The 115,343-nt window shown below is 71.0% G+C and carries 95 protein-coding genes, 3 tRNA genes, 1 other RNA gene and 1 pseudogene (2 of these 100 cut by a window edge); 68 read left to right on the top strand and 32 right to left on the bottom strand.

The genetic code is table 11. The annotated features are described in order from the left end of the window. The 3 genes from DEJ08_RS12585 to rplL form a co-directional block, all read left to right on the top strand. Positions 1-1,246, top strand: partial view of a sensor histidine kinase gene (locus tag DEJ08_RS12585; protein ID WP_111054353.1) — the 3' portion only. The gene continues 281 nt to the left of window position 1, outside the view; the window shows 1,246 of its 1,527 coding nt (coding positions 282-1,527); the start codon falls outside the window, past its left edge; it ends in the stop codon at positions 1,244-1,246. Between the two features lie 279 nt (positions 1,247-1,525). Next, complete coding sequence (rplJ, locus tag DEJ08_RS12580) at positions 1,526-2,041, top strand: 50S ribosomal protein L10 (RefSeq protein WP_017888663.1); 516 nt, start codon at positions 1,526-1,528, stop codon at positions 2,039-2,041. Positions 2,042-2,092: 51 nt separating this feature from the next. Beyond that, positions 2,093-2,476 carry a 50S ribosomal protein L7/L12 gene (gene rplL, locus DEJ08_RS12575; protein ID WP_027466380.1) on the top strand — a complete coding sequence of 128 codons (384 nt, stop codon included), beginning with the start codon at positions 2,093-2,095 and terminating at the stop codon, positions 2,474-2,476. A 163-nt stretch (positions 2,477-2,639) separates the two neighbouring features. Here rplL and DEJ08_RS12570 read toward each other — a convergent pair whose 3' ends face one another. Together DEJ08_RS12570 and DEJ08_RS12565 are read right to left on the bottom strand one after the other, a co-directional pair. Further along, complete coding sequence (locus tag DEJ08_RS12570) at positions 2,640-3,566, bottom strand: hypothetical protein (protein ID WP_111054352.1); 927 nt, start codon at positions 3,564-3,566, stop codon at positions 2,640-2,642. A 208-nt stretch (positions 3,567-3,774) separates the two neighbouring features. After that, positions 3,775-5,199 carry an amino acid permease gene (locus DEJ08_RS12565; RefSeq protein WP_111054425.1) on the bottom strand — a complete coding sequence of 475 codons (1,425 nt, stop codon included), beginning with the start codon at positions 5,197-5,199 and terminating at the stop codon, positions 3,775-3,777. 126 nt (positions 5,200-5,325) lie between these two features. On the opposite strand from DEJ08_RS12565, the gene DEJ08_RS12560 reads away from it, so the two are divergent. The 5 genes from DEJ08_RS12560 (at position 5,326) to DEJ08_RS12540 (ending at position 12,056) form a co-directional block, all read left to right on the top strand. Beyond that, a complete protein-coding gene (locus tag DEJ08_RS12560; RefSeq protein WP_111054426.1) occupies positions 5,326-7,200 on the top strand; it encodes an ABC transporter ATP-binding protein in 1,875 nt (624 codons plus the stop codon). A gap of 173 nt (positions 7,201-7,373) precedes the next feature. Further along, on the top strand, positions 7,374-8,738 hold the full coding sequence (locus tag DEJ08_RS12555) for a cystathionine beta-synthase (RefSeq protein ID WP_110863383.1): 1,365 nt from the start codon (positions 7,374-7,376) through the stop codon (positions 8,736-8,738). 13 nt (positions 8,739-8,751) lie between these two features. Further along, a complete protein-coding gene (locus DEJ08_RS12550) occupies positions 8,752-9,897 on the top strand; it encodes a cystathionine gamma-synthase (RefSeq protein WP_056070707.1) in 1,146 nt (381 codons plus the stop codon). Positions 9,898-10,009: 112 nt separating this feature from the next. Next, positions 10,010-11,452 (top strand): MFS transporter, encoded by a 1,443-nt coding sequence (locus DEJ08_RS12545; RefSeq protein WP_111054427.1) that lies wholly within the window; start codon positions 10,010-10,012, stop codon positions 11,450-11,452. A gap of 1 nt (position 11,453) precedes the next feature. After that, positions 11,454-12,056: a substrate-binding domain-containing protein gene (locus DEJ08_RS12540; protein WP_111054428.1), complete on the top strand. Its 603-nt coding sequence runs from the start codon at positions 11,454-11,456 to the stop codon at positions 12,054-12,056. A gap of 11 nt (positions 12,057-12,067) precedes the next feature. On the opposite strand, the gene DEJ08_RS12535 is transcribed toward DEJ08_RS12540, so the two are convergent. Then, a complete protein-coding gene (locus DEJ08_RS12535; RefSeq protein ID WP_146245693.1) occupies positions 12,068-12,649 on the bottom strand; it encodes a TetR/AcrR family transcriptional regulator in 582 nt (193 codons plus the stop codon). Between the two features lie 228 nt (positions 12,650-12,877). Here DEJ08_RS12535 and DEJ08_RS12530 point away from each other — a divergent pair, with 228 nt between their 5' ends. Both DEJ08_RS12530 and DEJ08_RS12525 read left to right on the top strand, forming a co-directional pair. Beyond that, positions 12,878-14,134: a multidrug effflux MFS transporter gene (locus DEJ08_RS12530; protein ID WP_111054430.1), complete on the top strand. Its 1,257-nt coding sequence runs from the start codon at positions 12,878-12,880 to the stop codon at positions 14,132-14,134. Between the two features lie 41 nt (positions 14,135-14,175). Next, a complete protein-coding gene (locus DEJ08_RS12525; protein ID WP_111054431.1) occupies positions 14,176-16,185 on the top strand; it encodes a helicase HerA-like domain-containing protein in 2,010 nt (669 codons plus the stop codon). A gap of 55 nt (positions 16,186-16,240) precedes the next feature. On the opposite strand, the gene DEJ08_RS12520 is transcribed toward DEJ08_RS12525, so the two are convergent. Together DEJ08_RS12520 and DEJ08_RS12515 are read right to left on the bottom strand one after the other, a co-directional pair. Then, positions 16,241-16,882 carry a YdbT family protein gene (locus DEJ08_RS12520; protein WP_111054432.1) on the bottom strand — a complete coding sequence of 214 codons (642 nt, stop codon included), beginning with the start codon at positions 16,880-16,882 and terminating at the stop codon, positions 16,241-16,243. 300 nt (positions 16,883-17,182) lie between these two features. Beyond that, a tRNA-Ser gene (locus DEJ08_RS12515) sits at positions 17,183-17,267 on the bottom strand. A 121-nt stretch (positions 17,268-17,388) separates the two neighbouring features. Here DEJ08_RS12515 and pta point away from each other — a divergent pair. Both pta and DEJ08_RS12505 read left to right on the top strand, forming a co-directional pair. Next, positions 17,389-19,497, top strand: coding sequence for a phosphate acetyltransferase (pta, locus tag DEJ08_RS12510; protein ID WP_071405020.1), 2,109 nt, complete (start codon positions 17,389-17,391; stop codon positions 19,495-19,497). Positions 19,498-19,546: 49 nt separating this feature from the next. After that, positions 19,547-20,743 (top strand): acetate/propionate family kinase, encoded by a 1,197-nt coding sequence (locus tag DEJ08_RS12505; protein ID WP_027466390.1) that lies wholly within the window; start codon positions 19,547-19,549, stop codon positions 20,741-20,743. A 532-nt stretch (positions 20,744-21,275) separates the two neighbouring features. Here the strand turns inward: DEJ08_RS12505 and DEJ08_RS12500 are convergent. After that, a complete protein-coding gene (locus DEJ08_RS12500) occupies positions 21,276-21,950 on the bottom strand; it encodes an SDR family oxidoreductase (protein WP_111054433.1) in 675 nt (224 codons plus the stop codon). Between the two features lie 37 nt (positions 21,951-21,987). On the opposite strand from DEJ08_RS12500, the gene ffs reads away from it, so the two are divergent. The 13 genes from ffs to DEJ08_RS12435 all read left to right on the top strand — a co-directional run bounded on the left by ffs (position 21,988) and on the right by DEJ08_RS12435 (position 43,967). Next, an RNA gene (gene ffs, locus DEJ08_RS12495) (signal recognition particle sRNA small type) lies at positions 21,988-22,084 on the top strand. Positions 22,085-22,317: 233 nt separating this feature from the next. Continuing rightward, complete coding sequence (locus DEJ08_RS12490; RefSeq protein ID WP_181438977.1) at positions 22,318-29,949, top strand: choice-of-anchor G family protein; 7,632 nt, start codon at positions 22,318-22,320, stop codon at positions 29,947-29,949. Positions 29,950-30,113: 164 nt separating this feature from the next. Then, the gene (locus DEJ08_RS12485) at positions 30,114-32,936 is read left to right on the top strand and encodes a DNA polymerase III subunit gamma and tau (protein ID WP_284180468.1); all 2,823 of its coding nucleotides are present in this window, start codon (positions 30,114-30,116) and stop codon (positions 32,934-32,936) included. After that, positions 32,936-33,535, top strand: a complete 600-nt coding sequence (gene recR / locus DEJ08_RS12480) for a recombination mediator RecR (protein ID WP_017888680.1) — start codon at positions 32,936-32,938, stop codon at positions 33,533-33,535. Before DEJ08_RS12485 ends, recR begins: the two co-directional genes overlap by 1 nt. 116 nt (positions 33,536-33,651) lie before the next feature. Beyond that, a complete protein-coding gene (locus DEJ08_RS12475) occupies positions 33,652-34,917 on the top strand; it encodes an aspartate kinase (RefSeq protein WP_111054434.1) in 1,266 nt (421 codons plus the stop codon). A 43-nt stretch (positions 34,918-34,960) separates the two neighbouring features. Further along, positions 34,961-36,013: an aspartate-semialdehyde dehydrogenase gene (locus DEJ08_RS12470; protein WP_111054435.1), complete on the top strand. Its 1,053-nt coding sequence runs from the start codon at positions 34,961-34,963 to the stop codon at positions 36,011-36,013. A 98-nt stretch (positions 36,014-36,111) separates the two neighbouring features. Beyond that, positions 36,112-37,599 carry a malate:quinone oxidoreductase gene (locus DEJ08_RS12465; RefSeq protein ID WP_111038071.1) on the top strand — a complete coding sequence of 496 codons (1,488 nt, stop codon included), beginning with the start codon at positions 36,112-36,114 and terminating at the stop codon, positions 37,597-37,599. A gap of 58 nt (positions 37,600-37,657) precedes the next feature. After that, positions 37,658-38,812, top strand: a complete 1,155-nt coding sequence (locus DEJ08_RS12460) for an Rv2578c family radical SAM protein (RefSeq protein WP_111054436.1) — start codon at positions 37,658-37,660, stop codon at positions 38,810-38,812. A 170-nt stretch (positions 38,813-38,982) separates the two neighbouring features. Continuing rightward, positions 38,983-40,203 carry a sensor histidine kinase gene (locus tag DEJ08_RS12455; RefSeq protein WP_181438978.1) on the top strand — a complete coding sequence of 407 codons (1,221 nt, stop codon included), beginning with the start codon at positions 38,983-38,985 and terminating at the stop codon, positions 40,201-40,203. Further along, entirely contained in the window at positions 40,200-41,480 is a 1,281-nt protein-coding gene (locus DEJ08_RS12450) for a hypothetical protein (protein WP_181438979.1), read from the top strand. Before DEJ08_RS12455 ends, DEJ08_RS12450 begins: the two co-directional genes overlap by 4 nt. Beyond that, positions 41,467-42,168 carry a response regulator transcription factor gene (locus DEJ08_RS12445; protein WP_035808846.1) on the top strand — a complete coding sequence of 234 codons (702 nt, stop codon included), beginning with the start codon at positions 41,467-41,469 and terminating at the stop codon, positions 42,166-42,168. Before DEJ08_RS12450 ends, DEJ08_RS12445 begins: the two co-directional genes overlap by 14 nt. Next, positions 42,168-42,794, top strand: a complete 627-nt coding sequence (locus DEJ08_RS12440; RefSeq protein ID WP_111054437.1) for a thymidine kinase — start codon at positions 42,168-42,170, stop codon at positions 42,792-42,794. Before DEJ08_RS12445 ends, DEJ08_RS12440 begins: the two co-directional genes overlap by 1 nt. A 129-nt stretch (positions 42,795-42,923) precedes the next feature. Beyond that, positions 42,924-43,967 carry an LLM class flavin-dependent oxidoreductase gene (locus DEJ08_RS12435; protein WP_111038067.1) on the top strand — a complete coding sequence of 348 codons (1,044 nt, stop codon included), beginning with the start codon at positions 42,924-42,926 and terminating at the stop codon, positions 43,965-43,967. A gap of 75 nt (positions 43,968-44,042) precedes the next feature. Here the strand turns inward: DEJ08_RS12435 and DEJ08_RS12430 are convergent, their stop codons facing one another. The 4 genes from DEJ08_RS12430 to DEJ08_RS12415 all read right to left on the bottom strand — a co-directional run bounded on the left by DEJ08_RS12430 (position 44,043) and on the right by DEJ08_RS12415 (position 50,109). Then, positions 44,043-44,660 carry a response regulator transcription factor gene (locus DEJ08_RS12430; RefSeq protein WP_111031965.1) on the bottom strand — a complete coding sequence of 206 codons (618 nt, stop codon included), beginning with the start codon at positions 44,658-44,660 and terminating at the stop codon, positions 44,043-44,045. Next, complete coding sequence (locus tag DEJ08_RS12425; RefSeq protein ID WP_111054438.1) at positions 44,657-45,691, bottom strand: sensor histidine kinase; 1,035 nt, start codon at positions 45,689-45,691, stop codon at positions 44,657-44,659. Before DEJ08_RS12425 ends, DEJ08_RS12430 begins: the two co-directional genes overlap by 4 nt. 156 nt (positions 45,692-45,847) lie before the next feature. Continuing rightward, positions 45,848-46,213, bottom strand: coding sequence for a hypothetical protein (locus DEJ08_RS12420; protein WP_146248480.1), 366 nt, complete (start codon positions 46,211-46,213; stop codon positions 45,848-45,850). A gap of 131 nt (positions 46,214-46,344) precedes the next feature. Continuing rightward, positions 46,345-50,109: an SGNH/GDSL hydrolase family protein gene (locus DEJ08_RS12415; protein ID WP_284180467.1), complete on the bottom strand. Its 3,765-nt coding sequence runs from the start codon at positions 50,107-50,109 to the stop codon at positions 46,345-46,347. A 618-nt stretch (positions 50,110-50,727) separates the two neighbouring features. Between DEJ08_RS12415 and DEJ08_RS12410 the strand changes: the two genes are divergently transcribed. Together DEJ08_RS12410 and DEJ08_RS12405 are read left to right on the top strand one after the other, a co-directional pair. After that, a complete protein-coding gene (locus tag DEJ08_RS12410) occupies positions 50,728-51,246 on the top strand; it encodes a hypothetical protein (protein ID WP_111054441.1) in 519 nt (172 codons plus the stop codon). Positions 51,247-51,424: 178 nt separating this feature from the next. Then, the gene (locus tag DEJ08_RS12405) at positions 51,425-51,874 is read left to right on the top strand and encodes a hypothetical protein (RefSeq protein WP_146248482.1); all 450 of its coding nucleotides are present in this window, start codon (positions 51,425-51,427) and stop codon (positions 51,872-51,874) included. A 280-nt stretch (positions 51,875-52,154) separates the two neighbouring features. On the opposite strand, the gene DEJ08_RS12400 is transcribed toward DEJ08_RS12405, so the two are convergent. The 3 genes from DEJ08_RS12400 to DEJ08_RS12390 form a co-directional block, all read right to left on the bottom strand. Next, positions 52,155-52,228 (bottom strand) — tRNA-Pro (locus tag DEJ08_RS12400). Between the two features lie 93 nt (positions 52,229-52,321). Further along, complete coding sequence (locus DEJ08_RS12395; protein WP_111054443.1) at positions 52,322-53,278, bottom strand: metallophosphoesterase; 957 nt, start codon at positions 53,276-53,278, stop codon at positions 52,322-52,324. Further along, positions 53,275-55,836 (bottom strand): transglycosylase domain-containing protein, encoded by a 2,562-nt coding sequence (locus DEJ08_RS12390; RefSeq protein WP_111054444.1) that lies wholly within the window; start codon positions 55,834-55,836, stop codon positions 53,275-53,277. The genes DEJ08_RS12395 and DEJ08_RS12390 overlap by 4 nt, the downstream gene beginning before the upstream one ends. 50 nt (positions 55,837-55,886) lie before the next feature. Between DEJ08_RS12390 and sp36 the strand changes: the two genes are divergently transcribed. Both sp36 and DEJ08_RS12380 read left to right on the top strand, forming a co-directional pair. Beyond that, positions 55,887-56,045, top strand: coding sequence for a Sp36 family protein (sp36, locus tag DEJ08_RS12385; protein WP_017888699.1), 159 nt, complete (start codon positions 55,887-55,889; stop codon positions 56,043-56,045). After that, on the top strand, positions 56,042-56,503 hold the full coding sequence (locus DEJ08_RS12380) for a RidA family protein (protein ID WP_071405006.1): 462 nt from the start codon (positions 56,042-56,044) through the stop codon (positions 56,501-56,503). Before sp36 ends, DEJ08_RS12380 begins: the two co-directional genes overlap by 4 nt. 79 nt (positions 56,504-56,582) lie before the next feature. Here DEJ08_RS12380 and acs read toward each other — a convergent pair whose 3' ends face one another. Next, positions 56,583-58,535: an acetate--CoA ligase gene (acs, locus tag DEJ08_RS12375; protein ID WP_111054445.1), complete on the bottom strand. Its 1,953-nt coding sequence runs from the start codon at positions 58,533-58,535 to the stop codon at positions 56,583-56,585. A gap of 764 nt (positions 58,536-59,299) precedes the next feature. Here acs and DEJ08_RS12370 point away from each other — a divergent pair. The 16 genes from DEJ08_RS12370 to DEJ08_RS12295 all read left to right on the top strand — a co-directional run bounded on the left by DEJ08_RS12370 (position 59,300) and on the right by DEJ08_RS12295 (position 73,955). Then, positions 59,300-60,229 carry a TadA family conjugal transfer-associated ATPase gene (locus DEJ08_RS12370; RefSeq protein ID WP_111031961.1) on the top strand — a complete coding sequence of 310 codons (930 nt, stop codon included), beginning with the start codon at positions 59,300-59,302 and terminating at the stop codon, positions 60,227-60,229. Continuing rightward, a complete protein-coding gene (locus tag DEJ08_RS12365) occupies positions 60,226-61,059 on the top strand; it encodes a type II secretion system F family protein (RefSeq protein ID WP_181438980.1) in 834 nt (277 codons plus the stop codon). The genes DEJ08_RS12370 and DEJ08_RS12365 overlap by 4 nt, the downstream gene beginning before the upstream one ends. Before the next feature lie 84 nt (positions 61,060-61,143). After that, the gene (locus DEJ08_RS12360; protein ID WP_084740880.1) at positions 61,144-61,386 is read left to right on the top strand and encodes a DUF4244 domain-containing protein; all 243 of its coding nucleotides are present in this window, start codon (positions 61,144-61,146) and stop codon (positions 61,384-61,386) included. Positions 61,387-61,396: 10 nt separating this feature from the next. Continuing rightward, positions 61,397-61,702 (top strand): TadE family type IV pilus minor pilin, encoded by a 306-nt coding sequence (locus DEJ08_RS12355; protein WP_181431568.1) that lies wholly within the window; start codon positions 61,397-61,399, stop codon positions 61,700-61,702. Between the two features lies 1 nt (position 61,703). Next, a complete protein-coding gene (locus DEJ08_RS12350) occupies positions 61,704-62,183 on the top strand; it encodes an Rv3654c family TadE-like protein (protein ID WP_111054447.1) in 480 nt (159 codons plus the stop codon). Beyond that, the gene (topA, locus tag DEJ08_RS12345; protein ID WP_111054448.1) at positions 62,159-64,984 is read left to right on the top strand and encodes a type I DNA topoisomerase; all 2,826 of its coding nucleotides are present in this window, start codon (positions 62,159-62,161) and stop codon (positions 64,982-64,984) included. The genes DEJ08_RS12350 and topA overlap by 25 nt, the downstream gene beginning before the upstream one ends. Beyond that, complete coding sequence (gene tmk, locus DEJ08_RS12340) at positions 64,981-65,616, top strand: dTMP kinase (protein ID WP_111054449.1); 636 nt, start codon at positions 64,981-64,983, stop codon at positions 65,614-65,616. Before topA ends, tmk begins: the two co-directional genes overlap by 4 nt. A 25-nt stretch (positions 65,617-65,641) precedes the next feature. After that, the gene (locus DEJ08_RS12335; RefSeq protein WP_071404998.1) at positions 65,642-66,784 is read left to right on the top strand and encodes a DNA polymerase III subunit delta'; all 1,143 of its coding nucleotides are present in this window, start codon (positions 65,642-65,644) and stop codon (positions 66,782-66,784) included. A gap of 24 nt (positions 66,785-66,808) precedes the next feature. Further along, positions 66,809-67,444 carry a TetR/AcrR family transcriptional regulator gene (locus DEJ08_RS12330; RefSeq protein WP_111038055.1) on the top strand — a complete coding sequence of 212 codons (636 nt, stop codon included), beginning with the start codon at positions 66,809-66,811 and terminating at the stop codon, positions 67,442-67,444. Positions 67,445-67,488: 44 nt separating this feature from the next. Further along, a tRNA-Thr gene (locus DEJ08_RS12325) sits at positions 67,489-67,561 on the top strand. Positions 67,562-67,742: 181 nt separating this feature from the next. Further along, complete coding sequence (locus DEJ08_RS12320) at positions 67,743-68,540, top strand: glycoside hydrolase family 16 protein (RefSeq protein ID WP_071404996.1); 798 nt, start codon at positions 67,743-67,745, stop codon at positions 68,538-68,540. Between the two features lie 189 nt (positions 68,541-68,729). Further along, on the top strand, positions 68,730-69,170 hold the full coding sequence (locus DEJ08_RS12315; RefSeq protein ID WP_051596899.1) for a BLUF domain-containing protein: 441 nt from the start codon (positions 68,730-68,732) through the stop codon (positions 69,168-69,170). A 52-nt stretch (positions 69,171-69,222) separates the two neighbouring features. Then, positions 69,223-70,218: a Gfo/Idh/MocA family protein gene (locus tag DEJ08_RS12310; RefSeq protein ID WP_111054450.1), complete on the top strand. Its 996-nt coding sequence runs from the start codon at positions 69,223-69,225 to the stop codon at positions 70,216-70,218. A 73-nt stretch (positions 70,219-70,291) separates the two neighbouring features. After that, a complete protein-coding gene (dacB, locus tag DEJ08_RS12305) occupies positions 70,292-71,803 on the top strand; it encodes a D-alanyl-D-alanine carboxypeptidase/D-alanyl-D-alanine endopeptidase (RefSeq protein WP_111054451.1) in 1,512 nt (503 codons plus the stop codon). 23 nt (positions 71,804-71,826) lie between these two features. Continuing rightward, positions 71,827-72,447 carry an isochorismatase family protein gene (locus tag DEJ08_RS12300; protein WP_071404992.1) on the top strand — a complete coding sequence of 207 codons (621 nt, stop codon included), beginning with the start codon at positions 71,827-71,829 and terminating at the stop codon, positions 72,445-72,447. Beyond that, positions 72,444-73,955, top strand: a complete 1,512-nt coding sequence (locus DEJ08_RS12295; RefSeq protein WP_502869415.1) for an NAD-dependent succinate-semialdehyde dehydrogenase — start codon at positions 72,444-72,446, stop codon at positions 73,953-73,955. The genes DEJ08_RS12300 and DEJ08_RS12295 overlap by 4 nt, the downstream gene beginning before the upstream one ends. A gap of 76 nt (positions 73,956-74,031) precedes the next feature. On the opposite strand, the gene DEJ08_RS12290 is transcribed toward DEJ08_RS12295, so the two are convergent. The 8 genes and pseudogenes from DEJ08_RS12290 to DEJ08_RS12255 form a co-directional block, all read right to left on the bottom strand. Continuing rightward, entirely contained in the window at positions 74,032-75,885 is a 1,854-nt protein-coding gene (locus tag DEJ08_RS12290) for an ABC transporter ATP-binding protein (RefSeq protein WP_111054452.1), read from the bottom strand. A gap of 7 nt (positions 75,886-75,892) precedes the next feature. Then, positions 75,893-76,108: a hypothetical protein gene (locus DEJ08_RS12285; RefSeq protein WP_027466417.1), complete on the bottom strand. Its 216-nt coding sequence runs from the start codon at positions 76,106-76,108 to the stop codon at positions 75,893-75,895. A 321-nt stretch (positions 76,109-76,429) separates the two neighbouring features. Further along, positions 76,430-77,809 (bottom strand): MFS transporter, encoded by a 1,380-nt coding sequence (locus DEJ08_RS12280; protein WP_111054453.1) that lies wholly within the window; start codon positions 77,807-77,809, stop codon positions 76,430-76,432. A 219-nt stretch (positions 77,810-78,028) separates the two neighbouring features. Beyond that, positions 78,029-78,658: pseudogene (gene ribA / locus DEJ08_RS12275) on the bottom strand (GTP cyclohydrolase II); the annotation flags it as partial. Between the two features lie 29 nt (positions 78,659-78,687). Next, the gene (ribD, locus tag DEJ08_RS12270) at positions 78,688-79,776 is read right to left on the bottom strand and encodes a bifunctional diaminohydroxyphosphoribosylaminopyrimidine deaminase/5-amino-6-(5-phosphoribosylamino)uracil reductase RibD (protein ID WP_258367053.1); all 1,089 of its coding nucleotides are present in this window, start codon (positions 79,774-79,776) and stop codon (positions 78,688-78,690) included. Between the two features lie 91 nt (positions 79,777-79,867). Further along, positions 79,868-80,422, bottom strand: coding sequence for a GNAT family N-acetyltransferase (locus DEJ08_RS12265; protein WP_181438981.1), 555 nt, complete (start codon positions 80,420-80,422; stop codon positions 79,868-79,870). Positions 80,423-80,424: 2 nt separating this feature from the next. Next, positions 80,425-81,435, bottom strand: a complete 1,011-nt coding sequence (trpS, locus tag DEJ08_RS12260) for a tryptophan--tRNA ligase (protein WP_111054455.1) — start codon at positions 81,433-81,435, stop codon at positions 80,425-80,427. A gap of 41 nt (positions 81,436-81,476) precedes the next feature. Beyond that, positions 81,477-82,319, bottom strand: a complete 843-nt coding sequence (locus tag DEJ08_RS12255) for an exodeoxyribonuclease III (RefSeq protein WP_071244335.1) — start codon at positions 82,317-82,319, stop codon at positions 81,477-81,479. A 52-nt stretch (positions 82,320-82,371) separates the two neighbouring features. Here DEJ08_RS12255 and DEJ08_RS12250 point away from each other — a divergent pair, with 52 nt between their 5' ends. Continuing rightward, a complete protein-coding gene (locus DEJ08_RS12250; RefSeq protein ID WP_111054456.1) occupies positions 82,372-82,704 on the top strand; it encodes a hypothetical protein in 333 nt (110 codons plus the stop codon). Positions 82,705-82,796: 92 nt separating this feature from the next. Here the strand turns inward: DEJ08_RS12250 and DEJ08_RS12245 are convergent, their stop codons facing one another. Next, a complete protein-coding gene (locus DEJ08_RS12245) occupies positions 82,797-83,069 on the bottom strand; it encodes an HPr family phosphocarrier protein (RefSeq protein WP_022905912.1) in 273 nt (90 codons plus the stop codon). Positions 83,070-83,138: 69 nt separating this feature from the next. Further along, positions 83,139-83,909 carry a DeoR/GlpR family DNA-binding transcription regulator gene (locus DEJ08_RS12240; RefSeq protein WP_027466423.1) on the bottom strand — a complete coding sequence of 257 codons (771 nt, stop codon included), beginning with the start codon at positions 83,907-83,909 and terminating at the stop codon, positions 83,139-83,141. A 251-nt stretch (positions 83,910-84,160) separates the two neighbouring features. Here DEJ08_RS12240 and ptsP point away from each other — a divergent pair, with 251 nt between their 5' ends. From ptsP to DEJ08_RS18915, 9 genes are all read left to right on the top strand, one after another. Further along, positions 84,161-85,819, top strand: a complete 1,659-nt coding sequence (ptsP, locus tag DEJ08_RS12235) for a phosphoenolpyruvate--protein phosphotransferase (RefSeq protein ID WP_111046832.1) — start codon at positions 84,161-84,163, stop codon at positions 85,817-85,819. 68 nt (positions 85,820-85,887) lie between these two features. Further along, complete coding sequence (locus DEJ08_RS12230; protein ID WP_111054457.1) at positions 85,888-87,444, top strand: PTS mannitol transporter subunit IIBC; 1,557 nt, start codon at positions 85,888-85,890, stop codon at positions 87,442-87,444. A gap of 88 nt (positions 87,445-87,532) precedes the next feature. After that, on the top strand, positions 87,533-87,970 hold the full coding sequence (locus tag DEJ08_RS12225; RefSeq protein ID WP_071244331.1) for a PTS mannitol transporter subunit IIA: 438 nt from the start codon (positions 87,533-87,535) through the stop codon (positions 87,968-87,970). Further along, positions 87,967-89,124: a mannitol-1-phosphate 5-dehydrogenase gene (locus DEJ08_RS12220; protein WP_111054458.1), complete on the top strand. Its 1,158-nt coding sequence runs from the start codon at positions 87,967-87,969 to the stop codon at positions 89,122-89,124. The genes DEJ08_RS12225 and DEJ08_RS12220 overlap by 4 nt, the downstream gene beginning before the upstream one ends. A gap of 113 nt (positions 89,125-89,237) precedes the next feature. Continuing rightward, positions 89,238-90,170, top strand: a complete 933-nt coding sequence (locus tag DEJ08_RS12215) for an NADP-dependent oxidoreductase (protein WP_111054459.1) — start codon at positions 89,238-89,240, stop codon at positions 90,168-90,170. 120 nt (positions 90,171-90,290) lie between these two features. After that, on the top strand, positions 90,291-90,827 hold the full coding sequence (locus tag DEJ08_RS12210; RefSeq protein WP_111046835.1) for a DUF805 domain-containing protein: 537 nt from the start codon (positions 90,291-90,293) through the stop codon (positions 90,825-90,827). An 82-nt stretch (positions 90,828-90,909) separates the two neighbouring features. Next, positions 90,910-91,494 (top strand): DUF805 domain-containing protein, encoded by a 585-nt coding sequence (locus DEJ08_RS12205; protein WP_111054460.1) that lies wholly within the window; start codon positions 90,910-90,912, stop codon positions 91,492-91,494. Further along, the gene (locus DEJ08_RS12200) at positions 91,491-92,015 is read left to right on the top strand and encodes a DUF805 domain-containing protein (RefSeq protein ID WP_111054461.1); all 525 of its coding nucleotides are present in this window, start codon (positions 91,491-91,493) and stop codon (positions 92,013-92,015) included. Before DEJ08_RS12205 ends, DEJ08_RS12200 begins: the two co-directional genes overlap by 4 nt. Next, a complete protein-coding gene (locus DEJ08_RS18915; RefSeq protein WP_349775351.1) occupies positions 92,012-92,785 on the top strand; it encodes a DUF805 domain-containing protein in 774 nt (257 codons plus the stop codon). The genes DEJ08_RS12200 and DEJ08_RS18915 overlap by 4 nt, the downstream gene beginning before the upstream one ends. Positions 92,786-92,852: 67 nt before the next feature. On the opposite strand, the gene DEJ08_RS12190 is transcribed toward DEJ08_RS18915, so the two are convergent. The 6 genes from DEJ08_RS12190 to DEJ08_RS12165 all read right to left on the bottom strand — a co-directional run bounded on the left by DEJ08_RS12190 (position 92,853) and on the right by DEJ08_RS12165 (position 98,385). Next, complete coding sequence (locus DEJ08_RS12190; RefSeq protein ID WP_111054462.1) at positions 92,853-93,494, bottom strand: TNT domain-containing protein; 642 nt, start codon at positions 93,492-93,494, stop codon at positions 92,853-92,855. A 51-nt stretch (positions 93,495-93,545) separates the two neighbouring features. After that, positions 93,546-94,319 carry a succinate dehydrogenase iron-sulfur subunit gene (locus tag DEJ08_RS12185; protein ID WP_017888736.1) on the bottom strand — a complete coding sequence of 258 codons (774 nt, stop codon included), beginning with the start codon at positions 94,317-94,319 and terminating at the stop codon, positions 93,546-93,548. Position 94,320: 1 nt separating this feature from the next. After that, entirely contained in the window at positions 94,321-96,114 is a 1,794-nt protein-coding gene (gene sdhA, locus DEJ08_RS12180; RefSeq protein ID WP_027466445.1) for a succinate dehydrogenase flavoprotein subunit, read from the bottom strand. A gap of 49 nt (positions 96,115-96,163) precedes the next feature. Next, positions 96,164-96,610: a succinate dehydrogenase, hydrophobic membrane anchor protein gene (sdhD, locus tag DEJ08_RS12175; RefSeq protein WP_071406401.1), complete on the bottom strand. Its 447-nt coding sequence runs from the start codon at positions 96,608-96,610 to the stop codon at positions 96,164-96,166. An 11-nt stretch (positions 96,611-96,621) separates the two neighbouring features. Then, positions 96,622-97,071, bottom strand: coding sequence for a succinate dehydrogenase, cytochrome b556 subunit (gene sdhC / locus DEJ08_RS12170; protein ID WP_017888739.1), 450 nt, complete (start codon positions 97,069-97,071; stop codon positions 96,622-96,624). A 78-nt stretch (positions 97,072-97,149) separates the two neighbouring features. Beyond that, complete coding sequence (locus tag DEJ08_RS12165; RefSeq protein WP_258367042.1) at positions 97,150-98,385, bottom strand: glycosyltransferase family 4 protein; 1,236 nt, start codon at positions 98,383-98,385, stop codon at positions 97,150-97,152. A gap of 154 nt (positions 98,386-98,539) precedes the next feature. On the opposite strand from DEJ08_RS12165, the gene DEJ08_RS12160 reads away from it, so the two are divergent. The 13 genes from DEJ08_RS12160 (at position 98,540) to DEJ08_RS12100 (ending at position 112,765) form a co-directional block, all read left to right on the top strand. After that, a complete protein-coding gene (locus DEJ08_RS12160) occupies positions 98,540-99,655 on the top strand; it encodes a mannose-1-phosphate guanylyltransferase (protein ID WP_027466449.1) in 1,116 nt (371 codons plus the stop codon). A 198-nt stretch (positions 99,656-99,853) separates the two neighbouring features. Next, positions 99,854-100,918 carry a BMP family lipoprotein gene (locus DEJ08_RS12155; RefSeq protein WP_027466452.1) on the top strand — a complete coding sequence of 355 codons (1,065 nt, stop codon included), beginning with the start codon at positions 99,854-99,856 and terminating at the stop codon, positions 100,916-100,918. Positions 100,919-101,059: 141 nt separating this feature from the next. Continuing rightward, entirely contained in the window at positions 101,060-102,580 is a 1,521-nt protein-coding gene (locus DEJ08_RS12150) for an ABC transporter ATP-binding protein (RefSeq protein ID WP_071406403.1), read from the top strand. A gap of 55 nt (positions 102,581-102,635) precedes the next feature. Further along, positions 102,636-104,003 carry an ABC transporter permease gene (locus DEJ08_RS12145; protein ID WP_181438982.1) on the top strand — a complete coding sequence of 456 codons (1,368 nt, stop codon included), beginning with the start codon at positions 102,636-102,638 and terminating at the stop codon, positions 104,001-104,003. After that, on the top strand, positions 104,000-105,292 hold the full coding sequence (locus DEJ08_RS12140; RefSeq protein ID WP_084741425.1) for an ABC transporter permease: 1,293 nt from the start codon (positions 104,000-104,002) through the stop codon (positions 105,290-105,292). The genes DEJ08_RS12145 and DEJ08_RS12140 overlap by 4 nt, the downstream gene beginning before the upstream one ends. Positions 105,293-105,311: 19 nt before the next feature. Continuing rightward, on the top strand, positions 105,312-105,794 hold the full coding sequence (locus DEJ08_RS12135; protein WP_071244268.1) for a cytidine deaminase: 483 nt from the start codon (positions 105,312-105,314) through the stop codon (positions 105,792-105,794). 5 nt (positions 105,795-105,799) lie between these two features. Next, entirely contained in the window at positions 105,800-107,098 is a 1,299-nt protein-coding gene (locus tag DEJ08_RS12130) for a thymidine phosphorylase (RefSeq protein ID WP_111054464.1), read from the top strand. 120 nt (positions 107,099-107,218) lie between these two features. Continuing rightward, entirely contained in the window at positions 107,219-108,331 is a 1,113-nt protein-coding gene (locus DEJ08_RS12125) for an adenosine deaminase (RefSeq protein ID WP_111022313.1), read from the top strand. 3 nt (positions 108,332-108,334) lie between these two features. Beyond that, positions 108,335-108,781 carry a PTS sugar transporter subunit IIA gene (locus DEJ08_RS12120; protein WP_111029446.1) on the top strand — a complete coding sequence of 149 codons (447 nt, stop codon included), beginning with the start codon at positions 108,335-108,337 and terminating at the stop codon, positions 108,779-108,781. Continuing rightward, complete coding sequence (locus DEJ08_RS12115) at positions 108,778-109,056, top strand: PTS sugar transporter subunit IIB (RefSeq protein WP_027466460.1); 279 nt, start codon at positions 108,778-108,780, stop codon at positions 109,054-109,056. Before DEJ08_RS12120 ends, DEJ08_RS12115 begins: the two co-directional genes overlap by 4 nt. Before the next feature lie 88 nt (positions 109,057-109,144). Beyond that, positions 109,145-109,987 (top strand): purine-nucleoside phosphorylase, encoded by an 843-nt coding sequence (locus DEJ08_RS12110; protein ID WP_111054465.1) that lies wholly within the window; start codon positions 109,145-109,147, stop codon positions 109,985-109,987. Beyond that, entirely contained in the window at positions 109,984-111,648 is a 1,665-nt protein-coding gene (locus tag DEJ08_RS12105; RefSeq protein ID WP_111054466.1) for a phospho-sugar mutase, read from the top strand. Before DEJ08_RS12110 ends, DEJ08_RS12105 begins: the two co-directional genes overlap by 4 nt. 178 nt (positions 111,649-111,826) lie before the next feature. Beyond that, positions 111,827-112,765 carry a hypothetical protein gene (locus DEJ08_RS12100; protein ID WP_111054467.1) on the top strand — a complete coding sequence of 313 codons (939 nt, stop codon included), beginning with the start codon at positions 111,827-111,829 and terminating at the stop codon, positions 112,763-112,765. A gap of 84 nt (positions 112,766-112,849) precedes the next feature. On the opposite strand, the gene DEJ08_RS12095 is transcribed toward DEJ08_RS12100, so the two are convergent. Both DEJ08_RS12095 and DEJ08_RS12090 read right to left on the bottom strand, forming a co-directional pair. Then, a complete protein-coding gene (locus DEJ08_RS12095) occupies positions 112,850-114,634 on the bottom strand; it encodes an acetyl/propionyl/methylcrotonyl-CoA carboxylase subunit alpha (RefSeq protein ID WP_071406410.1) in 1,785 nt (594 codons plus the stop codon). Positions 114,635-114,713: 79 nt separating this feature from the next. Beyond that, positions 114,714-115,343 carry the 3' portion of a Maf family protein gene (locus DEJ08_RS12090; RefSeq protein ID WP_111054468.1) on the bottom strand. It continues 165 nt past the right edge of the window, so only the last 630 of its 795 coding nucleotides appear in the window; its start codon lies beyond the right edge, outside the window; its stop codon occupies positions 114,714-114,716.

Below are 115,343 nucleotides of genomic sequence, written 5' to 3'. Positions count from 1 at the left end.
CGGCCGCCCGAGCGGGGTCCCGCAGACGAGCGCCGAGGCACTGGGGTCCGTCCGTGTGGACGCCGACCCGGAGACGATCGACCTCGGCTCTGACGTCGGGCGGTACCGCCTCGCCGCCGTCAACGTCGGCCCGGCCGTCCTGGTCGTGGGACTCCCGATGGCCCCCGTCTACGACAGCGTCTGGAAGCTCTTCGGGGTCGTCCTCTCCGTCGTGGCGACCGCACTGGTCGCCGGTTCGGTCGTCGCCGCGTTCGTGGTCCGACAGTCGCTCCGGCCGCTCGAGCGCGTCGCCGAGACCGCGTCCACCGTCGCGCGCATGCCGCTCGACCGCAGCGACGCCCTCGACGGTGTCCGCGTGCCCGACACCGACCCCCGCACCGAGGTCGGCCGGGTCGGCAGCGCGTTCAACCGCATGCTGGGGCACATCGGCAGTGCGATGCAGGCGCGGGAACGCTCGGAGCAGAAGGTGCGGCAGTTCGTCGCCGACGCCTCGCACGAGCTCCGGACCCCGCTCGCCTCGGTGCGCGGGTACGCCGAGCTCACCCGGCGCATGGGCGGCGACCTGCCGAAGGACGTCGTCTACGCGATGAGCCGGATCGAGTCCGAGTCCATCCGGATGACCTCGATGGTGGAGGACCTGCTGCTCCTCGCCCGGCTCGACGAAGGCCGCGAGATCCAGTTCGCCGAGGTCGACCTGACCGGACTGGTGCTCGACGCCGTGAACGACGCCCACGCCGCCTCGCCCGAACACCCCATCGAGGTCGACGTCCCGCCGGAGCCGGTCACCATCACGGGCGACGCCGCACGCCTGCACCAGGTCATCGTCAACCTCGTCACCAACGCCCGGACCCACACGCCCGAGGGCACCCGCATCACGGTGGGTCTCTCCCCGGTCGACGGCGGCGTGGACCTGACCGTGCGCGACACCGGTCAGGGGATCGACCCGGAGTTCCTGCCGAAGCTGTTCGAGCGCTTCGCCCGGGCGGACAGTTCGCGCTCCCGCACGGTCGGGTCGACCGGCCTGGGGCTCGCCATCGTGGACGCGGTCGTGCAGGCGCACGGCGGCCGGGTCGAGGTCACGAGCGAGCCGGGGGACACCGTGTTCACGGTGCACCTGCCCCGCGAGCCGGCTGCGGCTGCCACCGGGGCCGGGGCCGGGGCCGTGGCTGTCGCGTCGTCGTCGGCTGACCCTGCCGGGTCCGCGGACTGGTCGGCGACACCCGCTGCGGTGGACCGTACCCACTGACGGACGGGAGGCGCGGGGCGGGACCGCCCCGCGCCTCCCGACCGCTGTTTGGTCTCGTCCACGGCATCTGCTACTGTTCTCGAAGCCAAAGACCGCCGGATGTCGTGCTGCTCGCAACGTGTTTGTGAACATCGTGACCGAAGGTCCTCACTCGTGAGGCATCCCGCGCAGGTGTTCCGAACCACTCCCACCATCTGGTGAGAGCAGCTCCGAGCCTCTGCGCCGGAGCTTTTTTCGTTCGTGGACCTGGGGCTGCCGGCAAGACCCCCAAGGAGAACCATGGCGAACAAGGAAGCTGCGGTCGCCGAGCTCACGGAGTCCTTCCGTAGCTCGAACGCCGTTCTGCTCACCGAGTACCGCGGTCTCACGGTCGCGCAGCTCAAGGAGCTCCGCAACTCGATCCGTGAGCACGCCACGTACGCCGTGGTGAAGAACACGCTGACCAAGATCGCGGCGAACAACGCCGGCATCTCGTCGTTCGACGACGAGCTCGCCGGTCCGTCCGCTCTCGCCTTCGTCCACGGTGACACCGTCGCCGTCGCGAAGTCGCTGCGTGCATTCGCCAAGGCGAACCCCGAGCTCGTGGTGAAGGGCGGTTACTTCGACGGTAACCCGCTCACCGCGACCGAGGTGGACAAGCTCGCCGACCTCGAGTCCCGTGAAGTGCTGCTCGGCAAGCTCGCCGGCGCACTCAAGGCCTCGCTGTTCGGTGCTGCGTACCTGTTCCAGGCACCCCTCTCGCAGGCCGTCCGCACCGTGGACGCCCTTCGCGAGAAGCAGGAGTCCGCGGCCTGATCAGGCTCGCGTTCATCAACCACACGTACTAGCTAGTAGTAGGAGAAAATCATGGCGAAGCTTTCGCAGGACGAGCTCATCGAGGCCTTCAAGGAGCTCACGCTCATCGAGCTCTCGGACTTCGTGAAGAAGTTCGAAGAGGTCTTCGAGGTCACCGCGGCCGCCCCGGTCGCCGCTGCCGCCCCCGCCGGCGCAGCTGCTCCGGCCGAGGCCGCTGAGGAGAAGACCGAGTTCGACGTCATCCTCAAGTCCGCTGGTGACAAGAAGATCCAGGTCATCAAGGAGGTCCGTGGCCTGACGTCGCTCGGCCTCGGTGAGGCCAAGGCGCTCGTCGAGACCGCCGACGCCAAGATCCTCGAGGGTGCGAACAAGGAGACCGCCGACAAGGCGAAGGCGACCCTCGAGGCCGCTGGCGCCACGATCGAGCTCGCGTAGTCTCGACCGTTCCGGTCACGAAGGCCGCTGCCCCTCGGGGCGGCGGCCTTCGTCGTGTGCGGGGCGTTGCCTGGCGGCTTCGCGCGGCGACGTTTCGCGCTGACCGACACTTCACGCGCGCTCTGGTCCGTGAAGTGTCGGCCAGCGCGTGAGCTCGTACAGCTCAGATGAGGACGCCGTGCGAGCGGAAGAGCGCAACGAGGCGGTCGGGCTCGACGAGGTGCCACCAGGTCACGCGGATGACGGCCCTGACTGCGGGGAGCGCACGAAGCCGGTCCTCACGACGTTTTTCGGCCCAGAGGACGTCCGCGGGATCGCGCCCCTGCAGCATCGACGGGTCGACGTACTTCTGCCGGCCGTCGAACTCGACGACGACGCCGAGCGACGGGAACCAGAAGTCGACGCGGTCGACGGTGCCGTCGCGGTGACGGAACTCGACCTGCGGCTCGCACGACGGGAGCCCGACCTGCACGAACCGGATCGCAGCGAACGATTCGCCGACGGACTCGTGCCGCGCATCGAGCGCCGAGAGGACCGTCTCGGCGTGCACCGAGCCGCGTGCAGGACGGACGGGGACCACGCCGCGGAGGTCGTCCAGCGCGAGCACCCCCAGGCGGACGGCGGCATCGACGGCCACGGCGGCGACGTGGGGCAGCCCCGTCGTGATGAGCGCCGTCGCGGTGTCCAGGGGAGCCGTGACCGGTACGCCGTCGAACGCCGTGGCAGCCGTCCGCGGCGTCGGACCGCTCGGATGTCGGACGAGACCGGCTCGGTGCTGGATGACCGGGACAGCCGGGTCGACCACGTGGACCCGATCGGGTGCGTCCCCGACCAGTGGCCAGCCGTGGATCAGCGCGGCGGTGACGTGGGAGAACACCGAGCCACGACGCAGCCGTGGCGCGATCGCCCGTGCTCGGGCGAGGTGCTGGCCGACGGAGCTCAGCGCGTTCCACTCGTCGGTCGCGATGTACACGCCCGCGAGGAGGCGGACCAGCGACCCCGAGGTGTGCCGGCGTTGCAGGAGTCTCGCGTTGGTCGGGTCCTGTCCGGTGGCACGGAGCAGGTGCGGGCGGTGGGTGCTCTCGTTCATGCCGTGATGTTCGTCGTCGTCCGCAGCCGACGGTGTCGCGACGGGACATCTGTGGACGACGTGGTCTCGACGTGGCAGCTGTGGACGAGGAACCGCGTCGCGAGTTCACGCGCTCACCGACAGTTTGCGGGCGACGGCGCGCGTGAAGTGTCGGTGAGCGCGTGAGGTCGGCGCGGGCGGGCGGGCGGGGCGGTGCGGCGCGGGCGCGTCAGCGCAGGGTGCTGTGGCGGCGGCCGTAGGCCAGGTAGAGCAGGGCGCCGGCGACCATCCAGATGCCGAAGGCGATCCAGGTGGTGGTGCCGAGGAACACCGCGAGCAGCACGCAGCTCAGGGTGCCGAGGATCGGCACGACGGGGAACAGCGGCACCCGGTACGACCGCTCCAGGTCGGGCTGCGAGCGGCGGAGCACGATGACGGACACGTTCACCAGGGCGAAGGCGACGAGGGTGCCGATGCTCGTGGCGTCAGCGAGTTCCCCGAGGGGCACGAGCGCGGCGACGATGGTCACGGCGATCCCGATGATGAGCGTGTTCGCGATCGGGGTGCCGGTGCGTCGGGAGACCCGGCCGAAGACCTTCGGCACCAGACCGTCGCGGGACATCGTGAGCAGGATGCGGGTCTGGCCGTACAGGACGGTGAGCACGACGCTGGCGATGGCGACGACGGCGCCGATCGAGAACACGAGGGCGACGAGCGGCTGCCCCGTGACGTCGACGACGATGCGGACGAGCGACGCCTCGGAGGACGAGAACGCGGTCCACGAGCGGGCCCCGACGGCGGCGATCGCGACGAGGATGTACAGCGCGGTGATGAGCGCGATGGAGCCGATGATCGCCCGGGGCAGGTCGCGGCGGGGGTTCTTCGCCTCTTCACCCGCGGTCGAGGCGGCGTCGAAGCCGATGTACGAGAAGAAGAGCCGTGACGCGGCGGCGGTGACCCCGGCGGCGCCCATCGGGGCCAGCGGCTCGAAGTTCTGCGCCCGGAACGCCGTGAACGCCACGACGACGAAGAAGACCAGCAGGGCGATCTTCACGATCACCATGACGGTGTTCACCCAGGCGCTCTCGCGGGCACCGGGCAGCAGCACGGCGGTGGCGAGCAGGACCAGGACCGCCGCGGGCAGGTTGACCACGCCGCCGTCGACCGGGGGAGCGGCGAGTGCGGTGGGCAGGTGCAGTCCGAACACGCGGAGGGTCTCGTCGACGTACTCGCTGGCACCGACGGCGACCGCGGCCACCGAGACGGCGTACTCGAGCACGAGGCACCAGCCGCAGATCCAGGCGATGCCCTCGCCCATCGTGGCGTAGGTGTACGAGTAGCTGGACCCCGAGGTCGGGACGGCGCCCGCCATCTCGGCGTACGACAGCGCGGACAGCAGCGCGGCGATCCCCGCGACGACGAACGAGATCCAGACGGCGGGACCGGCGAGCGGGACCGCGGTGCCGAGGACGACCAGGATGCCGGTGCCGAGCGTGGCCCCGACGCTGATCATCGTCAGCTGCCAGACCCCGAGCGACCGACGGAGCGGTTCCCCGTTCACACCGCGGGAGGCTTCGGCCTGCAGCTGCTCGATCGGCTTGCGGCGGGCGAGCTGTGCCCCCAGGGACGTGGGACGTGACGGCGCGGACGACATGGGACCTCGGTGGTGCGGGGACGGGGACGGCACATGCTCGCACGCCCCCTGAACGGGGTCAAATACTGCGGGGCTGTGGACAGGGCGGTCGATGTCCCAGCGCGGGGCTACGGTGGCTCCATGAGCATGGGACACGGCGGGCGAGGCGGCGGTCCGCGCGGGGGTGGGCGCATCTCGAGCGGCGACTTCCGCGCGCAGAAGGCCGCCAACGCCGAGGCGCCGAGGATCCCGCACCTGGTCCGGCGCATCGCCGCACTGTTCGAGCCGCACCGTCGGGCGATCATGCTCACGGTCGTCCTCGTGCTGATCGGTGCGGCCATCTCGGTCGTGCCGCCACTGCTCACCCAGCAGGCGTTCGACCGTGGGTTGTTCCCGCCGTCGGGTCGCCCCGACGTCCCGGTGCTGGTCGAGCTCGTGTCCGCGATGGTCCTGCTCTGGATCGCGAGCGCCGGGGTCGGCGTCTGGCAGACGTACCTGACCGCGACGGTCGGCAACAAGGTCATGGGTGCGATGCGGATGCGCCTGTTCGCGCACCTGCAGCGGATGGAGCTCGCGTTCTTCACCCGCACCAAGACCGGCGTCATCCAGTCGCGCCTGCAGAACGACGTCGGTGGCGTGGCGAGCGTGCTGAACAACACGATCTCGTCGGTGCTCGGCAACACCGTGACCGTGATCGCCGCCGTGGTCGCGATGCTCCTGCTGAGCTGGCAGATGACGCTGGTCGCCGTGGTCCTGCTGCCGCTGCTCGTGATCGCGCAGCGCCGCGTCGGCCAGGTCCGCGCCCGCATCGCCGCGCAGACGCAGGAGTCGCTGTCCGACATGACGGCCATCACCCAAGAGGCGTTGAGCGTCTCGGGCATCCTGCTGGCGAAGAGCTTCAACCAGCAGGCCAGCGAGACCCGCCGCTACGGGGACGAGAACCGCAACCAGATCACCCTGCAGGTGCGCCAGCAGATGTCCGGGCAGTGGTTCTTCGCGATCGTGCAGATCTTCCTGTCGATCATCCCGGCGATCATCTACGTCGTCGCCGCGTACCTGATCATCGGCGACGTCCCGATCACGGCCGGCACGATCGTCGCGTTCACGACGGTGCAGTCCCGGCTGCTGTTCCCGACGGTCGGGCTGCTGCGCGTGGTCCTCGACCTGCAGACCTCCGGTGCGCTCTTCGCCCGCATCTTCGAGTACTTCGACCTCAAGCCGGCCATCACGGACTCGCCGACCGCCCGGCCCGTGGACGAGTCGAAGGTCGGCCACGTCGCCTTCGACGACGTCGTCTTCACCTACCCCGACGGCGAAGCCGACAAGCCGACCCTGCGCGGGGTGTCGTTCGAGCTCCGCCCCGGGCAGTTCGCGGCCTTCGTCGGCCCCTCCGGCGCGGGCAAGACGACGGTGTCCTACCTGGTGCCCCGGCTGTACGAGGCGACCGAGGGATCGGTGCGGTTCGCCGGGCAGGACGTCCGCGACCTGGTGCACGAGGACCTGATGCGGCACGTCGGCATCGTCAGCCAGGAGACGTACCTGTTCCACGCCACGATCGGCGAGAACCTGCGGTACGCCAAGCCGGACGCCACCGACGACGAGCTCGAGCGTGCGGCCCGTGCGGCGAACATCCACGACACGATCGCGTCGTTCCCGGACGGCTACGACACCGTCGTGGGGGAGCGCGGCTACCGCCTGTCCGGTGGCGAGAAGCAGCGCATCGCCATCGCGCGGGTCATGCTGAAGGACCCGCCGGTGCTCGTCCTCGACGAGGCCACCAGTGCACTCGACTCCATCTCGGAACACGTCGTGCAGACGGCGCTCGACACTGCGGCGGCCGGTCGGACCACCATCTCGATCGCGCACCGGTTGTCGACGATCCGCGACGCCGACGTCATCTTCGTCCTGGACCACGGGCAGATCGTCGAGCAGGGCACGCACGACGAACTCCTCGCCCTCGACGGCACGTACGCCCAGCTGCACCGGCAGCAGAACACGTCGGCGGACGTCGTCCGCCCCTGACGGTCGTGGTCGCGACCGGGCGCCGAACGGGAGGCCCGTGGCGGCGTCCGCACGGGCCTCCTGTCCGGCGCGCAGCGCGACCAGGGCACGTCGCCCGCCGCGGGATCCCCGTGCGTTGTCCGCGCACGACACATCCCAGCGGGACGCGGGGACCGCGTCCTAGACTCGACGCCGTGCGTTACGCGAACTCCGTCGTCGACCTCGTCGGCGACACCCCGCTCGTCAAGCTCAACCGGGTGACCGAGGGGGTGCGGGCGACCATCCTGGTGAAGGTCGAGTACCTGAACCCCGGTGGGTCGTCCAAGGACCGCATCGCCACCCGGATCATCGACGCGGCCGAGGCCTCCGGTGACCTGCGGCCCGGCGGCACCATCGTCGAACCGACCTCCGGCAACACCGGCGTCGGTCTGGCGCTGGTCGCACAGCAGCGCGGCTACCGGTGCGTCTTCGTGCTGCCCGACAAGGTCGGCGAGGACAAGCGCAACGTGCTGACGGCGTACGGCGCCGAGATCGTCGTGACCCCGACCGCGGTCGCGCCGGAGCACCCCGAGTCCTACTACTCGGTGTCGGACCGGCTCGTGCAGGAGATCCCCGGCGCCTACAAGCCGAACCAGTACGCGAACCCGAACGGTCCCCGCAGCCACTACGAGACCACCGGTCCGGAGATCTGGCGCGACACCGAGGGGCAGATCACCCACTTCGTCGCGGGCGTCGGCACCGGCGGCACGATCTCGGGCACCGGACGGTACCTGAAGGAGGCGTCCGACGGCGGCGTCCGCATCGTCGGGGCCGACCCCGAGGGCTCCGTGTACTCCGGCGGCACCGGTCGCCCGTACCTGGTCGAGGGCGTCGGCGAGGACTTCTGGCCGAGCGCGTACGACGCCGGCGTGCCGGACGAGATCATCGCGGTGTCGGACGCCGACTCCTTCGCGATGACCCGGCGCCTGGCGCGCGAAGAAGGACTGCTCGTCGGCGGATCGAGCGGCATGGCCGTCGTCGCGGCGCTCCGCGCGGCCCGTGACCTGACCGAGGACGACGTCGTCGTCGTGCTGCTGCCGGACGGCGGCCGCGGGTACCTCGGCAAGATCTTCAACGACCGGTGGATGCGCTCCTACGGCTTCGCCGAGACCGACGACGAGCGCACCGTCGGCTCGCTCATCGCCGGCAAGGACGGCCGCCTGCCCGACCTCGTGCACGCGCACCCGGCGGACACCGTGCGCGACGTCGTCGACATCATGACCAAGTACGGCGTCTCGCAGATGCCCGTGCTCAGCGCGGAGCCGCCCGTCGTCATCGGCGAGGTCGTCGGCGCCGTCGAGGAGAAGGCGCTGCTCGAGCAGGTCTTCACCGGCACCGCGAAGATGTCGGACGCGCTCACCGGCTTCGTCGGCGACCCGCTGCCGCTCATCGGGGTCGGCGAGTCGGTCTCCGCGGCGCGTCGTGCGCTCGAGTCGGCCGACGCGCTCCTCGTCGTCGCGGACGGCAAGCCCGTCACCGTGCTGACCCGGCACGACCTCCTCACCTACCTCTCCGAGTAAGGAACCACCGAGCATGACCGAGTTCAGCACCCGGGCCGTCCACGCCGGCCAGGAGCCCGACGAGACCACCGGCGCCGTCATCCCGCCGATCCACCTGACGTCGACGTACGTGCAGGACGGCGTCGGCGGCATGCGCAACGGCTACGAGTACTCGCGCGCCGGCAACCCGACGCGTGACTCGCTGCAGGTGCTCCTGGCCGACCTCGACGGCGGCGTCGCGGCGTCGTCGTTCGCGTCCGGGCTCGCCGCCGAGGACGCCCTGCTCCGTGCCGCGCTGGTCCCCGGTGGCCGCGTCGTGATGGGCAACGACGTGTACGGCGGCACCCACCGCCTGGTGAGCCGGCTGCACGTGCCGTGGGGCGTCGAGCTCGTCGTCGTCGACATGAGCGACCTCGACCAGGTCCGTGCAGCCCTGCAGGGCGCACCGGCCACCACCGTGCTGTGGGTCGAGACGCCGACGAACCCGCTCATGAAGATCGCCGACATCGCCGCGCTCGCGACCCTCGGGCACGAGTCGGGCGCACTGGTGGTCGTCGACAACACGTTCGCGTCGCCGTACCTGCAGCAGCCGCTGTCGCTCGGCGCCGACGTCGTCGTGTACTCGACCACGAAGTACCTCGGCGGACACTCCGACGTCGTCGGCGGAGCCGTCGTGCTGGCGGACGAGGAGCTCGCGGCGAAGGTGCAGTTCCTGCAGTTCGGCGCGGGTGCGATCTCGTCGCCGTTCGACGCCTACCTGACCACCCGCGGCATCAAGACGCTCGCGGTGCGCATGGAGCGGCACTCGCGGAACGCGCAGGCCGTCGCCGAGGCGCTCGTCGTCGCGCCCGGTGTCGAGCGCGTCTACTACCCGGGCCTGCCCGACCACCCGGGGCACGACGTCGCCGCACGCCAGATGCGCGGCTTCGGCGGGATGCTCTCGGTCGCGCTTTCCGGCGGCGCCGAGGCGGCGAAGCGGTTCGCGGAGTCGACGGAGCTGTTCGCCCTGGCCGAGTCGCTCGGAGGAGTGGAGTCGCTCATCGGGTACCCGAGCGAGATGACCCACGCGTCGGTGAAGGGCACCGAGCTGGCCGTGCCGGAGAACGTGGTCCGCCTGTCGGTGGGCATCGAGGACGCCGGCGACCTGGTGGCGGACCTGGAGCAGGCGCTGGCGCGCTGAAGCGGGCCCTGCTGCCGCGGGACTCGGGACTCGGGGCGCGGGACGGGGGTCGCGGGACGCGGGACGCGGGACGCGCCACCGTGTCGTCGGCGCCCGCCCCTACGATGATCGGGTGAGCACAACGGCGTCGCGGACCAGCCTGCTGAGCGGGCCGTACGCCCTCGCGACGATCGGCATGGTCGCGATCGTCGGCGTCGCGGCGTTCCAGAACCTGGCGATGACGACGATCATGCCGGTGATCAGCCGCGACCTCGACGGCGAGACCCTGTACGCGCTCGCCTTCGCCGCGCCACTCGCCGCCGGGGTGCCCGGCATGGTCCTCGCCGGCAACTGGGCCGACCGCGCGGGCGGACGGATCGTGGCCTGGGTGTCGGCGGTCTTCTTCGCCGTGGGGACCGCCGTGGTGATGCTCGCGCCGACCATGGAGGTGTTCCTGGCCGGGCGGCTCATCGAGGGGTTCGGCGCCGGGGCGATCGACGTGGTGCTGTACGTGCTCGTCGCCCGGATCTTCCCCGCCGAGCTGCACGGACCGGTGTTCGCCGGGTTCGCCGCAGCCTGGGTCGTCCCCGCGCTGATCGGTCCCGCGCTGGCCGGCATCGTCACCGACACCTGGAACTGGCACTGGGTCTTCGCCGGGGCCCTGGTGATCGCGCTGGCCGCGTTCGTCCTGCTCGTGCCGACCCTCGGCCGGTTGCACGCCCCGGCCGCGTCGCTCCGCCCGCCGTGGCAGCGGGTCCGGATCGGGTGGTCGGTCGCGGCGGCCGTGTCGATCCTGCTGCTCAACGTGGCGCCGGACCTGACCCCGTGGGGCATGGTCGCCGCGGTCGTCGTCGGGCTGGTGGGCACCTGGTTCGCCCTGCGACCGCTGCTGCCGACCGGCACGTTCCGGGCCGCGGCCGGGCTGCCGTCGGTCGTGCTGCTGCGCGGGCTCGTCGCCGCGTCGTTCTTCGGGAGCGAGGCGTACGTGCCGTTCCTGCTGCAGGCCGAACACGGGTTGTCGCCGTCGGCCGCCGGGCTCGCCCTGACGGTGGCGGCACTCAGCTGGGCCGCGTCGAGCTGGGCGCACGGCCGTCTGGGGGAGCGGCGGCTCACCGCCCGGCGCACCTTCGGGGTGGGCCTCACGCTGGTGCTCGTCAGCCTGGTGACCGCGCTCGCGGTCGCGACGTTCGACCTGTCGTGGTGGGTGCTGGTCGCCGGCTGGTTCGTCGGCGGTGCGGGCATGGGCGCGATCTACCCGCGCGCCTCGATGCTGACGCTGCGGTTCTCCGGCGAGGGCGACGACGGGTTCGCGAGCTCGGCCCTGACGATCGCCGATGCCGCGGGCAGCGTGATCGGCCTGGCGGTGACCGGCCTGCTCTTCACCGCGACCGGTGGCGCCGACGGGACGGTGTCGTTCCCCCTGGTGTTCGCGGCGATGATCGGGTTCGCCGCGCTGGCGATCGCGGCCGTCCGACGGCTCGGCCCCGTGCCTGCGCCGGTGACGACAGCCCCGGCAAGCCCGGGCGGAACAGTCCCGTCGCGGACTCCGTCGTCGCACGGCCCGGCCGCCGGGTAGCGTGGCAGACCGGACCGAAGAGGAGACCACCGTGCTGCGCATCGTCGCCGTGACCGTCGCCCTGGCGGCGGCCCTGACCCTGGCCGGGTGCCAGGGCACGACGTCGGCTGCCCCCACACCCGTGCAGAGCACCGACCTGACGAGCTCCGACGGCGGTTTCGACCAGCAGGCCGTGATCGGTGTCGTCCTGGTCCACGACGACGCGGCCCTCGCCGACCGGCTCCGCACCGACCTGACCGATGCCGGGTTCCGGCCGGACGTCCGGGTCGCTCCGGCATCGGGTGCAGCGGCGTCCCAGCGGACCGCGGTCGCCCAGCTCGTGCGGAAGGGGGCCAAGGCCCTGCTCGTGCACGCCGCCCGACCGTCCGCGCTGACCGGCGTGATCCAGACCGCCCACGACGCCGGGGTCGTCGTGGTGTCCCTTGGCGATCCACTGCCCGCGACCGGCACCGGCGGCGACGGGGTGTCCGCCGACTACCGTGTGCCGTCGGAGGGCGACGACGCCGACACCGCGGCGACGGCGGTCGACGTCGTGCAGTCCCTGCAGCGCGGCGAGAAGCCGGAGACCGACCCGACGGACGGCGAGACGACGGACGCCGAGTAGGAACGGTCCGCTCAGCTCCACCACGCCGGGAACGACAGCGTGATCGTCTCGACCAGCGCCTTCCGCGACCGGCGGGGCCCGGCGAGCCAGGCCTCGATCGCCCCGACGAAGCCCTGCGCCACGAACCCCGCGGCGACGTCGTCGAGCAGGTCGGGCCGGTGTGCGGGGTCGAGCTCGCGGATGTGCAGGGCGCTCGACACCGTGAAGTGCTCGACGAGCAGCCGGTGCAGCGAGGCGTCGTTCGGGTCCGGCAGCGCCTTGCCGTAGATGTCGCGGTGCGTCGTCACGTGCTCGACGACGGCGTTGATGCCGTGCCGGGTGATGGCCACGAGCTCATCGGCCCCGGCGCCCCGGTCGGCGGCGGCCCGGCGCTCGTCGGCGTCGTCCTGCCGGATGCGGTCGAGTTCCGGCGTCAGGACGTCGGCGAGCAGCGACCCGGGGGAGACGGCGTGCGAGTAGAACGTGGCCCGGTTGATGCCGGCGGCACGCGTGACGTCGGCGACGGTGATCTCCGAGACCGGTCGGTCCGCGGCGAGCCGCAGGATCGCCTCGCGCAGCGCTGCAGTGGTGTGCAGGATCCGGGCATCCACCATGACGCCCACCCCCTTCTGATCCGCTTCACCCGGAAGGCCCCCGAGCAACCCGACGCTACCGCATGGTCCGCGCCGGGCCGAGGGGCAGCACCAGCCGCTTCACGCGGGCGGCCCGCACCGGCGGCGCCGAGCACGCACCGGCGACCGTAGGATGGTTCCGCGGACGAATCGATTCGATCGACCCGCGATCACCCCCCCGCCCCCTCATCGTCGAAGGACTCCTGTCTCGTGACCGCGCCCGCCACCACCGGTTCGCTCCGGGTCGTCCTGCACCCGGGAGACTCGCTCTCCCGCGGGCAGCGGCTCGTCTACGTCTTCGTCCTGGGCGCCCTCACGGCGCTCGGTCCGTTCACGATCGACCTGTACCTGCCGGCGTTCCCGGCGATCAAGGACCAGTTCAGCGTCACCGACGGCGCGGTCCAGCTGACGCTCACCGCGACGACGCTCGGCTTCGCCATCGGGCAGCTCCTGGTCGGCCCGTGGAGCGACAAGGTGGGCCGTCGACTGCCGCTGATCATCGCGACGACGGTGCACATCGCCGCGTCGATCGGCGCCGCGACCGCGCCGGACATCGAGCTGCTCGCGGTGTTCCGCGTGCTGCAGGGCATGGGCGCCGCAGCCGGCGGTGTCGTCGCGATGGCGACGGTGCGTGACCTGTTCGGCGGCAAGCCGCTGGTGCGCATGTTGTCCCGCCTGGCGATGGTGAACGGCCTCGCGCCGATCCTCGCGCCGCTCATCGGTTCGCAGATGCTGCAGTTCACCAGCTGGCGCGGCATCTTCGTCTTCCTCGCCTGTTACGGCCTGGCGGTGGTCATCGCCTCGATCCTGCTCATCGTCGAGACCCTGCCGCCGGCCCGCCGGCACGAGGCCGGGCACTCCACCATCGGCCAGCGCTACAAGGCGCTGTTCTCCGACCGGATCTTCGTCGGCGTCGCGCTCATCGGCGCCATGGTGTTCAGCGGACTGTTCTCGTACCTCAGCGCGTCACCGTTCCTGTTCCAACAGGTCTACGGGCTCGACGCGCAGCAGTACGGGCTGCTCTTCGCCGTCAACTCCGTCGGGGTCGTCCTCGGCGTGCAGATCTCGTCGCGGCTCGCCCAGCGGGTCGGTCCGCAGTGGATCCTGGCGTGCTCGACCGGGACCCTGCTGCTGGCGTCGCTCGCGATCATCGTCCTCGACCAGCTCGGGGCCGGTCTGGTCGGCGTGCTCGTCCCGCTGTGGTTCTTCATCGCCGCGTGCGGGTTCTCGTTCCCGCTCGTGCAGGTCATCGGTCTCGCCGCCCACGGGAAAGAGGCGGGGACCGCCGCCTCGGTGCTCGGAGCCCTGAACTTCGGCGTCGCCGGGCTCATCTCGCCGGTGGTCGGCTGGCTCGGCATCACGACGGCCACCCCGATGGCGATGGTGATGGCGTCGACCGCCGCCGTCGCGATCCTGATGCTCTGGTTCGTGGTCCGCCCGCGGACGGTCCCCGCGCTGACGCACTGACGACCCGGGCCGCCGCGGGCTCCGGTCCCTAGGCTGTGCCCATGAGCGACGCGACGGAGCGGGCACGGGCGGCTGCCGAGGCAGCGAGACAGGCCGCCGACGAGGCACGTCGGCTCGCCGACGAAGCGGCGCGGCGAGCCGAGGAGCTCGCCGCCGCACTGGCGGCGGAGGAGCAGGCGGTCCTCACCGCGGACGCGGAACCCGCGGTCGTCGGGTCCCCACCACCCACCGGCCTGGAGGCGCGGCTCGCGCCCGACGCGGAGCCCGCCCCTGCGGCCGCACCGGCTCCCACCACCCCTGCCGCGGCGGTCGACGCGACCGCCCCGGATCCGGTGGCGACGGCGGCGACCGGCACCGTGCCTCCCGTCCGTGCAGAAGCCGGCCCGCTCGGACCGGACGCGGTCGCGGCGATCCGTGACGGATACGCCGTCGACGGCGGTGCGATCGAACTCGGTGCCCTGGTCAACGGCGCAGCGGTGCCCGAGGTGCAGGTCCGGATCCCGCTCGCGATGCTGAACCGGCACGGGCTGGTGGCCGGGGCGACCGGCACCGGCAAGACCCGCACGCTGCAGGTGCTCGCCGAGCAGATCGCGGCGAACGGGGTGCCGGTGTTCGCCGCCGACGTGAAGGGCGACCTGTCGGGTCTGGCCCTCGCGGGACAGGCGAACGACAAGCTGCTCGACCGCACCGCGGGCATCGGCCAGCAGTGGCAGGGTGTCGCGAGCCAGGCCGAGCTGTTCTCACTGGGCGGGCAGGGCACCGGCGTGCCGATCCGTGCCACCGTCTCCGGGTTCGGGCCGCTGCTGCTGTCGAAGGTGCTCGGCCTGAACGACACGCAGGAGTCCTCGCTCGGGCTGGTGTTCCACTACGCCACGCAGCAGGGCCTGGCGCTGGTGGACCTCGACGACCTGCGGAGCGTGCTGACGTTCCTGGTGAGCGAGCAGGGCAAGGGCGAGCTCGCCGAGCTCGGGGGCCTGTCGAAGCAGACCGCCGGGGTGATCCTGCGGGAGCTCGTCACCTTCGCCGACCAGGGGGCCGACCAGTTCTTCGGCGAGCCCGAGATCGACACGCAGGTGTTCCTGCGGACGGCGGCGGACGGGCGGGGGATCGTCAGCCTGCTCGAGGTGCCCGGGGTGCAGGACCGGCCGGAGGTCTTCTCGACGTTCCTGATGTGGCTGCTGGCGGACCTGTTCAACGAGCTGCCGGAGGTCGGCGACCAGGACGAGCCGAAGCTCGTGTTCTTCCTGGACGAGGCGCACCTGCTGTTCAGCGGGGCGTCGAAGGACTTCACCGAGCAGATCGTGCGGACCGTGCGGCTCATCCGGTCGAAGGGCGTCGGGGTCTTCTTCGTGACGCAGACCCCGAAGGACGTGCCGAACGACGTGCTGGCGCAGCTCGGGTCGCGCATCCAGCACCAGCTGCGCGCCCACACCCCGGACGACGCGAAGGCGCTCCGGGCGACGGTGTCGACCTACCCGACGAGCGACTACGACCTGGGCGAGGTGCTCACGTCGCTCGCGACCGGCGAGGCGATCGTCACGGTGATGAACGAGCGGGGCGCGCCGACCCCCGTCGCGTGGACCCGGCTGCGTGCGCCCCAGGGTTCGATGGACCCGATGCCGGTCGACGAGATGGCCGCACGGGTGCAGGCCTCACCGCTCCTGTCGACCTACGGCACCCGCGTCGACCCGGACTCAGCGCGCGAGGTGCTCGCGCGCCGGATGGAGTCGGCGGCCGCTGCGGCCGACGCCGCCGCTGCAGCCGACGAGGCCGCTGCTGCCGCGGCGGACGCGTCGGCGGAGGCCCAGCAGGAGTACGAGCGGCAGCAGCGGGAGTTCGAGCGGGCCGAGCGAGCATCGGACGCGCGGCGTTCCGGTCGGTCCGGCGGCTCCGGTCGGTCGGGCGGGACACGGCGGTCCGGGACACAGCGGTCCGGGACGCGGCGAACCGCGGGGGACCCGCTGTCGGACCTGCTCGGCTCCGGGTTGGGCGGGACCATCGCGAAGGAAGTGGTGCGCGGCATCTTCTCGACGCTGCGGCGTCGGCGCTGACGGGTGCCGTGCTGACGGGTGCCGTGCGGTGGCCGCTGGCCGATCCGCCGGTGGGTCAGCGGGCGTCGAGGCCGGCGAACTCGACGGCGAGCAGCCCGCCGACGACCAGTACGACGAGGCCGCCGACGAGCAGGAACGCCGACCGCTGCTCGTACCAGGCGCGGCTCGTCGGGTAGCGCTTCGCGAAGGTGCGGGCGGAGACCGGTCGAGCATCCTCGACGACCTGCACGCCGAGCGCGTCGACGACCCGGTCGAGCCCGTCGTCGCCCCACACATCGGCGCGGAGCCGGAAGAGGTGGGTGCCGGTCCGGTCGAAGGCGACGAGTTCCCGGACGGTCCGGTCCACCGACGAGCCGAAGGTCGTGGCGAGCACCAGGCTGTGCACGCGCTCGCGGGGGATCCGCCGGTGCGCCGTGAGGACGCCGCGGATCGTCAGGCCGTCGTCGTCGATCCCGATGAACGCGGTGTGCAGTCGCACGAACACGATGCCGACGGCCGCGGCCATCGCGACGACGATCCCGGCGAACACGGCCCACGTGCGGAACGGGAACGAGACCCAGACCAGGGCGACGGCGAGCGGTACGGCCGAGAAGGCGATGCTCAGCGCGGTGGAGCGGACGAGGGACCGGCGCGGACGGAGGACCGTGTCGAAGACGGCGGGCCGCACGGGCGCTGCGGGCACGGTGGTGTCCCCCATGGCGCGTCTCCTCGTCCCCTCGGGTGTTCCGGGCACGCTGATCAGCACGCCCTCCGAGCGACGCCCCTGCCGCTCGATGCACCGCGGTCGGCTCGTCCCGGAGCCGTTCGCTCGGCCAGCATAGGCGACCGACGGGTACCGGGGACAGCCCGTTCCACCCCTGGTCAGCGTTTCCCGGCCAACCGAGGGGGAACAGGGCACGCGCTCGTCCGCAGGGTGGGGGACCGCACGGTCGTGGAACCACGAAGGACCCGCACCGATCGGTGCGGGTCCTTCGTGGTTGTTCGGCCTTGCTCGCTGCGGAGAATGGGGGATTCGAACCCCCGAGGGCTTGCACCCAACACGCTTTCCAAGCGTGCGCCATAGGCCACTAGGCGAATTCTCCTGACACCGTCTCGCGACGGCGACACCCAATGGTACAGGTTCTGCGCGGTGCTCTCGACCGCGTGTCGTCGGCGCCGGTGCTCCCAGATGTCGTGACATGTCCGGCGACTACCCTGGGCCTCGTGTCGACCCGCATCTACATCACGTCAGCAGAAGGGCACACGGGCAAGAGCACCGTCGCCCTCGGTGTCCTCGAGACCCTCGCCCGGTCCGTCGGCCGCGTCGGCGTGTTCCGGCCCGTCGCCAGATCGGTCGTCGAACCCGACTACGTGCTCGAGCTGCTGCTGCAGCACACGGCCGTCGGCATCTCGTACGACGACGCGGTCGGGGTCACCTACGACGACGTGCACGCCGACCCCGAGGCGGCGCTCGGCACCATCGTCACCCGGTTCGCCCAGGTCGAGCGGCAGTGCGACGCCGTCGTGGTGCTCGGGTCCGACTACACCGACGTGGGCAGCCCCACCGAGCTGTCCTTCAACGCGAAGGTCGCCGCGAACCTCGGCGCTCCGGTGCTCCTCGTGCTCGGTGGCCGCGACGCGGCCGAACGTGCGGCCCGCACCCCCGAGGGCATGGCGCAGGTGGCGGACGTCACGACCAGCGAGCTGCGGGCGGCACACGCGCAGCTGTTCGGCGTCGTGGTGAACCGTGCCGACCCGGACGCCCTCGCCGCCATCGTGACGAGCGTCGAGCAGGCCGTGCACGACGACCACCCGGACGTGCCGGTGTGGGCGATCCCCGAGGACCGCGTGCTCGTCGCCCCGACCGTCCGCGCCCTGCTGCAGGCCACCGGCGCCACGCTGGTCCGCGGTGACGACGCCCTGCTCGACCGCGAGGCCCTCGGCACCGTCGTCGCGGGCATGAGCATGGAGAACGTGCTGCCCCGGTTGATCGAGGGCGGCATCGTCGTCGTCCCCGGTGACCGGAGCGACGTCCTCATCGCCACGCTGCTCGCCAACCAGTCCGAGACGTTCCCGAGCCTGGCCGGCGTCATCCTGAACGGCGGGTTCGAGATCGCCCCGCAGGTGTCGCGGCTGCTCGAGGGCCTGTCGAGCTCGCTGCCGATCGCGCAGAACGACCTCGGCACGTACGACACCGCCCTCCGGATCACCCAGACCCGTGGCCGCCTGGCCGCCGACTCACCCCGGAAGGCCGACCTCGCGCTCGCCCTGTTCGAGCAGCACGTCGACGCCGAGGCCCTGCGCGACCGCCTGCAGCTCGCCCCGTCCGGGGTCGTCACCCCGCTCATGTTCGAGCACGGCCTGCTCGACCGGGCGCGCAGCTACGGCAAGCGCATCGTCCTGCCCGAGGGCGAGGACGACCGCATCCTCCGTGCCGCCTCCACCCTGCTGCAGCGCCAGGTCTGCGAGCTCACGATCCTCGGCGACCCCGCCGCCATCCGCACGCGGGCGACCGAGCTCGGCCTCGACCTCGAGGCCGCGCAGCTCGTCTCGCCGTTCGACCCCGAGCTGCGGGAACGCTTCGCCGAGGAGTACACCCGGCTCCGCGCCCACAAGGGGATGTCGATCGAGCTCGCCCGCGACACCGTCACCGACGTCTCGTACTTCGGCACGATGATGGTGCAGCTCGGGCTCGCCGACGGCATGGTCTCCGGCGCGAAGCACACCACGGCCCACACCATCCGGCCGTCGTTCGAGATCATCAAGACCCGTCCGGACACCTCGATCGTGTCGAGCGTGTTCCTGATGGCGCTCGCCGACCGCGTGCTCGTCTACGGCGACTGCGCGGTGATCCCGGACCCGACGAGCGAGCAGCTCGCCGACATCGCGATCTCGTCCGCCGAGACCGCGACCCAGTTCGGCATCGACCCCCGCGTCGCGATGCTCAGCTACTCCACCGGCGACAGCGGCTCCGGCGCCGACGTCGACAAGGTGCGCGCCGGCACCGCGTTCGTGCGGGAACGCCGACCCGACCTGCTCGTCGAGGGCCCGATCCAGTACGACGCCGCAGCCGACCCCACGGTCGCGTCGACGAAGATGCCGGACTCCCCGGTCGCCGGCCGCGCAACGGTGTTCATCTTCCCGGACCTCAACACCGGCAACAACACGTACAAGGCCGTGCAGCGCTCGGCCGGCGCCGTGGCGATCGGCCCGGTCCTGCAGGGCCTGCGCAAGCCGATCAACGACCTGTCGCGCGGCGCCCTGGTGGGCGACATCGTGAACACCGTCGCGATCACCGCGATCCAGGCCGGCACCGCGACCGACGCGGCCTGACCGCCCGACCCGCACCGCGCCTCCAGGCCCGACAGAAAGTGACCACCCCGTGACCGCAGCCCTCGTCGTCAACTCCGGCTCGAGTTCGTTCAAGTACCAGCTCATCGAACTCGAGGACGAGCGCACGCTCGCCTCCGGGCTCGTCGAGCGCATCGGCGAGTCCGCCGGGGCCTGGAAGCACACCAACGCGCTGACGGGGGAGTCGTCGTCCAACGACGCCGCGTCGGTGCCCGACCACGCGGCCGGGTTCCAGGCGATGATCGACGCCTTCGCGAAGGTCGGGCCGTCGTTCGACGAGCACCCGCCCGCCGTCGTCGGCCACCGCGTCGTGCACGGCGGCACCACCTTCGACCGCGCGACGGTCGTCACGGACCAGGTCGAGCAGCAGATCGAGGACCTCAACAGCCTCGCACCGCTGCACAACCCCGCGAACCTCGAGGGGATCCGCGCCGCGAAGCAGGTCTTCTCGGACGTCCCCCACGTCGCCGTGTTCGACACCGCGTTCCACCAGACGATGCCGCCGCACGCGTACACGTACGCGATCCCCGCCGACCTGGCCGCCGAGTACGGGATCCGCCGCTACGGCATGCACGGCACCAGCCACAAGTACGTCTCCGAGCAGGCCGCGGAGTTCCTCGACCGGCCACTCGCCGAGCTCAAGACGATCGTGCTGCACCTGGGCAACGGCGCCTCGGTCGCGGCGATCGACGGCGGCAAGTCCATCGAGACCTCGATGGGCCTCACTCCGCTCGAGGGGCTCGTCATGGGCACCCGCTCCGGTGACCTCGACCCCGCGGTGCTCATCCACCTGCACCGCGAGGCCGGGATGACCTTCGACGAGCTCGACACCATGCTCAACAAGCGGTCCGGCCTGCTCGGCCTGACCGGCAACGGTGACATGCGGGACGTGCAGGACGCCGCCACCAAGGGCGACGAGCAGGCGGAGGCGGCGCTCGCCGTGTACCGCCACCGCATCCGTCGCTACGTGGGCGCCTACACGGCGCAGCTCGGTGGGCTCGACGCGGTCGTGTTCACCGCGGGGGTCGGCGAGAACAACGCGCTGCTGCGGCGGCGTGTGCTCGCGGGGCTCGAGCACCTGGGGATCGAGATCGATCCGGACCGGAACGAGCTGGCGTCGCGGGACGCCCGCCGCATCTCCACCGACGGCTCACGGGTCGCGGTGCTCGTGATCCCGACGAACGAGGAGCTCGAGATCGCCCGGCAGTCGGCTGCGGTCGCGCTCTGACGCGTGGCGCCGCGGCGCGTCGCGGCGCCACGGTGCGGTGTTCGTCGGGTGGTGCGGGGCTGACTGCTGGGTGCGCGCTTGCAGCGCGGCACGGGGCGCGGAAGTCCGCACGGGGTGAGCAGGTGCGCACGGTGCGGACGGGAGGCGCGGGGCGGGCTGGTTCCGTGCCTCCCGTCCGTCCGTAGGTCGCGTCCGGTGCACGGTGTAGCATTCCTCGGCTGGCGCGGGGTTGCCTGGTGGGTGCGCGCTTGTGGCGCGGCACGGGGCGTGGAAGTCCGCACGGGGTGAGCAGGTGCGCACGGTGCGGACGGGAGGCGCGGGGCGGGCTGGCACCGTGCCTCCCGGCCGCCGGTGGGTCACGTCCGGTGCACGGTGCGGGGCTGCGTGTTGGGTGCGCGCTTGTGGCGCGGCACGGGGCGTGGAAGTGCGCACGGGGTGAGCAGGTGCGCACGGTGCACGGCCCGGCACCTTCGGCGAGGAGCTCGCACGGGGTGACGAAGCACGCACGGTGCGCGCCGCGCGGACCGACCGGTCAGGTGAGCGCGTTCAGCGCCGACGGGATCGGGGTGTCGCCGCTGGTGACCTCGAACTGCACGCCGACCGCGGCGTCGTCGAGCAGTGCGTGCAGGACGACGGTCGCGACGTCCGCTCGGGGGATCGAGCCGCGCGGGACCGTCCGGCCGACGTGCACGGTGCCCTGGGGCGGCGTGTCGAGCAGGCCGCCGGGGCGCACGATCGTCCAGCGGAGGCGTCGGGCCCGCAGGTTCGCGTCCGCCTCGGCCTTCGCCCGCAGGTAGACCTGGAACACCGCGGCGTCGTCCTGTGCGGGCACGACGGCGAGCTCGGGGTCGTAGGTGTCGGCCGCCATCGCGGAGATCATCACGTACCGCTCGATGCCGGCACGCTCGGCGGCGTCGGCGAGCAGGATCGCACCGTCGCGATCGACGGTGAGCTTCCGTTCGGCGCCGCTGTTCGGCCCGGCACCGGCGGCGAAGACCACGGCATCGACACCGCGCAGGCGGAGCGCGAGGTCGTCGTCGCCGAGCAGCTCCAGGTCGGCGACGATCGCACGCGCCCCCTGTTGCTCGACGTCGGCCACGTGCGCGGGGTTGCGGACGATCGCGACGGCGTCGTGGCCGGCGTCGGTGATCTGGCGGGCGAGGAGCAGGGCGATCTGGCCGTGTCCTCCGGCGATGGCGATCTTCATGTGTTCGAGTCTGCCCGTTGCGTCCGGTAGACTTCTCGGCGGCTCCTCACGTGACGCCATCCAGGCCAACTCCCCCAGGGCGGAAACGCAGCAAGGGTAACCAGGCTCTGGCGGGTGCGTGAGGAGTCTTCTTCGTTCCGGGTCGAGTCGGCTCCCCGGTGTCCGCCCCCCGTTCGGGAGGTCTCGCGTCCTTTTTCGTCGATGCTTGCGGACAGCTTCCTGATCATGTGTAAAGATCTGCCTCAGGAATCCCCAACCAGGGTTCCGACACTCCACCGCCTCACCAGCGGAGGAGCCTCCGCCGCCTCACCAGCGGTGGATTCCGAGGATCAGGTGGCGGGCGCGCCCGCCAGGAAAAGAGACACGCATGCGCAGGCACGCGTCGCTGCCCGGTACCCCCGTACCCTCCGCAGCGGACGAACGGACACGACGGATCACCCGCGCCGACGGCCGAGCTCGAGGACGAGCGACGGACGGTCGGCGGTTCCTCCTGCGCGGCGGCGTCGTCGCCACGGTGACGGCGCTCATCGCCGCCACCGTGGCGATCCAACCCGCTGCGGCCGCCCAGACCGACGTCGCCGAGGCCGAGGGGCTGCTGCTCAGCGGCTCCGGCATCGTCGACGCCGACGCGGTCGCCCAGCTCGGCGGCGCGTACTCCGCGCGGGGTGCGACCTCGGGCGGCGGCACCACGAACCAGCCGCTCAATCTGACGGCGCTCAACGCCATCGGGGTGGACCTCGGCAACGACATCAACTTGCTCGGCCCGAACGGCATCCTGACCCTCGGCGTCGACGGCCAGTACGCCACGACCTCGGCCACGGGCGCGACCGCGTCGTCGGGGCTCCTGACGAACGACGGCGGCATCGGGGTCGGCACGGGGTCGGGCACCGGCGCCGCGACGCTCGACCTCAACCCGCTGTTCTCGCGCGTCGGCGCCGACGCCACGGTGCTGTCGAACGCGCAGCTGGAGATCGGTGCCCTGGCGTCCCGGATCCAGGCGACGCGCGGCACCGCGGTCGAGACGGCGACGGACTACCGCATCGCCGGTGCGGAGCTGGACCTGACGAGCCCCGCGGTCGCCGGACTCAGCACCGCGCTCCGGAACGACCTGCGCACCTTCTCGGGAACGGTGAACTCCGCGGTCGGCGCGGACGGGGCCCTCTCCGGCACCACGACCGCCCTGACCGCCGACATCCAGCGGCTGCTCCGTGGCACGAGCCTCGGCCTGGTGAACGTCAACGGTGCGAACGTCACCGCGGCCGTGGACCTGAACCTCGACGACACCCTGACCCGGGTCCTGCAGGAACCCCTGACCGACGGCGCCGTGACGATCACACCGGCGACGGGCGCGATCACGGTCGACCTCGACCAGCTGACCACGCTGAACGGCCAGCCGGCGAACACGTCGGTGCTGACCGAGGCGGCGGTGAGCTCGATCAACCGGAGCATCACGACGATCCTCGGCACGCAGCTGCCGACGGCCCTGCACACGGCGGTCGTCAACACGATCAACTCGACCGCGGTCCGGGTGAACGTCACCGCGAACGTCAACCTCGCGGGCATCCCGCTCACCGCACTGGCCCTCCGCGCGGACACCACGCTCGGCGCCCTCGCCGGCACGTCGCCCGCCACCGCCACGGTGACGGCGACCGGTGGCCCCCTCGGGCTGAACGTGCTCGGCACCCTGCTCGCCCCGGCGGTCAACACCGTCGTCATCCCGGCACTGCAGACCATCGTGCGTCCCCTGGTGACGGGCACGGCCCTGACGAACCTCGGCACGACGCTCACGGCGACGACCTCGGCCGTCTCCACCCTGCTGAGCCCCGTCGTGCTGCTGCTCCGTCAGGTCGTCGACCTCACCGTGAACGCGCAGGACACCACCGGCTTCCGCGACCCCCGCGGGTACGACACCGGATCGCGGAGCGTGCACGCCCTGCGGCTCTCCGTGCTCCCCGGGGCGAACGTCGCCACCGTGGACCTCGCCACCTCGACCGTGCGCGCCACGGCGTTCGCGGCTCCGACCATCACGGCGCCCACGGCCGGACAGCAGTTCACCGTGCCGTCGGCGACCTCGACCCGCAGCGTCGTCGTGAGCGGGGCCGGCGAGCCCGGTGCCGCCGTGGCCGTCAGCCTCGGCGGAGGCCTGACCGGCACCGCGACCGTCGCTGCCGACGGGACCTGGACGACGACCATCGCCGACGTCCCCACCGGTGCGTACACCGCGACCGCGACCCAGACGGTCGGCGGCACAGCGGCCGGCACCGCGACGCAGGAGTTCTCCGTCGTCGCCCAGCGTGCACTGACGATCACCACCCCCACGGCCGGTCAGGCCTTCACCACCACGGGGGAGACCGCCCCGGTCACCCTGACGGGCACCGCGACGGCGAACGCGCGCATCAACGTCGACCTCGGCGGCGGCGTGACCGCGACGGGCACGGCGGACGACGCCGGCGCCTGGAGCGTCACCGTCCCCGAGGTCCCGGTCGGCGAGCAGACGGCGAGCGTCACGCAGTCCGTCGGCGACACGACCTCGGCACCCGTGACCCGGTCCTTCCGGGTCGTGGCCGCAGCCGGCCTGACCGTCGACACTCCCACGGCTGACCAGGACTTCCCGCTCGCCGGCGACACCCGGTCCGTCCCGTTCTCCGGCAGCGCACAGGCCGGTGCCCGCGTTGACGTCGACCTCGGTGACGGCCTGACCGCCACCACCCGCGCGAACGCCGACGGCACCTGGTCGACGAGCGTCACGGACGTCCCGGCCGGGGAGTACTCGGCCGAGGTCACCCAGACCGTCGGCGGCACCACGAGCGCCGCGGTCACCCGGGACTTCACCGTGACGGCGGCCCCCGCGCTCACCATCGACGAGCCGGCCGACGGCAGCACCATCACCGTCGCCGACGACAGCTCGACCACCCCGGTGACGGTGTCCGGCTCGGCCGCTCCGAACGCCCGGGTCACCGTCGGCATCGGTGGTTCCTTCACCGCCGCGGTCACCGCGGACGAGGACGGCGCCTGGACGACGACCTTCGCCGACGTCCCGGTCGGGGAGCGCACCGTCACGGCGCGTCAGAGCGTCGACGGCACCACGTCCGGCCCGGTGGAGACCACCTTCACCGTCGAGGCGGGCGACCCGCTCGCGATCACCGCGCCCGCGGACGGCGACGTGGTCACGGTCCTCGACGCCGACACCACCACCGACCTCGACCTGGCCGGCACGGCCGAGGCCGGCGCCGAGGTGCGGGTCTCGCTCGGCGACGGACTGACCGCCACCACGACGGCCGACGACGACGGCACCTGGACGCTGACCGTCACCGACGTCCCGGTCGGTCGGTACACGATCTCGGCGACGCAGACCGTCGGCGGGACCACCTCGCCGGCCGTCCGCCAGGTCGTCACGGTGCAGGCGGGCGCCCCGCTCGCCGTCACCGCTCCGGCGCAGGACGCCACCGTCACGGTCGCGACCGACGACTCCGTCGTCGACGTCACCGTGCGGGGCACCGCGCAGCCCGGTGCCCGCATCGAGGTCGTCCTGGACGACGGCGACGCGGTGTCCACCACCGCGAACCCGCAGGGCGCCTGGTCGGTGGTCCTCACCGACGTCGGCACCGGCGACCACACCGCGACGGTCACCCAGACCGTCGACGGTGCGACCTCAGCACCGGTCGACCGTGACTTCGCGGTCGAGGCCGGCGACGAGCTCGTCATCGTGGCACCGGGTGACGCCCAGGAGGTCCCCGCCGGCACCGGCGGGCAGGCCAACGTGGTCGTCCGCGGCACCGCGGAGGCCGGCGCGACCGTCGCCGTCACGATCGACGAGGGCGACCCCGTCGAGGTCGTCACGGACACGGCCGGCAACTGGGAGCTCCCGACCACGCAGCTCGGCATCGGCGAGCACACGGTCGAGGCCGTGCAGACCGTGAACGGCACCGACGGCCCGGTGGTCACGCGTGACTTCACCGTGGTCCCCGGCAACGCCATCGTCATCGACACCCCGGCGAGCGGCGCACGCTTCGTCGTGGTCGACGCCGACGCCACCGCGACCGTCCGGATCACCGGCACGGCCGAGCCCGGCGCCGTGGTGACCGTCTCGGTCGGCCCCGGCACCCGGTTCACCACCACGGCTGACGACGACGGACGCTGGGCGGTCGACGCCACCGGTCTCGCCCCGACCGGCGTGTACACGGCATCCGCGAGCCAGGAGGTCGAGGACGTCGTGACGAGCGCCGTCCCGATCACCTTCGAGGTCGTCACGGCCAACGCGCTGACGATCACCGGTCCGGCCACGGACCCGATCACGGTCGCCGGACCGGACGTCGTGCGCGACGTCACGGTCACCGGCACCGGCCAGCCCGGCGCCGCGGTCACGGCGACCCTCGCCGGCTCCGAGGACCAGGAGACGACGGTCGGTGCCGACGGCACGTGGTCGGTCACGTTCCCCGACCTCGGTGTCGACGAGCACCAGGTCACGGTCACCCAGACCCTGGCCGGCACAGTCTCCGACCCGCGCACCTCCGACCCGGTCGAGCGCACGGTGACGATCGAGGCCGCCGACGCCGTCACGATCACCGCGCCGGGGACCGACGTGGTCCTCCTCGTGCCGGACGCCGATGCGACGCGCGACGTCGTCGTCACGGGTTCGGCGGAGCCGGGCGCGCCGGTGACGGTGCGACTCGGCGACGACGAGGCGACCACCACCGCGGACGCGGACGGCGACTGGACGGTCACGTTCGGCGGGGTCGGTGTCGGCACCCCGACGCTCACCGCCAGCCAGACGGTCGGCGGGACCACCGCCTCCAGTCCGGACCAGACCGTCACGGTGCGGGCCGGGACCGCGCTCGCCATCGTGACCCCGGAGGACGGCGACGTCCTGACGGTCGCCGACACGTCCGGCACCGCCGACGTCGAGGTGACCGGTCGGGCGCAGCCCGACGCCGAGGTGACGGTCCGGATCTCGACCGGCGAGACCGAGACGGTGACCGTGGACGAGGACGGCCGGTGGGAGACCACCTTCCAGGACGTCCCGGTCGGTGACCACCGCGTCACCGCGACGCAGGTCGTCGGCGGGCAGACCTCGACGCCGGTGACTGCGGCGGTGTCGGTCCGTGCCGGCGCCCCGCTCGTCGTGTCCACCCCGCGCGGTGCCACCACCGTCACGGTGGCGGACGACGACGCCACCACCGGGGTCGACTTCGCGGGCACCGGTGAGCCGGGCGCGACCGTCACGGTCGACCTCGGCGACGGTGGGACCGCCACGGCGACCGTGGACGAGGACGGCCGCTGGACGACCACGGTCGAGGACGTGCCGACCGGCTCGTTCACGGCCTCGGTCACGCAGGCCCTGAACGGCACCACGAGCGCGGCGGTCGAACGACCGGTGTCCGTGGTCGCCGCCGCGGACCTCACCATTCGTGAGCCCGGCGACGACCCGATCACGGTGGCCGACGGCGACGCGACGACGACCGTGACGGTCGCCGGTGACGCCCAGCCCGGCGCCACGGTGACGGTCACCGTCGACGACCGCAACCCCGTCGAGGTCACCGCCGGTGACGACGGCTCGTGGAGCGTCGACGTGCCGGACCTCGGTGTCGGCGAGCACACCGTCGAGGTGACGCAGACCGTGGACGGCTCGACCTCGACCACGCCGGTCGAGACGACCTTCGAGATCGAGGCGGGCGCGCCCGTCGTCATCACCGAGCCGACGGCCGACCAGGAGTACACGGTCGCCGACGGGGACGGCACGACGACGGTCGACGTCGTCGGCACCGCCGAGCCGGGCGCGACCATCGTGGTCGACCTGGGCGACGGTCGCACCGAGTCGACCACCGCGGACGACGACGGCGCGTGGAGCGTCTCGGTCCCCGGTGTGCCGGCCGGCACGACGACCGTGAGCGTCACGCAGCGCATCGACGGCACCGAGTCCGCGCCGGTGACGGTGGACGTCCGCGTCCTCGTCGCCGACCCGATCACGATCGCCACCCCGGCGGACGGCACCACGATCCGGGTCGCCCAGCGTGACTCCGTCGCGACCCTCACCGCCGCGGGGGCTGCCGAGCCCGGTGCCGAGGTCCGTGTCACGATCGACGGCGGCGACGCCCGGACCGTGACCGCGACCGACGCCGGTACCTGGAGCGTCGAACTGCCGGACACCACCGTCGGCGAGCACACGATCCGGGCGACCCAGACGGTCGACGGCTCGACGTCCGCGGCGGTGCGCAGCACCTTCACCGTGGCACCCGGTGCCGCGCTGACGGTCACCGCACCGGCCGACGACACCACGTTCACCGTGCCGAGCACCGACCCCACCGCGACCGTCCCGGTCGGCGGCGAGGGCCAGCCCGGCGCGTCGGTCCGCGTCGTCCTCGACGACGCCGACCCGGTCGTGGTCCGTGTCGGCACCGACGGACGGTGGGAGACCACGCTGGCCGACGTGCCGGCGGGGGACCACACGCTCGTCGTCACCCAGGTCGTGAACGGCACGACGTCCGATGCGATCGAGCGCGACGTGACCGTCGTGGTCGCCGCCGCGGACGCGATCGTCGTGACCAGCCCGGCCGACGGCACCGACCACCGGGTGCTCGGCGGTTCGACCGACGTGCGGGTGACCGGTACCTCCGCACCGAACGCCGCTGTCTCGGTCCGCATCGACGACGGCACCGCGGTCGCCACGACCGCGGACGACGACGGTACGTGGTCCGTGACGGTGCGGGACGTCGCCGAGGGATCCCACACGGTCGCCGCCAGCCAGACGGTCGACGGTGCCACCACCGACGCTCCGCAGGTCGGCTTCACCGTGACGGCCGCGACGCCGGTCGTCATCTCGAGCCCGACCGACGGTCAGGCGTTCCCGACCACGGGGTCGACGACGTCGGTCCCGGTGAGCGGCACCGCCGAGCCCGGTGCGACCGTCACGGTCGACGTCGACGGCCGGACCGCCACGACGACCGCCGGCGACGACGGTTCGTGGACGGTCACGATCGGTGGCGTCCCCCTCGGGGACCACACGGTGTCGGTGACGCAGACGGTCGGCGGTCGGACCTCCGACCCGGTGACCGCCGACGTCACGGTCGTGGCTGCGCAGGAGACGGGCATCGTCATCACGAGCCCCGACGCCGGGCAGCTCATCCAGGCGGACGGCTTCGGTGACACCGGCTCGTTCACGGTGACCGGTCAGGCCACCCCCGGCGCCGCGGTGACGGTGACCCTGTCCACCGGGCAGGTCCGTACCACCACCGCCGACGACGAGGGGGCGTGGAGCGTCGTGTTCGAGCGTGTCCCCGAGGGGGAGTGGACGATCAGCGCCACGCAGTCGGTGAACGGCACGACCTCGGCGGCGCCGCAGGTGCCGATCGTGGTCGACACCCTGGAGCCGCTCGCGGTCACCTCGCCGACACCGGGTTCGCAGTACATGGCCGACGAGGACGGTGACCACGACCTGATGGTCACGGGCACCGCCGAGCCCGGCGCGACCGTCACCGTGCAGCCGATGGGCCGCGACGCGGTCGCCACGACGGCCGACGAGGACGGCGAGTGGTGGGTCATGGTGGCGCTGCCGGTCGGCGGTCACATGCTGCGCGTCACCCAGTCGGTCGGCGGGTTCACCTCGCAGGCGCAGATGCTCCGCGTCATGGTGATGGACGACGCCGTCGACCCGGAGGAGCCGGGCACGCCCGGCACCCCGGGGACGCCTGGGACGCCTGGGACGCCCGGGGCCCCCGGAACGCCGGGTGCGCCCGGTCTGCCCGGGACGCCGGGGACCGGCGGCGGCTCCGGCACCGGGACCGGAAACGGCTCCGGGAACGGCTCCGGCATCGGCGGTGGCTCCGGGAACGGCTCCGGCGCCGGGATCGGTGGCTCCGGCAACGGCACCGGTGCCCTCGCCTGGACCGGCGCGGACGTCGTCCCGATCGCCGGCACCGCGGCGGGCCTGGTGGCCCTCGGGTTCCTGCTGCTGGGGCTCTCCCGCCTCGCCGGCAGGCTCCGTCGCCGCACCCGCGGCTGAGTCCGCACCAGCGTCACACACCGCGCCTCCCGCCCGTCGACCAGACGGACGGGAGGCGCGGTGCCGTCCGGGCGCTCGGCCCACCGCCGACGGGTGGTCCGGCCCGGCAGGACGACCTGTGGACGGGCACGCGGGTTGTCGGTCGTGACGGCTACCCTTGTCGCGTGGTCACCGCCCTGTATCGCCGTTACCGGCCCGAGAACTTCGCCGAGCTGATCGGGCAGTCGCAGGTCACCGACCCGCTCCGCACGGCGCTCCGCACGAACCGCGTCAACCACGCCTACCTGTTCAGCGGGCCCCGTGGCTGCGGCAAGACGACGTCGGCCCGCATCCTGGCGCGCTGCCTGAACTGCGCCGAGGGCCCGACCGACACCCCGTGCGGCGTCTGCCCGAGCTGCGTGGAACTCGCCCGCGACGGCAGCGGTTCGCTCGACGTCATCGAGATCGACGCCGCGAGCCACAACGGTGTCGACGACGCGCGTGACCTGCGCGACCGTGCCGTGTTCGCGCCGGCTCGCGACCGCTACAAGATCTTCATCCTCGACGAAGCGCACATGGTGACGCCGCAGGGCTTCAACGCGCTTCTGAAGCTGGTCGAGGAACCCCCGGAGCACGTCAAGTTCATCTTCGCGACGACCGAGCCCGAGAAGGTCATCGGCACCATCCGGTCGCGCACCCACCACTACCCGTTCCGGCTCGTCCCGCCCGCGGTGATGCTCGAGTACATCGAGCAGCTCTGCACGCAGGAGTCCGTGTCGGTGGCCCCCGGCGTCCTGCCCCTGGTGGTGCGTGCCGGCGGTGGATCCGTCCGTGACACCCTGTCGCTGCTCGACCAGCTGATGGCCGGCAGCGAAGACGGTGCGATCGCCTACGAGCGTGCCGTGGCCCTGCTCGGCTACACCGACGCCGCCCTGCTCGACGACGTCGTCGACGCCCTGGCCGTCGCCGACCCGGCGTCCGCGTTCGCCGCGATCGACCGCGTCGTGCAGACCGGACAGGACCCCCGCCGCTTCGTCGAGGACCTGCTCGAGCGCCTGCGCGACCTGATCGTCGTCGCGGCGACGAACGAGAGCGCCGCCGCCGTCCTGCGCGGGGTCTCCCCGGAAGAACTCGACACCATGAGCCGCCAGGCCGGGGTCTTCGGCGCGACCGGGCTCTCCCGCTCCGCCGACATCGCGAACCGGGCCCTCACCGAGATGACCGGCGCGACCTCGCCCCGGTTGCACCTCGAGCTCATGACTGCCCGGATGCTCGTGCCCGAGGCCGACGACACCCAGCGCGGAGCCCTCGCCCGGGTCGAGCGCCTGGAACGTCGTGTCGGGGTGGGCGACGTCGGTGGACACGACGCCGGTGGACACCAGGCCGGCGCCGGCGAGCAGTCCGCTCCCGTCGTCTCCGCTGCACCGCGTCGTGAGCAGCCGGCAGCCGCGGCTCCCGCAGCGCCTGCTCCCTCCCTCGCCCCGACGCCCGCTCCGGCAGCGGCTCGTCCGACGCCCGAGCGTCCCGTCGAGCAGCCCGCCGCGCCGCAGGCCGACTCCGGAGCCGTTGCCCGTGACGCCGCAGCGTCGTGGGCAGCGGTCGCTCCGAGCACTCCTGGAGCACCCGCGCAGACCTCGGCCGAGCCCGCGAAGTCCGAGCCCTCGAAGCCGGAGCCCGCGAAGCCGGAGCCCTCGAAGCCCGCGGCCGAGCCGGTCAGCCCGTCGTCCACCGGTCAGGGCACGACGATCGGGGACGAGCCCGCCGTCCGGACCGTCGGTGCCGTCGGCTTCCAGCAGATGCGCGACTCCTGGCCGCAGATCGTCGAGCACGTGCAGCACGCCAAGCGTTCGGCGTGGTCGGTGGTCGTCACGGCGCAGGTCACTGCACTCCGCGACGACGTGCTGACGCTGACGTTCCCGAGCCAGCAGGACGTCGCCTCGTTCAAGGAGATGTCCGACCCCTCGGCGAGCGTCAGCGAACTGCTGCGTGCCGCCATCGTGGACGTCCTCGGCCTCCGGGTGAAGTTCGTCGCCCGCGGGCCCGGACAGCAGCAGCGTCCCCAGCAGCAGCAGCAGCAGTCGGCTCCGGCACCGCAGGCCGCCGCACCGGCCCAGCGTCCGGCGCCCGCTGCCCAGGCGCCCGCCGCCGCGACCCCGGCCCCGGCCCCGGCCCCGGCGCCGGCGCCCGCAGCACCGGAGTCCCCGGCGCCGGCTTCCGCTGGTGAGCCCACGCCGACGGCTGCCCCTGCCGCCGAGCCGAAGGCCGCGTCGGCAGCACCCGAGTCGACGGCACCTCCTGCGCCGACGGCAGCGCCCGCGCCGAAGTCCGCGCCGGCGCCGAAGTCCTCGCCGGAGCCGAAGGCAGCGCCGACCGCGTCCGCCCCACAGCGCGACCAGGCACCGGCCGAACCGGCCCCCGCTCCATCCGGTGCGCCGGTGACGGACTGGGCGGTCGCGACGATCCCCGCCAGCGACCCCACCGCTGACGCCGTCCCGGAGTCCGTCGAGCCCAGCTGGGCAGCACCCTTCGGCACCGTGCCGGCGTCCGCGCCGGTCGCCCCCGCCGAGACGAGCACGCCCCAGCCGACCGAGCCGACACCGTCGGCCGCACCCGCGCAACGGGGCGCTGCCACGGCCGGGCAGCCCGACGGCCCGACCACCCCGGGGCCGCAGGCGGCGTCCGGAGCGGGAGCCGTGCCTCCCGGCGGTCCCGTCGTGCCGGGCGTCCCGGTCGACGACTACCCACTCGACGACGAACCGTACGACGACGGTGCCCCGTTCCCCGACCCGGGGATCGGACGCGGCGCAGCGCCCGCAGCCGCCGGGCCGGCAGCCCCGGCGCAGCAGCCCGCACCGCAGCGCGCGGCCCAGCCGACCGCCGCACCCGCGCGCACCGCACCGCCCGCACGCCGCGCCCCGGTCGCCGGCCGGTACGGCGAGGCCGTCGTGCGTGAGATCCTCAACGCCCAGTTCATCGAGGAGACCGCTCTCCACCAGGACGGTGCCTGATGTACGACGGGATCGTCCAGGACCTCATCGACGAGTTCGGTCGCCTGCCCGGCATCGGCCCGAAGTCGGCGCAGCGCATCGCCTTCCACATCCTGCAGACCGAGTCGTTCGACCCGAGCCGGCTGTCCGAGCTGCTCGCCGACGTCAAGGAGCGGGTCCGCTTCTGCGAGATCTGCGGCAACGTCACCGAGAACGTCCAGTGCAGCATCTGCCGCGACCCGCGCCGCTCGCCGGCCACGATCTGCGTCGTGGAAGAGGCGAAGGACGTCGCGGCGATCGAGCGCACCCGCGAGTTCCGCGGGCTGTACCACGTGCTCGGTGGGGCGATCAGCCCGATCGACGGCATCGGACCGGACGACCTCCGCATCCAGCAGCTCATGACACGTCTGGCCGACGGCACCGTGGCCGAGGTCATCATCGCGACCGATCCCAACCTCGAGGGCGAGGCGACGGCGACCTACCTCAGTCGGCTGCTCGTCCCGATGGGCATCCGCACCACCCGGCTCGCGTCGGGGCTGCCGGTCGGCGGCGACCTGGAGTACGCCGACGAGGTCACGCTCGGTCGTGCCTTCGAAGGGCGCCGCGTCGTCGGCGGCTGACCGCCACGCAGGATCCTTGCGTCGGGGCCCGCTCGCACGCAACATCCCCGAAACACCGACTACCATTGTGAGACCGCGAGACCTCGCGGTGTCGCCGTCTCCGGGAGTACCAGCCAGTGGCCTTGATCGTGCAGAAGTTCGGTGGTTCATCCGTCGCGGACGCCGAGAGCATCAAGCGCGTGGCGAAGCGGATCGTCGAGACGAAGAAGGCCGGCAACGACGTGGTCGTGGCGGTGTCGGCGATGGGCGACACCACCGACGAACTCGTCGACCTGGCGCACTCCGTCACGCCGATCCCCGCCGGCCGTGAGCTCGACATGCTCCTGACCGCGGGGGAGCGCATCTCGATGGCGCTGCTCGCGATGGCGATCAAGAGCCTCGGGGTCGAAGCGTCCTCCTACACCGGCAGCCAGGCCGGCATGCTCACCGACGCCCAGCACGGCAAGGCCCGCATCGTCGACGTCACCCCGAAGCGCGTGCGCGAGGCGCTCGACTCCGGCCACGTCGCGATCGTCGCCGGGTTCCAGGGCTTCAACCGCACCACGGGCGAGATCACCACGCTCGGCCGCGGCGGCTCGGACACCACGGCCGTCGCCCTCGCCGCAGCACTCGACGCCGACGTCTGCGAGATCTACACCGACGTTGACGGCATCTTCACCGCCGACCCTCGCGTCGTGCCGAAGGCCCGCAAGGTCGAACGCGTCACCAGCGAGGAGATGCTCGAGCTCGCAGCCTCGGGTGCCAAGGTCCTGTACATCCGCGCCGTCGAGTACGCCCGGCGGCACGGCGTCACCCTGCACGTCCGGTCCTCGTTCAACAACAACGAGGGCACCATCGTCTACAACCCTGCCGAGGGGGAAACCGTGGAAGAACCGATCATCACCGGGATCGCCGGAGACCTCTCCGAGGGCAAGATCACCGTCGTGGGGGTCCCGGACCAGCCGGGCAAGGCCGCCGAGATCTTCACCAACGTGGCACGCGCCGGGGCGAACATCGACATGATCGTCCAGAACGTGTCGGCGGCGTCGACCGGGCGGACGGACATCTCGTTCACCCTGCCGAAGGACCAGGGCCAGACCGTGCTGACGGCGCTCGAGGTCGCGAAGGCCGACATCGGCTACGAGAGCATCCAGTACGACGACCAGATCGGCAAGCTCGCCCTGGTCGGCGCTGGCATGCGCACGAACGCCGGCGTCTCGGCGCAGCTCTTCCGCGCCCTGCACGACGCGTCGATCAACATCGAGATGATCTCCACGTCCGAGATCCGCATCTCGGTCGTGACCCGCGCCGACACCCTGAACGAGGCGATGCGCGTCGTGCACAGCGCGTTCGGCCTCGACGCCGACGCCGAGGCCGTCGTCTACGCCGGCACCGGCCGCTGACGCCCGCCGACCCGTCGATCCGCTGAACCACCAGGAGCACCGCATGAGCACCCTCACCGTCGCCGTCGTCGGCGCCACCGGCCAGGTCGGCGCCGTGATGCGTCGCCTGCTCGAAGAGCGCGCGTTCCCGGCCGACCGGGTCCGCTTCTTCGCGAGCGCCCGTTCCGCCGGCACGACGCTGCCGTTCCGCGGCGAGCAGATCGTGGTCGAGGACTCCGAGGTCGCCGACCCGTCCGGCATCGACATCGCGCTGTTCTCCGCCGGGGCCACCGCCTCGCGGGCCCTCGCGCCGAAGTTCGCCGCCGCCGGGGCACTCGTCGTCGACAACTCCAGCGCCTGGCGCATGGACCCCGACGTCCCGCTCGTGGTGAGCGAGGTGAACCCGCACGCCATCGACCAGGCGCCGAAGGGGATCATCGCGAACCCGAACTGCACGACCATGGCGATCATGCCGGTGCTCAAGGTGCTCGACACCGAGTCCGGGCTCCGCCGCCTGGTCGCGACGACCTACCAGGCGGTCTCGGGTTCCGGGCTCGCCGGGGTCGAGGAACTCCTGGGCCAGGCGAAGGCCGCGCTCGAGCAGGACACCGCTGCGCTGACGCACGACGGATCCGCCGTGACGTTCCCCGAGCCCGTCAAGTACGTCCGTCCGATCGCCTTCGACGTCGTGCCGCTCGCCGGCAGCATCGTCGAAGACGGCCTGGGTGAGACCGACGAGGAGAAGAAGCTCCGGAACGAGAGCCGGAAGATCCTCGAGCTGCCCGACCTGCTCGTCGCCGGCACTTGCGTGCGCGTCCCCGTGTTCACCGGGCACTCCATCTCGGTGCACGCCGAGTTCGAGCGTCCGCTGTCGCCCGAACGTGCGACCGAGATCCTGTCGAGCGCACCCGGGGTCGAACTCTCCGACGTCCCGACCCCGCTGCAGGCCGCCGGCAAGGACCCGGCGTTCGTCGGCCGCATCCGCGCGGACCAGTCCGCGCCCGAGGGCCGCGGCCTCGTGCTGTTCGTCAGCAACGACAACCTGCGGAAGGGTGCCGCGCTCAACGCGGTGCAGATCGCCGAGACGATCGTCGCGCGCCGCTCCGTCGACGCGTAGCGCGCCCCGGGCGCGACCAGCAGACGGACAGGAGGCCCGTGGCGACACCGCCACGGGCCTCCTGTCCGTCTGTCGGGTGCCGCCGGTAGGATCGACGGGTGGCAGAGCAGCAGGTGGACCCCATCGACGTCGTCCTGATCGGCGGAGGCATCATGAGTGCCACGCTCGGGGCCATCATCCACAAGCTCGAGCCGAGCTGGAAGATCCGCGTGTACGAGCGGCTCGGCACGGTGGCGCAGGAGTCCTCGAACCCGTGGAACAACGCGGGCACCGGGCACTCGGCACTGTGCGAGCTGAACTACACGCCGGAACTGCCGGACGGCCGCGTCGACATCGCGAAGGCCGTCACGGTCAACGAGCAGTTCCAGGTCTCGCGGCAGTTCTGGGCGCACCTGGTCGAGACCGGCGTGCTGCCCGAACCCACGAACTTCATCAACCCCACGCCGCACATCTCCTTCGTGTGGGGCGAGGCCAACGTCGCGTACATGCGCGCCCGGTACGAGGCCATGCGGAACCACCCGCTCTTCGCGGGCATCGAGTTCTCGGACGACCCGGCGCAGATCCGGAAGTGGGCACCGGCGCTCATCCCTGGCCGCAAGAAGGACCAGCCGATCGCGGCGACCTACTCGGCAGCCGGCTCGGACGTCGACTTCGGGTCGCTCACCCGCCAGCTCTTCGACCAGCTCGAGATCGACGGTGTCGAGTTCGAACCCTCGCACCAGGTCACCAACCTGACCCGCTCGAAGGTGTCCGAGGGCTGGGTGCTCAACGTGCGCAACGAGATCGGCCGGTCGACGCAGCGCATCGCCGCGAAGTTCGTCTTCGTCGGCGCCGGTGGCGGGGCCCTGCACCTGCTGCAGAAGTCCGGCATCCCGGAGATCCGCGGCTACGGCGGCTTCCCGGTGTCGGGCGAGTTCCTGCGCACCGACGACCCAGAGGTGGTGCAGAAGCACTCCGCCAAGGTCTACGGCAAGGCCAGCGTCGGTGCCCCGCCGATGTCGGTGCCGCACCTCGACACCCGCATCGTCGACGGTGGGTCGTCGCTGATGTTCGGGCCGTACGCCGGGTTCAGCCCGAAGTTCCTGAAGCAGGGCTCGGTCCTCGACCTGTTCCGCTCGATCCGACCGCACAACCTCCGCCCGATGCTGAGCGTCGCGTTCTCGAACTTCGACCTGGTCCGCTACCTGGTCGGCCAGCTCCTCGCGTCGAAGCACACCAAGTTCGAGGCGCTCCGCGACTTCATGCCGAGCGCCGAGCCCGAGAACTGGCACCGCATCACCGCGGGGCAGCGTGTCCAGGTGATCAAGCCCGACAAGGACAAGGGCGGTGTGCTGCAGTTCGGCACCGAGGTCATCACCGCCGCCGACGGCTCGATCGCCGGCCTGCTCGGGGCGTCGCCGGGTGCCTCGACCGCCGTGCCGATCATGCTCACGATGCTGCGCCGGTGCTTCCCGGACCGGTGGGACGGCTGGCAGGACGACGTCCGCGCGATGGTGCCGACCTACGGGCAGGACCTGGGGGACGACCCGGCTCTGGCCGACGCCACGCTCGAGCGCACGGCGAAGGTGCTCGGCCTGCACCACTGAGGCCTGTCGTGGTCCGCTCGGGTTTGCGGTCTGTTCGAACGTGTGTTCGAATGACGGCATGCGGTGGAGTGGACAGGCGATCGACGCCGAGCAGAGCGACGCGCTGCCCGGGATGGAATCGAACAGCGGGTTCGTCCGGAGTGTGACGACGCCCGAGTTCGCCGGGGTGACCTTCCACGAGGTCCTGGCGAAGAGCGCCCTGAACCGGGTGCCGAGCGCGGACGGGTCGGGCACGTACGGCTGGACGATCAACCCGTACCGCGGGTGCAGCCACGCCTGCGTGTACTGCTTCGCCCGCCCGACCCACACCTACTTGGAGTTCGACGGCGGCGCCGACTTCGACCAGCAGATCGTGGTGAAGACGAACGTCGCCGACGTGCTGCGTCGTGAGCTCGGCAAGCCCTCGTGGGACCGTCACCCGGTGGCGCTCGGCACGAACACCGACCCGTACCAGCGGGCCGAGGGGCGGTACCGGTTGATGCCCGGGGTGATCGAGGCGCTGGCGGAGTCGCGCACCCCGTTCAGCATCCTGACGAAGGGCACACTGCTGCGCCGCGACCTGCCGCTGCTGGCCGAGGCGGCGAAGGTGGTGCCGGTCGACCTCGCGATGTCGATCGCCGTGTACGACGACTCGCTGCAGCAGTCGGTCGAGTCCGGCACCCCGACGACGTCGGCCCGGCTGGCGACCGTGCGGGCCATCCGCGACGCGGGGCTCGACTGCGCCGTGTTCCTGATGCCGGTGCTGCCGTACATCACCGACACCCGGGCGCACCTCGACGACGCCATCGGTCGGGCGACCGCGGCCGGCGCGACGACCATCATGTACTCGGCGCTGCACCTGCGGCCGGGCGTCAAGCCGTGGTGGTTCGAGTGGCTCGGCCGCGAGCGACCCGACCTGGTGCAGCGGTACCGCGCGATGTACCTCGACAACACCTACGCGCCGAAGGACTACCGACGGTGGCTGTCGGAGCGCATCCGCCCGATCCTGGCGGCGCACGGGGTCGGACTGGGGCGAGTGGACCCGGCGACGGGGTCGATGGGCTTCTCGGAACCGCGGACGCTGCAGCCGGGCGTGCCGCAGGGGCTGGGCACGGGCGGGCCGCAGGCGCTGCCGCAGGAGCAGTCGGTGCCGACGGTGTCACCGCTGAAGCGCGCCGACCCCGGGTTCGACCAGCGGCTGCTCCGGCCGGCTGCGGCGCAGACGCTGTTCTGAGGAGCGTCCGTCCGGGTCGTGTCCGGTCCACGTTCGGGGGACAGCAAGACCCCGGTCCGGGCCGCTATCATCGTGCGGGTCGCCGCACGGCCCCGGATTCGGGGTACACGGCCGCTGCTCCGGTGGTTGGATCGTGGACGGCGCCCTCGCCACCCGGAAGGATCCACCTCGTGCTCGGCATCCCCACGCACCTCGCACCGCGAGTGAACGCGTGGTCGACCGTGCGCGCATTCCACGCCGGCGCCATCGGCTCGCTGTTGGCCGCGGCCATCACGCTCGTGCTCTACGGCCTGTCCGAGCCCGGGGTGCAGGTCGTCGGCACGGCGCTGGCCGTCGTCCCGATGCTCGCCATGATCGGCGTGCACGTGCAGTTCGGCAACCGCGTCTCGGCGATCGCCTTCCTGGCCGTCGGCGGTGTCTGCGCCTGGTGGTTCGCCGTCGGGGTCCAGCAGCAGGTGCCGACCGGGTGGGTGACCTCGTACCTGATGTCCCTCGTCGTGATCCCGCTCATCCTGGTCGGGGGAGCAGGCGCCGTGCCGAGCCGCGTCGTGCTGTGGTCCTTCGTCGGCTTCCTGACCGGACGACTCGCCACCTGGATCGCCATCGTGCAGGCCGACCAGTCGCCCCGTCCGCTCATCCTCGCCTGGGTCACGCTGGGCTTCGTGGTCGCGCTCGTGCTCTTCACGACCCGCAGCACCGGGCGGAGCGAACGGGTGCAGCCCGAGCTCCTGCGCTCTGCCCGTGAAGAACACGTGTCCGCCTACCGCGCCGGGGTCGAGGCCGAGGCGTCCGCGATCCTGCACGACACCGTGCTCAACCACCTCGGCGCGATCGCCCTCGCGCCGGACGGCCCGATGGACCCGCACCTCGCCGAGACGGTCGACGCCGACGTCGCGGTGCTCACCGGCAAGGGGTGGCTCGCGCCGGCCGCCCGCCCGCGTCCCGGGGCCGCGGCCGAGGCGTTCGGCACCATGGTCGACGAGCACCGGACGCTCGGGCTCGACGTGACCGTCTCGGGTGACCCCTCCGCGCTCGAGCGCCTGGACCAGCGTGCGCTGTCGGCGGTGGTCCGGGCCGTCGGCCAGTGCCTGGCCAACGTGCGGAAGCACGCGGGGACCGACGCCGCAGAGGTCAGCGTGTTCGACGACAGCGCGTCCTGCACCGTCATGGTGGTCGACGACGGTCGTGGGTTCGACGAGGACGCCACCGGAGCCGACCGGATGGGCCTCCGCGGTTCGGTGCGTGAGCGGATCGGCCGGGTCGGCGGTGACGTCCAGATCTGGTCGTCGCCCGGTTCCGGCACGAGCGTCATGATGACCGTGCCGTACGGACCCGTCACCGGCGCGGTCACCGTGCCGGCGGTCAGCGACGGCCGGGGGACCGAGCGATGAACGCGATCCGGCAGCGGCTCGGGTCCGGTCCGGGGCCCCGTCGCACCGCGCAGCAGTACGACCCGCTCGGCGCGATGGGGTCGCGGCCCCTGGCCGTCGTGCTCGGGGCCGGCAGCGTCGTCTGGGCCCTGCTCGTGTCGATCTTCGACCGCGACGTCGTGGGCAGCCCCACCCTCAGTGCCCTCACCGTGCTGCTCGTCGCTGCCTCGGCGGTGGTGGTGCTCGCTGCCTCGAGCCCGTTCCGAGCGCCGTTCCCGCGGTCGGCGTTCGTCGCGCACGTCGGGTTGCTCGGCCTGGCATCGGTGACGAGCGTCGCCGCGCAGTGGGGGCCGGACCGCAGCGCCCTGAACGACTTCATGTCCCTGATCACGGCGACCGGCATCGTCATGGTCGCGCCGTACCGTCCGTGGACCGACCTGACGATCGGCGGGCTCGTGCTGGCCGCGGTGAACGCCGTGACCTGGGGCGCGGGCGCCGCGGAGTTCCCGCACGAGGTGCCGGTCGCCGTCGCGGCGTTCCTGGCCGCGGCCCCGACGCTCGTGCTGACCGCCGCGTCCGCGGTGTTCGCCTGGACCTTCGCGGGGCTCGCCGAACGGGTGCAGATCCGTGCCGGGTCGTACTCCGTCGCACGCGCCGAGCGGGACGGCATCGCGGCGAGCGTGCAGCAGGACCGCTCGACGATCCTGTCCCGCGACGTCGCCCCGTTCTTCGCCGAGCTCCGCACGCGCGACGTCATCACCGACGCCGACCGTGCCCGGGCCCGTGCGATCGCCGACGGCATCCGCGCGTCCATGGTCGCCGACGCCGACCGCACCTGGTTCGAGCACGCCGTCCGGGTCGACGGCGGCCAGGCGCCGCTGGTCGACGACCCCGACGGCCTCATCGCGACGCTCGACACCGACCAGCGGGCGGTCGTCCGCACGTTCGTCCGTGCGGCCCTCCGAGCCTCGACCGTCGACCCGGCCGGCTTCCGCGCGACCGTGCGACGAGCGGACACTCTGGCGGACCCGGCGCCCCAGGCCCGCCCGGCGGACCACGCGGCCCCCGCGGCCCGGGCAGCCCCCGCGGCTCGGGCAGCCCTGGCAGCCCGGCCCGCGCAGGCACCCGCACCCGCTCGTGTGTCCGTCGAGATGGAGCTCGCCGTCGCGGACTCCGACATCGGCATCCACCGCACCTTCGACCCCTACTTCGCCGTCCTCCGCGTGACGTTCCCCGACCTCGACGTCGCGGTCCGCCCTTCCGCCCTCGCACTAAGGTTCTCCTATGACCAGCACTGACCCGAACAGGCTCTCGGAGGGGTCGCCGTCCCTCCCGAACCCGGGAGCACGACGTGTGCGGCTGGCCATCCTCGACGACCACGAGGTGCTGCTGGACAGCCTGTCGAGCTGGATCGCGGTGAACGCGTTCGACTTCGACCTGGCCCTGACCGCGCACACCTGGCTCGAGATGGTCCACAGCGACAGCTTCCCGACCGACCTGGTGTTCCTGGACTTCCAGCTCAAGGAACCGGTCTCGATCGAGGCCCGCGTCCGCACCTGCCGTGCCGCCGGGGCGAAGGTCATCGTGCTCTCGAGCGTCGACAGCCGTGAGTCCCGCGACCGGGCCCTGGCCGCGGGCGCCGCGGCGTTCCTGTCGAAGTCGCTCCCGATGCGCGAGGTCATGGACGTCGCCCGCGAGATCATGGGCGTCGCCCGCGAGACCCCGCAGCCCCGCGAGTGGCGTCCGCTGCCGACGGGTGCCGCCGCGCACCAGCGGCCGAAGCTCAGCGCCGGTGAGGAAGAGGCGCTGCGGCTCTACGTGTCCGGCTACTCGACGAACGAGGTCGCCGCGCAGATGAACGTGCAGTACGAGACCGCCAAGACCTACCTGCGTCGCGTGCGCGAGAAGTACAGCAAGGTGGGCCGCCCCGCCTCGAAGAAGTCCGACCTCATCCGTCGGGCCGCCGAGGACGGGTTCCTCGCGTAGTGGCGAAGCTCTACTTCCGCTACGGCGCGATGAACAGCGGCAAGAGCACGGGCTTGCTGCAGGCCGCCTACAACTACGAGGAGCGCGGGCACCGGGTGCTGCTCGCCAAGCCCGCGGTGGACACCAAGGGCGACCGTGAGATCGTCTCCCGCCTCGGCGTCACCCGGACCGTCGACATCGTGTTCTCGCCGGACGCCGACGTGCGCCAGGCGGTGACCGCCGCAGGCGCCGTCGACCCCGAGTCGGACCGCTTGGACGGCATGGTGCGGCCCGTCAGCTGCGTGCTCGTCGACGAGGCGCAGTTCCTCACCCCGCAGCAGGTCGACGACCTGCTGCGCATCGCGGTGCTCGACGAGATCCCGGTCATCACCTACGGCATCCGCACGGACTTCCGCACCGAGGCGTTCCCCGGCAGCGCCCGCCTGCTCGAGGTCGCGCACTCCCTCGAAGAGCTGAAGACCATCTGCCGCTGCGGCCGCAAGGCGGTCTTCAACGCCCGGACGGTCGACGGCCGGTTCGTCTTCGACGGCTCCCAGGTCGCGATCGACGGCGTCGACGTCGCCTACGAGTCGCTCTGCGCCAACTGCTACCTGACGGAGTCCGGCGGCCGCCTCGACGGCGCCTGACCGCTCGTGCCGGCGTGCGTCCGGTACGCACCCAGCAGACGGACTGGAGGCCCGTGGCGGCGCCGCCACGGGCCTCCAGTCCGTCGCGTGCACAGGAATGCACGTGCGCCGGCCTGCGTTGGTGACCACATGACCGACGACACCCTGCACCTGTCCGTCCTCGACCTGGCCACCCGCGAGTACGGCCAGTCCAACACCGAGGCCCTGCAGGGGTCCATCGACATGGCCGTGCGCGCCGAGCAGCTCGGGTACGAGCGGTTCTGGGTCGCCGAACACCACGGGATGCCGGGCATCACGTCCTCGGCCCCGGCGGTGCTGCTGAGCGCCGTGGGCGCGGCCACCTCGACCATCCGCATCGGATCCGGTGGCGTCATGCTGCCCAACCACGCGCCCCTCGTCGTCGCCGAGCAGTTCGGCACCCTCCGTGCGCTGTACGGCGACCGGGTCGACCTCGGGCTGGGGCGCGCTCCCGGCACCGACGGTGCGACGGCGATGGCCCTCCGCCGCACCGACCGACTCGACGTCGACGACTTCCCGGACCGCCTGGCCGACCTGATCGGGTTCTTCACCGGCATGGGCGCGGAGAACCCGCTGGCGGGCATCCGCGCCGTGCCGGGCTACGGCGACGTGCCGGAGTTCTGGCTGCTCGGGTCCTCGGGCTACAGCGCCCAGGTCGCCGGTGCGCTCGGCATCTCCTTCGCCTTCGCCCACCACTTCGCGTCGGACAACACCGAGGCGGCACTCGCCCTGTACCGCGATTCGTTCCGTCCGTCACGCTTCCGCCAGACGCCGAACGCGCTGATCGGTGTGCAGGTCGTCACCGACGAGGACCCCGCCGTCATCGACGAGCAGAGCGCCCCGGGCATGATCTCCTTCATCCGGATGCGCTCGGGCCGGAAGCCCGAGCCGGTGTCGATGGACGAGGCGCGTGCGTACGAGTTCAACGACCTCGAGCGTCGGTTCATCGCGGCCCGCACCGAGCGTCAGGCCTACGGCAACGCCGAGCAGGTCGCGGAGAAGATCAACGCACTCGTGGCGTCGACCGGGGCGAACGGCGTGATCGTCTCGCCCGGTGCCGCGCAGGCGCGGTACCGGCACCAGGCGCTCGACGTCGTGGCCGGGCTGCACGCCGCCGGCAAGCTCGTGCCCGCGGGTGTGTCGGTCTCCGTCTAGGTCGCTTCGTGAGCAGGAATGGTCGGGTAGCCGCTGGGCACCCGACCATTGCTGCTCACGAAGTTCCGTGGCGCCTCAGGTGAGCAGGCCCAGGCGCGTGGCTGCAGCGACCGCCCCGACGCGGGAACCGACGTCCAGCTTGCGGAAGACGTTGTAGACGTGCCGCTTGACGGTGCCGATCGCGAGCTGCAGGTCGGCGGCGATCTCGGCGTTGGTGCGCGCGGCGGCGAGGAGTCGCAGGACCTCGAGCTCGCGGTCGCTCAACGGTGAGCCGGCTCGGGCCTCGGTCACCAGGTCGACGGGGAACGTGACGGGTGCCGCATCAGCGTGGGCTGCCCGGGCGATCCGGTCGACGAGTTCGCGGCTCGGGGTGTCCTTCGTGACGAAGTCGACCGCGCCGGCATCGAGCAGGGTGCGGCGGAGGACGGCGTCCCGGTGCATCGTGAGCACCACCACCCGGATGTCCGGGCGGGTGCGGCGAACCGTGGCGATCGTCGTCCGTGCCGGCGGGCCGTCCAGCTCGACGTCGAGCAGCAGGACGTCGATCGCGGCGGCCTCGGGGGAGCCGAGCACCTCGGCCGGTCGCTCGCCGTGCGCCACGACGCGGATCGTGGGGACCGCGGCCAGGATCGTGGCGAGTCCTTCGCGGAAGAGCCGATGGTCGTCGACGATGGCGACGTGGGTGACGGTCACAGGGTGCCCCTCGGGATGGTCAGTCGGACGGTGGTGCCGTGGTCTCGGCTGCCGCGGACGCTCTCGACGTCGAGCCGGGCGCCGATCACCGCCGCACGCTCGCGCATGGTCTGCTGGCCGAGGCGGCCGTCGGCGTCGCTCTCCACGTCGAACCCCGGGCCGTCATCGGCGACCGTCACCACCAGCGCTGCGGGTGACCAGAGGAAGCGCACCGAAGCCGTCGAACCGGGAGCGTGCTTGCTGCGGTTCGTGAGCGCCTCGAGCAGGATCGTCAGCGCTTCCTCGGCCTGCCAGTTCGGCAGGGGACCGGCCACACCCGTCGACTCGATGGACAGGAGGTCGTCGTCGGGGAACAGGTCGCGCACGTGCCGTCGGAGCGCGTCGTCGAGCAGGGCATCCCCGACCCGGGCGTGCAGGCTCACTGCGAGGTCCTGGACGTCGCCGAGTGCGCTCCGGAGCAACCGCGCTGCGTCGTCGAGCTGGTCGGCTCGTTCGTCCGTCGGCGGATCCGTCAGCAGGACGAGGTCGAGGCGCTGCAGCCCGGCGAGGATGCCGTGGGCGACGCGGTCGTGCAGGTCCCGCGCGATCTGCGTCCGGGAGTCCAGGTGCGCCGTGGTGAGGCGTTGGCGCAGTGCCTCCGTGTACGCGACCGCCCCGGCCGGGAACCGGCTCCAGATGCCGGCGTGCAGGGCCCTGGTGGCGCGCAGGACCTCGGCGGTGGACGCCGCGCCGACCTCGTCGACGAAGACCGGCAGGTAGGCGTCGAACAGCATCTCCGCCGCGAGCATGGCGCCAGCCGGGTGCTGGGCGTGCTCGGCGTGCAGACTGCCGGTCGCCAGGTGCTCGGGGTCGAGGAACGCGTGGCTCACGACGCTGCCGTCGGTTCCCGCGGCGTAGCGCTCGTGGGCCTCGGCGATCATCGACGAGACGTTCTCGGTCAGGCTCTGCGCCAGGGCCGGGTCGTCCGCGATGTCGGGGAACTCGGCGGCGATCTGCGCGAGGAAAGGAGCGAGTTGATCGGGGGTGTCCATGACGGTCGCGAGCGTATCGGTCTCGGTGCGGCGCGGATGCTCCGCACGCCGCACGATGGGTCACCGGACACATCGCCCGCCGACGAGCGCCGCGATCGCGGACGGCGTCCAACCTGGACCATAGCGCATGGTGCAGGCGTCCACGTCGTCGCGACGTCAGGGGTGAAGCCTGACCTGATCCCATGGTTCGGGGAACACCTCCAGCACTGTGCGACCGCACGTCGTGCCGCGCGCCGAGGCCCCTCCACCGGGTTCCGCGGTCACCAGGGCGCACCCGAACAGGTTGGTCGCCTCGTCACCGAACCAACCTGTCTGGCGTGACTCGTGGCCGGTGGTGAACAGCTCGAGTTCGAGTCGGCCATCGGTGGAATGTAGCGCGGTGATGGCCGTCGTCGGGAAGGGCTTGGTCGTCCGGATGTCCTCAGGACCGGCGTCCAGGACGAGCAGCGTGTAGGCCTCGCCAGCTCGGACCCGACGGCGCAGTTCGGCGAGGCTCCCACTCTCGTTGGCAACGACCGCCACACGCCCACGTACCTGCCGGACAGTGTCGTCCATCGTCGATGTGACCTTCGTCTCAGCGCTGCATCCCGTCACGACCAGCAGGAGTGCGAGGGCGAGACCGACTCGGGCGGTGCGAGCTCGCGATCGAGTCATCAATAGCGTCCCCGGAGGGTGTCCTGCAGGACGGTGGCGTAGAACCCGGTCCCGACGGTGTTGGGATGGAAGCTCTGCTGTGACACTCCCCATTTCACGTTGTCACCGGGCCACGGGAAGTCGACCAAGGGCTTGTCCCCGTTCCACGGGGTACCCCCGTTCTTCGCGTCGTACTCCAAGAGGCCGTTGATCGCAGGGGTGCTCGAACAGATGTTCCGGCCTGAGAAAGCGGTCTTGGGGTCGCCGAAGTAGACGGCATGTCCCGCCCGGTCGGCTCGTGCTGCGGCCGCTTTCACCGTCGCGTTGAGGTGTTCGGCCGCAGCGTCAAGCCACTCCTGATCGGCAGCCTTGATGCCCACGCAGGAAACGCCGTTCGAGAACATCGGCGGGTACCCCAAGATCGCGATCTTCGCGTTGGGAGCGGCTTGCTGGATCGAGGAAAGCACGCCGAGGATCTTGTCTTCGGCCGCGTCCGTGAGTTCCTTTGTTTTGTTCTCCAAACTCTTCCCGTTCGACAGCTGTGGGAGTTCGCGGCACGGGGTCTCAAGCTTGCCCGAGACGACGCACTGTCGGACCACGTCGGAGAAACCGATGTCGTTGCCGCCAATCGTGATCGTGACGAGGGTCGTGTTCTCGTCCAGGTAGCCCTGTTCGATCTGCGGGAGCTCCCTCGTCTTCGTGCCGCGCTCTCCGGACGCACTCGCGCTGACGTCGGCTGCGACGGCGCCGCTGCAGGCGATGAAGTGGTAGTCGAGCGTGGGGTCGTTCGAGTCTGCCCTCGCGCCGATCGACGTCGCCGCCGAGGAGACGACTGCCTTGCGCGACCATGACGCATCCGAGCGGTGGCAGGCGTTCCTTGAGCGCTCCTCGGTGCCGAAGTTATCCGTCTCCGCGTAGTAGGGGTTGCCGCCCTTCGTACCCCGCGCGCCCTCACCGGAGGAGAACGAGTCGCCCATGCTGACGATGATGTCCTTCGGCTTGGCGCTGAGTGGCTCGAACGCGACTGCGTCCCAGGCGATGTCGTCGAGGTAGTCCGCTCCGTCCGCGGTCAGGTTGGTCAGAGTGACCTTCGGAGTGCCACTGAACTGGAAGACACCGATGGACCGCCACGTATTGGCGTAGGTTCGCTGGGGAAGCGCACGGCTCACTGGCTTTCCGTCCCCGCGGTCCACCTGGTAAACGGCTTGCTGCGTCCAAGCGGCATGGTCCGGAGTGTGGACATAGACGCGTCCCCACTTCCCAGCCATGGATTCGCCGAGGTTCCAGGTCCCGCTGACTCGGGACGGGTACCCGGCGGCGTCGGCTCTTGTGTGTGTGAAGAAGAAGTGCCCGTTGAGGCCGCCGCCGAGCTGATGCGTGTCGATCTTCGCTGAGTAGGACCCGTCGGAGGCTCGACCGAAGTCGAACCGGAAGGATCCTTGTGTCGCGACGGGGCTCCCGCACGCCGGGTTCACGGGCTTCTGGGAGATCGTCGTACTGTCGACCGAGAGGCTGAGGTCGTCGACGACCTTCGCCCCGGACGGCAACTCGGCGGTCCTCGCGCAGGCCGGCGGGAAGCTCGGCGACTTGCCGACGGACGCGCTGGCCTCGGTCATGTAGGACGCTGCCGGTGAGAAGCGGTGGAACGCGACGCCGCACGTGGTCGCGCAGTCCTGCTTCCAGACTGCCTTGGCCTTCCACCAGCAGTGCGAGTCGACCCGGGTGCATCCGGGAGCGGCGCCGGTGTTGCACGCGTTGACGTTCGGGTTGCAGAAGGTGTCCAGCGGAGGCTTCGCCTTGCTGCGGTTCCGCGGGCCGTCCACATCGCCACCGTTCCAAGAGGCAGTCCGGAATCCACCGACCTCCTCAGGGCCACCGCGCGCCGTCTGTCGTTCAATCAAGCCCTGGGAGAAGGCGGCGAAACCCATGACCTTCTCGGGGTACGGCCAGTTCTGCGGCTTTGAGGCGTCGGACGGACGTCCGTCCAGGAAAGGAAGTCGGTTCTGCGGGTAGTTGGGGTTGCCCGGGTTGTTCGACCAGCCGAGACCCTCGTACCCCTTGTCATCCGGGCCCTGGTAGCCAGTGTTGTAGATCCACACTGCCCCGAACCAGTTCTCGATCTTCGAGGGGTCGTTGTTGTTGATCGTGATGCCCTTGGCCTGGAGCTGGTTCCACTTGGCCGCCAGCATCTGCTGCGCACGTGCGATGTTCGCCTGGTAGTCCACCGCGACCGCCTGCTGCTTGGTTGCGGGCATCGCCGGGTTGTTCGCTGGCGATGCGCTCGAGACGCGCATCCCGTCCGTGATCTGGCCCACGCCGTACCCGCAATCGGCATTGTCGAACGCGACCTTCCAGAACGACGCGTCGCTGGTCGAGGCGTCGCGGTCAGTGCCGTAGAAGTTCCCGATGAGCGGGTTTCCGGTCTCACCGGGACTCGTGTACCTCGATGCTTGCCAGAGGTTCGACTCCTGCATGAGGACGCCCAGCATCACCTGGTCCGGGATCTGGCCACCGCCGGTCAACGCGGTACGAGGGAACATACCCTGTGGCGTGTACGCGGACATCCCGAGGTTGCGCCAGTTCGCCGGTCGTGCCTCGGTGAGCTCACCGCGCACGGCCCGGTTCACCGCCCACTCAACCTGCCGTGGCATCGGTTGCACGGCCTGCATTCGGACGTCGTTCCGTGCGACGGCGCACGTGCGCTCTGCCTCGGCTGGGTTGCTCGCCGAACCGACGGCTGCCGCGGCGAGACCGGTCGCTGCCACCTGCGCGATGCGCGTGGTGCTCGCGGGGGTGGCGACGGCGGGGCGAGGACCGACGGCGCTGGTGCCCTCGGTGCTCGGAGTGACCGCTGGGACCCCCTCAGGGATCGTGGTCGCGCGGACCTCCGCGGTTGCCCCGCTGGCTGTGCTCGTGAGCGGGACGACCACTTGCGCCCCGCCGTTCGTGTCGAGAGCCTCCGGAGTCTCGGAAGCTACCGCGCCCTCGGTGGACAGCTCGCTCGTGGGGGCGACATCAGGAGCGAACCGCAACGATTTGTATGGGTCCGAGCGTCGGTCGTTCGATGCGCCCAACACCCACGTGCGACCCGCGGCGTCGGAACGGACGCCGACTCGCTTGACTGTTCCGGACGCAACGACCTCTGGTCTCGCAGATCCGGACGGATTGACGGCGTCGTGCAGCCGCCGGACCGTGGCGACGTCGCCCTTTCGGTCGATCCAGGAGAGGGCGCCGTCCCCGGCGAGGGAGAGGTCGTACGCGACGCCCTGCGTCTTCACCACCGACCGGGCGCCGTCTTCGCTGATGTCCAGGATGCCGCGAGGGCCAGCCGCGAGCACGCGCCCGCCTGCCTGTGCGATCGGCGAGGTCACCTGACCGTCGACTGCGACGTCGAGGAGGTGCCGTCCGGTCACGGCGTCGGCGGCACCGATGTGCGTGCGGGTGCCGTCGAAGCGTGAGAACGCCACCGTGCTGGTCGAACTGCAACCGGGGTTGAAGTACGCCATTGAGTAGCCCCGACCGAGCGACTGGACGGAGCCGTCTGCGGTGTCGACGATGGCGGCCCATCCACCCTCGTTGAACGCCTGGGCGTCGTTCGTGAACTCACGCGGTCCGTAAACCACGCCGACGTACTCACCGTTCTCAGTGACGCACGTGTTGCCGATCCACTGATCGGTCTCGACGCCCGGCACCGCGAGCGTCGTCAACGTGTGCATCGCGTAACCGCTCTTCGCCGTGCCTCGCAGTACCGAGAAGCCGTCGGCATCCCCAGTGGATGTGACCACGGCGTCGGTGCTCCGCTCCCAGTTCTTCCCGGAGAATGAGTCACGGGATCGCTCGGGAAGCGCCGAGGGTCCGGCTGCGCTGCTGTCACTGCGCGGGATGGGGAGATCCGCGGATGGATCGGTGCCTGCTCGGGCTGTGTCTGGCTGCAAGGTGAGCGTACCCACGGTGATTGCGGCAACCAGCGCGGCGGCGTACAACGATCGAGTCAAGCGCAAGATTTCCCCCAAGTTAGCGGTGTGAATCCGCTGTGTGTTTCCTATGCTCGCTCACGCTAGCGGCGGGCAGAGCACGCTGTCTGTCCTCTCTTCGGCGGACCATGCCGCCGGTGCATGTGAGCAGGGCGCGAGGTCGACCGGTGCGCGCGGCGGGAGCACCTCATCCACCGAAGGGTGTCGCAACCGAGGTCGCGGTGAAGCACTGGTCGACATGGCAGACCCGTGCAAGCCTCGTCCTGACGCGGTACATATTCGGGGTACAGGAGCGTCCTGCAAAGAACCGACAGCGCACATCCTCGGTCGCTCACTAGGTTGAACCCAGGAAAACGCAAGGTTGAGCGGGGAGACCTTTCCCGTCCGTTGTTGGGCCAGGGGGTTGGCGTGCAGAAATCGACGAAACTCATGATCGCGCTCGGGGCGTTGCTGGTCGTGGCGGTGGGGTTCAGCGCGGCGCGCTCACAGGAACGCTCAGCAGCCGAGGCCGCGCCATCAGCCCAGCCGTCGCTCATCACCCAGCACGACATCGCGGCGGCATGGACAGCTGCCACTGACACGATTCGTCAGCCGCTGCCGAACGGCGTGGAGTTCCAGACAGACCCGCCGCCGTTCTTCGACGACGAAGCGAGTGGTCCCGAGCCGGTGTACACGCCGACGATTCCTGCGCAGATCGCAGCTCGGTGGTGGCGTTGCGCCTGGATCGACGCATCGCTGCACCCCGGATCCAGTAGGACACCCGTCACGCCGGAAGAGGCCCGCTCCGTCGTGGACGAGTGGTACGACATGCCGGGCATGCGCGGGAACGAAGCGTTCGTCGACTACGACGCCCGCATGGAGTCGGCGGCCCGCGAAGCGGGTGAGAGCCCGTTCGCCCTCGAGTACGAACTCGACTGCGGTCGACTGGTCTACACGCCGGCCCCCTGACCGCCGCTTGGCCGGACGAGCGCGACGAGCTGTTGTTGCTCGCCGACGGCATCCCGCGATTCGCGGGCCAGATCATCCGCCGATCGAGCGGTTGGAAGGTGTCGGAGCCGCTGTTCCGACGTCCAGTACGAGAGGTAGCGCTCACCAGCGTTACCTCGACCATCACCAAGGGGACAACATGTTCAAGAAATTTGGTCGTCGTTCGGCCATGATGACGCTCGCCGCCATCGCCGGGACGCTCGGCCTCGTGCTGACGGCCGCTCCTGCCCAGGCAACCACCACCACGCTCAGTGCGCCGATCTCCTCATGCAATTTCACGATGAAGTACGGTGCCGCGCGGACGAACAGCAATTCGCAGAACGCGGTCTCGTTCCGGCCGACGAACACCGGCGGATGTGGAGCACCGCTGACGCTTGCTCTGCGCAACTCCTCCGGTTCGACGTTCGCCCGTGGGACGGCGAATGCTGGCAAGACCGTCGCCATCAAGGCTGACAACGGCAACTACTGGGTGGGAGCGGGAACGTTCTACATCAACGCGGGCATTAACGGCGCTTGCGGTTCGTCGACTTGTGCGCAGGGACATTCCTGGTCGGCTTCGTTCACCTACAACGTGCGCTGGACCCCCTGATCTGATGCGCCGGGGCGCTCCGACGGCGGTCAACACTACTCCGGCGGGGCGCCGCGACGCGACGATCATGGGGGAGCCGGTCATCGCGATCGTAGGCCGCGACCCGGTGTTCGCCGACGGATCGCAACGAATCCGACGTGTGTAGTCTCCTGGGCGGTCAATCCACGCCCTCTCCATGCCCTGTGGATCTCGAACGCTCGAGGATCTGCGCGGTAACCACGGAAACGAAGGCCCCGATCCGTCTGGATCGGGGCCTTCTTCGTACTGTCTCAACACAGTGTCGGGGTGACAGGATTTGAACCTGCGACCTCCTCGTCCCGAACGAGGCGCGCTACCAAGCTGCGCCACACCCCGCGGTGTGATCACTCCGTACCGGAGCAACCAGACAATACTATCCGATGATCGGGGATGCTCACGACCATCCGGTGAACTCCCGGGCGCGTCGGCTCAGGAAGCCCGTGCGGTCAGGGTGACCACGACGGCCTCGGGCCGGCAGGCGAACCGGACGGGCGCGTAGATCGAGGTGCCGAGACCGGCCGAGACCTCGAGCCACGACCAATGGTTGCGGTGCTCCCACTTGTGCAACCCGCTGGCGTACCGGCGGGGGAGGTCGCTGTTCGTGACGAGCGCGCCGACCCCGGGGACCGCCACCTGACCGCCGTGGGTGTGCCCGGCGAAGATGATGTCGGCACCCTGCGTCACGAAGGCATCGAGCACGCGACGGTAGGGCGCGTGCGTGACACCGATCGCCACCGGTGCGGGGCCATCCTCGTCCTCGGACCACGGCACGTCGCTGCGCATCTCGTCGACGTTGGTGGGGAGGAGGTCGAGGCGGTCCCAGTCGCGGTGCGCGTCCGAGGTGCCGAACAGCTCGAACCGGGAGCCGCGGAGTTCGATCGCGTGCGCCTGGTCGTTCAGGTCGAGCCAGCCGAGCGACTCGAAGAACGCCGTCTGCCGATCGATGTCGAGACCGACGGGCTCCGCAGCCTTGTGCATCCGGCTCGGCCCCGAGAAGTACTTGAGCGGGTTGCGCGGGGAGGGCCCGAAGAAGTCGTTCGACCCGTAGGCGAACACACCGGGCACCCCGCGGAACGGCTCGAGCGCGTACTCAACAGCAGCGTTCGCGGTCGCGTGGCCGAGGTTGTCCCCGGTGTTCACGATGAAGTCCGGTTCGACCAGGCTCAGGTCGCGCAGCCACTGCTGCTTGTCGGCCTGCCACGGGGCCATGTGGATGTCGGAGAGGTGCAGGACGGTGACGTCACGGGATCCCGGCGGGAGCACCGGGACGGTCTCCCACCGGATCCCGAAGCGACGCCGCTCGACGAGCGAGCCCCACGCTGCCGAAGCAGCTCCGACGGCCGCGCCGACAGCGAGGACACCGAGTGCGGTGCGACCGCGGGTCACTTGCAGTCCTTGGGCGCCTTGCCGTTCTTGTCGCCGTAGAGCTGGATCGTCACGTTGTCGTTCTTGTTCGCCGTGGCGTTGATCGCCGGCTCGACCGCGGCGACCTTGCAGGTCTTGCCACCGCCGCCCTTGGCGTAGCTGTCGGCGAGGTTGACGCTCGTGAACCCGGCGTCGTTCAGGGCCGAGCGGGCGTCCCCGAGGGAGTCGCCGCCGATCTCCGGAACGGTCGCCTGGGTGCCGTCGGACGTGTAGACGGTGACGCTCGAACCCGAGGACAGGAGCGCACCCGCCGCCGGGGACGTCGAGGTCACGGAGCCGGGGTTCCCCGGGCCGGGACGCGCGCCGCCGTCCACGTAGGTGAACCCGGCGCCCGAGATCGCAGCGCGGGCCTCGTCAGCCGTCTTGCCCTGCAGGTTCGGCAGTGCCTTGGCGTTTCCGCGGATCGCGTTCTGCTGCGGGTCCGTGAACGGGCCGGCGGGGTAGATCGCGTTGATCGGGGTCATCGCCTCGCGCCAGACCTTGGCGCGGTCTCCAGCGTACGTTCCGCCGACACCGTTGCTGTAGTGACGGAGGTTGTTCTTCTTGCCGTCGGTGTTGCCCTGCCAGTAGGCGGTGGCGACCCGCGAACTCGCACCGACGAGCCAGATCTGGTCAGCCTCGTCGGTGGTACCCGTCTTGGCGAACAGCTGGGTGCCGTCGGGCGTCTGCGCGCCCACTGCCGTTCCGCTCCTGATCGTGCCCTTCATCGCGTAGATCGCTGCCTGGGCGAAGGCCGGATCAACGGCCTGCTGGCAGTCCTTGGTCTGGCCACCGAGCTTCTTGCCGGACGGCGAGGTGATCTCGTCGATGGCGATCGGCTTGCAGTAGATGCCGTTGTTCGCGACGGCGGCGTAGGCCGCGGCCATCGTCATCGGAGCGATCTCGTTCGTGCCCAGGATCGCGGAGGGGTTCTGGTACTGCAGCTCTCCGCCGTCCGCACGGTGGACACCGAGCGACTGTGCGATGTCACGGATGTCGCAGAGATCGAGCTTCTGGGCCATCGATGCGAACGCACCGTTGATCGAGCCTGCAGTGGCTCCCATCACGCTCCAGTTGCCACCCTCGCCCGGAGCGTCGTTCGACACCGGGAAGGGGGTTCCGACCGTCTGGCCACAGATGGTCCAGGGGGACACCGTTCGTTCGGCACCGCTCACGGTTTCGTTCAGGCCGTGTCCGGCCTTGACCCAGTCGAGCAGCGTGAACAGCTTGTACGTCGAGCCCGTCTGGAAGCCGCCCGAGCTGCCGTACTTGTAGTCGACGCTGTAGTTGATGCTGGTCGACGTGGGTGCGGACTTCAGCGACTCGTCGAAGTCCTTGTTCTGCGCCATCGTGATGATGCGCCCCGAACCGGCCTCGATCGAGTTGAGCGTCGACCCCAGGGCCAGGTTCGTCTCGGCCTTGTTGTCGTAGGTGTTCAGAAGACGCTTCTGCTCGGCGTTCAGGTCGATGTTCAGCGTCGTCTGGATCTTGTAGCCGCCGTTGCGCCACGCGGTGTCACGTGCCTTCTGCGACGAGCCGAGCTGCGACATCTCGAGCACGACCTTCTTGGCGTAGTCGCAGAAGAACTGCGAGCCGTCACCGACCGAGGACCGGCAGCCCTGCGAGGGCTGGGTCAGGTGCACGTAGTCCGCCGGCTTCGACTGGCGGGCCGTTCGGTACTCGGCCTCCGTGAGGTTCTTCTGGTCGTACATCGAACGGAGCACGACGTTGCGCCGGGCGACGTTGGCGTCGTACTTCTTCGGGCTCGACAGGTTGCGCGCCTCGGGGTACTGCACGATCGCGATGAGCGACGCGGCCTCGGCCGGGGTCAGGTCGGTCGCGCTCTTGTTGTAGTAGTGCTGCGCCGCAGCCTGCACGCCGTAGGTCTGGTCGCCGAAGTAGGCGATGTTCAGGTAGGCGGTGAGGATCTCCTTCTTGGAGTACTTCTTCGCCAGCCCGATCGCGAGCTTCATCTCCTCCAGCTTGCGGGGGATGGTCTGCTCGACGGCCTCGTTGTAGGCCTTCTCCTGCTCCTTCTTGGTGGGGAGGTTCAGGGCTTCGTTCATCTTGATGTTGCGGACGAGCTGCATGGTCAGCGTCGATCCACCGCCCGAGTCGCCGAGGCCGCCCGCGATGCTGCCCACACCGGCGCGGATGAGCGACGTCATGTCGACGCCGCCGTGGTCGTAGAAGCGCTTGTCCTCGCCGTCGATCGCCGCGTTCTTCAGCTGGTCGCTGATCTGGTCGAACTTCAGCTCTTGGCGGTTCTGGTCGTACAGGGTGGCGAAGTGCACCGACTTGCCGCCCGAGTACGCGTACAGCTCGTTGCGCTGCGGCAGGTCACCGATCTCGATGTACTCCGGCAGGGACTCGAACACACCGATCGTGGACGTCGTCGTGACACCGGCGACGGCGATGGCCGGGGTGACCCCGATCGTGACGAGCAGGCCGGCGAGGGCACTGAACCCGACGAATCCGATGAAGGCGCCGACTGCTGAGACGGGCTTGGTCCGCGATGCAGACGTCTTCTGGGCAGACATAGGATGCAGCCTAAACGACACCCCCGACTGAAAGGCTGGCAAGGAACCGCATGACTCGCTGGGAGTACTTCACCACGCCGCTGATGATCCACAACACCACCGCGATCCTCAACAACTACGGGGACGAGGGCTGGGAGCTGGTCCAGATCGTCACCGGGCCCGAGGGCGGTCTCGTCGCCTACCTGAAGCGCCCCAAGGCCGACGCATGAGCGTCTCCGACCGGCTCGCCGAACTCGGCCTGACGATCCCCGCGGTCGCCGCGCCCGTCGCCGCCTACGTGCCCGCCGTCGTGACGGGCCAGTACGTCTACACGGCGGGCCAGCTGCCCTTCGTCGACGGCGCCCTGCCCGTGACCGGCAAGGTCGGTACCGACGTCGACGCGGAGACCGCCGCCGCGCAGGCTCGCGTGGCCGCGCTGAACGCCCTCGCCGCCGTGCAGTCGGTCGCCGGTTCGCTCGACCGCGTGGCCCGTGTCGTCAAGGTCACGGTCTTCGTCGCGTCGGACCCGTCGTTCACCGGCCAGCCCGGTGTCGCGAACGGCGCGTCGACCCTGGTCGGCGAGGTCTTCGGCGACGCCGGCGTCCACGCGCGGAGCGCGGTGGGCGTCGCCGTGCTCCCGCTGGACGCGCCGGTCGAGGTCGAGCTGGTGGTGGAGCTCACCGCCTGACGGCAGTGACCGACGGAACGAACGTGAGCAGGGCCTCCAGTCTGTATCTGACTGGAGGCCCTGCTTCCGTCTGGCGGGACTACAGGAGTTCCGCGATGGTCGCCATGATCGTCGGGTCGGCGAGCGTCGTCGTGTCGCCGATGCGGCGGCCCTCGGCCGCGTCGCGGAGGAGCCGCCGCATGATCTTGCCGGAGCGTGTCTTCGGCAGCTCCGGCACGATGACGACCTGGCGCGGCTTCGCGATCGCGCCGATCCGCTTGCCGACCCAGTTGCGGAGCTCCGCGGAGGCGCTCTCGCGGTCGACGTCTGCTGCGGCCTCGGCCGTCAGGATGACGAAGGCGACGACGGCCTGCCCGGTGGTCTCGTCGGCGGCCCCGACCACGGCGGCCTCGGCGACGCCTTCGTGGCCGACCAAGGCGGACTCGATCTCAGCCGTCGACAGCCGGTGTCCCGAGACGTTCATGACGTCGTCGACGCGCCCCTGCACCCAGATGTCGCCCTGCCCGTCGAGCCGCGCGCCGTCGCCGGCGAAGTAGCGGCCGGGGAACCGCGACCAGTACGTCTCGACGAACCGGTCCGGGTCGTTCCAGATCCCGCGCGCCATCGACGGCCACGGCTCGGTGATCGTGAGGTAGCCGCTCTCGCCGGGGTCGGCACGGTTGCCGTCGTCGTCGACGATCGCGGCGACGATGCCCGGCAGGGGCGTCTGCGCGGCGCCGGGCTTGAGCTTCGTGACGCCTGGCAGTGCGGAGATCATGATGGCGCCGGTCTCGGTCTGCCACCACGTGTCGACGATCGGCGTGCGGTCGTGGCCGATGACCTGGCGGTACCACTGCCACGCCTCGGGGTTGATCGGTTCGCCGACGCTGCCGAGCAGGCGGAGGGTCTCGAGGCTGCGCGCCTCCGGGATCTCGCGGCCCGCCTTCATCGCTGCGCGGACCGCCGTGGGTGCCGTGTAGAGGACGGTGACGCCGTACGCGTCGACGAGGTCCCACCAGCGGCCGGGCTTCGGCTCGTCGGGGGTGCCCTCGTAGAGCACCTGCGTGACGCCGTTGGCGAGCGGGCCGTAGACGACGTAGGAGTGGCCGGTGATCCAGCCGATGTCGGCGGTGCACCAGTAGACGTCCTTCTCCGGGTGCATGTCGAACACGTTCTTGTGCGTGTACGCCGCCTGGGTCAGGTAGCCGCCGGAGGTGTGCACGATGCCCTTCGGCTTCCCGGTCGTGCCCGAGGTGTACAGGATGAACAGCGGGGTCTCGGCGGGGAACGCCTGGGCCTCGTGGGTCGGTGCCGCCTTCGCCAGCTCGTCGTGCCACCAGACGTCGCGGTCGTTCCAAGCGATGTCGTTGCCGCCGCGCTTGACGACCAGGACGTGCTCGACCGTGTCGGTGCCCTCGCCGGTCAGCGCCTCGTCGACTGCGGGCTTGAGCGGTGAGACGGCACCGCGCCGCCACCCGCCGTCCGCGGTGACGACGAGCTTCGCGCCGGCATCCTCGATCCGGGCGCGGAGGCTCTCCGCGCTGAACCCACCGAAGACGACCGAGTGCACGGCACCGATGCGGGCGACGGCGAGCATCGTCACGACGGCCTCGGGGATGAGCGGCAGGTACACGACCACCCGGTCGCCCTGGCCCACGCCGAGGTCGGTGAGCATGTTCGCGGCGCGCTGCACCTCGGTGGTCAGCTCGGCGTAGGTGATCCGGCGCGTGTCGCCGGGAGCGCCCTCGAAGTGGATCGCGACCCGGTCGCCGTTGCCCGCGCGGACGTGCCGGTCGAGGCAGTTCTCGGCGACGTTGAGCGTGCCGTCGGCGAACCACTTCGCGAACGGGGCGCCCGACCAGTCCAGGGTCTGCGTGAACGGGGTGCGCCAGTCGAGCAGGGAGCGGGACTGCTCGGCCCAGAACGCCTCGCGGTCGGCTGCTGCTGCGCGGTGGAGGTCCTCGCCGGCGACCGCGTCGGCCACGAACTCGGGCGGCGGTGCGAAGGTCGCTCCGTCGTCGCCTCGGGGGTCGGTCTGGGTCGGAGTGGACATCGATGTCCTTTCGCGTCGTTGCGGCCTCTGGTGGCATCCGTCGTGGATGCGTGCGAGCATCCGTCGCCGGTGCCTGCGTGCATCCGGAGACTACCCCTCGGCCGGGTCGGGGGCGGCACGCCCGGAGGTCGTGTCCGGGGTTGCCCTGGAGGGCCGATCGTGGGGTACAGTAGATCCCGCTGGACTCGTTTCCGGCGGCATCGAATCGGATTCCCCCCAATCCCTCGATGTCAAGGCGGCACCTGTTCCCCCCAACCGGTGCCGCCTCTTCTGTTTCCCGGGGTCCGACTCGAGCGATGGTGGCTCGTCGGGCTCCGTCGTGTGCCCCGATCCCCGCAGGGACGCCGGTCGCGTGGACAGACCGGTCCATGCTCGTGCATGCATTCTGCATGTTCTTGCGTAGCAGGTGCTACGCACAGGCCGGCCGGGGGAAGCGGGGGTGGTGGGCGACCCCGAGCACGTCGGTGTCGCATCATCGACCGGGGTACGGCTTTCCGTTTCGGGGGACAAACCGGTCCGTTGGTGGGGCACTCCGACGTTGTCCACAGAAGTGGGGACCCTCCCCGCTGAGGGCTGACGTGCTCCCTACCGTCGGCGGCATGCCTCTGCACCGTGCTCCACTGCTTCCCCGCGCGTCGGCGCCTTCCGCGTCGACATCGCCTGCGTTCTCGGCACCGGCACCGGCACCGGCACCGGCGCGGGCGCATGTTCCGTCGGCGCCGTTCCTGCCCGGGGCAGCGCCGCCGGCTCGTCGCCGGGCGTCCGTGGTCGTCGAGTTCGAGGAACTCGCCGCCCTGGTGGCTGATGCCACCGTGACGGACGTCCTGGTGGTCGGTGGCGTGGGGACGTGGGTCGACCGCGGCACCGGCCTCGAAGCCGTCCAGCCGCGACTGACCGAGGCGCGTGCCCGCGAACTCGCGACCCGGCTCGTCGCGCTCGGCGGTCGCCACGTCGACGAGACCACCCCGTGCGCGGACGTCCGGCACGGGGACGGCATCCGGGTCCACGTCGTCCTCGCCCCGGTGTCCGTCGGGGGCACCGCCGTGTCGATCCGACTGCCACAGGTCCATCGACCCTCCCTCGCCACCCTCGAACGCGGCGGGACCTTCGCGTTCGTCCCACGGTCGGTCGTCGAGGACGCCGTCGCCGCGCGCCGGAACGTCCTGGTCACCGGCGCGACCGGCAGCGGCAAGACCACCCTGCTCGCGGCGATGCTCGGGAACGTCCCCGTCGACGAGCGGATCGTGACGGTGGAGGACGTCGCGGAGCTCCGGATCGCCCATCCGCACGTCGTCGCGCTCGAGGCGCGGCAGGCGAACGCCGAGGGGGTCGGCGCACTCGGCCTCGACCGACTCGTGCGCGAGGCGCTGCGGATGCGCCCCGACCGGATCGTCGTGGGGGAGTGCCGCGGCGCCGAGGTCCGTGAACTCCTCTCCGCCCTGAACACCGGGCACGACGGGGGAGCCGGCACCGTGCACGCCAACGGCATCGCCGACGTGGCCGCGCGCCTCGAAGCACTCGGTGCGCTCGCCGGCCTCGGTGCCGAGGCGCTCGCCCGGCAGGCCGTCAGCGCGTTCGACCTGGTCCTGCACGTGGAGCGACGCGCAGGCCAGCGGCGGCTCGGTGGCGTGGGCACGTTGTGCGTCGGCCCGGACGGGAGGCTCGAGGTGCGCCCGGTGGACGGGCTGCGGTGAGACGACCCACACCCGACGGCCCGGCGCGGGTGGCCGGGGTGCTCGACCGGGTGGCGACGCTGGTCGCGGCAGGCGTCCCGCCGCCGCGGGCCTGGCGGCTCGTCGGCGGGCTGCCCGGGGGCGGAGGACCCGCCCAGCAGGACATCCTCGTCGTCCTCCGCGTGGCCGACCGGACGGGAGCTCCCGTCGCGGAGACCCTCCGCGGGCTCGCCGGCGCGCTCCGACGAGCCGCGGCATCGGACCGGGCGATCCGGGTCGCCCTGGCGGGCCCGCGGACGAGCGCCCGGGTCGTGCTCGCGCTGCCGCTCTTCGGGTTGGGGCTCGGTGCGGCCTGGGGTGCCGGTGCCGTCGAGGTCCTGGTCGGTTCACCGGCCGGTTGGGCGTGCTCGTGCACCGCGGCCGCCCTCGTCCTGGCAGGGCGACGGTGGACCGCCCGGCTGGTCCGTTCCGCGACCCCCGACGGCCGAGTCCCCGGGGTGCTCCTCGACGCCTGGGCCGTGGCGGTCGCCGGAGGCGGGTCGTGGACCACCGCCGGGCAGGCAGTCGCCGAGGCGTGCGCGGGAGCCACCCCGCCCGCCGGGGACGTGCACCGGCTGCGGGAGGTCCTCGACCTCGCCCGGCGTGCGGGGGTGCCCGCCGCGGGGTTGCTCCGCCGCGCCGCCGAGGACGTGCGTGACGAGGCCGCTGCCGACGGGCTCGTGGCGGCGGAACGACTGGCCGTCCGACTGGTGCTGCCGCTCGGGGTCTGCATCCTGCCGGCGTTCGTGCTCGTGGGGGTGGTGCCCGTGGTGGTCGGGGTCCTCTCCTCCACGGTGGGCGGGGCCGCGTGACCTGTCCACAGATGGCGCCGAGGCCTCCTCGTCGACACCCCAGCCAGGACACGCTGGTCCCACCGAACAGAAAGGACGGACTCCATGAGCACCACGCCATCCCCCGACCGCCGCACCCGTCGGGCCATCCGCCACCACCGTCGCCCGCGTCCCCTCGTCGCCCGGTGGTCGTCCCGGCTGCGGGACGACCGGGGATCGGCCACCGCCGAGTACGCGGTCGTCATCCTCGCCGCCGTGGCCTTCGCGGGTGTGCTCGTCGCGGTCATGCGCTCCGGCGAGGTCCAGACCATCCTCACCGACCTCGTCCGTGGCGCGCTCTCGCTGTGAGCGCGGCTCGGTGACCGTCGAGTTCGCGGTGGCGCTCCCCGTGGTGGCGATCGTGTTGACCGCCCTCGTCGCAGCCGTCCTCGTCGTCGACGCGCAGGGCCGTCTGCAACTCGCCGCAGCCACCGCCGCCCGGGCGATCGGGCGTGACGACGAGCACCAGGGCCGGTCCGCGGCCGACCGGATCGCTCCGGGGGTCTCGGTCGTCGTCCGGTCGGACGGTGACCTGGTCTGCGTCGACGCCACGCGCGGCGGGACCGGTCCCTTCGCGGCGCTCCCACTGACCGCGACGGGGTGTGCCGCGGCCCGAGGGGGATGACGTGACGATCCCCGACGGCCAACGCGGCTCGGCGACCGTGCTGCTCGTGGCGGTCCTCGGCATGGGGGTCCTCGTCGGGTCGACGGCGCTCGCCGCCGCCGGTCACCGCACGCAGGCCCTCCGCGCCCAGGGCGCCGCCGACGCCGCCGCCGTTGGCACCGCGGCGGCCGCCACCGGGCTGGTACCGGGGGAGCCGTGTGCGGTCGCGACCCGGATCGCCACGGCGAACGGGGCCGCCCTCGACGCCTGCGAACTCGTCGCCACCACGGCCCGCGTCCGCGTGGTCGTGGGCGACGGACCGTTCGTCGTCGGCGCACTCGCGGTGGCCGGTCCGGCAGGCGACCCGCCCGAACACTATGTGTATGGTGTGCCTGTCGGCCCGCGGTCACCGATGTCCCGGTCGACCCGGACACGCTCGTGGCCAGGGCCGATCAGCACCATCGATCAAGGAGACACGTGCCAGGCACGAAGAAGCTCGTGATCGTCGAGAGCCCTGCGAAGGCGAAGACGATCGCGCAATACCTCGGTGACGGATACGAAGTCCAGGCCTCGGTCGGACACATCCGCGACCTCGTCGAGCCGAAGAACCTGCCGCCCGAGCTCAAGAAGGGCTCCCTCGGCAAGTTCTCGGTGGACGTCGACAACGGCTTCGAGCCGTACTACGTCGTGTCCGATGCCAAGAAGAAGACCGTCTCCGAGCTGAAACGCGCCCTCAAGGACGCCGACGAGCTCTACCTCGCAACAGATGAAGACCGCGAGGGTGAAGCGATCGCGTGGCACCTGCTGCAGGTCCTGAAGCCGAAGGTCCCCGTCAAGCGGATGGTCTTCCACGAGATCACGAAGGAGGCGATCCAGCGCGCGCAGGAAGCCACCCGTGAGCTCGACACCGCCCTCGTCGACGCGCAGGAGACCCGCCGCATCCTCGACCGTCTGTACGGGTACGAGGTCTCCCCGGTCCTGTGGCGCAAGGTCGCCCCCGGTCTGTCCGCCGGCCGTGTGCAGTCCGCCGCCACCCGTCTCGTCGTCGACCGCGAGCGCGAGCGCCTGGCCTTCGTGTCCGCCAGCTACTGGGACCTCTCCGCCCGGTTCGAGAAGGCCGGCGAGTCCTCCTTCTCGGCGCGACTCGCCCGGATCCACGGCACCCGCGTCGCCTCCGGCCGTGACTTCGACGACCGCGGCACGCTCAGCGGTGACGTCGTCCGGCTCGACGAGGCCGCTGCCGCGTCGCTGACGACGGTCCTCGAGCGCGCCGGTGACGCCACCGTCCGCAGCGTCGACTCGAAGCCGTACACGCGACGCCCCGCCGCGCCGTTCACCACGTCGACGCTCCAGCAGGAAGCCGCGCGCAAGCTCCGTCTGTCCCCGCGACAGACGGCTCGCGCTGCGCAGACCCTGTACGAGAACGGCTACATCACCTACATCCGTACCGACTCGGTCTCGCTCTCGAAGCAGGCCATCGACGCGGCCCGCAAGCAGGCAGCGGACCTGTACGGCTCGGCCACCGTGCCCGACAAGCCCCGCCTGTACGCGAGCAAGAGCAAGAACGCGCAAGAGGCGCACGAGGCGATCCGTCCCGCCGGCGACTCCTTCCGCACCCCGCAGGACCTGCAGGGCACCCTGACCGGTGTCGAGTGGCGCCTCTACGACCTCATCTGGAAGCGCACCATCGCGTCCCAGATGGCGGACGCCAAGGGTTCGACCGCGTCGATCGTGCTCGGCATCTCCTCCACCGAGTCGGTCGAGGGCATCGCGTCGACCGCGAACGGCACGGACGCCGAGTTCACCGCATCCGGCACCGTCATCACGTTCCGCGGCTTCCTCAGCGCCTACGAAGAAGGCCGTGACGAGGACCGCCACGAGTCGTCCGAGCGTGCGGGCCAGGACGTCGCCCTGCCGAACGTGGCCCAGGGCGAGCACCTCGCGGTCAGCGACGTCGAGGCGAAGGGGCACGACACCACCCCGCCGCCGCGCTTCACCGAGGCGAGCCTCATCAAGACGCTGGAAGAGCTGGGGATCGGGCGTCCGTCGACCTACCCCACGATCAGCCCGACGATCATCGACCGCGGCTACGTCTCGCTCCGCGGCACGCAGCTGGTGCCGAACTGGATCGCGTTCAGCGTCGTGCGCCTGCTCGAGGAGTACTTCGGCGAGCTCGTGGAGTACGACTTCACCGCCGAGATGGAAGAAGACCTCGACCGCATCGCTCGCGGCGACGCCGACCGGGTGGACTGGCTCAAGGGCTTCTACTTCGGTGGCGGCGACGACGACCAGCGCGGCCTGCGGACGGTCATCGACAACCTCGGTGAGATCGACGCCCGCGAGATCAACTCGGTCGAGCTCGCTCCGGGCCTCACGCTCCGGATCGGTCGGTACGGCCCCTACATCGAGGTGCCGAGCGACGACCCCGAGAAGCCGCGGCGGGTGAACGTGCCCGAGGACCTCGCTCCCGACGAACTGACCGTCGCGAAGGCGAAGGAACTCGTCGACGCACCGGTGATCGGCGACCGTGTCGTCGGGATCAACCCGGAGACCGGCAAGGAGGTCCTGGCGAAGGACGGCCGCTTCGGCCCCTACGTCACGGAGCGCACCCCGGAGCCGGAGCCCACCGTGGACCCGAAGACCGGCGAGGTCGTCGAGGCGCCCGCAGCGGCACAGGCCCCCGCGGCCGACGCGGCTACTGCGACCGCGACGAGCGAGACGGCGTCGGCGACGGCGAAGAAGGCCCCCGCCAAGAAGGCGCCTGCGAAGAAGACGACGAAGAAGGCCGCGGCGCCGAAGGAACGCACCGCTTCGCTCTTCAAGTCGATGGACCCGCAGACCGTCGACCTCGAGACCGCGCTGAAGCTCCTCGACCTGCCCCGCGTCGTGGGCCAGGACCCGGAGACGGGCAACGACATCACGGCGCAGAACGGCCGGTACGGGCCGTACCTGAAGAAGGGGACCGACACCCGGACCCTGCCAGGCGAGGACGCGATCTTCGACATCGACCTGCCAGGCGCACTCGAGCTGTTCGCGCAGCCGAAGTACGGCGGCAACCGCACCGCGAGCGCCGCGCTCAAGGAGTTCGACGCCGACCCGGTGTCCGGCAAGCCGATCAAGATGAAGGACGGCCGGTTCGGCCCGTACGTCACCGACGGCGAGACGAACGCGACCATCCCGAAGGGCGAGGACGTCGAGGCCGTCGACCACGCCCGCGCGGTCCAGCTCATCGCCGACAAGCGTGCCAAGGGGCCGGTCAAGAAGAAGACCCCGGCTCGTCGGACGGCGGCCAAGAAGAAGTGACCGGTCGCTTCATCACGCTCGAGGGCGGCGACGGCGCGGGCAAGACGACCCAGGCGGAGCTGCTCTCGGCGTGGCTCGGTGCGCACGGTCGGACCGTTGTCCGCACTCGCGAGCCCGGCGGCACCGACCTCGGCGTCCAGATCCGGCAGATGGTCCTGCACGAGCGGGGCCACGTCGCACCCCGGGCCGAGGCGCTGCTGTACGCGGCTGACCGTGCCCAGCACGTCGAGACGGTCGTCCGTCCGGCGCTCGCTCGCGGCGAGGTCGTCCTGCAGGACCGCTACATCGACTCGTCCGTCGCCTACCAGGGCGTCGCGCGCGGGCTCGGCGCCGAGCAGGTCCGGTCCGTCTCGGAGTGGGCAGCGGACGGTCTGGCACCAGACCTCACGATCCTGCTCGACCTCGACGTCACCGTCGGACGCGCCCGGGTGGCCGCGGCGCGGGGCGACACCTTCGACCGTCTCGAGTCCGAGGCTGCGGCGTTCCACGAGTCCGTCCGTCAGGCCTTCCTCGCGATGGCCGAGGCCGAGCCGGTGCGCTTCCTGGTGGTCGACGCCTCGGCCCCGACCGACACCGTGCAGGACGCGGTCCGTCGAGCGGTCGCCCCGCTCGTCGGGATCGACCCGGCATGACGGTGGTCACTGACAGGATGGTCCCGTGAGCGTGTGGGACGGCCTGACCGGGCAGGAAGAAGCGGTCGCGTCGCTGCGCAACGCGGCCGAGTCCACCGACGGCACCGGCGGCATGACGCACTCGTGGCTCATCACCGGCCCGCCCGGGTCGGGACGGTCGAACGTGGCGACCGCCTTCGCGGCGGCGCTCGTGGGCAACGGCCCCGACGACGACCACACCCTGCGGCAGATCACCGCGAAGACCCACCCCGACGTCTCGGTGCTCACGACCCAGCGCGTGATCATCACGATCGACGAGATCCGGCAGCTCGTCACCTCGTCGTACTACTCGCCGTCGGTCGGCCGCTACCGGGTCGTCATCATCGAAGACGCCGACCGCATGACCGAGCGCACCTCGAACCTGCTGCTCAAGGCGCTCGAGGAACCCCCGGAGCGCACGGTGTGGATCCTCTGCGCCCCGAGTGAGGCCGACCTGCTGCCGACGATCCGGTCCCGCGTCCGCTCGGTCCGCCTGCGCGTGCCCGGCATCGAGTCCGTCGCCGACCTGCTCGTCGCCCGCACCGGTGTCGACCGTGCCCTCGCGATGGATGCTGCTCGTCAGGCGCAGAGCCACATCGGCATGGCGCAGCGTCTCGCCACGAGCGAGCCGGCCCGTGACCGTCGCCGCCGGACCCTGACGACCGTGCTCGGTGTACGGAGCGTTGGTGACGCCGTCATGGCGGCCGCCGAGCTCCTCGCCGTCGCCGACGAAGACGCGAAGTCCATCACCGAGCAGCGCGACTCCGAAGAGCGCGACGCGGCCCTGCGCTCGCTCGGGGTCGAACCCGGCGGGACGATCCCGCCGGCGCTCCGGTCGCAGCTCCGCGCCCTCGAGGACGACCAGAAGCGCCGGGCGACCCGGAGCCTGCGCGACGGGCTCGACCGGATCCTGGTCGACGTCTCGTCCCTGTACCGCGACCTGCTCCTGCTGGGGCTCGGAGCCCCCGCGGAACCGGTCAACCTGGCCATGCAGGACCAGCTCGAACACGCGCTGCCGACGACACCGCCCGCTGCCGCGCTCGAGGTCCTCGACGCCGTGGCCCTGGCGCGCCAGCGCATCGCGGCGAACGTGGCGGCACTCCTGGCGCTCGAAGCACTGCTCGTCACCATCGCCCGCGCCCGCCGCTGAGGCACGGCGTGCGACAATCACGGCATGCCCGACGCTGAACCCGGCCTGCGCGAACGGAAGCGCCGCGCCACTCGGCGCGCCATCCAGCAGGCTGCGCTCCGGATCGCCATCGAGGACGGCCTCGGCGCGGTGACGGTGGACGAGATCTCCCGGCGGGCCGACGTCTCGCCCCGGACGTTCTTCAACTACTTCCCGAGCAAGGAGCAGGCGATCCTCGGGGACGACCCGCAGCTGCCCGACGACGCGGCGTTGCAGGCGTTCGTCGACGGTGGTCCGAGCGGTGACCTGCTCGCCGACATCGGCACGCTGCTCGTGCACTCCACGCGCGAACTGATCGAGGAGCGCGGGCTCATCGAGGAGCGGCAGCAGGTCCTCCGCGCGAACCCGGAGCTGTTCAGCCGTCGCATGGCGTCCATGAAGGAGTTCCAGGCGGAGCTGCAGGCGGCCGTCGCGCGCCGGCTCGAACACGCCGACCCGGAGCTCGCCGCCGACGCCGAGGCACTCCGCCGCCGCGCGGGTCTCGCGGCCATCGTCGCCCTCGCCGCCCTGCGCCACGCGTGGTGGGAGTGGTCGGGTTCCGAGGCCGGAACACACCTGGTCGACGAGCTCGAACGGTCCTTCTCCGAGCTCGGCGTGCTGGTTTCGCGTTCACTCGTCTGAACCTGTATAGTCATTGCTCGTGCCACTCCGGACATGGAGTGTGCGCCGCCTTAGCTCAGTCGGTAGAGCGATTCACTCGTAATGAATAGGTCGTCGGTTCGATTCCGACAGGCGGCTCCGTGAACACCCCGGTCAGGCCCACTCGAAGTGGCTCTGACCGGGGTTTTCGTATTCCGGACGAAACCCGTGTCCCTCGCCCGAGGGACAGACGTCGGGCGCGTTCGCGGGCTACCCTTGTCCGCGAAACGGGGGACACGATGACCGACCACCAGCCCAGCGCTCCACCGGCGATGACGCCGTGCTGAAGCGTGTCCTGGTCATCGTCGTGGTCGCTGCCACCGCCGGAGCCCTCGCGGTCACCGCGGCAGCCGTGCCCGAGTCCCGTGCCACGTCCGCCTCGACCTCGTCGCCGAGCACCGGTCCGTCCGCGACCCCGACGGCGTCCGCGACCGGCCCCGCGTACCTCGCGGACCGCGAGCCGACCTTCTCCGAGGACTTCGACACCCCCGCAGCAGCGGGCGGCCCCTTCGCCGAGACGTACCGGAACTCGTGGCAGCCGTACCCCGACGGTACGGGCGGCAAGTACTACTCGGACAAGCTCATCAGCGCCCACGACGGCTACCTGGACGTCGCGATGGACGGGGAGCACGGCGCTGCCGGAACGTTCGGCACGCCCACCGGCGCCTGGTCACACGTCGGCGGCACCTTCAGCATCCGTGCGCGGGCGACCGGTGGCGACGGCAACGGGATCGCGGTCATGCTCTGGCCGACGTCGAACGCCTGGGCGGACGGCGAGCTGAACTACCCGGAGGGGCAGTTCAACGGCTCACCGCGCGTCTTCCACCACTCGATGCTCCAGGGGCTCGAGAAGCGGACCGAGCACTACAACACCCGGGTGTCCTGGAACGACTGGCACACCTACACGACCGAGTGGGTGCCGGGGAAGATCATCCGGTACTACCTCGACGGCAAGCTCGTGTTCACGGTGCCGCGCAACGTGCCCACCACGCCGCACCGCTACATGTTCCAGATCGGCAACTGGGGCGACCCGGGGCACGTGCAGATCGACTGGGTCCGCACCTACGACACGGAGTGACCAAACCCCCCGGACGGGGGCTCCGAATCAGTCCGGTCGTACGACCCGACACCCGTGTGCTCGCGTCGATGACCCGAACCTCGACGCGGGTGCGCGGGCGGGAACGATCCCCGTTCTGGGGATTCCCTTGCCGGGCCACTCGGACAACGATGGGACACGAACCCGTTCCGTCGTCACCGAGAGGTCGTCATGCTGCTGTCCCTGGTCTACATGAGCGCAGCGAACGAGGTGTTCGACCAGGAGCGGCTCGACGCACTGCTCGAGCACGCACGGGTCCGCAACACCGCGTCCGGCCTGTCCGGTCTGCTCGTCTACAAGGACGGCCGGTTCATGCAGCTGCTCGAGGGCCCCGAGGCGGCCGTGCTCGAGACGTACCAGCGCATCATCGACGACCCGCGGCACACCGACGTCGGCCTGCTCGTCGAGGAGCGCATCCACACCCGGCGTTTCGGCGAGTGGAAGATGGCGTTCCACCGCGAACCGGACGCCGACCTGCCCGACGGCTTCGACTCGTTCCTCGCCGAGGGCGATGCGAGCGCCGACACGAGCCGTGCCCGTGAGCTCCTGCGCTGGTTCCGGAACCACCCGATGGCCGCTCCGGACGCCGCGCTCGGCAAGCACCGCCGCTGACGACCCGAGGCGGGGCCCGCCGCAGCCCACCCCGCGCTGGTAGACAGGACCCATGACGGTTCGCTGGGGAGTCATCGGCACAGGCGGCATCGCGCGGTCCTTCGTGGGTGACTGCACCGCGGCCGGCATCGTGTTCACGGCCGTGGGCAGCCGCACCCGTGAACACGCCGAGGCCTTCGCCGCCGAGTTCGGCGTCGAGCGGGCCCACGGTTCCTACGAGGACCTCGTGGCGGACGACGATGTCGACGCGGTCTACGTCGCGACCCCGCACGTCCGGCACGCCGAGGACGCCCTGCTCGCGATCCGGGCGGGCAAGCACGTCCTGGTCGAGAAGGCCTTCACGATGACCGCGGACGAGGCGCGGACGGTCGTCGACGCGGCTCGGCAGGCGGGCGTCGCGGTGATGGAGGCGATGTGGACCCGGTTCCTGCCCCAGATGGCGATGATCCGCGAGGTCGTCGCCGAGGGACGGATCGGCCGCCCGATGGCGGTCGAGGCGACCCACCACCAGGCCCTCCCGACGGACCCCGGCCACCGGTTGCGCGACCCGGCACTCGGTGGGGGAGCGATGCTCGACCTCGGGATCTACCCGGTGTCCTTCGCGGTGGACGTGCTCGGGGTGCCGACCACGCTGGTCGCAGCCGGGACGCTGAGCGAGCAGGGCGTCGACGAGCAGATGGGTCTGGTCATGACGCACGAGGGAGGTGCGCAGTCGATGATCCACTTCGGGATGGACCTGCGGAGCCCGAACACCGCGTCGATCATCGGCGAGACCGGCCGCATCGACCTCGACTCCACCTGGTACACGCCGACCACCTGGCGGATCCGCGATCGCGACGGTGCCGTCGTCGAGGAGTTCGACGGCCGCGAGGAACTCGCCGGCTACGAGCACGAGGCCCGCGCCTTCGAGACGATGATCACGTCGGGCCGCCACGACGGCGGCCCGATGGACCCGGACGAGACCGTCGCGATCATGGCGGTGCTGGACGAGGCACGACGCCAGGTCGGGGTCCGGTACCCGGCCGACGGTCCCGTCACGGCTCCCTGATCCGGCTCCCGTCCGCCACGGATCCCGGATCCGGCCTGGAGGCTCCTGCCGCAGTTCCGTAGGATCGGTCGCGATGTCCGAGCAGCAGCCCACCCCGCGTTCCGTCCCGGAGCGGTTCCGCGCCGCCGTCACCGCGGTGCGCGCCTCCGCCGCGCGACGCCCGGTCCCCTGGATCGCCGGTGGTCTCGCGGCGCTGCTCGTGGTCGGTTCCGGTGGGGCCGTCGCCGTCGCAGCGGCCACGACCCCGGACTCCCGGACCGCTGCGGCGCCGAGCCCGACCCGGACCGCGTCCTCGGCTCCGGACCGGACGACCACCACGAAGCGCCCGACCACGAAGCCGTCCCCCACCCCGACCGCCGATGCCCGCGCGGTGCCGGATGACCTCGCCGGTCCGTCCGCGCTCCGGACCTGCTCGATCGCGACGGCTGCGTCGGCGAGCGGCCTCGGCGACTTCGAGGGGTACGTGATGGACGCGAAGACGGGCAAGGTCCTGTTCTCGAAGCACGGCGAGCGGGCCGCCCAGACCGGCAGCGTCATGAAGACCCTGACCTCGGCGACCGCGCTCTCGGTGCTCGGGGGCGACCACCGCATCCCGACGACCGTCGCACGGGAGTCCGCGAACACCGTCGCCCTGGTCGGCCACGGCGACGCGACGCTGTCCGCCGGCGCTGGCACCGTCTACCCGGGCGCCCCGACCCTCGCCCAGCTCGCGCAGCAGGTGAAGGCGAAGGTCGGCGACACCCCGGTCACCACGATCGTCACCGACGACTCGTACTGGAGCGACGCCGACGCCTGGGACCCCACGTGGCCGGTGTCCGAACGCACCATCGGGTACCAGCCGAAGGTCACGGCGCTCATGGTCGACGGTGACCGGGCGAACCCCGCAGCGGCGACCTCGCCCCGGTCGGAGGACCCGGTCGGACGCGCCGGCATCGCCTTCCGGACGGCACTGGCGAACGCTGGCGTCGCTGGCGCCGGGTCCGCGCAGATCGTCAAGCGGGCGACCACGGGCACCGAGACGATCGCCACGGTGTCGTCGCAGCCGGTGTCGACGCTCATCGGGCAGATGATCCCGAACTCGGACAACACCCTGGCCGAGATGCTCGCCCGGGTGTCCTCGAAGGAGTCAGGCTCGAACGGCTCGGCGGCGTCGCTGTCGTCCGTGTACCAGTCGGCACTGCGCTCCTACGGCCTCGACCCGGCCGGCATCGTGATCAAGGACGGCTCGGGCGAGAGTGCCTCGAACGCCGTGTCGCCGGAGTTCGTCGCACACCTCATGGTGCAGGTCGCCTCCGGCGCGAAGGGCCTCGGCACACTCGCGAACGCCCTGCCGGTGTCCGGCCAGTCCGGCACCCTGGCCAGCCGGTTCACCGGCGCGAACGCCGTCGCGCGCGGCAAGGTGCACGCGAAGACCGGCTGGATCGACAGCGCCAACACCCTCGGCGGCTACATCGACGCCGCCGATGGGTCGCGGCTGACCTTCGCCTTCTACGCCATCGGTTCACCGCGTGCAGCGGCACTGCCGGCACTCGACGCGGTGACCGCCGCGACCTACTCGTGCGGGAGCAAGCTCACCGGCTCCTGAGCCGACGGGTGTTGGATGGACCCATGGCAAGAGCACTGCTCGTCGTGGACGTCCAGAACGACTTCACCGAGGGCGGTGCGCTCGCGGTCACCGGGGGAGCGGCGCTCGCGAAGCGCATCACCGCGTTCCTCGGTCGGCACGGGGACGAGTACGACCTGATCGTGGCGTCCCGCGACTGGCACCACGGCGACGACGACAACGGCGGACACTTCGCCGGACCCGACGGACCCGACTTCGTCGACACGTGGCCGGTGCACTGCGTCGCCGGCACACCCGGCGCCGATTACCACCCCGATCTCGACACCGCACTGATCGACGTCGACGTCCGCAAGGGGCAGGGGACGCCGGACTACTCGGCGTTCCAGGCCCGGACCGAGGCGGGCGTCCCGCTAGCCGAGGTGCTCGCCGAGCGCCGCGTGCACACGATCGACGTCGTCGGCATCGCCACCGACCACTGCGTCCGTGCCTCGGCGCTCGACGCCCGTGCCGCGGGCCTCGACGTCGCCGTGTACGAGGACCTGGTGGCCGGGGTCGACGTCGAGCGCAGCGCCCGGGCGCTCGACGAGATCCGGGCGGCCGGCGGACACGTCGACCGCAGCGACATGGACGAGGGCCTCGCGAACCCAGGAGGAGCACGACTGTGACCGACACCACCACGAACGAAACCACCACCACCACCACCGTCGCCGACGAGCACGTCCGCGTCCAGAACGTCCCCACCGGAGTATTCATCGGCGGCACCTGGCGTGCCTCGTCGAGCGGGTCCACCTTCGCCGTGCACGACCCGTCGACCGGTGCCGTCCTGGCCGAGGTCGCCGACGCCACCCCCGAGGACGGCCTCGCCGCCCTCGACGCAGCCGCCGCGGCGCAGGAGTCGTGGGCAGCGACGGCCCCGCGCACGCGCTCGGACATCCTGCGCCGGGCCTTCGACCTGGTGCACGAGCACGCCGACGACCTCGCGGCCCTGATGTCGCTCGAGATGGGCAAGCCCCTGGCCGAGGCCCGCGGCGAGGTCGTCTACGGCGGCGAGTTCCTGCGGTGGTTCTCGGAGGAAGCCGTCCGCATCACCGGCGACTACCGCACGAACCCCGAGGGCACCGGCCGCGCGATCGTGCTGAAGCGTCCGGTCGGCCCCGTGTACGCGATCACCCCGTGGAACTTCCCGCTCGCCATGGCGACGCGGAAGATCGGCCCGGCCCTGGCCGCCGGCTGCACGGTGGTCGCGAAGCCGGCCGATCTCACCCCGCTGACGACCCTGTTCCTGGTCGAGCTGTTCCGCCGTGCCGGGCTGCCGGACGGCGTGCTCAACGTGATCCCGTCGAGTGACGCCAAGGGACTGTCCGAGCCGATCATCGCCGACCCGCGCCTGCGGAAGCTGACGTTCACCGGTTCGACCCCGGTCGGTTCTGCGCTCCTCAAGCAGGCGGCGGACAACGTGCTCAAGACGAGCATGGAGCTCGGCGGCAACGCTCCGCTGCTCGTGTTCGACGACGCCGATCTCGACGAGGCGGTGGACGCGGCGATGCTCGCGAAGTTCCGCAACACGGGCGAGGCCTGCACCGCCGCGAACCGGTTCTTCGTGCAGGACGGCATCGCGGATGCGTTCGTCGCGGCCCTCACCGCGAAGGTGGACGCCCTGCGCGTCGGCCGGGGCACCGAGGACGGCACGACGCTCGGACCGCTCATCGACGACCGCGCCGTGGACAAGGCTGCCTCGCTCGTCGACGACGCCCTCGGTCGCGGTGCCCGGCTCGTCACCGGCGGCCACCGGATCGACCGCCCGGGCACCTTCTACGAGGCGACGGTGATCGACGACGTGCGACCCGGCTCGGAGATCATGACGACGGAGATCTTCGGACCGGTCGCGTCGGTCACGCGCTTCAGCACCGAGGACGAGGGGATCCGGCTCGCCAACGACACCGAGTACGGGCTCATCGCCTACGCCTTCACGACCGACTTCCGGCGTGGTCAGCGGCTCGCCGAGCGCCTGGAGACGGGCATGCTCGGGCTGAACACGGGCGTCGTCTCGAACGCGGCGTTCCCGTTCGGCGGCGTGAAGGCCTCCGGCCTCGGCCGCGAGGGGTCGCACGAGGGCATCGAGGAGTACCTCGAGACCGTCTACGTGCTGACCCCGGACCCCTTCGCCGCCTGAGCCAGAGCCAGAGCCTGAGCCCCCGCCTGAGCCCGGATCGACGGTACGGCCGCGGTGCACGCGGCCGTCCCGGCACTCACACCAGCAGCTGGTGCTTCGCCAGGTCGCGGTAGAGCGGCGTCGACTCCACGAGCTCGGAGTGCGTGCCGCTGCCGACGACGCGGCCGTGCTCGAGCACGACGATCACGTCGGAGTCGACCACCGTCGACAACCGGTGGGCGATCACGAGCAGGGTGCGGTCCTCGGCGACGGCGTCGATCGCGAGCCGCATCTTCTGCTCGTTGACCCCGTCGAGTGACGACGTCGACTCGTCGAGCAGCAGGATCGGGGGAGCGGCGAGCAGCGCGCGGGCGATGGCCAGGCGCTGCCGTTCCCCACCGGAGAGCATCACGCCGTCCTCACCGACCTGCGCGTCGAGACCGCGGGGATCGCGGTGCAGGACCTCGCCGAGGTTGACCGCCTCGAGCACCCGGACGCAGTCGTCCTCGGTGGCGTTCGGCGACCCGAGCAGCAGGTTGGCGCGGATCGTGCCGGCGAGCACGGGGGCATCCTGCTCGACGTAGCCGATCTGGGCCCGGAGCTCGTCGCGGTCCATGCCGCGGACGTCGATGCCACCCAGGCGGATGACGCCGTCGGTGGGGTCGTAGAACCGCTCGATCAGCGCCAGGGTCGTCGACTTGCCGGCACCGGACGGACCCACGAGTGCGACGCGTGAGCCGCGGGGCACCCGGAACGACACGTCGTGGAGCACCACGTCGTCGGCCGGGCGCTCGTCGTCACCGTGATCCGGGCCTCCTGGACGGTCCGCGGGGTCGGACGCGACCGCGCCGTCGGCACCCGAGGCGTCCGCCTGGGCGCGGTACCGGAACGAGACGTGCTCGAACGCGATGGCGTCGTCGGTGGCGACAGCTGCGGCGGGCCGGACCGACTCGTCGTCCTGGGACTCGGTCGGCAGGTGCAGGATCTCCTCGATCCGGCCGAGCGCGCCGAGCGCCTGGGCGACGGCGACGGCCGCGCCCATCGCCTGGCCGAGCGGCATGATCATCATGAAGAGCAGCAGGATGAACGTGATGAGCGTCGCGATGGTGATGGTGCCGGCCGCGACCTGTGCCCCGCCGACGCCCAGGACGGCGATGAACGCGACCTGCATGACGATGCTCGCGACGGGGACGACGAAGGCGGACATCTTGGCGATGTCGAGGCCCCGCTTGTAGGCCTCGGTCGCGTGGCCGTCGACCTCGCGCACCTCACGTTCGGTGGCGCCGGCCGCACGGATCGTGCGGACCGCGCCGATCCCGCGTTCGACGGCGGCGGTGAGGTCGCCGACCTTCTCCTGCGCACGCTTCGAGGCGACCCGGATGCGACGGCTCAGCCCGCCGACGACGACGATGGCGATCAGGACGATCACGATCACGATGCCGAGCAGCAGCGGGTCGATGATCGCCATCGCGACGATGGCGCCGATGAACGTGAGCGCGCCGCCGATCGACTCGATCAGTCCCTGGGTCAGGACGGCCCGCAGGAGCGTGGTGTCGCTGCCGACGCGGGACACCAGGTCACCGGTGCGCCGCGTGTCGAACTCCGAGATCGGCAGGTTGAGGATGCGGGCGATGAGCTTGCGGCGGGTGGAGAGCACGACGCCCTCACCCGCGCGCTGCAGCAGGAAGTGCTGCACGCCGTTCAGTACCCCCGCGACGATGACGAGCCCGACCAGGAGCCACACGAGCGTGCTGAGGGTGTTGCCCTGCTGCACCGCGGTGATGACCTGGTTGACCAGGAGCGGCTGCGCGAGCGAGGCCCCCGCACCGAGGACGCTCAGCACGATGATCACGACCATCGCGGGCTTGTTCTCGAACAGGTAGGACAGCAGGCGACCGAACGTGGCGCGGGGGCCGTCGGAGGTCTTCGGGCGTGCGAAGGGGAAGCTCATCGTGTTCCTAGTTTCTGCCGTACTTCTTGTGCACTGCCTGTCGGCTGACACCGAGCAGCGTCGCGATCTCCTGCCACGAGGCACCGGCGGTGCGGGCACGTCGCGCGGCGAGCTCTTCGGTCCGGTCGAGCTCACGGCGCAGTTCCCGCACGTTGGCGAGGGCGGAGAACGGGTCGTCCCCCGATGCTCCTGCCGCGAGGCTCGTGATGGTCGGTCGGTCCATGCCTGTCAACCTACATTGACGCACCGACATCCGTCAACCTGCGTTGACGGGTCTCGCCGCGCTGCATCAGGTGTGCAGACGCCGGCGTCTTCGTTCGACGCCGCCACGCGCGCGAGACGCCGCCGGATCCGGCGGCGTCTCGTCGGCCAGGCGGCGTCCCGCTGACACGACGGCGTGTTGCGCGGGGCGAGGCGCGCACACGACGGACGGGAGGCCCGGTGCCAGCTGGCACCCCTCCCTCGCAGGCTCGGTCGGCGCACCCCGCGCAACGCTTCGCGTCGCTGCTGAGCGGGGTGTGCCCGTCCCGCGGGTGGTCGCCGATCAGGCGTCGGCGATGTCCTTCGACTTCGTCTCGCGCACGAAGAGCAGCGCGACCAGCGTCACGACCGCGGCGATCGTCAGGTACAGGCCGACCAGGAAGATGTCGCCGTCCGGCTTCCAGAGCGCCAGTGCAATGGTCGGGGCGAGCGACGCACCGAGGATCGACGCGACGTTGTACGCGATGGCCGAGCCGGTGTACCGGACGTTCGTCGGGAACAGCTCGGGCAGCAGCGCACCCATCGGACCGAAGGTCAGCCCCATCAGTGAGAGCCCGACGATGAGGAACGTCACCACAGTGATCGGGCCGCTCGACGCCGCGAACCAGAACTGGAACGTCAGGCCGAACAGCGCGATGCCGATCGTGGTCGGGATGAGGGTCTTGCGGCGGCCGAACCTGTCGGCGAGCAGCCCCGCGATCGGGGTGAAGATGCCGAAGAACACGACACCGATCATGAGCAGGGTCAGGAACTCGCCACGGGTGTACCCGAGGCCGACCTTCGGGACGAGTGCGCTGGCCTCGGAGCCGGTCGTGCCGTACGACAGGGTGAACGTCGTCATGAAGTAGAAGAGCACGTACGTGGCGACCATGCCGAACGTGCCGACGATGACGGCCCGCCACGAGGTGCGGAACACCCGGCCGAGCGGGACCTTCGCGACCGTGCCGGACTCCTGCACACCGCGGAACACCGGCGACTCGACGAGCTTGAAGCGCACGTAGAGGCCGATGATGACGAGTACGGCGGAGAGCAGGAACGGGATGCGCCAGCCCCACGCCTGGAAGTCGGCGTTCGGGGTGCCGTCGGGACCGGCGGGCATCGCCGCGTTGATCGCGATGAACAGGCCGTTCGCGAGCAGGAAGCCGATCGGGGCACCGAGCTGCGGCATCGAGCCGAACACGCCGCGCTTGCCCTTCGGTGCGTTCTCGGTCGCGAGCAGGGCCGCACCGGACCACTCGCCGCCGAGCCCGACGCCCTGGGCGAAGCGCATCACGGCGAGCAGGACCGGGGCCCAGACCCCGATGGTGTCGAACGTCGGCAGGCAGCCGATCAGGAACGTGGCGGTGCCCATCACGAGCAGCGACGCGACGAGGGTGGTCTTGCGGCCGATCCGGTCACCGAAGTGCCCGAAGATGATCGACCCGACCGGCCGGGCGAAGAACGCCAGGGCGAAGGTGACGAAGGACGACAGCTGCGAGGCCGTCGGGTCCTCGTTCGGGAAGAACAGCGTCGGGAAGACGAGCACCGCGGCGGTCGCGTAGACGTAGAAGTCGTAGAACTCGATCGACGTGCCAACGAGGCTCGCGATGACGACGCGGGAGCGCGGGTTGCCGGCGGGTGCCGGAGCGGAGGTGGGCGTTGCGGGTGCCGGGGCGGCGGTCATGACAGTGCGGGGTCTTCCGTGCTGCGTGCTCCCGACGGGGAGCACGAGGATCCGAAACGGCGGACACCGATCGGTTCGCGCGGGGTGGCGCGGGCACCGATCGGGTGCGTTCGGCTGAAGGGGGGACCGCTTGTGACGGAAGCCCGATCATACGACAGATGTCGTCTGCCTGCGAATCAGCCCAGAGTCAGCTGGCGGAAGCGTCGGCCGCCTGCGCGCTCAGGCGCCCGCGCCGGCCCCCGCTTCGAGGTGCTCGGGCAGCTGGTGGCCCATCCGGTCGCGCTTCGTGTCGAGGTACCCGGCGTTCTGCGCCGAGATGCCGACGACGAGCGGCACGAGGGAGTCGACGGTGATGCCGTGCTCCTCGAGCTGGCGGCGCTTCTCCGGGTTGTTCGACAGCAGCCGGACCCGGGTGATGCCGAGGTCGGCGAGGATGCCCGCGGCGCCGCCGTAGGCACGGGAGTCGGCGGGCAGGCCGAGCGCGAGGTTGGCGTCGAGGGTGTCGAGACCGTCCTCCTGCAGGCGGTAGGCCTTGAGCTTGTTGATGAGGCCGATGCCGCGGCCCTCTTGCCCGCGCAGGTAGATGACCACGCCGCCCTCGGCCGCGATCGTGTCGAGCGCGGCGTCGAGCTGGGGGCCGCACTCGCACTTGAGTGAGCCGAAGGCCTCACCGGTCAGGCACTCGGAGTGCACCCGGACGAGCGCGCCGTCGGCCGGCATCGAGCCGTCCGGCAGGGTGCCGATGATCGCGACGTGCTCCGCGCTCGTCACGAGGTCGCGGTAGGCGCGCATCTGGAAGGTGCCGTGGGTGGTCGGCACGTTCGTCGACACCTCGAACTTGACCGGGCTCCCCGGCGTGGGGGAGGTCAACGCATCGGTCATGGGGTGCTCCGGTCGTTCGTGGGCCCGTCGTTCCCGAGCCCGGGTGTCGCGTCGTGCTGCTGCTGGCGGTCGTGCTGGTGCTGGTTCTGGTGCTGCGGATGCTGCGGTCGGGCTCGGACCAGCAGGTCGGGGCCGAGGCTGGTGGTCGATAGTACGTCCAACCGCCGACGGTCGGAGATGCTTCCCACCCCCAGGTCGTCGAGGGCGACCCGGGGGCCGCCGAGCAGCACCGGGGCGATGTACACCAGGTACTCGTCGACGAGTCCGGCGGCGATGAGCGCCGAGGCGACCGTGGGGCCACCCTCGACGAACACCGAGTGCACCCCGTGCCCGCGCAGGGCACCGAGCGAGGTGGCCAGGTCGTGTCCGGGCAGGGTGACGAGCCCCCGCGGGTGCCGACGGACGGCGGCGTCGGCCGGCACCGGGCGGTCGCCGAGCACCACGGCGAGCGGCTGGTCGGCGAGCAGTTCGCCGGCGTCCCCGCGTGCGGTCAGGCTCGGGTCGTCGGCCAGGACGGTGCCGGTGCCGACGAGGATCGCGTCGTGGGCTGCGCGCTGTTCGTGCACGTGCTGCCGTGCGGCGGCGCCGGTGATCCACTTGCTCGTGCCGTCGGCAGCGGCGGCGCGCCCGTCCAGGCTGGACGCCCACTTCACGGTGACCCACGGTCGGCCGAGCCGGACCGAGAGCAGCCAGCGTTCGAGGAACGCCTCGGCCTGGTCGGCCAGGACCCCGGAGACGACCTGGACCCCGGCGGCACGGAGTCGGTCGGCGCCGCCGTGCACGTCGGCGCCGGGATCGTCGATCGCGTACACGACCCGGGCGATCCCGGCGTCGAGCAGGGCCACGGCGCACGGCCCCGTGCGGCCGACGTGGTTGCAGGGTTCGAGGGTGACGACCGCCGTCGCGTCGCGCAGCAGTGCCGGGTCGACCTTGGCCATCGCGTCGACCTCGGCGTGCGGGGTGCCGGCGCCCTTGTGCCACCCCTCGGCGAGGACCTCGCCGGTGGGGGAGAGGATCACGGCGCCGACGCGGGCGTGGTCGCCGACGACGGGCCCGAGGGCCGCGAGTTCGAGCCCGCGGCGCATCGCCCGGACCTCGGTGGGTCGTGCCGTGTCGCTCACGGGCCGAGCCTACCGGCGGTGGTTGGGTGACACGTCACCACGGTTGTGAGCGCGTTCAGGCGACGGGCCAGGGGAGCTCGGAGGCTGGGGTGCCGTCGGCGCGTCGCAGTGCGGTCCACGCCGCGGTCGGGCCGCCGTCCCGGTCCGGCACCCGGGCTGCGCCGAGGCCCGTGAACGAGAACCCGGACGCACGGGCGACCGCTGCCGACGCTGCGTTGCCCTCGTAGCACTCCCAGTAGACGTCCGGCGCGCCCTGCTCGAACGCCCAGTCGACCACGAGCCGGACGGCATCGTGCATGAGTCCGGCACCGCGCGCGGACGGTGCGAGCCAGAACCCGAGGTCACGACCGGCGGTGCGGTAGCTGATGATGCCAGCGAGCCACGTCGAACCGGCCGGTCGGATCGCCCACGTGTACTCGCGGTCCGAGGCCCAACCCGGTCCGACCAGGGCGTCGACGAAGGTCCGGGCATCCTGCTCGCGGTACGGCGTCGGCACCGTCGTCCACCGGACGATCTCCGGGTCCTGGCAGGCCTCGGTGATCGCCGCGGTGTCGGTGCGGGTGGGCAGGTCGAGCCGGACCCGCGCCGACTCGAGCGTGACGGGCTGCACGGTCAGCCGCGCGACCGCGGGACGAACCCGATGCGGTCGTAGACGCGGGCCAGGGTCTCCTGCGCGATCGACTCGGCGCGGTCGGCGCCGACGGCGAGCAGCCGGTCGAGCTCCGCCGGGTCGTCGAGCAGTTCGAGCGTGCGGGCGCGGACCGGTTCGAGCTCGGCCACGACGGCGTCGGCGACGTCGCCCTTCAGGTCGCCGTAGCCCTTGCCGGCGAACGACTCCTCGAGCGCGGCGATCGAGGTGCCGGTGAACGCCGACAGGATCGACAGCAGGTTCGTCACACCGGGCTTGGCCTGGCGGTCGGCCCGGATCTCCCGCTCGGCGTCGGTGACGGCCGACTTGATCTTCTTCGCGGTGCGCTTCGGGTCGTCGAGCAGGCGGATGAGGCCGTTGTCCGACGCTGCGGACTTGCTCATCTTGCTGGTCGGGTCCTGCAGGTCGTAGATGCGCGCGGTCTCGGTCAGGATCCGTGCCTCGGGGGTGACGAAGGTGTCGCCGAACCGCGAGTTGAAGCGTCCGGCCAGGTCGCGCGTGAGCTCCACGTGCTGTCGCTGGTCGTCCCCGACCGGCACGACCTTGGTGTCGTAGAGCAGGATGTCCGCGGCCATCAGGATCGGGTAGGTGAAGAGCCCGACCGACGCGGCCTCGGCGCCCTGGCGTGCCGACTTGTCCTTGAACTGGGTCATCCGGCTCGCCTCGCCGAAGCCGGTCAGGGTGTTCAGCACCCAGGCGAGCTCGGCGTGGGCGGGCACGTGCGACTGCACGAACAGCGTCGCCTTGGACGGGTCGATGCCCGACGCGATGTACTGCGCAGCGGTGGCCCGGGTGTTCGCGCGGAGCTCGGCCGGGTCCTGCGGCGAGGTGATGGCGTGCATGTCGACGACGCAGTAGATGGCGTCGTAGTCGTCGAGCAGGGTCCTCCACTGCATGAGCGCCCCGACGTAGTTGCCGAGGTGCAGCGATCCGGCGGACGGCTGGATGCCCGAGAAGATGCGGGTCTTGGTCATGGTGGTGCTCCGGTGCGTCAGGTGAAGCGAGAGTAGAGGGGTCAGAGTTCGTAGTCGACGACCACGGGGGCGTGGTCGGACCATCGCTGGTCGTACGCCGCGGCGCGGTCGACCGTGTACTCCGTGACCTTGGCAGCCAGGTCGGGCGTCGCCATCTGGTAGTCGATGCGCCAACCGGTGTCGTTGTCGAACGCCTGCCCGCGCCACGACCACCACGTGAACGGGCCGTCGACGTCGCCGGCCTGGGCACGGCCCACGTCGACCCAACCGAGCCCGGGACCCGTGGAGCCGTCGGCACCCTCGACCGGTTCGCCGTCGGCGCCGAAGAACCGCGAGAAGTAGGCGCGCTCGCGCGGCAGGAAGCCGGCTCGCTTGACGTTGCCCTTCCAGTTCTTGATGTCGCGCTCGTCGTGCCCGACGTTCAGGTCACCGACGACGACCGCGAGCGGGTTGTGCTCCCGGAGTGCCGGCAGCCGCTCGGTCATGGCGTCGAGGAACTTCCACTTCTCGTCCTGCTTCGGGGTGTCGACCTCGCCCGAGTGCACGTAGGTGGAGACGACGGTGACGGTCGTGCCGCCGATCTCGTAGTCGGCCTCGAGCCAGCGGCCGGCCGAGTCGAAGTCGTCCGGGCCGAGCGCGACGCGGTGGATCTGAGCGGAGTGTCGGGATGCGATCGCGACGCCGGCCCGGCCCTTCGCGGTCGCCGGGTCGTGCACGATGTCCCACTCGTCGCCGAGCAGCGCCGCCAGGTCGTCGCTCGACGCGCGCACTTCCTGCAGGGCCAGCACGTCGACGTCGCGGGTGGCGAGCCAGTCGCCCATGCCCTTGCGGAAGGCGGCGCGGACGCCGTTCACGTTGACGGATGCGAGGCGCAGGCGTGTCATGCAGAACACCTTATCGGCGGGCGCCGACAGCCCTCGGTCGTACGATCTGCCCATGACCGTCGTGATGACCGTCGGCGAACTGCTCGCCGCGTTCCGACCCGTGGCAGCGCAGATGCTCCGTCCGGACGAGTTCCGCTCCGCCCGCTTCTGGGTGAGCCCGCACGGGGACTGGGAACTCGACCACGAGGAGGACGAACTCATCGACGGCTCGATGAGCGTCGTCTGGGAGATCGGGGGCGAGACCCAGGGGACGAGGAGCCTCGTCGAGGACGTCGACGACCTGCCCGGACTCCTCCAAGACCTCGCCGACGACCTGCAGGACTTCATCGCCGAGAGCTCCTTCGCCTGGGGCGAGCTGCGCGCGATCCCGCCCATCGCGCCGTAGCGGCGACCGGACGACGGACGGGAGGCCCGTGGCTGCGCAGCCACGGGCCTCCCGTCCGTCTGGTGGTCGCGTGCAGGACGCGACCTGCGCGATCAGGCCGCGTCGTGGTCCGTCTTCAGGAACTCGACCAGGCTGTCCGCGGTGGTCTCGGCGTCGTCGCCCGAGACGGTGAGGGTGACCTCGTCGCCGTTCTCGATACCGAGCCCGAGCAGGGCGAGGATGCTGCCGGCGTTCCCGGACTTGTCGCCCTTGGCGATCGTGACCTGGTGCCCCGACGCCGTCACGGTCTGGACGAAGAGGGATGCGGGGCGAGCGTGCAGGCCGGATGCGCTGGCGACGGTCACGGTGCGGGTGGCTTCGGACATCGATGTACTCCTGTCGATGGGTGGTTGGCTCATGCTAGCGAGCACTGGGTGGGCGGGGACGGGGCGCGGTCAGGGTCGGCCGGGCCAGAAGACCTCGGTGCCGGCGGCCTCGACCTCGCGGACCAGGTCGAGGTTGACGGCGGGGTCGGTGATGATCGTGTCGATCGCGGCGAGCGGGGCGACGCGACCGAACTCCTCGCGGCCGAACTTGGTGTGGTCGGCGAGCAGGATGCTCCGTCGTGCGGACTTGATCATCGCGCTCTTCACGGCGGCCTCGGCCATGTTGTGGGTCGTCAGGCCGCGCTCCGGCGTGATGCCGTTGATGCTGATGAAGGCGACGTCGACGCTGACCATGCCGATGAGCTGGTGCGTCCAGGTGCCGACGCCGGCCAGGGAGTCGCTGCGGATGTTGCCGCCGAGCAGGTGCAGGTCGATGCCCGGGCGGTTCGCGACGGCGGTGGCGACGGGGAGCGAGTGCGTGACGACGGTCAGCCCGCGGTCGGTCGGCAGCAGCTCGGCCAGGCAGATGGTCGAGGTGCCGGCGTCGATCATGATCGAGCCGTTCTCGGGCAGTTCCGCCAGGGCGGCCTCGGCGATGACCATCTTCTCGGTCTGGTTGATGCCGCCGCGGTCCCCGACGCCGGGGTGCAGGGTGATGCGCTCGACGGGGATCGCGCCGCCGTGCGCGCGCCGGACGAGGCCGCGGCGCTCGAGGCTCGTCAGGTCGCGGCGGATGGTCTCGGGCGTGACGGCGAGCAGCTCGGCCAGGTCCTTGACGTCCACCCGGCCCTGCGCGCGCGCCTGCTCGACGATGCGCTGGTGGCGTTCTGGTGCGTACATCGGACCTCGTCGTCTCGGGTCGGAACGGAACGGACATGCTCGGGCACGACATCCGCGATGTCGTCCCGTGCGTTCGATCCGCCAGACGCAAACGGGCATCTGTTTCTGCATTTTTATCCCCGGATGTGTTTGTTTGTCAACGCGAAGCGGGGTAGTGTGCTGATCAGCCGCACGGGCGTGGTCTGTTCCCGTGTCGTGTGCACCGAACGATCCACCCCACCGCAAGCGCGTGTGAGATGAAGGAGTCTCGAATGTCCGAACTGCTCGGCACCGGCGTCGGCCGTGGCGTTGCCCACGGCCCCGTGCTCCGGATGGCTGACCCGCTCGGCGAACCGTCGAAGGACGCCCTGGTGGGCTCGGCGGACGACGCGAAGCAGGCCGTGCACGACGCACTGGCCGCCGTGGCGGACGACCTCAACAAGCGCGGACAGCTCGCCGGTGGCGACGCCCAGGCCGTGCTCGAGGCCCAGGCGCTCATGGCGCAGGACCCGACGCTCCTCGACGACGTGCACACCCGCATCGACGGTGGCACCAACGCCGAGCGTGCCGTGTACGAGGCGTTCGCCCAGTTCCGGGACCTGCTCGTCGGCATGGGCGGCTACATGGGGGAGCGCGCGGCCGACCTCGACGACGTCGCCCAGCGCATCATCGCCAAGCTCCGCGGCGTGCACGCCCCCGGCGTCCCCGAGTCGGACACCCCCTTCGTCCTCGTCGCCCGCGACCTCGCCCCGGCGGACACCGCGCTGCTCGACCTCGAGAAGGTCCTGGCGCTCGTCACCCGTGACGGCGGCCCGACCTCGCACACCGCGATCCTCGCCCGCGCCAAGGGCATCACCGCCATCGTCGGCGTGACCGGTGCCGACGACCTGACCGACGGTCAGTCCGTCGTCGTGGACGCCATCGCCGGCACGGTCGTCACCGACCCCGACGCCGCACTGGTCGCGGACGTCGAGCGCCGCATCGCCGACCGTCTCGCCGCCGCAGCGGCACCGCTCACCGCCGGTGCCCTCGCCGACGGTCACGTCGTGCCCCTGCTCGCGAACCTCGGCAGCCCCGCCGACGCCGCCGGCGCCGTTGCTCTCGGTGCGGAGGGCGTGGGGCTCTTCCGCACCGAGTTCCTCTTCCTCGACTCGCCGAAGGCCCCCACGGTCGACGAGCAGACGGAGTCGTACCGTCAGCTGCTCGCGGCGTTCCCCGGCAAGAAGGTCGTCGTGCGCGCGCTCGACGCCGGCGCCGACAAGCCCCTGCCGTTCCTCACCGACAAGGACGAGGAGAACCCGGCCCTCGGGCGCCGCGGTCTCCGTGCACTGCGGAACCACCCCGAGGTCCTGCGCGACCAGCTCACCGCGCTCGCCCAGGCCGACGCCGCGACCGAGGCCGACCTGTGGGTCATGGCCCCGATGGTCGCCGACGCCGAGGAGACCGAGTACTTCGTCACCCTGGCCCGCGAACTCGGCATCCGCACCGCGGGTGTCATGGCCGAGGTGCCGTCGCTCGCGCTGATGGCCGAGCAGGTGTTCCAGAACGCCGACTTCGTGTCGATCGGCACGAACGACCTGACCCAGTACACGATGGCCGCCGACCGCATGCTCGGCACCGTCGCGTCCTACCAGGACCCGTGGCACCCCGCCGTCCTGCGCCTCGTCGCGCAGCTCGGTTCCGCGGGCGCCACCGCCGGCAAGGCCGTCGGGATCTGCGGTGAGGCAGCAGCCGACCCGCTGCTCGCCGTCGTCCTGGTCGGTCTCGGCGCCACGACCCTCTCCATGACCCCCGCGGCCTTGGCCGACGTGCGCGCCGAACTCGGTCGCTACACGCTCGAACAGGCCCGCGAGATGGCGACGGCGGCACTCGCCGCGAGCACGGCGGCGGCCGCGAAGTCCGCTGCCGCCTCCGCGGTGCACGCCGCCTGACCCACCACCCCCAGCACCACCCCTCCCAGCACCACGCAGCAGCTCCACCACACAGAAAGTCACCGCACATGACAACGTCGTCCGTTGCAGCGCCCGACGCACCCGCGAAGTCGCGGGGCGGCGCACGCGTCGCCGTTCAGAAGTTCGGCACGTTCCTCTCCGGCATGGTCATGCCCAACATCGCGATCTTCATCGCGTGGGGCATCATCACGGCCTTCTTCATCGAGACCGGGTGGACGCCCGTCGGCGTCCTCGGTGGGTTCGGTGAGACGGCCGGCGTCGCCAACCCCGGCCTCGTCGGCCCGATCCTGACCTACCTGATCCCGCTCGCGATCGCCATCCAGGGCGGCCGGATGATCTACGACACCCGCGGTGCCGTCGTCGGGTCGATCATGACCATGGGTGTGATCATCGGTGCCTCCGGCACCACGATGATCCTCGGCGCGATGATCTGTGGTCCGCTCGGTGCCTACCTGATCAAGCAGATCGACCGGATCTGGGACGGCAAGATCAAGCCCGGCTTCGAGATGCTCGTCAACAACTACGCAGCCGGGATCCTGGGCTTCGTGCTCGCGATGATCGGGTTCTTCTGGCTCGCGCCGCTGTTCAAGCTCATCGCCGAGGGCCTCGGCTCCGCGGTGGACTTCCTCGTGCAGCACTCGCTCCTGCCTCTCGCCAGCGTCATCATCGAGCCGGCGAAGGTGTTCTTCCTGAACAACGCCATCAACCACGGTGTGCTCGACCAGCTCGGTGCGGCGCAGGTCGCCGAGTCGGGCAAGTCGATCCTGTTCCTGCTCGAGGCGAACCCCGGCCCCGGCCTCGGACTGCTGCTCGCCTTCACCTTCTTCGGTGTCGGCATCGCCCGCTCGACCGCTCCCGGCGCGATCATCATCCAGTTCTTCGGTGGCATCCACGAGATCTACTTCCCGTACGTGCTGCAGAAGCCGATCCTGTTCATCGCCGTCATCCTCGGTGGTGCCACGGGTGTCGCCACGAACGTCGCGTTCCAGTCCGGCCTCGTCGCCCCGGCGTCGCCCGGCTCGATCTTCGCGGTGCTCGGTGCCACGGAGCGCAACAGCTTCCTCGGCGTGATCCTGTCGGTCATCCTGTCCGCCGCGGTGTCGTTCGCGGTCTCGTCCTTCTTCCTCCTCGCCAGCCGCAAGCGCGACCTGGCGAACGGTGGCGGTGACATGAGCGCCGCCATGGCGAAGCTCCAGGCGAACAAGGGCCGCGACGTCAACTCGGCGACCGCCGGCCTGCTCGGCAACAACTCCCCGGCCAACGAGGAAGAGGCCGAGGCCTCCCTCGGCGGCGTCGGCTCGGCCAGCACGGCGACGGCGACGAAGGTCCAGGACCTGGTCTTCGCCTGCGACGCCGGCATGGGCTCGAGTGCGATGGGTGCCAGCGTCCTGCGCAACAAGATCAAGAAGGCGGGCATCGAAGGGGTCACGGTCTCCAACAAGGCGATCGCGAACCTGTCCGGTGACGAGGACCTGATCATCACGCAGGAAGAACTGACGGACCGCGCGAAGCAGAAGAACCCGAACGCGCAGCACGTGTCGGTCGGCAACTTCATGAACGCTCCGCAGTACGACCAGGTCGTCGAGCAGCTGAAGAACCAGTAACGCCACAACCAGTAACGAAGTGCAGTATCGGAGGGGACGGGGCTGACCCGTCCCCTCCATCTCGTCCTCAACACAAGGAGAACCCCCGATGCCCGTCCTGCAGGAGAGCCAGATCCGCATCCACACCGAGGACACCGCGCCGACCAAGTCGGAAGCGATGAAGGAGGCGGCCGAGATCCTCGAGGCTGCGGGCGCGGTCACGGCCGACTACTACCCGGCCATGCTCGAGCGTGAGAAGAGCGTGTCCACCTACATGGGCAACTTCCTCGCCATCCCGCACGGCACCAACGACGCGAAGGACGCCATCAAGTCGTCTGCCCTGTCGTTCATCCGCTACGCCAGCCCGATCGACTGGGACGGCAACCCCGTGCGCTTCGTCGTCGGCATCGCCGGCGTGAACAACGAGCACCTCGACATCCTGTCGAAGATCGCGATCGTGTTCTCCGACGAGGACGAGGTCCAGAAGCTCACCGACGCCGCCGACACCGCCGCGATCCTGTCGATCCTCGGCGAGGTCAACGAGTGAGCACCAGCACCGCCGTCCACTTCGGCGCCGGCAACATCGGCCGCGGCTTCGTCGGGCTCCTGCTCCACGAGGCCGGGTACGAGGTCGTCTTCGCCGACGTCGCCGCCCCGCTCATCGATGCCCTGGCCGCGGCCGACTCGTACACCGTGCACGAGGTCGGGGCCGGGGCCCAGGACCACGAGGTCACGAACTTCCGCGCACTGAACAGCGCACAGGACGAGGACGGCGTGGTCGCCGAGATCGCGAAGGCCACCATCGTCACGTGCGCCGTCGGCCCGAACGTCCTGAAGTTCATCGCCCCGGTCATCGCCCGCGCGCTCGTCGCCCGTGACGCGGACGCCGCGCCGATCGCCGTCATGGCGTGCGAGAACGCCCTCAACGCCACGGACCGCCTGCGCGAGTTCATCGTCGCCGCCCTGCCCGAGGACGGCCGCGACGCCGCCCTGGCCAAGGCCGTCTTCGCGAACACCGCCGTCGACCGCATCGTGCCCGCGCAGCCCGAGGGTGGCGGACTCGACGTCACCGTGGAGACCTACTTCGAGTGGGCCATCGACCGCACGCCGTTCGGTGGGAACGAGCCGGAGATCCCCGGCGCGCACTACGTCGACGGCCTCGCCGCGTCGATCGAGCGCAAGCTCTTCACCGTGAACACCGGGCACGCCACCGTCGCGTACCACGGCTTCGTCGCCGGGGCCGACAAGATCTCGGACGCCATCGCGATCCCCGCCGTGCGCTCCGAGCTCGAGTCCGTGCTCGCCGAGACGAGTGACCTGCTCATCCGCCGGCACGAGCTCGACCCTGAGGTGCACCGCGCGTACGTGCAGGCGATCATCGGCCGGTTCGAGAACCCGCACCTGCCCGACACGGTGACCCGCGTCGGCCGTCAGCCGCTCCGCAAGCTGTCGCGCGACGAGCGGTTCGTCTCGCCCGCCGCCGCGCTGGCCGAGGACGGCACCGAGCCCACCGCGCTCCTCGACGCGATGGCAGCGGCGCTCCGCTTCGACGTCGCGGACGACGAGCAGAGCGTCGAGCTGCAGGCGCTGTTGGCATCGGACGCGTCCGACGCGGACGTGGCCACGCAGATCACCGGTCTCGCTGCGGAGCACCCGCTGCACGCCGCGTTCACCGAGCGGATCCGATCCGCGCGCGCCTGAGGACGTCCGCAAGGACGGCTTGACGACGTCCGCACGGACGAACGGGAGGCCCGTCACCAGCTGGTGACGGGCCTCCCGTCCGTTCCGGGGTCGCGACGCGTACCATCGCCAGCATGACGAAGCACTGGGTGGCCCCACGGTTCGGCGGCAGCGAAGTCCTGGAGTACGTCGACACGGAGGTGCCGGTACCCGGCCCCGGCGAGGTCACCATCACCGTCCGCGCCGCCGGCATGAACCCCGCAGACACCAAGCACACCCGCCAGGGCGACCCCGCGGACCTGCCGATCGCCGTCGGCTACGAGGTCGCCGGCGTCCTGTCCGCCGTCGGCCCCGACACCGAGATCGCGTCGGGTGGGGGAACGGTCGGCGACGAGGTCCTCGCGTTCCGCGTCAGCGGCGGCTGGGCCGAGTCGGTCACGGTGCCCGCGGCCGACGTCTTCGCGAAGCCCGCTTCGCTCGGCTTCCCGGAGGCCGCCAACCTGCTCCTCGCCGGCTCGACCGCCGCCGACATGCTCCGCGTCACCCGCGCCGAGGGGCGCGACACCGTCCTGGTGCACGGCGCCTCGGGCGCGGTCGGCGTCAGCCTGCTCCAGCAGCTGCGGCTGCTCGGCACCCGCGTCATCGGCACCGCGTCGGAGCGTGGTGCGGACGTCGTGCGACGCTTCGGTGGCGAGTGGGTCGCGTACGGCGACGGCCTGGAGGCTCGTGTCCGCGATCTCGCACCCTCCGGCATCGACGTGGCACTGGACTGCGTCGGAACCGATGAGGCCGTCGACGTCTCGCTCGCGTTGGTCGCGGACCGGTCACGGATCGTGACGATCGCCGCGCAGGCGCGGGCCGCATCAGACGGCATCGCCGCGGTGGGCGGCGCGCAGCCGGCGAGCAAGGCCTTCCGTGACTCGGTGCGGCAGCGGCTCATCGATCTGGCTGGTGCCGGACAGCTCGAGGTACCGGTGGCGCGGACCTTCCCGCTGGCGGAGGCGAAGGCGGCGGCGGAGCTGCTGGAGTCCGGGCACCCCGGGGGCAAGCTCGCGCTCCTGCCCTGACAGTGTGGTCGGGCCAGGTCCTCGGTCGGGTCAGGTGTCGTCCGGGCGGATGACGCTCATCGGGGCGGGGGAGTGCCACACTCTGTGTGGACCGACAGCCGCGCCGGAAGGAACCGACCGATGAGCGACCAGTACCCACCGCGGGACCCATACGGGCAACAGCAGGGCCCGTACGGCCAGCAGCCGTGGGGGCAGCAGCCTCCGGGGCAGTACGGGCAGCCCGGTCCGGGTCGGCCGAGTGGTGGGAGGTCCGAGCCACCGCTCTGGGCACCCTGGTACGGCATCCCCTTCCCCCAGGCGTTCTTGCGCTTCTGGAAGAAGTACGTGCGCTTCGACGGTCGGGCCAGTCAGTCGGAGTACTGGTTCTGGGCGCTCTGGTACCTGATCGGTTCGGCTGCCGCCGGCATCATCGGGAGCGGGTTCGACGTGCTGCCGTTCGTCGACGACGGTTCGGACGGCCTCGGCAGTCTCTGGAGCCTGGCCTGCGCACTCGGCTTCATCGCGTTGACCGTGCGCCGGCTGCACGACGTCAACCTCAGCGGCCTGCTCGCCCTGTTGTTCATCATCCCGCCGATCGGCATCCTGTTCTCGTTGATCATCGGCCTGATGTCGTCGAACCCGCAGGGGCAGCAGTACGACCGTCCGATGCAGGGGTGACGCGCGGAACCGGTTCTGACCGCCGCTCAGGAGTTCTGGTTGACTCAGACGCGAACATCAGCCAACACTCGAGGGGGACCACGTGAGCGACCAGTACCCGCAGGATCCGAACAACCAGCCGAACGCCCAGTTCGGCGGCGCACCGCAGTACGGCGGCGCACCGCAGTACGGCCAGCAGCCGGCGACCGGACCGAACGGCGAACCGCCGCTCTGGGCACCGTGGTACGGGATCTCGTTCGGCAAGGCCGTCGGCCGCTTCTTCAAGAAGTACGCCACGTTCAGCGGTCGTGCCAGCCGGAGCGAGTTCTGGTGGTGGTACCTCGCCAACGCGATCGTCGGCATCGTCCTCGGCATCCTGTACGCCATCGGTTTCGCGACCTCCGAGCGCTCGACCGTGTCGATGTCGTCCTCGACGTCGACCAGCGTCCAGTCCACCGTCACCGAGCCGTCCGCGCTCTTCGTCATCTCGGGCATCCTGTTCCTGCTCTGGGGCCTCGCGATCATCGTCCCGACGCTCGCCCTCGGCTGGCGCCGCCTGCACGACGCGAACCTCCCCGGTGCGCTGTGGATCATCGCGATCTTCGTCGGCATCGTCGGCATCGTCTTCGGCCTGCTGCCCTCGAACCCGCAGGGCGCGCGCTTCGACCGTCCGCAGGGCGCCCGATGACCGAGAGCACGCAGCAGTGGGCGCCCCCGCAGCAGCCCGGTCAGCAGACCGACGCCGCGGGGACGCCGCCGCGATGGGCACCGTGGTACGGGATCTCGTTCCCGAAGGCAGTTGCGCGCTTCTTCGCGAAGTACGCCACGTTCAGCGGCCGTGCGAGCCGGAGTGAGTTCTGGTGGTGGTTCCTGGCGAACACGATCGTCACCGGGGCACTCGTGGCCATCGGGACGGTCATCCGCCTCACCACGCTCAACAGCCGGACCGTCGACTACTACGGCAACGAGATCACCGTCGTCGACCCGGTCCCGCCGGTCTTCTGGGTCGTGCTCGTCCTGCTGGCGCTCTGGGGTCTCGCGACCCTGGTGCCGTCGCTCGCCCTCGGCTGGCGGCGCCTGCACGACGCGAACCTGTCCGGGGCGCTCTGGATCATCGCGCTGTTCGTCGGCGTCGTCGGCATCGTCTTCGGCTTGCTGCCGTCGAACTCGCGGGGCGCGCGGTACGACCGGCCCGGGGTCGGTCGATGAGCAACGACGGGATGCCGCAGTGGGGTCAGCCGGGTGGCGGTCAGCCTCAGGGGCAGCCGGGCTCCGGTGACCAGCCTGCTCACGGGCAGCCGGGCTCCGTCGGGCAGCCCGGGTACGGGCAGCAGTCGGGTTACGGGCAGCAGCCTGGTTACGGGCAGCAGCCTGGCTACGGGCAGCAGCCTGGCTACGGGCAGCAGCCCGGCTACGGACAGCAGCCCGGCTACGGACAGCAGCCGTACCAGCAGTACGCCCAGCCGTACGTCGGTGGGTACCCGCAACTGGCGGAGCCGATACCGGTCGGCCCGGATGGCGTTCCGCCGCTGTGGGCCCCTTGGTACGGCATCGGGTTCCTCGACGCCTTCCTCCGGTTCTTCAAGAAGTACGCCCGCTTCGACGGCCGTGCCGGTCGCAGTGAGTACTGGTACTGGTTCCTGGCCAACGCCATCGTCACGATCGTGCTCTACGGGGGCTTCATCGCCCTGCTGATCGCCACCAGCCCGTCCACCACCGTCGTGGACGACTACGGGTACTCGCGCGACGTGTCGGGGGCGCCTTCGCCGTTCGCCTTCGTGCTGCTCGGGCTCTTCGGACTGTGGTGGCTCGCCACCCTCGTGCCGAACCTGGCACTCGCGTGGCGCCGACTCCACGACGCGAACCTGCCGGGCCCGCTCTGGCTCGTGTCGCTCATCGCGAGCCCCGCGGCCATCGTGTTCGGCTGCCTGCCGTCGAACCCGGCCGGTGCGCGGTACGACCGCCCCGACCTGCGGTAGCTCCACGAACGAGAACAGCCCGCCCCACGCATCGAGCGCGGGGCGGGCTGTTCGTGTATCGGTGGGCTCAGACGACCCGGAGGCGGACCAGCGCGCCGTCGACCACCAGGTCACGCACGGTGGCCGCCGGGTCGGCGACCTGGAAGCGCAGGGCGCCACCCGGCTGCTCGAACCACGGTTGGACGAAGCGGACGTTCACCAGGAACGGCCGGTCGACGACGTAGCGGTGGGTCTCCGGCGAGGAGGTCACGTGCGGGGGCAGTGACCGGCTGGGCAGCGGGGTGTCGAGCGGGTGCAGCAGGTAGCCGTCCGGGCCACCGATGCGGTCGACGGGGACACCGGCCGGGATCTGGATGGTCAGCCCCTGCTCGCCGGCCTGTGCGACCTGCTGCGCGAGCTGCGGGTAGGTCGACGCTGCGCGGTCGCGGAGCCCCTCGAGCTCATGACGAGGGATGTCGCGCGGCTCCGGGAACGGACGGTTCAGGAAGCGGCGCAGCATCTCGACCGCGTCGTCCTCGCCCGTGGCCTGCGCGAGACGACGAGCCGTGCCGTAGTCGACCACCTCGAGCGCGTAGCCGGAGGCGTCGGTCTGGACGATGCGGAGCGCCCCCTCGACCGGCGGTTCGTGCAGGGTCTCGCCGGGGAGCTGCACGTACCGGGTCGTGTAGCCGAGCTGGTCGAGGATGGGGCGGGTGTCCGCGAACGTCATGGTCGGGAGCCTATCGGTCGACGTGGTGCTGGGCCTTGGACGGAGCCGGGACTACGCGCGGCCGCGCATGATCGCCTGCTTGACCTCGGAGATCGCCTTCGTCACCTGGATGCCACGGGGGCACGCGTCGGTGCAGTTGAAGGTCGTGCGGCAGCGCCAGACGCCTTCCTTGTCGTTGAGGATGTCGAGACGGACGTTCGCGGCGTCGTCGCGGGAGTCGAAGATGAACCGGTGTGCGTTCACGATCGCGGCGGGGCCGAAGTACTGCCCGTCGGTCCAGAACACCGGGCAGGACGACGTGCACGCGGCGCAGAGGATGCACTTCGTGGTGTCGTCGAAGCGGGCGCGGTCGGCGACGGACTGCACACGCTCCTTGCCGGGCGTCGGGGCCGACGAGGACTGCAGGAACGGCTGCACCTCGCGGTAGCTCTGGAAGAAGGGCTCCATGTCGACGACGAGGTCCTTCTCGAGCGGCAGTCCCTTGATCGCCTCGACGTAGATCGGCTTCGAGACGTCGAGGTCCTTGATCAGGGTCTTGCACGCCAGGCGGTTGCGACCGTTGATGCGCATCGCGTCGGAACCACACACGCCGTGCGCGCACGAGCGGCGGAAGGTCAGGGACCCGTCCTGCTCCCACTTGATCTTGTGCAGGGCGTCGAGGATGCGGTCGGTCGGCAGCATCATGACGTCGAAGTCCTGCCAGCGCGGCTCGTCGTCGACGTCGGGGTCGAAGCGACGGACGATGACCGTGACGGAGAAGGATCCGGGAGGGGCGTCCTGCACGGTGTCGGTGCGGGGTGCCTCGGAGACCAGGGTGTCGGTCATCTCAGTACTTCCTCTCCATCGGCTGGTACCGCGTGATGACGACGGGCTTCCAGTCGAGCGTGATGTGGTCGTCGGCGAGTGACGAGTGCGGGTCGCCCGTCAGGTACGCCATGGTGTGCTGCATGTAGTTCTCGTCGTCGCGCTTCGGGTAGTCGTCGCGCATGTGGCCGCCGCGGCTCTCCTTGCGGTTGCGCGCGGAGTAGACGACGACCTCGGCCAGGTCGAGCAGGAACCCGAGCTCGACGGCCTCGAGCAGGTCGGTGTTGAACCGCTTGCCCTTGTCCTGCACGGAGACCTGCATGAAGCGGTTGCGGAGCGTGTGCAGCGTTTCGGTGACGCGGGCGAGCGACTCGTCCGTGCGGAACACCTGGGCGTTCTTGTCCATCTCCTCCTGCAGTTCCTTGCGGAGGGCGGAGACGCGCTCGGTGCCGGTCGACGCACGGAGCTGGTCGAGCATGCCGCGGACGCCGGCCGCCGGGTCTTCCGGCAGGGGGAGGAACTCGGCGGTCTGGACCCACTCGGCGGCGTTGTTCCCCGAGCGCTTGCCGAAGACGTTGATGTCGAGCAGCGAGTTGGTGCCGAGCCGGTTGGAGCCGTGCACGGAGACGCAGGCGCACTCGCCGGCGGCGTACAGGCCGGGGACGACGGTGGTGTTGTCGTACAGGACCTCGGCCTTGACGTTCGTCGGGATCCCGCCCATCGCGTAGTGCGCGGTCGGCATGACGGGCACCGGCTCGACGACCGGGTCGACGCCGAGGTACGTGCGGGCGAACTCGGTGATGTCCGGCAGCTTCGTCTCGAGGACCTCGGCCCCCAGGTGCGTGCAGTCGAGCAGCACGTAGTCCTTGTTCGGTCCGGCACCCCGACCCTCGGCCACTTCCTGCACCATGCAGCGCGCGACGATGTCACGCGGTGCGAGGTCCTTGATGGTGGGGGCGTACCGCTCCATGAAGCGCTCGCCCGAGGCGTTCCGGAGGATCGCGCCCTCGCCACGGGCACCCTCGGTCAGCAGGATGCCGAGCCCGGCGAGTCCGGTCGGGTGGAACTGGAAAAACTCCATGTCCTCGAGCGGCAGGCCCTTGCGCCACACGATGCCGACGCCGTCGCCGGTCAGGGTGTGCGCGTTCGAGGTGGTCTTGTACATCTTGCCGAAGCCGCCGGTCGCGAAGATCATCGCCTTGGCGTGGAAGACGTGCAGCTCCCCGGTCGCGAGCTCGAACGCGACGACGCCGGCAGGCTGCTGGCGGGTGACGCCGTCGTCACCGACGACGTCGACCATGATGAGGTCGAGCGCGTAGAACTCGTTGTAGAACTCGACGCCGAGCTTCACGCAGTTCTGGAACAGCGTCTGCAGGATCATGTGCCCGGTGCGGTCGGCGGCGTAGCAGGCCCGGCGGACCGGGGACTTGCCGTGGTCGCGGGTGTGCCCACCGAAACGGCGCTGGTCGATCTTGCCCTCGGGCGTGCGGTTGAACGGCAGGCCCATGTTCTCGAGGTCGATGACGGCGTCGATCGCCTCTTTGGCGAGGATCTCGGCGGCGTCCTGGTCGACCAGGTAGTCGCCGCCCTTGATCGTGTCGAAGGTGTGCCACTCCCACGAGTCCTCTTCGACGTTCGCGAGGGCCGCGGCCATCCCGCCCTGCGCCGCACCGGTGTGCGACCGGGTGGGGTAGAGCTTCGAGATGACGGCCGTCTTCGCCTTCGGGCCGGCTTCGATCGCGGCTCGCATGCCCGCGCCTCCGGCGCCGATGATGACGATGTCGAACTGGTGGTGGTGGACGGTGGTCTCGGTCACAGGGGTCTTTCCGTAGACGGTGGGAACGCGGGCAGCAACGGTGGTGGTGCTACTGCGCCGGGCAGAAGGACGGCAGGTCGGCGGCAGCGGCGCCGGCGGGGCACGGGTCGAAGGTCCAGCAGACGAGGAGCCCGAGGACGATCAGCACGACGCAGGCGGCCAGGATCGCGACGAGGAGCGTCTTGCGGATGCCCGGCTTCGACACGTAGTCGTTGACGATCGTGCGCATGCCGTTCGAGCCGTGGATGAGGGCGAGGACCAGCATGAGCGAGTCCCAGACCTTCCAGAAGGGGTTGGCCCACTTGCCGGCGACGAAGGCGAAGTCGATCTGCTTGACGCCCTCGCCGGCCACCATGTTGACGAAGAGGTGGCCGAAGATCAGCACGACGAGCAGCACGCCCGAGGCGCGCATGTAGATCCAGCCCCACTTCTCCCAGTTGGTGGTGCTGCGGGCGGCTGCGGCCGAGCGGGGAGGTTCGACGATCTGCGTGGTCATGTTCGTGCCCCTCAGTTGAAGTCCGCGACGAGGTTCATGAGCTGGCGGGGCAGAAAGCCCGCGATCGCCACCGCCCACAGGACCATGACGATCCAGAACATGGCCCGCTGGTACTTCGGGCCCTTCGACCAGAAGTCGATCAGGATGATCCGCAGGCCGTTGAAGGCGTGGAACACGATGGCCATGACGAGCGCGATCTCGCCGAGGTTCATGATCGGGGTCTTGTACGTGCCGATGACCGCGTTGTACGCCTCTGGGGAGAGCCGCACGAGCGCCGTGTCGAGGATGTGCACGAGCAGGAAGAAGTAGATCGCGACACCGGTGATGCGGTGGAGGACCCACGACCACATCCCGATCGAACCGCGGTAGAGCGTGCCCTGTGGCGTCCGAGAAGCCCGTGGGGCTTCGATCGAGACGTCGGGCACCGCGGTCGCCGTACCCCCGCCGGTGTGCTCAGCCATGAGCTCGTCCTTCCATAGGACGGGCTCGCCCGATCGGCGAGCCCTTGCCGTTCGTGTTCGTGTGGAACACGACCCATCCTATGCGCGGGCGCTGACCTTCTCGTCCCGACCTGCCCGGAGGCCCCGTCCGACGGGCGGCGCGCCGATGGTGCGGGCCGTGTCGTGGTGGTCGAGGAGCTGGTCGCCGACGGCCTCCCAGGTGGTGCCCTCGACCCGGAGCCGACCGGCGGAACCCATCCGCTCCGCCAGCGCGCGGTCGTGGTGCAGCCGCAGGACCGCGTGCCGCAGGGCCTGCGGCGCATCGGCGTCGTAGAGCTCGCCGTCGAGCCCCGGGGCGACCAGGTCGAGCGGGCCGCCGGACGCCGGTGCGATCACCGGCAGGCCGGAGGCGTGGGCCTCCTGCAGGGTCTGCCCGAAGGTCTCGGCCGGACCGGTGTGCACGAACAGGTCGAGCGACGCGTACGCGTCGGCGAGTGCGTCGCCGCGCAGGGGACCGGTGAAGGTGACGTCGAGGTGCCGGAGCCGACGTTCGAGCATCGTCCGCGACGGACCCCCTCCGGCCACGACGACCCGGATGCCGGGGACGCCGCCGAGTTCGGCGAGCCGCTCGACCTCCTTCTCCGGGGCCAGGCGTCCGACGTACCCGACGATGGTCTCGCCGTTCGGGGCCAGGCGCCGGCGGAGTGCCCGCACGTGCCCGGTCGAGCGGCGCGCGGGGTGGAACAGCTCGGTGTCGACGCCGCGACCCCAGCGGGCGACGCGGGGCACGCCCTCCTCGGCGAGCATCGCGGCCGTCGCGCTCGACGGGGCGAGCGTCAGCGAGGCGCCGGCGTGGATGCGTCCGAGGATCTTCCGCACCAACGGGACGGTCGCGGTCAGACCGTTGCGGCGGGCGAAACCGGCCACGTCGGTCTGGAAGACGGCGACGGAGGGGATGCCGAGCCTCCCGGCTGCCGTGATCGCGCGCCCACCCAACAGGAACGGACTGGCGGCGTGGAGCACGTCGGCGCCGGAGGCGGCGAGGATCGTGTCGAGCACCGGGTGGGGGAGGGCCACCGGGAACTGGCGGTAGGCGACGGCGGGGATGCGGTGGACGTCGAAGGAGCGGTAGCGCTCGACGGCGCTGCGCGACCGGAACTGCGCCAGGCCGGGGGTGTCCGGGGCGATCACGACCGCGCGGTGACCCCGTCGTTCCAGGTGGTCGAGGACCGCCAGGACACTGGTGGTCACGCCGTTGAGGGTGGGCAGGAAGCTCTCGGTCACGACGGCGACGGTCCGGGGGGACGTGCCGCGCTCCACGCTGCGTGCGCTCATGGTGCTGCCCATGCTCCGGGCGTGACGTGACCCGGCGGGGCCGCCGACGTGAACGGGACGCGCGCGCCGGGTGAACAACGCTGCGGGAGCCCGCATGCGGGAATCGTGCGGAGACCACCCAGGATCCGCCCGGTGGGACCGGTACGGTGAGCGCGTGGCTGACGCTCTCGAAGACTTCTACGCGATCATCCCCGCAGGGGGCATCGGATCGCGCCTGTGGCCGTTGTCGCGCGCGGACGCACCCAAGTTCCTGCACGACCTGACGGGTTCCGGCACCTCGCTGCTGCGGCAGACCTGGGACCGCCTGGCGCCGCTCGCCGGCGATCAGCGGATCATGGTCGTCACCGGCCGTGCGCACCGGGTCGCGGTGGAATCGCAGCTGCCTGGCGTCGAGGACCACAACGTGGTGCTCGAGAGCGAACCGAAGGACTCCACGGCGGCCATCGGCCTGGCCGCGGCGATCCTGGTGCGCCGCGAGCCCGACGTCGTCATCGGCTCGTTCGCCGCCGACCACGTCATCGGTGACGCCCGCGGCTTCCGTCGTTCGGTGCGCGAAGCCGTCGCCGTCGCCCGTGCCGGCTACGTCACCACCATCGGCATCACCCCGACGGAACCCGCGATCGGCTTCGGCTACATCAACGCCGACACCGCCGGGCTCGACATCGAGGGTGCCCCGACCGCACACGCGGTGAAGTCGTTCGTCGAGAAGCCGGACCTCGACACCGCCCGCTCCTACGTCGAGCAGGGCAACTACCTCTGGAACGCCGGCATGTTCATCGCCCGCGCCGACGTGCTGCTCGCCGAGATCGGCCGGACGAAGCCCGAGCTGCTGGCCGGCATCAACGAGCTCGCCGACGCCTGGGACACCTCGGCCCGCGGCGCCGTCGTCGACGCCGTCTGGCCGATGCTCGAGAAGATCGCGATCGACTACACGGTCGCCGAGCCCGCCGCCGCTGCCGGACGCATGGCGGTCGTCCCCGGTGACTTCGACTGGGACGACGTGGGCGACTTCGCCTCCCTCGCCAAGCTGCAGTCCGGCGGCCGGCCGAACAACCTCGCCGTGCTCGGGGACGGTGCCCGCATCCTGGCGGACTCGTCGAGCGGCATCGTGATCTCGCACAGCCAGCGGCTCATCTCGCTCATCGGCGTCGAGGACATCGTCGTCGTGGACACCCCGGACGCGCTGCTCGTCACCACGAGCGCGAACGCACAGCGGGTCAAGGGCGTCGTGGATGCCCTGAAGATCAGCGGCCGCGGCGACGTCCTGTAGCGCTCCATCGACAAACCCCTCGAACTGGGGGTGAATGAATGGCCCCGCGTTACGGGCGCGTTTCGGCGGGGTCGCGATCCCGTAACCGATCCGCAGGACCCCCGCAACGGGTCCTGTACCGACCCGACGGTCGTGTACTGTCGCCACGATCGCCCGGAACGCACGTGGTCCGGGCACGCTCCCCGGAGGAACCAACCCGTGACATCTCGTACCCGACAGGTCGTCCTCAGCGGCCTCGCGCTCGCCGGCACCGTCGCCGTCCTGGCCGGCTGCGCCTCGGCGCCGTCCACCACCGACTCGGCGAAGAAGACCGACTTCCGCCCCTGCATGGTCTCCGACGCCGGTGGGTTCGACGACAAGTCGTTCAACCAGCTCGGCTACGAGGGCATGAAGGACGCCGCCAAGGACCTCGGTGCCACCTACAAGGAGGCCGAGTCGAAGGACGCCACCGTCTACGACTCGAACATCGAGCAGCTCATCGGCCAGAACTGCAACCTCGTCGTGACCGTCGGCTTCAACCTGGCCGACGCCACGAAGAAGCAGGCCGCTGCGAACCCCGACACCGACTTCGCGATCATCGACGACAACTCGATCGACGCGAAGAACGTCAAGCCGATCACGTTCGACACCTCGCAGGCGGCGTTCCTCGCCGGCTACGCGGCGGCGTCCTACTCGAAGACCGGCGTCGTCGGCACCTTCGGTGGCATGCAGATCCCGACCGTCACCATCTTCATGGACGGCTTCGCGGACGGCGTGAAGTACTACAACGAGCAGAAGGACAAGGACGTCAAGGTCGTCGGCTGGAACGTCGACACCGGCAAGGGCTCCTTCACCGGTGGCTTCGAGGCCGGCACGCAGGCCAAGTCGGTCGCGCAGACGCTCCTCGACCAGGACGCCGACGTGATCCTCCCCGTCGGTGGCCCGATCTACCAGTCCGCTGCTGAGGCCATCAAGGACGCCGACAACGGCTCCGTCCTGATCGGTGCGGACAGCGACCTCTACGAGGCCGACCCCCGCTACAAGGACATCGCCTTCACCTCGGTCGAGAAGGGCATGCGCCCGGCCGTGAAGGACGTCGTCGAGCAGGCGGCTGACGACAAGTTCTCGAAGGACCCGTACGTGGGCACCCTCGAGAACGACGGCGTCGGCATCGCGCCGTTCCACGACTTCGAGTCCAAGGTCGACAAGGGCCTGCAGGGCGAGCTCGACGACGTGAAGGCCGGCATCATCGACGGCTCGATCAAGGTCAAGACCCAGTCCTGACCCGATGAACGCGGGCGGGGGAGCATCCCTCGCCCGCGTTCTCGTGCGCCCGGGTGGCGCACACCACATCGTGCATCCGCGGGCTGCACGCGACACCGTGCGCCCGCGTGGCGCGCGCGAGACAGAAATAGACTCCCGAACATGAAGCTCGAACTCCGCGGCATCACCAAGCGGTTCGGCGCCCTGGTCGCCAACGACCACATCTCGCTCACCGTCGAGCCGGGTGAGGTCCACTGCCTCCTGGGTGAGAACGGCGCCGGCAAGTCCACCCTGATGAACGTCCTGTACGGCCTGTACGACGCCGACGAGGGCGAGATCCTGCTCGACGACGTGGTGCAGGACTTCGACGGCCCCGGTGACGCCATGCGCGCCGGCATCGGCATGGTGCACCAGCACTTCATGCTCGTGCCCGTGTTCACCGTCGCCGAGAACGTCATGCTGGGGCAGGAGCAGACCACCTTCGGCGGGCGGCTCGACCTGGCCGGTGCCCGGAAGCGCGTGCAGGAGATCTCCGATCGCTTCGGGTTCGACGTCGACCCTGACGCCAAGGTCGAGGACCTGCCCGTCGGTGTGCAGCAGCGCGTCGAGATCATCAAGGCGCTGTCCCGCGACGCCTCCGTGCTGGTGTTCGACGAGCCGACGGCCGTCCTCACCCCGCAGGAGACCGACGAGCTGATGGGCATCATGCGCCAGCTCCGCGAAGCCGGCACCGCGATCGTCTTCATCACCCACAAGCTGCGCGAGGTGCGCGAGGTCGCCGACCGCATCACGGTGATCCGCCTCGGCAAGGTCGTCGGCGAGGCATCGCCGACCGCCACGAACAACGAGTTGGCCGCGCTGATGGTCGGCCGTGCCGTCTCGCTCGTGGTCGACAAGGCTCCCGCGACCGGTGGCGCGGACGCCCTGGTCGTCGAGAACCTGACCGTGACCGACCCGTCCGGCATCGTGCTCGTCGACGACGTCTCCTTCACGGTGCGCCGCGGCGAGGTCCTGGCGATCGCCGGGGTGCAGGGCAACGGACAGACCGAGCTCACCGAGGCGATCATCGGCCTCGAGCCCGCCCACGCCGGCCGCATCACCCTCGACGGCAAGGAACTCACCGGCCGGAGCGTCAAGCAGGTGCTCGACGCCGGCGTCGGCTTCGTCCCCGAGGACCGCAAGGAGGACGGCCTGGTCGGCGAGTTCACCATCGCCGAGAACCTGATGCTCGACCGGGCCGACCACGCCGAGTTCGTCCGCGCCGGCACGATCCGCTCGGCCGAGCGCGACGCCTTCGCCGACGAGAAGATCGCCGAGTTCGACATCCGGACGCCGGGTCGCACCACCGCGGCCGGTCGGCTCTCCGGTGGCAACCAGCAGAAGATCGTCCTGGCGCGCGAACTGAGCCGTGAGCTGCGGCTGTTCGTCGCCGCGCAGCCCACCCGCGGCATCGACGTCGGCTCGATCGAGTTCGTCCACAAGCGCATCGTCGCCACCCGCGACACCGGTGTGCCGGTCATCGTCGTCTCCACCGAGCTCGACGAGGTCGTGGCCCTGGCCGACCGGATCGCCGTGATGTACCGCGGCGGCATCGTCGGCATCGTCCCCGCGACCACCCCCCGTGACGTCCTCGGCCTCATGATGGCCGGGGAGATCCCCGAAGGAACGGAGCTGGCCGCATGACCGGTTCGGCCGGCGAGATCCACGCCACACCCACGACCGGAACGGAGCTGGCCGCGTGACCGCGCAGGAACCAGACAACACGCAGCAGCCGACCCCGGCTGCGCACGGCACCGCGGACGCCCCGCTCACCGACGATCGTCTGCAGGAGGTCGAGTCGACCCCGCACCTGATGACGGACTCGGCGGAGGACACCGAGCGCCGCAACGGCGCCGGTGGTGACCGCTGGCAGGCCGCCCTGCAGGGGATCCTGAACGGCTCCGTGCTCGTCACGGTGCTCGCCGTCGTCCTCGCGCTGGTCGCGTGCGGCATCCTCATCGCGGTGACGGACGAGAACGTCCGTGCCACGGCCGGCTACTTCTTCGCCCGCCCCACCGACATGCTCCAGGCGATCGGCACCGCGGTCGGCGGCGCCTACGCCTCGCTGTTCCAGGGCTCGGTGTTCAACTTCGGCGCGGACTCCTTCCAGCAGGCGATCGGGCCGCTCACGCGCTCCGTCGACTACTCGGTGCCGCTCATCGCCGCCGGGCTCGGGATCGCGCTGTCCTTCCGCGCCGGACTGTTCAACATCGGCGGCCAGGGCCAGATCCTGATGGGCGCCGCTGCCGCCGGGTGGGTCGGGTTCTCGTTCGACGGGCCTGCCGCGATCCACATCCCGCTCACGATCCTCGCCGGCATCGTCGGCGGCGCAGTCTGGGGCGGCATCGTCGGGGTGCTCAAGGCCCGGACGGGTGCGAACGAGGTGGTCGTCACGATCATGCTCAACTACGTCGCGCTCTACCTGGTCAGCTACCTGCTCCGCACCCCGGGCCTGCTGCAGGCCCCGGGCAGCAGCAACCCGATCTCGCCCGGCACGAAGGACAGCGCGCTCCTGCCGCAGCTCTTCGGTGTGCGGTACGGCGTGGACCTCGGGTTCATCGTCGCGATCATCGCGGTCGTCGTCGTCTGGTGGCTCGTCAACAAGTCGTCGCTCGGCTTCCGGTTCCGCACCATCGGTGAGAACCCCCGTGCTGCCCGTGTGGCCGGCATGAGCGTCCCGTCGCTGACCATCTGGGTCATGGTCATCTCCGGTGCCCTGGTCGGCATCGCCGGCGCCTACCAGGTGCAGGGCGCCGTCACCACGGGCTTCACCTCGGGCATCGACGCCGGCATCGGCTTCGACGCCATCACCGTGGCACTGCTCGGCCGTTCGAAGCCGTGGGGCGTGTTCTGGGCGGCGATCCTGTTCGGCGTCCTGAAGAACGGTGGCTACGCCATGCAGGCCGCCAACGGCATCCCGATCGACATCGTCGGCGTCATCCAGGCCCTCATCGTCCTCTTCATCGCGGCGCCGCCGCTCGTCCGCGCGATCTTCCGGATCCCGCAGCCGGGTGCACGCAAGCGCACGAAGACGAGCAAGAACAGCAAGAAGGCGGTCGCCGCATGAGCACCCTCAGCCCCACCGCGGCCGCGCCGCGCATGCCCCTGGACGACCGCCCGGTCGAGACGACCCGCAGCTGGAAGCTCCCGATCGGGTACGGCGTGTTCACGTTGCTCGCGCTCGTGCTGTTCGGCTTCGGACACCGCCCCGGAACGGCGACGCTCCGCCTGGCGTCGAAGGGCGACTTCTTCGCGCTGCCGAACCTCCCGCTGCCGGCGACGGCCACCGGGATCGTCGTCACCGTGCTGCTCGCGCTCGCCACGGTGTACGCGATCGTCGAGACCCGTGCCTCGCGACGTGTGCCGCTCTGGGTGACCTCGGTGTTCGCGATCGTCTTCGTGGTCGGTTTCCTCGCATGGGCGGTCGCCGGCGACTCGATCACCATCCCCGGCATGCTGTTCGGTGCGCTCGGCCTCGCGGTCCCGCTCGTCTTCGGTGCACTCGGCGGCGTCATCTCCGAGCGGGTCGGCGTGGTGAACATCGCGATCGAGGGTCAGTTCCTCGCCGGTGCGTTCACCTCGGCGCTCATCGCCTCGCTCACCGGGTCGCCCTGGGTCGGCCTCGTCGGTGCCCTCGTCGCGGGTGTGCTCGTGTCGTTCGTCCTCGCGGCGTTCAGCATCAAGTACCTGGTCGACCAGGTCATCGTCGGTGTCGTCATCAACGCCTTCATCTCGGGCCTGACCGGCTTCCTGTACTCGCAGGTGCTGTCCCCGAACCAGCAGACGCTCAACATCGGCATCCGGTTCCCGAAGTTCGAGGTCCCGGTGCTCCACCAGATCCCGATCATCGGACCGATCTTCTTCGAGCAGTCGGTCGTCGTCTACCTGGCCTACGTCGCCGTCGCGGTCGTCACCTTCGGCCTGTTCAAGACCCGTTGGGGTCTGCGACTCCGCGCCGTCGGCGAGCACCCGCAGGCCGCCGACACGGTGGGCATCAACGTCACGAGCACCCGGTTCTGGAACGTCTCGCTCGCCGGCGCGATCGCGGGCCTCGGCGGGGCGTACTTCACGCTCGACGCCACCGGCGGGTTCACGAAGGACATGACCGCGGGCGCGGGCTACATCGCCCTGGCCGCCGTGATCTTCGGCCGCTGGGACCCGATCAAGGCCACGCTCGCCGCCCTGCTGTTCGGCTTCGCGTCGAACCTGCAGAACACGCTCAGCGCGGTCGGCTCGCCCGTGCCGAGCGAGTTCCTGCTGATGCTGCCGTACGTGGTGACGATCTTCGCCGTGGCCGGCCTGGTCGGGCAGTCGCGCGGCCCCGCCGCGTCCGGCAAGCCCTACATCAAGAGCTGACGGCCTGGAGGCACGACACATGACCGACACGCAGCAACCAGGTGACCAGGCGGTCACCGCCACCGACCCGACGGACGCCGCCACGGGCCTCCCGGTCGACGACGTGGACTGGGGCGTCCTGCGGGACGCCGCCACGGCCGCGATGCGGCGCGCCTACGCGCCGTACTCGTCGTTCCCGGTGGGCGCCGCTGCGCTCACCGACGACGGCCGGATCGTCTCCGGCTGCAACATCGAGAACGCGAGCTACGGGGTGACGCTCTGCGCGGAGTGCTCCCTCGTGTCGCAGCTGCACATGACCGGCGGCGGCAAGCTCGTCGCGTTCACGTGCGTCGACGGCGACGGGGCGACCCTGATGCCGTGCGGCCGCTGCCGCCAGCTGCTGTTCGAGCACTCGACCGAGGGCATGCTCCTCGAGACGCTCTCCGGCATCCGCACCATCGACGAGGTCCTGCCGGACGCCTTCGGGCCGCGCACCCTCGCCACCTACCAGCAGGAGCACTGATCCACATGGCCGTCGAGCCGTTCGACACCGTCGACCTCATCCGTACGAAGCGCTCCGGCGGGGCCCTCAGCACCGCCGAGGTGGACTGGCTCGTCGACGCGTACACCCGCGGCTACGTCGAGGACCCGCAGATGGCCGCGATGGCGATGGCGATCTTCCTGAACGGGATGGAGCGGCGTGAGATCAAGGACCTCACGCTCGCGATGATCGCGTCGGGGGAGCGGATGTCGTTCTCGTCGCTCGGCAAGACGACCGTGGACAAGCACTCCACCGGTGGCGTCGGCGACAAGATCACGCTGCCGCTCGCACCCCTGGTGGCGTCGTTCGGCGTCGCTGTGCCGCAGCTGTCCGGACGCGGACTCGGGCACACCGGCGGCACGCTCGACAAGCTCGAGTCGATTCCCGGGTGGCAGGCGTCCATCTCGAACGACCGCATGATGCAGGTGCTGCAGGACGTCGGCGCGGTCATCTGCGCCGCCGGGTCCGGCCTGGCACCCGCGGACAAGAAGCTCTACGCGCTCCGCGACATCACCGGCACGGTCGAGTGCATCCCGCTCATCGCGTCGAGCATCATGTCGAAGAAGATCGCCGAGGGCACCGGTGCGCTCGTGCTCGACGTCAAGTTCGGTTCCGGCGCGTTCATGCCGACGTACGAGGCGTCCCGGGAGCTCGCGCAGACCATGGTCGACCTCGGCAACGACGCCGGGGTCGCGACCTCGGCGCTGCTGACCGACATGGAGGTCCCGCTCGGGCTGACGATCGGCAACGCGCTCGAGGTGCGGGAGTCGGTCGAGGTGCTCGCCGGCGGCGGTCCCGCCGACGTCGTCGAGCTGACCGTGGCGCTCGCGACCGAGATGCTCACGCTGGCCGGACTGCCCGATGCCGACCCGGCCGCGGCGCTCGCGGACGGCCGCGCCATGGACACCTGGCGTCGGATGATCGAGGCGCAGGGCGGGGACCCGTCCGCCGCGCTGCCCGTCGCCCGCGAACAGCACGTCGTCACCGCTCCGACGTCGGGTGTCCTCACGCAGCAGGACGCGCTGCCGTTCGGGGTCTCGGCCTGGCGGCTCGGGGCCGGTCGTGCCCGGGCGCAGGACCCGGTGCAGGCCGGTGCGGGCATCGAGCTCCACGTCAAGCCGGGGGACACCGTGACCGAGGGCCAGCCGCTCTGGACGCTGCACTCCGACGACGCGTCGCGGATCCCGCGCGCGCTGGAGTCGCTCGAGGGCGCGTGGACCATCGGCCCGGGGGGCTCCGCTGCCGCGGCACGTGGGCCGATCGTGCGCGAGCGCATCGGGTCCTGAACCCGGCCACCCGACCGACCGGAGGCTCCCTGCACACCTGTGGGGAGCCTCCAGTGTCTTCCGTCGTGGGTTGTGCACAGGTGCCTGCGCGGCGGCGGTGACCACCGATAGCCTGGGGGCATGAGCGCCGACGCCCCGACCTACCGCCTGCCCGACGCCGGGGCGGTCATCAACGACCTGCCGAAGGTCTCGCTGCACGACCACCTCGACGGCGGCCTGCGTCCCGCGACCATCATCGAGCTCGCAGCGTCGGCGGGTGTGTCGCTCCCCACCACCGACCCGGCCGAGCTCGGGCAGTGGTTCGCCGACCAGTCGAACTCCGGCTCCCTGGTCGAGTACCTGAAGACGTTCGACGTCACCACGTCGGTGATGCAGACCGCACCGCAGCTCACCCGGATCGCCCGCGAGTTCGTCGAGGACCTGGTCGCCGACGGCGTCGTCTACGGCGAGGTCCGCTGGGCGCCGGAGCAGCACCTGCAGGGCGGACTGACCCTCGACCAGACGGTGGAGGCCGTGCAGGCCGGCATCGAGGAAGCCGTCGACGCCGCCGGTGGGCGCATCCGCGTCGGCCAGCTCGTCACCGCGATGCGGCACGCCGACCGGTCGCTCGAGATCGCCGAGCTCGCCGTCCGGCACCGTGACGCCGGGGTCGTCGGCTTCGACATCGCCGGTGCCGAAGCCGGGTTCCCCGCCTCGAACCACCGCGCCGCCTTCGACTACCTGGCGTCCGAACTGTTCCCCGTCACCGTGCACGCGGGCGAGGCCGACGGGCTCGCATCCATCCGGTCCGCGCTGGTCGACGGCCGGGCGCTCCGCCTCGGGCACGGCGTCCGCATCTTCGAGGACGTCGCCCTGTCCGACGCCGGGGACGGCTCGACGCTGGCCTCCCTGGGCGAGGTCGCCTCGTGGGTCCGTGACCGCGAGATCCCGCTCGAGGTCTCGCCGTCGTCCAACCTGCAGACCGGGGCGATCGCCGCGTGGGGCGACGACCTCGCCGACCACCCGTTCGACGTGCTCTACCAGCTCGGCTTCCGGGTCACGGTGAACACCGACAACCGCCTGATGAGCGGGACCTCGCTGTCGAAGGAGCTCGCTCTGCTCGCCGGCACGTTCGGGTACGACCTCGACGACCTGGCGGCGTTCCAGATCAACGCCGCGCTCGGGTCGTTCCTGCCGCTCGAGGACCGCGAGGAGATCATCGCCACCATCACGGCCGGGTACCAGGAGGCCTGACGCATGGGACTGCCACCGCTGCCGGACACCGCCGTCCTCCTCGGTGCGGACGCGCCCGCGTGGCGTGACGCGATGCGCCTGGTCGGCGGTGCGCTCGTCGCTTCGGGCGCCACCACCGACGAGTACACCGACGCCATGATCGGCATGGTCGAGGAGCACGGGCCGTACATCGTCATCTCGCCGGGGCTCGCGTTCGCGCACGCCCGGCCGGGTGGCGCCGTCGTGCGGGACGGACTCGCGATCGTGACGCTCGCGACGCCGGTGGCGTTCGGCCACCCGCACAACGACCCCGTCCGGGTGGTGCTCGGGCTCGCGGTGGCCGAGGTCGGCACCCACCTGGAGTCGATCGGCGAGATCGCGAACCTGTTCAACGACGCCACGGTGACCGGACGGATCGCGGCGGCGACCACCGCGGACGAGGTCCGCGCGATCATGGGGGTCTCCGCGTGAAGATCGTGACCATCTGCGGCGCCGGCATCGGGTCGAGCGGCATCCTCAAGGTGAACGCCGAGAAGGCGCTCGACGCCCTCGGGCTGTCTGCGTCGGTCGTCGCGGCGGACGTCGCGTCCGTGCGGGACGTCTCCGACGACGCCAACGTGATCCTGACGAGTCAGGAGTTCGTCGAGGCGATCGGTGACACCTACGCCGAGGTCATCGTCATCGCGAACCACTTCGACCAGGGCGAGATCACGGCGGCTGTGGACCGGGCGCTCGGCGAGCACTGAGGCGGGTGCGGCGGCGGCCGGGCGGCAGGTGCGGTGGCGGCCGCTGCGGCGGCTGCTGCGGCGGGCGTCCGCCCTTTAGAGTTGGGGCATGAGCACCGAGAACCCGCTGAACGACCCCGCTGCCGACCCGTTCGAGGTCGCGCGGGCCGCCGCCGCCGTCATCGCCGAACAGTCCGGCATCGAGCGGCACGACATCGCCCTGACCCTCGGCTCGGGCTGGGGCAAGGCCGCCGACATCATCGGTGAGACCGTGTCCGAGATCCCGGCCGAACAGGTCCCCGGGTTCAGCGCCTCGGCCGTCCCCGGACACTCCGGCACCATCCGGTCGATCCGCCTCGCCGACGGCCGCCACGCGCTCGTCATCGGTGCCCGCACCCACTACTACGAGGGCCACGGGGTCCGTCGGGTCGTGCACAGCGTCCGCACCGCGGCGGCGACCGGTGCCTCGATCATGGTGCTGACCAACGGCGCCGGCGGCATCAAGGAGCACTGGACCCCGGGCACCCCGGTGCTCATCAGCGACCACATCAACCTGACCGCGGACAGCCCGCTCGAGGGCGCGACGTTCATCGACCTGACCGACCTGTACTCGGCGCGTTTGCGCGAGCTGGCCCGGACGGTCGACCCGTCGCTCGACGAGGGCGTGTACACGCAGTTCCGCGGCCCGCACTACGAGACCCCGGCCGAGGTCCAGTTGGCGAAGACCATCGGCGGACACATCGTCGGCATGTCGACCGCGCTCGAGGCCATCGCGGCCCGTCAGGCCGGCATGGAGGTCCTCGGGTTCTCGCTCATCACGAACCTCGCCGCGGGCATCCAGAAGACCCCGCTGTCGCACACCGAGGTGCTCGAGGCCGGCAAGCAGGCCGAGCCGGTGATCGCCGACCTGCTCGCACGCGTGGTCGCCGCACTCGGGCAGCCGGCGTCGTGAAGCTCGACCTCGACCAGGTGCTCGGCACCGCGCGGGCGTGGCTGGCGCAGGACCCCGACCCGGAGACCCGTAACGAGCTGGCCGCGGCGATCGACGCGGCGGCCGACGGTGACGGTCCCGCTGTCCGGGCGCTCGCCGAGCGGTTCGACGGCCGGCTGCAGTTCGGCACCGCCGGCCTCCGTGCCGAGCTCGGCTGGGGCCCACTGCGGATGAACCGGGTCGTCGTGACCCAGGCCGCTGCGGGGCTCGCACGGTTCCTCATCGACACCGGGCGCTCGCGCAGCGTCGTGATCGGGTACGACGGCCGGGTGAACTCGGACGTCTTCGCACGTGATTCCGCCGAGGTCATGCGCGGCCTCGGGCTCGAGGTCACCCTGCTGCCCTCGGCCCTGCCGACGCCGGTGCTCGCGTTCGCCGTCCGGCACCTCGACGTCGGCGCGGGCGTCATGGTCACCGCGAGCCACAACCCGCCGCGGGACAACGGGTACAAGGTCTACCTCGGTCAGCACGACGACGGCTCGCAGATCGTGCCGCCCGTCGACGGCGAGATCGCGGCCGCCATCGACGCTGTGGCCGCGGGCTCCGTCACCGACCTGCCGCGCGGCACGGACTACACCGTCGCGACGTCGGCCCTGGTCGACGCCTACGTGGCCGCCACGGCCGCGATCGTGCCCGCTCCGGCACTCGGGGTCGAGGCGCAGCCGAAGGTCGTCTACACGGCCATGCACGGCGTCGGGTGGGAGACCGCTCGCGCGGTGTTCGCCGCGGCCGGGTTCGCGTCACCGACGGTGGTGCCGGCGCAGATCGAGCCGGACGGTGCGTTCCCGACGGTCTCGTTCCCGAACCCCGAAGAGCCCGGCGCGATGGACCTGGCGATCGCCCGCGGGCTCGCCGTCGGCGCCGACCTGGTGATCGCGAACGACCCCGACGCCGACCGGCTCGCACTCGCGATCCCGGACGGGTCCAGTTCCTACCGCCGGCTGTCAGGCAACGAGGTCGGCTGGCTGCTCGGGTGGCGTGCCGCTGCACGGGCGTCCGAGTCGGGCGCGACCGGCACGCTCGCCGCGTCGATCGTCTCGTCGCCGGCGTTGGCCCGGGTGGCTGCGCGCCACGGGCTGGAGTACCGCGACACCCTGACCGGCTTCAAGTGGGTCTCGCGGGTGCCCGAGCTGCTGTTCGGCTACGAAGAGGCCCTGGGCTACCTGGTCGACCCGTCGGTCGTGCGCGACAAGGACGGCATCTCGGCTGCGCTCGAACTGCTGTCCCTCGCCGACGAGCTCGCCGCGTCCGGTTCGACCATCGCTGACCACCTCGAAGCCTTCGCCGCCGAGTTCGGCGCGTTCGCATCGGGGCAGGTCGCGACCCGCGTCGACGACCTGTCGCGCATCGGTGAGATCATGGCGTCGCTCCGGTCCACGCCGCCGTCGACGCTCGGCGGGCTCGACGTGCACACGGTGACGGACTACGCCGACGGGGTGGCGGGCTTCCCGCCCTCGGACATCCTGCGCTACGACCTGTCCGGCGACGCCCGGGTGATCGTCCGCCCGAGCGGGACCGAGCCCAAGGTGAAGGTCTACATCGACACCGTCGCGGACACCCCCGCCGAGGCCCAGCGCCTGGTCGACGCCCTCGCCGAGTCGGTGCGCCCCTTGGTGTCGTAGGGCGCGGTCCGCCCGAACCAGGTTCCGGACACAGCACCGTGCATCTTCGCGGTGCTGTGTCCATGCCGCAGTGTCGCGTAAGCCCGGTACCGCTCCACAATGGCAACGGGTCGGCTGGTTCTCCACAGCGACCGGGTCATCGTGCCGTGAGTGGCCGCCGGGACGCCACGCTGTCCCGATGGAACGCCTCACGCTCATGACGACTCCGGTGGACAGCGCAACGGCTCGCAGCATGCGGCGCAGAACGGAGCGGGGCGAGTTCCTCCGCATCGGCCACGGCGTTTCGACCCCCGCCCAGGCGTTCCGGGATGCGTCGGAAGCGGCTCGTCACCGTGCCCGGATCGATGCCGTCCTCGCTGCCTCCCGTCCGGGGCTGATCGTGTCGCACGCGTCGGCCGTCGTCATGCACGAGCTGCCCTGGTTCGGGCCACTCCCGGATCGCGTGGCCCTCACCGACCCCACGCGCGACCGCGCGCAGCGCCTGCGGTTCAGCGACAAGGTGCCGGCGCGTGGTCGAGACATGGCAACCGTGCTCATCGACGGGGTCGAGACGACGGACCTGGTGACCACGGCCATCGACGTTGCGCTCCGATCCGACCGGGGCCATGCCCTGGTCGTCCTCGACGCGGTGCTCCGGCGAGGGGTCGATCGTCACGACCTGCTGGCCGAACTCGAATCGCGACCGACACGCCGCGGTGCCCAGCGGGTCCGAGCGCTCCTCGAGCTCGCGGATGGACGGATCGAGTCCGTCGGAGAGAGCCTCGCGCTGTTGGTGATGCACGATCTCGGGTTGCCACGGCCGGAGCTGCAACACGAGTTCTCCGTCGACGGCCGATGCTTCGCGCGGGTCGACTTCTGGTTTCCGGAGCAGGGGGTGGTCGTGGAGTTCGACGGACTCGTCAAGTACCGGGCCGGCGAGGTTCGCGGCGCGCGGACGGCAGAAGAAGTGGTGATCGCGGAGAAGTTCCGAGAGGACGCGGTACGTGCAGTCCCGGGGGTCCGGGGTCTCGCGAGGCTGATCTGGCGGGAAGTCCTTCCGGGAGGAGATGCTCCGTCCACGCTCCGGAGGTCCGGACTCCCGGTCCCACTGGCGAGCCGCACGACACCAACGTGGTGACGCATCGTGGAACGGACACAGCACCGTGTAGATGCACGGTGCTGTGTCCGGAACCTGGTTCCGGGGGAGAGACGGAACCCCGCGCTACGCGAGCTCGAGCAGCACGTGACCGGACGAGACCGTCTGGCCGACCGGGGCGTTCAGCCCGGTGACGACGCCGTCCTTGTGGGCCTGCACGGGCTGCTCCATCTTCATGGCCTCGAGGACGACGAGCAGGTCGCCCTTCACCACGGTGTCGCCCTCGGCGACCGCGAGCTTCACCACGGTGGCCTGCATCGGCGACGCGACGGACGACCCGGACTTCGCCAGACCCCCGCGGACGGCCGACGAGCGGCGCTTCGGGGGAGCGGTGGGGCCGGCCGGACGACGACCGGCGACACCGCCGGCAGCACCGCCACCGACGATCGACGGCATGGTGACCTCGATGCGCTTGCCCTGCACCTCGACCACGACGCTGTCGCGCGCAGCCGGGGCCGGCAGTTCCTCGGGGGAGCCGCTCCACGCCGGGATGTCGTTCACGAAGTCGGTCTCGATCCACTGCGTGTAGATGCTGAACGGCTCGTCGTCGGCCGTCGCGAACGCTGGGTCGGACACCACGGCACGGTGGAAGGGGAGCACGGTCGGCAGGCCGGTGACCTCGAACTCGGCGAGTGCACGACGCGAACGCTCCAGCGCCTCGGCACGGGTGGCGCCGGTGACGATCAGCTTCGCGAGCATCGAGTCGAACGACCCGGACACGACGTCACCGGAGACGACACCCGAGTCGACACGGACGCCGGGGCCGGACGGTGCGTTGAACGCGTGCACGGGGCCGGGCGCGGGGAAGAAGTTACGACCCGGGTCCTCGCCGTTGATGCGGAACTCGAACGAGTGTCCCCGCGGCGTGGGGTCCGAGTAGTCGAGCACACCACCCTCGGCGATGCGGAACTGCTCGCGCACCAGGTCGATGCCGGTGACTTCTTCGGAGACACAGTGCTCGACCTGCAGGCGGGTGTTGACCTCGAGGAACGACACGGTGCCGTCGGCGCCGATGAGGAACTCGCAGGTGCCGGCACCGACGTAGCCGACCTCGCGCAGGATCGCCTTGGACGACTCGTACAGCGCGGTCTGCTGCTCGGGCGTCAGGTAGGGCGCCGGGGCTTCCTCGACGAGCTTCTGGTGGCGTCGCTGCAGCGAGCAGTCGCGGGTGGAGACCACGACGACGTTGCCGTGCTCGTCCGCCAGGCACTGGGTCTCGACGTGGCGCGGCTTGTCCAGGTACTTCTCGACGAAGCACTCGCCCCGACCGAACGCGGCGATCGCCTCACGTGTGGCGGACTCGAAGAGCTCCTCGACCGAGGCACGGTCGCGGACGACCTTCAGACCACGACCGCCACCGCCGAACGCCGCCTTGATCGCGACGGGCAGACCGACCTGGTCGACGAAGTCGAAGACCTCGGAGACGTCCTGCACGGGCTCGATGGTGCCGGGGGCGAGCGGTGCGCCGACCTTCTCGGCGACGTGGCGCGCGGAGACCTTGTCGCCGAGGCGTTCGATCGACTCCGGCGACGGGCCGATCCAGACGAGCCCGGCGTCGATGACGGCGCGGGCGAAGTCGGCGTTCTCGGCGAGGAACCCGTAGCCCGGGTGCACGGCGTCCGCACCGGAGCGGCGGGCGACCGAGATGATCTTGTCGATGACGAGGTACGTGTCGGCGCTCGTGGTGCCGTTCAGCGCGTAGGCCTCGTCGGCGAGGCGGGCGTGCAGGGCATCGCGGTCCTGGTCGGCGTACACCGCGACCGATGCCTTGCCCGCGTCGCGGGCCGCGCGGATGATGCGGACGGCGATCTCGCCGCGGTTCGCGATGAGGACCTTGCTGATACGGGGCATGACACAGCAGCGTATTCGTGCGGCGGGAGTGCGTTTTGACTGGCACCCACAAAGAACCACCCGGAACAGGTGCGGATGTCTACAGTGCCCACAGGTTGTGCCAGGCGATGCCGAAGCCCCGGAGGAGCATCGACCGCAGCACCGGCAGCGACATCCCGATCACGGCGGACGGTGCGCCGTCGATCCGCGTGATGTACGCCGCGGCCCGACCGTCGATGGTGAACGCACCCGCCACCTCGAGCGGCTCGCCCGTCGCGACGTACGCGTCGATCTCGTCGACGGACACATCGTCGGCGAAGGTCAGCACCGCGCTGTCGACCGCGACCACGCGGTCGCCGGCGGCGGCCAGCGCCGACCCGCCGGGCGCGACGTCACCCAGCTGCGGGACGCCGGCGGCGGACGTGACCAAGGACCGGACGGGAGGCACGGTGCGGGCCGGTGCCGCGCCTCCAGGCCGTCCCGTGGCCGGTTCCGGGTCCCGGTGCCGGTCGTCGCGTCGTCGATCGATCACGCAGTGCCCGCTCCACAGGGTCCCGCCGCCGGCGGCGAGCATCTGCCGCCAGCGCTCCCGGGCGACCGCCGGGTCGTGCGGCTTGCCGTACAGCTGTCCGTCGACCTCGAAGGCGGAGTCCCCGCCGAACACCACTCCGTCGACCGGTGACCCGGCGACCGCGGAGTCGGCGACTGCGGACGCCTTCGCGACGGCGAG

Source organism: Curtobacterium sp. MCLR17_054, from assembly GCF_003234335.2.
Classification (GTDB): domain Bacteria; phylum Actinomycetota; class Actinomycetes; order Actinomycetales; family Microbacteriaceae; genus Curtobacterium; species Curtobacterium flaccumfaciens.
The sequence above is the reverse complement of the archived record's forward strand: the minus strand, read 5'-3'. Positions and strand labels throughout refer to the sequence as shown.

Coding starts and splice junctions, on each gene's coding strand:
- rplJ (WP_017888663.1), top strand. CDS start 1,526: ATGGCGAACAAGGAAGCTGCGGTCGCCGAGCTCACGGAGTCCTTCCGT.
- rplL (WP_027466380.1), top strand. CDS start 2,093: ATGGCGAAGCTTTCGCAGGACGAGCTCATCGAGGCCTTCAAGGAGCTC.
- DEJ08_RS12570 (WP_111054352.1), bottom strand. CDS start 3,566: ATGAACGAGAGCACCCACCGCCCGCACCTGCTCCGTGCCACCGGACAG.
- DEJ08_RS12565 (WP_111054425.1), bottom strand. CDS start 5,199: ATGTCGTCCGCGCCGTCACGTCCCACGTCCCTGGGGGCACAGCTCGCC.
- DEJ08_RS12560 (WP_111054426.1), top strand. CDS start 5,326: ATGGGACACGGCGGGCGAGGCGGCGGTCCGCGCGGGGGTGGGCGCATC.
- DEJ08_RS12550 (WP_056070707.1), top strand. CDS start 8,752: ATGACCGAGTTCAGCACCCGGGCCGTCCACGCCGGCCAGGAGCCCGAC.
- DEJ08_RS12535 (WP_146245693.1), bottom strand. CDS start 12,649: ATGGTGGATGCCCGGATCCTGCACACCACTGCAGCGCTGCGCGAGGCG.
- DEJ08_RS12525 (WP_111054431.1), top strand. CDS start 14,176: ATGAGCGACGCGACGGAGCGGGCACGGGCGGCTGCCGAGGCAGCGAGA.
- DEJ08_RS12520 (WP_111054432.1), bottom strand. CDS start 16,882: ATGGGGGACACCACCGTGCCCGCAGCGCCCGTGCGGCCCGCCGTCTTC.
- DEJ08_RS12500 (WP_111054433.1), bottom strand. CDS start 21,950: ATGAAGATCGCCATCGCCGGAGGACACGGCCAGATCGCCCTGCTCCTC.
- DEJ08_RS12490 (WP_181438977.1), top strand. CDS start 22,318: ATGCGCAGGCACGCGTCGCTGCCCGGTACCCCCGTACCCTCCGCAGCG.
- recR (WP_017888680.1), top strand. CDS start 32,936: ATGTACGACGGGATCGTCCAGGACCTCATCGACGAGTTCGGTCGCCTG.
- DEJ08_RS12470 (WP_111054435.1), top strand. CDS start 34,961: ATGAGCACCCTCACCGTCGCCGTCGTCGGCGCCACCGGCCAGGTCGGC.
- DEJ08_RS12460 (WP_111054436.1), top strand. CDS start 37,658: ATGCGGTGGAGTGGACAGGCGATCGACGCCGAGCAGAGCGACGCGCTG.
- DEJ08_RS12450 (WP_181438979.1), top strand. CDS start 40,200: ATGAACGCGATCCGGCAGCGGCTCGGGTCCGGTCCGGGGCCCCGTCGC.
- DEJ08_RS12445 (WP_035808846.1), top strand. CDS start 41,467: ATGACCAGCACTGACCCGAACAGGCTCTCGGAGGGGTCGCCGTCCCTC.
- DEJ08_RS12435 (WP_111038067.1), top strand. CDS start 42,924: ATGACCGACGACACCCTGCACCTGTCCGTCCTCGACCTGGCCACCCGC.
- DEJ08_RS12425 (WP_111054438.1), bottom strand. CDS start 45,691: ATGGACACCCCCGATCAACTCGCTCCTTTCCTCGCGCAGATCGCCGCC.
- DEJ08_RS12410 (WP_111054441.1), top strand. CDS start 50,728: ATGATCGCGCTCGGGGCGTTGCTGGTCGTGGCGGTGGGGTTCAGCGCG.
- DEJ08_RS12405 (WP_146248482.1), top strand. CDS start 51,425: ATGTTCAAGAAATTTGGTCGTCGTTCGGCCATGATGACGCTCGCCGCC.
- DEJ08_RS12390 (WP_111054444.1), bottom strand. CDS start 55,836: ATGTCTGCCCAGAAGACGTCTGCATCGCGGACCAAGCCCGTCTCAGCA.
- sp36 (WP_017888699.1), top strand. CDS start 55,887: ATGACTCGCTGGGAGTACTTCACCACGCCGCTGATGATCCACAACACC.
- DEJ08_RS12380 (WP_071405006.1), top strand. CDS start 56,042: ATGAGCGTCTCCGACCGGCTCGCCGAACTCGGCCTGACGATCCCCGCG.
- acs (WP_111054445.1), bottom strand. CDS start 58,535: ATGTCCACTCCGACCCAGACCGACCCCCGAGGCGACGACGGAGCGACC.
- DEJ08_RS12360 (WP_084740880.1), top strand. CDS start 61,144: ATGAGCACCACGCCATCCCCCGACCGCCGCACCCGTCGGGCCATCCGC.
- DEJ08_RS12330 (WP_111038055.1), top strand. CDS start 66,809: ATGCCCGACGCTGAACCCGGCCTGCGCGAACGGAAGCGCCGCGCCACT.
- DEJ08_RS12315 (WP_051596899.1), top strand. CDS start 68,730: ATGCTGCTGTCCCTGGTCTACATGAGCGCAGCGAACGAGGTGTTCGAC.
- DEJ08_RS12310 (WP_111054450.1), top strand. CDS start 69,223: ATGACGGTTCGCTGGGGAGTCATCGGCACAGGCGGCATCGCGCGGTCC.
- dacB (WP_111054451.1), top strand. CDS start 70,292: ATGTCCGAGCAGCAGCCCACCCCGCGTTCCGTCCCGGAGCGGTTCCGC.
- DEJ08_RS12300 (WP_071404992.1), top strand. CDS start 71,827: ATGGCAAGAGCACTGCTCGTCGTGGACGTCCAGAACGACTTCACCGAG.
- DEJ08_RS12290 (WP_111054452.1), bottom strand. CDS start 75,885: ATGAGCTTCCCCTTCGCACGCCCGAAGACCTCCGACGGCCCCCGCGCC.
- DEJ08_RS12285 (WP_027466417.1), bottom strand. CDS start 76,108: ATGGACCGACCGACCATCACGAGCCTCGCGGCAGGAGCATCGGGGGAC.
- DEJ08_RS12280 (WP_111054453.1), bottom strand. CDS start 77,809: ATGACCGCCGCCCCGGCACCCGCAACGCCCACCTCCGCTCCGGCACCC.
- ribD (WP_258367053.1), bottom strand. CDS start 79,776: ATGCGCCGCGGGCTCGAACTCGCGGCCCTCGGGCCCGTCGTCGGCGAC.
- trpS (WP_111054455.1), bottom strand. CDS start 81,435: ATGACCAAGACCCGCATCTTCTCGGGCATCCAGCCGTCCGCCGGATCG.
- DEJ08_RS12255 (WP_071244335.1), bottom strand. CDS start 82,319: ATGACACGCCTGCGCCTCGCATCCGTCAACGTGAACGGCGTCCGCGCC.
- DEJ08_RS12250 (WP_111054456.1), top strand. CDS start 82,372: ATGACCGTCGTGATGACCGTCGGCGAACTGCTCGCCGCGTTCCGACCC.
- DEJ08_RS12245 (WP_022905912.1), bottom strand. CDS start 83,069: ATGTCCGAAGCCACCCGCACCGTGACCGTCGCCAGCGCATCCGGCCTG.
- DEJ08_RS12240 (WP_027466423.1), bottom strand. CDS start 83,909: ATGTACGCACCAGAACGCCACCAGCGCATCGTCGAGCAGGCGCGCGCG.
- ptsP (WP_111046832.1), top strand. CDS start 84,161: ATGTCCGAACTGCTCGGCACCGGCGTCGGCCGTGGCGTTGCCCACGGC.
- DEJ08_RS12230 (WP_111054457.1), top strand. CDS start 85,888: ATGACAACGTCGTCCGTTGCAGCGCCCGACGCACCCGCGAAGTCGCGG.
- DEJ08_RS12225 (WP_071244331.1), top strand. CDS start 87,533: ATGCCCGTCCTGCAGGAGAGCCAGATCCGCATCCACACCGAGGACACC.
- DEJ08_RS12215 (WP_111054459.1), top strand. CDS start 89,238: ATGACGAAGCACTGGGTGGCCCCACGGTTCGGCGGCAGCGAAGTCCTG.
- DEJ08_RS12210 (WP_111046835.1), top strand. CDS start 90,291: ATGAGCGACCAGTACCCACCGCGGGACCCATACGGGCAACAGCAGGGC.
- DEJ08_RS12200 (WP_111054461.1), top strand. CDS start 91,491: ATGACCGAGAGCACGCAGCAGTGGGCGCCCCCGCAGCAGCCCGGTCAG.
- DEJ08_RS18915 (WP_349775351.1), top strand. CDS start 92,012: ATGAGCAACGACGGGATGCCGCAGTGGGGTCAGCCGGGTGGCGGTCAG.
- DEJ08_RS12190 (WP_111054462.1), bottom strand. CDS start 93,494: ATGACGTTCGCGGACACCCGCCCCATCCTCGACCAGCTCGGCTACACG.
- DEJ08_RS12185 (WP_017888736.1), bottom strand. CDS start 94,319: ATGACCGACACCCTGGTCTCCGAGGCACCCCGCACCGACACCGTGCAG.
- sdhD (WP_071406401.1), bottom strand. CDS start 96,610: ATGACCACGCAGATCGTCGAACCTCCCCGCTCGGCCGCAGCCGCCCGC.
- sdhC (WP_017888739.1), bottom strand. CDS start 97,071: ATGGCTGAGCACACCGGCGGGGGTACGGCGACCGCGGTGCCCGACGTC.
- DEJ08_RS12165 (WP_258367042.1), bottom strand. CDS start 98,385: ATGAGCGCACGCAGCGTGGAGCGCGGCACGTCCCCCCGGACCGTCGCC.
- DEJ08_RS12150 (WP_071406403.1), top strand. CDS start 101,060: ATGAAGCTCGAACTCCGCGGCATCACCAAGCGGTTCGGCGCCCTGGTC.
- DEJ08_RS12140 (WP_084741425.1), top strand. CDS start 104,000: ATGAGCACCCTCAGCCCCACCGCGGCCGCGCCGCGCATGCCCCTGGAC.
- DEJ08_RS12135 (WP_071244268.1), top strand. CDS start 105,312: ATGACCGACACGCAGCAACCAGGTGACCAGGCGGTCACCGCCACCGAC.
- DEJ08_RS12130 (WP_111054464.1), top strand. CDS start 105,800: ATGGCCGTCGAGCCGTTCGACACCGTCGACCTCATCCGTACGAAGCGC.
- DEJ08_RS12125 (WP_111022313.1), top strand. CDS start 107,219: ATGAGCGCCGACGCCCCGACCTACCGCCTGCCCGACGCCGGGGCGGTC.
- DEJ08_RS12120 (WP_111029446.1), top strand. CDS start 108,335: ATGGGACTGCCACCGCTGCCGGACACCGCCGTCCTCCTCGGTGCGGAC.
- DEJ08_RS12110 (WP_111054465.1), top strand. CDS start 109,145: ATGAGCACCGAGAACCCGCTGAACGACCCCGCTGCCGACCCGTTCGAG.
- DEJ08_RS12100 (WP_111054467.1), top strand. CDS start 111,827: ATGGAACGCCTCACGCTCATGACGACTCCGGTGGACAGCGCAACGGCT.
- DEJ08_RS12095 (WP_071406410.1), bottom strand. CDS start 114,634: ATGCCCCGTATCAGCAAGGTCCTCATCGCGAACCGCGGCGAGATCGCC.